The following is a 115,343-nucleotide window of genomic DNA, read 5'->3' as shown; positions in this document are numbered from 1 at the left end:
GCTTGTGCGAGTTCAGTACCGGTCGGGACCGCCGCACGCGTTGGTGAAGACGAGACCGGTACATTGGGCGCGATCGGCCGTGTGATCTCTGGCATTTCGACCGCCGGCTCGTTCGGTCTGATCGGTGACTTTGGCGTAGACGGCTCTGGGATAGGTAGTGGTGCGACAGCCGGCGGCGCGGCAGACTTCGATGTCGCGGCAGGGCGACGAGTCGGATCGACCTTGGGCTGGGGCCAGACGGCATTATTGGAGGTTGCCGCCGGCTTGGGAGCTGGCTTTGTTTTTGCGGCAGTCAGGTTGTCCCGATAAGATCGGGCATACGGCGCTACCATCAATGCCAACGTGATCCCGCATATTGGTCCCGAAATAAAGAACAATGCGCGCAACCATGTCGGAATGCGGCGGCGTGCAGGACGGATGGGCGTTTTCGGGCTTTGCTTGGCAAGCGGCGCTCGCTGCTGGGGTAACGCGAACTCACCAGATTCACTTAGTAGTTGGCTAACTTCTTCAAATTCCGAAGCGACCAGGTGCGTTCGCCGCTCGATCAAACGGCGATTATAACTTGCTTGACGCTGCGGATGAGTCAGCACCGCATAGGCTTTGTTGACCGCATTGATCGCTTGATGACAGGCTTCACTGTCGCCGCCTGCGACATAGTTTTGTAGCTGCCCGATCCGGTAGCGAAGGCCGGCTTCGAGTCTCTGCGGGTCGCGCTCAAAGAGACGCACGCCCAGCAACGAGTAAAGATTGATCGGCGTTTCGTGCCGTGTAAAGCCAAACCAACCGCGCATCAAGCGAATCGAGTGGGGTGATACTTGCATGCTCATTACTGAACCACCGCTTGGCTAATAAGCCATTGATCATAGGCGGTCCGTCTGGCTGGATCGTAAAGCGTCTCGTAAGCGGACTTCAAGATCATCTGGGCTTGTGTCAAGATCTCACCGGTTGCTCCTACCGCCGCAATTTGCTGTAAGCGATCAGCATATCCCTGGGTAATCACAGCTGGATTAGTTTCGAACGGCCGAATGCCGAGCCAGCGATAAAAATCGGCCGGCAGTTCCAAGGGGGTGATCGCCAACCAGGAGGCGATTTGGACGTCATACATTTCCATCGGTACCACTGCTACTTTCGTTTCATTTGTGCAGCTTCGTTAATCCGACTCTCCACCCACAGACGATCCGTACTAGAAAGGTTGGGAAGCGCTTGTTGATACCAGTCGGCGGCATGTCGCATAATGGCGCCGCGATAATCCTCCGAAATGTGTTCGCGTTGACTCCACCACGCGTCGCCGATCGCAAGTTTTTTCTCAGCCGCGTCGCCGCCGAGCTCTATTTTGGCCGCATGCTGCAATTGGCTGTCACTCGATTTGAGAAGAGCAGGAAGCCCGCTTGCCCAGTCCTCTCGGAAGAAGCAATGGATGTAGCCGAAGGCGTAATTCGCCTCGGTGCTGTCTGGTTTTTGCATGAGTCGCGCTTCAGCGGCGGCTAACTGCATAGGGCTGCGGAGTTTCGCCTCGATTTGTTGGATCAATGCACGAGCTTCGTCGGGATAGCGGGCTAACTTCGGTTGGTTGTGGAAATTGTACAGAATCAATTCCAGGTATCGCAGCGCCAGTTCTGGCTCGGTCGCGATTCGCTGACGAGCGTTAGCCAGACAATAGCGAAAAGAATAGAGTAGATCCTCTGTATGTGATTTTGAGTAAGTATTTAAAGTGGGGAAGTCCTTGATCAAAACGCGGAGTTCTTCGTCATGGGGGTCGATATCAAAGCGGCTAGCCCGTACGTAAGCGGCCAAAAGGATATGCGGAAGATTCCGACGGTATGCCGCTTCTTGGGCTGCAACAGAAATCAGACCGTACACGCCGACATTATCGTCCTTCGTATCCAAAGCGAGAGAGATAGCCTGGTGATAGAATTGATCATGAGTGTCGTGCGTCTTTGTGCTGGTTTTACTCTCTAGATAGTTCAGGAAAATTTTCCTGGCCGAATCGTAACCGGCTCCTATTGTACCTTTCACGGGTACGGGCATCCGATCTTGCGGATCGATCGCTTGCGCCTTTTGGACGAGCGGGCGCATGTCTCGAAACTGCATCAGATAGTCAACGATGTCATATTTTTCGTTAGACGGGTTGAAGTCCTTGCCATTGGCCGGCTCCCATGTCGTTAGGCCCGGGACCATGCGTTGTTGGGGGCGTGTCCTCGCCGGCATCGCTCTCTTCGGCGCTGGAGCCGCCGCAACTGGCGATGTCGGGGGAAGCGATTTGGGGATCGCGACTACCGTTTTGCCGAGGATCTCCTCAAACATTTTTTGTTTGAAGCTGACGATCTCCTCAACGGGCCAGTCTTCGTTCCGTATCGTGTCGTGACCGCAGACCTTCGCCTGGCGGATCGTTACGTTACCCCGTGCGATAAAATGGACAACGCCTTCCGTGTCGGGCATCCGTAGCATCGCCGGCGTCACATCCGAGCCCGCTGCATCAGGAAAAAAGAGGACGTAGCGTGCCTCTCCGCGCTGCGCCACGCCGAACACGAAGTCGACTTTCAAGGTATCTATCGGGAAGGTTTTATGAGCGACGGTAAAATCTTTGAGGGAGTCTGGCGCGTGCTGCGGATCGCGCAGATAACCGATGGTGTAATCTTTGTCATTGCGCCAGAACCCGACTCCATTAACGGCTAGCCCGATGTCCCCTTGTGCGTCGTGGCAGAGAGCCAGTAGCTCTAGGTCTTTGCTGGGTTGCTTGAATTGTACGGACGCTCCGTCGTCGCCAACTGGCTGATATCCGTCGTCGATCTTTCGCCAACTCCCTTGGGTGACGTACTGACTATTATTGAATAAGTGAAACAAGCTCACAAAGCTGTTCGGCTGAAGTTCAACGAATCCGATTGCGTCGTTCTTCTTGGGGCGCGACGCAGGTTTTGTGGAAGCAGGTTCTGTGGAAGCGGTAGGCATCGCCCCAGACGCTTCGTCAGTTACGAGATTGGAAGGTGTCGTCGACGCCGACATAGCAGGCACTTGCGCAGGTGGAGTCACAGACGGCGTCGCGACTGGAGTAGGGCTGACTTCAGTCGCAGGACGCGACTGCTTGGGAGTTTTCACCTCAGGCGGATCGGCCGTGGCTACATCTGCTTGAGGTCTCCCGATACCGACCACGTCAGGACGCAACGCGACGATCGTCAGCAACATCGTGACGACAAACAGCACCGCCATCACTCCCAAACGTGCGAGCGTAGGAAATTTAGCTCGCTTCGGTTGGGTCTTCTTTTTGGGGGACGCTTTGTCACGGCGCTGGGAGGCAGCTGTTGTAGCTGGGGCCGTCGGTCGCGTCGCCATCGGCAGAGAGGAGAGTTGACCCGCTGCAGCCGGAACCGAGTACGGTGACGCCGAGATTGCATGCGCAAGCCCCGCATCATAGGCGGATTTCGCCGCCCCGTTTAACAGGAGATCACGAGCTTGCGATAGCTTATTAAGGAGATCCACGCACTGCACGGCGTAGGGACCGGCGATAAAAGGATGCACCCGCGCGACTTGGCGCTGGTACGCGGCCTCAATCGTGGCTGGATCGCCCACAAACGGGGGTAAATCGAGCAAGCGATAATGATGGGGCGGACACTCAGATGGAGAGATCCTTAGCAACTCCCAGTAAATTCGAAAGTCGGAAGTCATAAGGTCCACCGGGACGCGTCAGAATTACACAATAATATCGACTTCTGCAGTTATTAATTATCGCCAAAAGTTCATAGAGAACAAGTCCAGCGGGGGGGCAGCGAGACTAGTGGCAACGGCGAGATTTGAGAATTGTGCGGGCGCACCTCTACTGCGCTCCGTGCATTCTGCGCGTCAGGAGCGTTGTCATAGGGAAGAGAAATACCGCACATATCGGCGCGAAGCGGCTTCGAAACCGATTCCAGAATGCTCCAGGCGTCTCAAAATAGCTTCTAAGATCAACAGAATCCCCGCCCCGATCAAGCGATCGGCCAAAACAATCCGCCTACCATCTAGGTTTGGCGCATCCCAAAACAACGTGAGTAGCCTATCCATCGAACGTCTCTTCGTCTGAAGAGAAAATATGCCTGGAAAGATGAAAAACAAAAACGCACTCATCCCTCAATAAATAAAACATCCCCATGATTCCGTCAGGAATCACTCACTACAAATAGTGCGAGCAGTTTTAAGTTGAGTTTCAGCACGCCAGATTGAAGCATGATCGATCATAAGCGGTAGGGGCGAATGTCAATTCGTACGATCCGACTGTAAAAGCCCTGAATTTCTGCGTGGTGGAGATGGTTTCGGTTCTCCTGCTGGGCGTTCTACCGGTCGCACACATGACGCTTTCCGCTCAGACAGCAGGAGTCCAATGTTGCTCGAGAGTATGACGTGGTAGCGCTGACGGTCCCACTTGATGCATTGGTTGGCTCCTGCATGCCCAGCAACGTCGAAACCTTATTGCCGCCATCCAAGGACAAGCTGATCTCTGACGGGATATTGAACAAATACAAAATCTTGCTGGGCGGCGGAAGCAAGTGAAGTCTCAACGAATGTTACAAGCAAGCGAAGGAGCAGTTCGGCATCATTACGCAACTGCAGATTGGTTCTCAGCCAGCGTTTGCAAAAAATCAACCATAGAAACGAAGACCAATGCGTTGCGATCGTCGAAAGAAGTCATGCAATTCACCACGGACAGAATTCTCAGCATGATTGAACGGTCGTGCCGACATCGCCTAAACGAAAAGTGGGCCGCCGCGGATATTTCGTAAATTGCCCGAAAAACTCGCCCGCATGTGGCTCTCGTCTTTACTACGCGGCATTTCGTTCCGCGTGAGCAAGTGGAAATTGTGCAAACGATTGGTTCGGTGAATTTTTAACATGACTCCAGGCAAAAGTCTCAGATGCGTCGAATAGAGATCGACGATTTTTGAGGAATCGTAGAAAGCACCGGCGACGCCAAGCTGCAGGAAATCTGTAAGAAGTTAAGGATCTGTCCGTATCACCCAAAATGGACATTGCCCAGCGTATTAGCCAACAATCCGTGAGGGGATACTGAAATATTCATCAGCTCCATCGTCGAAATTCGCTCGTCCCTTTGAGGCGTTCAAGAGCCCTGCTTTCAAGAAAGGGATCGTCTCAACATTTCAGCTCACCCAGATCCGATAAAGCAAGAAAGTTGAAGCAGCAAACCGCAAGGCGGAATCCGCTAAGATCGAGCGTGGCTTGAAGATGATGTTCCTCCTGGTTGAAATTCAAGCTGAAAAATTCGCAGCAAGCTCGTGCTTGACCAAACCGGGCGAAATGAGACTCCGACGGACAACTCCCATGATTGTGACGATTCGCCCCAATTAGCATTTGGCAAAGGCGCCAAGGTGTTCAGCGGTCTCATGCTTCCCGAAAAGATGCTCTTAAAAAGTGGTAGCGGCGCTGACCCGCGGTGGACTCTGCGATACTGTAGTAATGAGTTCCGCACGGCTGTTGTTTGATATTGCGACTTTGTTTTGTCTGGGCTTCGCGCGGTTGGAGACTGCCAGCGGCAGTAAAAGTGTCTGCCAAACGGGCAGAAGTCGCAGTCGCGAATCCCCGATTGAGGGAGTTTTGCGGAATAAAATGACTTGTCGCACTCGGCAGGCGAGCTAGATTTGCTTCGATGGAGAAACCAATGCACTCAACGCCCCCAGCCAGAGATCTCACGCGAGAAGCGACTGCTCTGCGTAGATTGATCCCGCGACTCAAAAAAACATTCGCTGATCGGATCGAGCCGAATGAGTGGGAAACCTATTCGCGCCGCATCGACGAACATTTCCCTGAATTGTTCCGGCAGCTCTTTGCGCTTTACGGCCATCAATATGACTTTTACTTCCATCTCGAAGGAATCCTGACCTCGATCACTGAGATGTGGTTGGATCGTCCGTCAGAGCTTAAGGCGCTTGACGCGCTGCGCGAGGCCGATCCGCAGTGGTATCAATCGCAGCGGATGACCGGTGCGATGTGCTACGTCGATTTGTTCGCCGAGACATTGCAAGGCGTACGCGATAACATTCCTTATCTGACCGAAATGGGGATCACTTATCTGCACCTCATGCCTGTTTTCCGATCTCCCAAAGGGGACAACGACGGAGGCTACGCGGTCAGCAGTTATCGCGAAGTAAATCCGGCGCTCGGTACGATGGAAGAGCTGTCCGACTTGGCCTCGGAATTACGACACCGCGGTATATCGCTCTGTCTGGATTTCGTTCTCAATCATACTTCTGACGAACACGAATGGGCTCGCAAGGCGTTGCTGGGCGATGTTGAGTGTCAGGAATACTATCGCATGTACCCCGATCGCTCGATGCCTGAAGCGTTCGAGAAAAGTATGGGAGCGATCTTTCCTGAAGAACACCCTGGCGCGTTCACCTACCGCAGCCAGCTACGGAAGTGGATCTGGACCACCTTCCACAATTATCAATGGGATTTGAACTACGAAAATCCGGCCCTCTTTAATCGGATGATCGAAGAGGCCCTGTTTTTGGCCAATCAAGGGGTCGAGATTCTGCGGATGGACGCCGTCGCGTTTCTCTGGAAGCGTCTCGGTACGACCTGCCAAAATTTGCCCGAAGCGCATCTGATTTTACGCGCGATGAACGCCGCAGTCCGGATCGCGGCCCCGGCGATGGTTTTTAAGTCCGAAGCGATCGTCCATCCCGACGACGTTCGCTCGTACATCAGCGAGAAAGAATGCCAGCTCTCGTACAACCCGCAACTGATGGCGCTGCTGTGGAACTCGTTGGCGACCCGCGAAACGCGTACATTGCGTGATGCGCTCGAAAAACGATTCCGCATCGATCCCGGCTGCGAGTGGGTCAACTACGTTCGCTGCCATGACGATATTGGCTGGGCGTTTTCCAATGAAGATGTCGAAGGCGCCGGGTTCGACGCTAGTTCGCATCGCCGCTTTCTGACCAACTTCTATTGCGGCAAGTTTGAAGGTTCATTCGCCTGCGGGTTACCTTTTCAGGAAGATCCGGTAACCGGCGACGCGCGCGTCTCCGGTACCTGTGCTTCGCTGGCAGGGCTCGAAAAAGCGATCGCCGATAAGAGCGATGAGGAAATCGACCTAGCGATCAAACGGATTCATCTGCTGCACGGCGTGATCATGACGATTGGCGGAATTCCGCTGATCTATCTGGGAGACGGCATCGCATCGCTCAACGACTATAACTACCGGAGTGACGTCGACAAGCTGGGAGACTCACGCTGGGTACATCGAGGCAAATTCGATTGGGAACGCGCCAAAGAACGGCACAACCCCGAATCGATCGTCGGAAGGGTCTTCGAAGACATCTTGCGATTGGTCCACCTGCGTGGACAAACTCGCGCCCTCAACCGGGCTCAAACCGAGTTTGTCGACGCCGGCAATGTGCATGTGCTGGGCTACTTTCGCAATGCCGTTGACTCGTCCGTGTTGGTGTTAGCGAATTTCTCGGAACAAGAGCAACAGATCGAAGGTCGCCATCTACGCATGCTCGGCCTCCGCAAAACGGTCATCGACATACTGTCAGGCCAGACCGTCACCGCGACCCATGAGCTAAAGATGGGCCCATATCAAATGTTGGTTTTAATGCGTCCTGGCTAAAGCAGAAATTCTCTCATCGCGTAGTTCAACTGCACGTGTTGAGAAAAGTCCGATCGCTGCTTTCAATGATCCAATTTGAGTGGACAGACCGGACTGCTACGTCCTTGTTTCGCAGTGCGGATTTCTAAGGGCTTGAGGCCGAGCGAAATCCATCTCTCGTGTGAAAATGCTGCCGCCGCGGTATTTTTAACTCGCTTAGCTCAGATCCGTGCTCTTCACGGCTTGCATTCTTGCGATTCGCCAGCCCATCCCAGAAATCAACAGTCTGCTCCATCCTGGAGTTTGTTTCTAAACCAGCCGGACCACTGCCATCTCAAGAGGGACACGATACACCGTTGGGAAGCAATTCACAGCTCCCAGTTGAAGCCTTGGTCAGTTTGGCGTGAGTCATCAGAAGTAGTGGCGAAACTAAATGGTCAAATAATTTTTCGTGGTACAATAATCGTTGTTTGCGCGCTTTTACCGCCCCTTCCAGCGGGTGGTCTCGGGCGGCGTATTACCGCAGTATCCAAGTCTCCCCGAATTCATTCTGCAACTGTTGCAAGTGACTCGTACGATTTTGACGAAGATCAGGAATATCTGGGCAGCTAGGTCATGACGGCGACCCTGCAGGTTGAGGGTTGAGTCTTAGCTAGCGTATTTTCCGGTTGGTGAATGCCATTTTTCCGCGACCTAAATTAATGAGCGAACACTCTAGCGACCTGTTAAATCGGGCTGGACGCGAAAATCTATGACCGAAGACAAGAGCGAAATTATTACGACCATTCCGTCCCAGGATGCGATTCGCGTTTTGGAGGCGTTTTCGATTGCTGCCCGGATTCCATTTGATCGAAGCTTGGCAGCCCGGGCGATGGGCGAAATCGAACGGGCCATGCCAGGCGGGGATTGGCAATCCAGCTCTCGACGATTGATCGAAGTAGGCGAGATTCTCGGCTTAAAAATACGCTCGCTGGAGTCGCCGCTGGACGAAGCCTTGCTGTTTCTCGGGCAAGGGAATCCCGTCGCAACCTGCGTCGAAGATGAGGCTGGCGAACAACGCTTAGTACTGCTGACGGAGCTTCGTGGCAATCGAATTCGAATCGCCGGCAGAGAAGAAGAGAATGAAGGCGTATGGATCAGCCTCAATCGACTCAAAAAGCGATTGCATTTGAATAAGCCAGGTTCAACCTGTCGCTGGGTTATTGGTCAGCCGGCGCTAGCGTGCGAGTCGCCAAAATCTGGTAAAGAGAGCCAACCGGCGAAAAAAACGATTTCGCCCTTTGCGCGTCTCATCTATCTGCTTCAACCAGAGAAAAAAGATCTTTGGGTCATCTTTGTTTTTTCGATTGTTGTTGGAGTCTTGGCGTTGGCCTCTCCGATCGCTGTCGAAGCGTTGGTTAACACCGTTGCCTTTGGGCGTTATGTCCAACCGCTTATTGTGTTGGTCGTGCTGTTATTCACATTCCTTGCATTTGCCGCTGCGATGAAGGGCTTGTTGGTTTTTTTGGTCGAGATTATCCAACGTCGCTTTTTCGTACGTGTTGTGGAGGACTTAGCCTATCGTCTGCCGCGCGTTGATCAAAAAGCTTTCGATGACAAGCATGGCCCCGAGTTAGTCAATCGCTTTTTTGACGTCGTAACACTTCAAAAATCGACTTCCGCTTTGCTGCTGGATGGCATCGCCCTGCTATTACAGACTTTGATCGGGATGGTGGTGCTTGCACTTTATCATCCTTTCCTCCTTGGCTTTGTCTTCGTGTTGACGCTCTTGATCGTATTTACAATTTTTGGATTGGGCCGCGGCGCGGTGAAGACTGCTGTCAAAGAATCGAAAGCCAAGTACGCGGTTGGCGCATGGTTGCAAGAACTCGCAAGGCACCCCACGGCTTTCAAGTTACACTCTGGATCGCAGTTTGCACTGGATCGTGCGGACCATCTGGCGGTTCATTGGTTGGATGATCGTCGTAATCATTTTCGCATTCTCATTCGTCAGATTCTGTTTGCATTGGGGCTGCAAGCATTCGCCTCGACGGCGCTGCTTGGTCTCGGTGGTTGGCTGGTTATCGCTGGTGAGTTAACCCTAGGCCAGCTCGTTGCGGCGGAGTTGATCGTGATTATCATTGTTGGCGGGTTTGCAAAGCTGGGGAAACACCTAGAAAGTTTCTACGACCTGTTAGCTGCCATGGATAAGCTCGGGCAACTCTTTGATTTGCCGACAGAGTCTCATGACAGCCTATTTCAAGTCTCAAACGGCAATCCAGCTGCTGTCGAGTTCAGCAATGTGACCTACAAATATGGTTCGCATTCTGTCCTGAAAGAGTTCAGCTTCCGGTTAGAACCTGGCGAATCTGTCGCGTTGGTAGGACCGGCCGCCGCCGGGAAGAGCACGATCATCGATCTTTTAAGCGGTGTTCGCCAACCCTCAACTGGACATGTCAAACTAGATGGCATCGATCTACGTGAAATACGAACCGGTTCTCTGCGAGAGAGCATTGCAGTCGCGCGCGGTATTGAGATCTTCAACGGGACGATCAATGAAAACGTTCATCTTAATCGTCCCCACCTAAGTTCTCTGGATGTACACGAGGCGCTGCGGATTGTCGGTTTGCTTGAAGAACTGCTGAAATTGCCAGAGGGGTTGGGAACAGAAATCCAAACGGATGGCAACCTTCTCTCTTCCAGTCAAGCTGCTCGCTTGATGCTCGCAAGGGCAATTATCGGGCGACCGCGATTGTTATTAGTGGATGGTGTGCTGGATGTTCTCTCCGACGATTCCGCCGTCGAACTGATTGAAAATCTGCGCAGCAACAAGCCGCCGTGGTCACTTTTGATTACGACGGGACGCGGAATCGTCGCTAGCGAATGTGACCGACGCCTGACCCTCTAAGCCGACATAACGCAAAAGCAAGGTGAAGAAATATGATTTCGCCGACTGGCATGAAATTAACGATTCTGCCATCAAGTCCCGATACAAAATAGAAGGAGTCCAATGAAGAGTGAGAAGACGAATCCTTTGAGAGCAAGATTGCCTGCGCTTAAGCTGGTTCAATCTTCGCGAAACGCTTGGCGACTTGCAAATGCAATGCTAGTCATGCTAGCGATCTTTATTTTTGCTATGTTCTTCGCGCCTTGGCAACAATCCGCGAAGGGAACAGGCAAGGTCGTCGCTTACATGCCGCAGGAGCGTCAGCAAACCGTTTTGTCGCCATCCAAAGGAGTAGTGGTTCAGATTGCCGAGGGACTTCGAGAGGGAATGCGTGTGGAGCAAGGTGATCTTATTGTCGAGATCGAGCCCACTGCGGCGAACTTGCGTGACCAGTTAGACCGGCAAATCATCGATTTGGACGCGAAGCTGGCGAGCGGAGAAGTGAAAGCTGAAGTTTACGCTCGCAACGTTGTGGACTTTCAAGCCGCTCAAATAGCGGCAGTAACCGCGGCGGAAGAACTGATCGATGCGGCCAGGGCGAAATGGGATTCAGAACTCAAACTTCAGCCCGGCTATGAAGCCAAAGAGTACCAAGCAAGACTCAACTATGAGCGTCAAAAAAGTCTTGCCGACAAAGGAATCAAAGCATCGGTTGAGATTGAAAAATACAAAAAGGATTGGGACGTCGCGATCGCCGATCTCGAATCGCTAAAATTAAAAATCGACGCCGCAAAAGAAGAATGGGAAGCGAAGAAAAGCGAGCGCATTCAAAAAGAGCGCGAAGCGAAAACAAAAGTCGATTACGCACGAGCCATGGAGCAAGATGCCCTTGGGCAGATTGCTACGGTGAAAAAAGAGAAACGAGATCTAGAGATTAAGGCCTCGGAGCTTGAGCGTATGGATGTTCGTGCTCCTCGTGATGGCGTCATATTTAGGATGCCGGTGTTTGAACGCGGACAGACGCTGAAGGAAGGCGATCCCTTATTTACCATTGTTCCCGATGCAACTGAGCGTGTGGTGGAGCTATGGGTGTCGGGCAATGATATGCCGCTAATTAGCCGTGGCGACCATGTCCGATTGCAATTTGAAGGGTGGCCAGCCGTTCAATTTGCAGGCTGGCCTTCGGTCGCCGTAGGAACCTTTGGGGGCCAAGTCGCGGCGATCGATCCGTCAGACGACGGTAAAGGAAAGTTTCGAATTCAAGTCAATGCAACCAGTGAACAGGCGTGGCCATCGGACCGCTATTTACGCCAAGGAGTTCGAGCAAACGGTTGGGTTTTGCTCCGCGAAGTCTCCTTGGGATACGAAATTTGGAGGCAACTCAATGGGTTCCCTCCGGTGGTTTCTCCGGATGAACCTACCAGCGATTCGAGCGACGACAAGAAGAAGAAGGTCCCGCTTCCGAAATGATATTAGTGTTCAAGTCTAGTTTGGTTTGCCTATCAATCATCGTTGTGATTAGCAGCGGATGCCGTTCTAGTGCGCGACAACTTGCCGAAGATAAGCGGCACGCCGCCTACCCGAACAAGGCTCTGGCTAACCAGCCTCCGCAAAAGACCGAAGCTTCTCTGCAAATGCCGGAAGCAGACTCCGCAGAACAACAATTCATTCCGGTTTCGTATCTCGAGGACGACCAAGAGCTGACGCTTTTTCCAGAACCGTTTGTACTGCCAGAACCGGTGCCTGAGGTTGTGTTTGCACCCTCGGATTTGGAACTTCAGGAAGTGATCAGCTCTGTCCAGATATCGTATCCCAAAGTTGTTAACGCTTTGATTGAACGGCAGATTGCAGACGGCAATCAGACTAGCGCCTGGGGAGAGTTTGATCTCAAGGTCAAGGGATTTGGAATCGCGGCGCCGATGGGGTACTACAAAAACTATCGTAACGGCATTTCCGTAGAGCAACCGCTTTATGGAGGAGGTTACGCCTACGGTGGTTATCGAATTGGCGACGGCTTTTTTGAACCTTGGTATGGAGAACGTGAAACCAACGAAGGGGGCGAATTTGCCTTGGGCTTTGGCACGCCGCTGCTGAAAGATCGAACCATCGACAAGCGGCGAGAAAACGTCTTGAAGTCTGCCGTCGCCAGACAAGCGGTTGAACCGGCAATCCAAGCGCAGATCCTAGAGGTTGTTCGACTTGCCTCGATCAACTACTGGACTTGGGTAGCAGCAGGGCAAGCTTTGCAGGCACGCCGTGCACTGCTAGATTTGGCCCAAGAACGCGTGAATCAGGTCCAAGAGCGAGTGAAAGCTGGCGACTTGCCTGAGATTGTAAGGATTAATAATGAGCAATTAATTGCCGCTCGGGAAGCCAAAATCATAGAATCTGAACGCAAACTGCAAGAGTCAGCGATCAAGCTTTCTCTGTACCTGCGTCGGAATGATGGAGAACCGGTGATCCCCGATGAATCACTGCTGCCCAAATACTTTCCCCCGATTTCACGTCGCGACGATACGACGCTTGCAAGCGACATAGCGCAAGCGGTGACCGCTTCGCCTGAACTGCGAGAATTGAACTTACAAGCCGAACAGCTTCGAATCGAACTTGCTCAAGCTGAGAATATGCTCCTTCCCAAATTAGATACGGCCATTCTCGCTAAAAAAGACGTTGGCGCTGCTGCCAGTCCTAAGGGGGATAAGACCCCTTTCCAACTGGAGGCCGGACTTTATGGCGAAGTCCCCCTGCAACGTCGTGAGGCTCGCGGTAAGATCCAAATGGTGCAAGGCAAGCTTTCGCAAAATCAAGTCAAACGCCAATTTGCCATCAACCGCGTGACTGCCGCAGTCCAGGATGCAGTCTCTGCTCTCCGGGCCGCCGAGGGGAGAATTGATAGAGCCACGACGAACGTCCGATTAGCGGAAGAGACAATGGACATGGGGCGAGCGCAATTCAATGCCGGCGACATTGATCTGATTTCACTAAACATCTATGAGCAATCGGCGACCGACGCCCAATTTCTTTTGATTGACGCCCAAGCGGACTACTTCGCGGCCATGGCTGACTATCGAGCTGCATTGTCGATCAGTCCACTTGCATCCGACAATTAATTGTCGGCTATCCAAGCTACGCTCGCAGTTTTTGTGCCTTCTGCAAATCCTTCGCTGGGCAACTTGACCGTAGAGCGGTGAACCTCTAGCCTCCCGCTATCGGCGAAACGAGCATGGCCGCAGCCCTTGGCTACTGGGCTTGCCAAAGGACGCTCGGTGTTCAGCGGGAAAAGCAAATCCCTCAATATCTTCCTTCAAAGTTCGCCTTGCCTGATACGCGATGTCGGTTGCGTCGGCAAAAAGCACTGAGCTGCTTTAGGATGCCCCCGTGAGACATTCGCATAAGGGGAGGGCGGATTTCATCTTCGGCACGCACTCGATTGTCGTCTTTTGGCGCCGTACTCATGCTTCGACTGCGCGGTCGAGGTTAGTGAGACAGATGCCGTTATTTATAGGTTTGCGGCACTTGAATTCGCCTTTGGCGATAGTTACTGTGAGACCAGCTTGCGTCCCACCTTAGCGATTTTTCCGCCCCGAATCCTTCCCTTGATGACAAGCATGAAAAAACTTACCTACCTGCTGAGCCTCTTTGCACTGATCGGAATGAGCTTCGCTTCGACAGTGAATGCTCAGAGATGTCTGTTGCCAGAGTTCGATGTAAAATTGCTGGCCACGGTTCCCGAGATTGAACATCCTTCCGTCGTTACGTGCGATGACCAGGGCAATTTGTTTGTGGGGCTTGATCCGATGGACATGCGGGGGCCGACCACGCAAGAGTTCGATCGAATCGTTCGATTTGAGATGGACGCCAACGGAGAACCGACACGCAAAACCATCTTTTGTGAGAATCTGGCCGCCGTGTTTGGCATGATCTGGCACGATGGATCGCTGTATGTGTTGCACGCGCCGCACTATACGGTTTTTCGAGACTCCGACGGTGATGGCGTTGCTGATGAGCGGAGGGAACTGGCCGATGGTTTCGGGCCGCCGGCCGGCATCTACGGGTTTAACGATCACATTGTGACCGGTACGCATTTGGGTATGGATGGTCGCGTCTATGTCAGCGTGGGCGATAAAGGAGTCCCGAAAGCAGTCGGCGCCGATGGCTCGACTATTACGCTCGAAGGGGGCGGCATCATTCGTATGAAACTGGACGGGACCGAGCTAGAAATTGTCTCGTCGGGAACGCGTAATCATTTGGATGTCGCGATGGACTCGCTCGACAATATGTTCACCTATGATAATACCGACGACGGCGTCGGCTGGTGGACACGCTTCACGCACCACGTACCGTCCGGCTATTTTGGCTATCCGTATGACTATCACTCACATCCCGAACGGCACTTGCCGCGCATCTCAGAACACGCCGGGGGTTCGCCGGTGGGCGCCGACGCCTACCGCGAAGCGGCCTGGCCGGCCGACCTGGTCAATGTGCCGTTTATGTGCGAATGGGGCAAACAAAAAGTGCAGCTCTTCCGTCTGAGCAGGGATGGCGCGACGTTCACATCGCAGATGGAAGACTTTCTGGTTCCGGATGATAGCGGCGAACCATTTCGCCCTCAGGATCTTTGCTTTAGCCCCAGCGGCAAGCATATGTATGTCGCCGATTGGAACTACAACGGCTGGGTCAACAAGCAAGTCAAAGGGCGACTATTCCGCGTCACTTATACCGGCGATCAGCCTGCGGCTAAGCATGAGCCGCCGAGGGCTCCGTTTCAGGGAGCGACCCTCGACCAATGGATCGCATCATTGGCTCATCCAGCGCATGCTGAGCGGATGCGGGCCGAATTCGCAATCGCCAAATCGGCCGCCGCGGTACAAGCAGCAAATCAACTGCTGAGCGATCCCAAAGCCGCCCCGCTGGCCAAGATCCATGCAATTTGGGCCGGTTCGGTGCATCGCGAAAGTGAGGCGATCACCGCCGGCGACAAGATCGATTCGACCCCGCTCTGGATATCCGCCTTGCATGACGCCGACGCCGATGTACGTGCCCAAGCGGCACGTGCACTCGCGCTGCATCGCAGCCAGCAAGCGATCCCAGCGCTCGCTCAGCGATTGCAATCGGACGATGATGCGGCAGTTCGCCTCAATTGCGCCATCGCGATCGGTCGGATCGGAGACATGCTGACGGATCAAAAATGGAGGAGCGTCGATAGCGGCGAGCCTGGCGTGGTGCGCGCTCGCGAAGACGATAAGCACTATGTGTTGCCGTCTCAGGGAGATCCCGAATTAGCCAAGATTGTGTGGCCCGCTTTAGTCGATGCAGATTCGACGGTCCAGCACTGCGCCATGCAGGCGCTGCGGCAGATCAACAATTGGCAAGATGCGAAAAAGTATCTGCAAGATCAGCAAACGACCGCGGTCGCCTTGGTGACGCTATCCGGCGTTTATGATCTGGCGGCGATCGAGGAATTGCGTCAGTTTGTGTTAAACGGAGCGAACCCCATCGAGCAGGCCAACGCCGTTACGGCGCTCAAACAAGTCTACATGCAAGCTGCGCCTTACGAGAAAGGTTGGTGGGGAACGCAGCCCGCTCGCGGCAAACCGGCTCGCAGCAAGTCAATCGCGTGGTCCGGTACCGAATCGATCGCCGCGACTTTTCGGCAGGTGTTGAAGAACGCGACATCCAGCCACGTCCGTCTGGCGGCGATTCATGCTTTGCATGATATCCAGGATGATCGCTGCAAGGAATTGCTGCGAGAAATTGCCGCTGCCGACAAATCTGTCGAAGAAGCGACTGCGGCGATCGTCACGCTGGCCCAGTTAAAAGATCGCGATTCGGCGCAATTGTTCGCTGCGATTGCTGCCAATGAGCAACTAGCCGATGCTACCCGGCGCGAAGCGATCCAGGGCTTGGCTGTACTGGGATCGGATTCGGCAATCGATCAACTGTTGGCAATTATTAGCGCCAGCAACAGCACGCCGGAACTGAAGGTTGTCGCATTGGAAACATTGAGCACGCTCAAAAGCGAAAAATCGATCGATCCGGTCCTCCACCTACTGACAGACGCGAACCCCGTCATTCAGGTAGCGGCAATTAAAGCGCTGGGCGAAATCCAAGGAGCCAAGGCTGTCTCCACTTTGGTTCAATCGTTGCAAGATCCGCAGGCTGACGTTCGCAAAGCGGCGTTAGCGACCCTTGCGGTACTCAAGTCTAGCGAAGCGGTTCCGGCGATCTTGATTTCCGCCGAAGACCCAGAGACGCAGTTTGACGCGCAGCTGGCGCTGACCGCGATGCCGGATCGTCGTGCTTTGCCCCAATATCTGAGCGCACTCACCAGCGCCAATCAAGAGCTGCGTAAAGCGACGATGAACGCGCTGCTGGCCATTCGAGATTCGGTGCGTGATGATATCGTTGCGTTGAATCAAAGTGGAGAATTGTCCAACAAAACTCGCAGTCCGCTGCAAAGCGTGTTCGAGACGCCGGTTCCGTTGCTCGAGTGGAAGTTGATCGGCCCTTTTCCGAAAGATGGAGAAAACAGCACGCCTCCGCCGTTTGAATTTCAGGCAGCGCCTGAAGCGGAACAATTGATCCACGTCGGCACGCGAAGCGTCCAATGGCAGACGATAACAACCAACGACAAAGATGGCCGCGTATCGCCGGCCAACTATTTGCAAGGATCGCGTGAACGTGTGTGGTGTTACGCTTACACGCCGGTAGTGCGTGGCGAGTCCGGTTCGGCGACGTTGCAAGTGGGAAGCGACGATCAATTGACCGTATGGGTCAACGGCAAGCAAATCTATGAATTTGATCGCAATAGCGGTTGGTCTAAAGATCGCGACTCTTTTAGCGTCGATCTGACCGCCGGCGTCAATCACGTCTGGCTACGCTGCGGCAATGACGGCGGACCCTGGGATTTTTCGTTAGCGATTAGCCAGCGTGACCCAAAACTGGCGTTCCTTTATCAGGATGTGCCTGAGAAGCTTGACATTGAATCATTCCGCAGCTTCGCCGGGTCGCATGTCGGAGAAGCCGCTCGAGGTAAGACAATCTTTGAAAACACCAAAGGAGCCGCTTGCATCAAATGCCATGCAGTCGGCGGGGATGGCGGCAAAGTTGGTCCAGACCTAGTGGGAATCGGATCAAAGTATCCTCGGGAAGAGCTCATTCGTTCCATTTTAGAACCGTCACTGCGAATCGCCAACGGTTACGATACCGGCGTGGTGATGACAACCGACGGGACGATCATCACGGGCGTGTTGAAACTTGAAAGTCCTGAAGCGGTCGAAGTGGTGACGGCCGAAGGCAAAACAGTGCGGATCGCGGATGATGAGATTGAAGACTTCAGGCGCAGCCCCCTCTCTTCGATGCCCAACGGCATTCAAGAAGGGATGCAACTTCAGGACTTCGCCGATATCGTCGCCTATTTAGAAAGTTTGAAAATCGCCGAGAAACCATAGTCCAGCAACTTTTCTGCTAGAAATCTTCTCAGCAATGCTCTGATCGGTCGCCGTGAGCGTTCTATCAAAGCAGTTCGGACCAGCGCGTGCGGTAAACGCCAAGTTCGTGCCAGGTAATCACGCCGATCACATCCTCAATCCGATCTGAGCTAGGCTTGGATAGCACCACAGCGCAATTTGCATCGGCCAATTGCAGCTCACGCATTGCATCGACCAAAGGTGTTTTTGTTGGAAATAGTAGGAACGGATCTCCAGCATCTGATGGAGACTGTGAGGGGGGAGCGACGGTGCTGTACGGATGAAATACTCGAACGACACGTCCCTCTTGCGCGACAATCGTGAGCCCGGCATAGGGTTCGATGGCCGTATTTTCGGAGACGATGCGATATTCTTGCCCCATGACATCTTCGACATGCCGCGCGTCATCAAGCGCAGCCTGAAGCCCTTCGGGAACGATTCGCCCGCGACGCAACAGTTTCAGCGTATAGATGCTCGCCGGTGAGAGAACCTTACGAACCGCACAAGCGAGGATTGTAGTCACGATGATCGGCATCATCACATTATTGTCGGCAGTCATCTCTTGCAGCATCACTGCGGCGGTGAGCATCGCTCCGGTCGAGGCTCCCACACCGGCGGCCATGCCGGCTAGCGCGAAGGTAACCGGATCCACATGCAGTCCCGGAATGAACTGGTTCGCAAAATGGGCATACGCCGCTCCGAGCGTGGCGCCCATATACAGTGCCGGCGAAAAGACGCCTCCAGAACCGCCTGAACCAAGCGTTAAACTGGTGACCAGCAACTTCAACGCGCAGAGCAGCAAGAGAAAGCCAGGATTGGTCAATTCGCGGCTCAATATATCGACGATCGACGCGTAACCGATCCCTTCCAGATAGTAGCGCCCCGTTGTCCGCCACATCAGATAGAACAATATTCCGCAAACCAGCATGCCTGACGCATGTCGGACCAAATCGCCGCCGGGCATTTTATCGAATTGATCTTCGGTCCAATAGATTCCCTTGATAAACACGACCGACGCCAGCCCCATCAAGACGCCGAAGGGAACCAACAGCAGCAACATCCAGGGAGAATCCAACGCAAACTGATTGACTTGCAGCGGCTCGATATTGAAAGCTGGATAAACCCCCAGCAGCGCGCGACCGATGTACGTAGACGTGATCGTCGCCAAGGCCACCGGCAACAGCGTGCGGACATTGATAGAGATCAAGAGAAGTTCGATGGCAAAACAGACTCCGCCCAGCGGCGCATTGAAGGTGGCTGCGATTCCGGCCGCCGCTCCGGCAGCCACCAGCGTCACCTGTTGCCGAGCCGGGACGTTGAGTATTTCGCCGAGAGTCGCTCCGAACGCGCTGCCAATCTGAATGATCGGACCTTCGCGTCCCACCGACCCGCCGCTGCCGATGCAGATCGCCGATGCGAGCGATTTGATCACTGCGACAATCGGACGGATGATGCCGCGCTTGTAGTGGATCGCGTCAATGACTTCAGGGACACCATGCCCTTTGGCTTCCGGAGCAAAGGTCTTGACCAACCAGGCGACCATCAGCGCCCCCAAGACCGGCACAAGGATGATTCCGGCGCCCCAAGGGTTGCTGCTCGTGTGCGCATTAGCGTCGTACGAAAAGCTCAACTCGCCCAAAAAGAACAGATTGTGCAGCACGCCGATCAACAAACGAAACAGCCAAGCGCCGAGTCCTCCGATCACGCCGATCGCCAGCGAGAGCAGACACATGACAATGAGGCCAACAGGCCGCTGCAGCGTTGTGGGCACGCACTTATCTCCAAGGGGGGCGGTTTACTCTTGGTCTACTCGTCATGATCAGCCCCAAAAATCAGGGGAAATGCCTTATGAAATTGCTGGATATCGATTGACCCGTGGATTGTAGCTCGCAGTTGTTCCGCAAGTTGTATTTATAGCGGATACAGCGATTATTCGGCTGCCCAGAGCGGGCTGCGGCACAATTTTAGAACGCCAGAACCGATCGTCCCCGCCTTCAGCATACAGGGGACATTGATCCGTAAATCCAGAGCTGAACCTGCCCCATGAAAGCGACGCCAAAACGAAAGAGAGTTCAGGCCGCGCTGGCGAAGTGGATCTGATCAACAGCGGATGCGGCGATCATGTCCACTTTGCGTGCTGCAATCCAGTGCAGCACCACAGAATTAGGGTGACGATTAAATTAGTTCGCTCGATTGCCTAACATACCGTTAGCACGGTGCGTTGCGACTACTGCTCGCTGGGTTGGTCTTCCCAAGCTGAAGCCTTACGCGAAGGCTTACTGGCGAGTTGAAAATCAAAACTTCGCCCCTCCGAGGCGCTGACCGTGACGGAAGCAACCCCTTTGTCGCTATAGACCTTGGGGATTTGCACCTTGCGGCCGGTGCCACCTTCGGCAGTTTGGTCGGTCATGTGTATCTTGACCTTGTACTCACCAGGTGCGGCCCCTTTGCCATAACGTCGTGTGGATAGTTCATACTTTCCCTCGGCATCAGTGATTCCAAATGCCATCGGCAGCACCTCAGACGAAAACGCCACTTCAGCGTTTTCAATCGGTTTTCCTTCCATTTGCACAATTCCCGAAACCGAAATCGTATCGATACTATCAGAGTACATATGGCAACCGCCAAACGCGATCACTGCACTCACAATTGGCAAGCAAAATTTCATAGCGTCTACTTTATCGGGCTAGTAATGGTTGCTTGGGCAGCGGAACGCCAACTTAGGCGAAGCTTGGATTTGTTACTTTCGGTTCAAGTAAAGTTGATAGCCGAAAGCAGCGTTGACGTGCCTGATGCTCTCTGTATCGCCCGTGGATTAAAACTCGCCGACAACTTCTCCGTCATTGCGGGTTGCAATTCGATTGATGATCGCTGAGTCGAGAGTTTCCGTAATAAACCGGACGCTTGCGTCCGACAACAGAAACTGCGCTCCGCCTGAGTGATGGGATCCGAAGGCATTGCTGTTCGTGCCGTTCACGACATATTCTTTACTAGCCGCTCCGCTGCCAATAATGCCGCGGAATGTCTGAATCGTCGCCACGTTGCTGCGGACGCCTGCGGTAGAGTTCCCGTTGGCGGTGATTCCAATCCACACGGCGCCTCGATAATCAATCAGCCCAGAACTGTTGGTTGCTCCGTTCGGACCGTAAGCAACTTCGCCGATCATGACCGTGTTGGTCGTGCCGTCGGTGATGTCACGGAATTTAATGTGACTGTTAGGAGAGAAAACCCCATTTCCCCCGTCGTTGCAACTGCCGGCGAAATAGACGCAACTCGGCAGCTCATTGACGTAGCGAAACTGGGTGTTGCGATCACCGAAGACCCCTTTATAAGTCGAAAGACCATGGGCTGGAGCGCTCGAAGAATTCGGAAACGTTTCGTTCAAATCACCACCCGGAGCGCTCGGACAACGATAGGCGTTAATCCGTGGTTGCGAGTAAGCGAGAATATTGGCGTCATCAGAAGCTGGTTGCGTGTTGACTGCGAGGGCATCGAAGCGATTATTCTCTTCAATTTGAGGCAAAATCATGGCTCCCCAGCCCCAACCAGGGCCGTTGAACGCCGAAACGCCCCCATCGTTTATATGGCGGTAATAACCGGCCGGGAACGATCCATGCACATCGTGATAGTTGTGCATCGCCAATCCCATCTGCTTTAAGTTATTGCTGCACTGCATCCGCCGAGCGGCTTCGCGTGCTTGTTGGACCGCCGGCAGAAGCAGCGCGATCAAGACACCGATAATGGCGATCACAACCAACAGTTCCACCAGGGTAAATCCCTGGCGAACTTGAGCTGTAGCCAGCCTTTTTTGCGAAGTCATCGGTTCCCCTTTGTGTAGCATCTGAGATGAATGAAGCTGGAAAAAAAGCCCAACAACTGCTTTCGATTAATCGGACTCCAATTAACCTAAGCCTTTGCTCGATCGGCTCCTATGGTCGTTCACGCAAAATGATTAACCTATTTTGCAATGAGACTCCAGATTTTTGTTTCACCGCTGAATCTCGCACGATTCTTAAGCAACCTTGTGAGCGTGCCGGCGACGGGAGGACTCGTTTAGTGGAATTCTTGCCGGAATAGGCGATAGAAAGATGCCTTGATGTGAAGCATCCGCTTGACTCGTTTGGCGATCATAGAAAGGCAAAACCACGAGAATCAGATCACTCTAGGGCATTATTGATCAAACGCTCAGCCCTGTGCAGCAGCTCCAACAGGATCGTAATTACGACGATATTCGCCCGGCGTCATCCCGGTCATTCTCTTAAAGAAACGGAGGGTCGCGTTTTCGCAGCTAAAGCCCGATTTGGCGCTGATTTCGGCGAGTGAGAGATTCGTCTGTCGCAAAAAATCCTTCAATACCACCAGTCTCGCAAAGCGGATTTCCTCGGCCGGCGTCCGGTTAAGCGCTTTACGAAAGCGATCCTCCAACGATCGACGCGATACGTCGAGATAGCGAGTCAGGTCAGAGACATTAATCGCCGTGTCGCAGTTTCGTTTGATATACGCAACCGCATTTTGCACCATTGCATCGGCCGCAAAAATCGTATCGGTCGACGGCTTTTCGATGATCCCCTCTGGTGCGATGTAAATCGGCTCATCATGTGGGGTTCCGCCCGAAATGAGTCGTCGCAGCTCTTTCGCCGCTTCATAGCCGACCAGTTCGGTCCGCTGCTGGATGTACGAAATAGGCATCGGCGACAATTGCGAGATTAGCGGATCGTGTTCGACTGCGAGGACGGCGACATCGTTTGGCACGTTGATTCCTTCAGCCGAACAGGTAAGCATAATTTCGCGCGCCACGACCGTCGAAAAGGCGATGATGCCGATTGGTTTGGGAAGCGATCGGACCCACTGCACCAGCCGGCTGCGCTGATAGTCATAGTCCGAAGAAGGGGACGCCGGATCAGGCGAAAAGCTGGAGAGCGAATAACCAGCCTCTTCAATCACCCGCGCAGCCGCCGGTTGAACCGGATCGCGATAGTTGTAACAGAGCGGGGGGCCAATATAGCCAAAGTGTTGAAATCCACGCTGGACAAAAAAATTACCCGCCAATTCGCCGCAGCCCTGCGGATCAGCGATCACCTTGGGGAACCGGTGCGAATGCTCGCCGTGCCACGAAACGTTGACCGTGGGCAAATCATGACGCTCAAGCGACGACTGGACCAGCTCGTTCGAGATCCTGGCGATGATCCCGTCGCCTTTCCAGTCCGCCGGCATCAGCGACTCTGTTTTTACGGCGCGCGGATTCAGCCAAAAATCCCAACCGCCATGTTCGGTAGCAAAGCGCGAGACCCCTTCGAGGACTGCTCGGCTCCATTGGCTTTCGTTAAGAACCAGCAATGCGATACGCAAGCGATCCGGATAGACAGAAAGACGCTGAATCATGCGGTCGATTCTCAGTACTAATAATCAGGAAGCCAATAATCAGGAGTTTAGTGAGCGAGATTGTGGCCCTTTTTTGGGGGGGCTAAAGGATGCGCTCCCCCGCCTTCATCCAGGAAAGCATCGGTGAATCTTCATGAAGCAATTTCCGGGCCGAACTGATTGGCAAAAATAGTTGTTTCAGCAACAAGGCAGGGATGACTCCTTCGTAACCTGTACGATGGTGGATTGGCGAGTGGGGAAAAACGGACATTTTTCTGCGCATTAAATCATTGTGGGTATTTTTGATTCGGGGATACTTCATAAAAAGGAGGCGAGCTTGCTCAGAAAAAGTGCAATCGGCTCGTCGCTATCCTCCTCCAGAGTCGCCTAAATGCTCACTACCAAACTCGCCTTGGGAAGAATCATGGATCGACCACTTACCAGTTCGCTACGACATTCGCTTCGCTTGGGAATGTTGCTTGGTCTCGTCGCCATCAGCGTCGCCTCTGAAGGTCGCGCATGTACGACCGCCGTGATCAGCGGCAAAGCGACGGTCGACGGTCGCCCGCTTTTGTGGAAAAATCGAGACACTACTTCAGCGCTTCACAACGAAGTTGCGCTGTTCGAGGGTGGAAAGTTCAAAGCAATCGGCGTGGTGAACGCCGGCAATCGCGGCGCGATCTGGATGGGAGTCAACGAAGTTGGCTTCTGTATTGAAAACTCGGTCAGTACCGATCTAAAGATCGAAGGCGAGACCCAAGGCCCCGGCAACGGCGGCTTCATGAAAAAGGCGCTTGAGACCTGTGCGACCGTCGCCGACTTTATTCAACTGTTGGACAGCACCAATCAGTCTGGCCGCACGACGGTCGCCAATTTTGGCGTGATCGACGCTGCAGGCGGCGCTGTGTTGTTTGAGACCGGCCCCAAGTCGTACGTCATGTTTGACGCCAACGATCCTCAGGTTGCGCCGCACGGCTACGTCGTCCGCTCCAATTTCTCCACTACTGCAAACAAGCTCGACCCCAATCCGAAGTCCGAAGATCTGAGCAAGCTATACTCAGCCGATCGCTACCTGCGTGCCTGTTCGCTGATGGCGATCAACGCTGACCAAAAACTATCGTTACAACACGTGGTTCGTCATTGCACGCGTGATATGGCCGAAGCAGCAGATTGTCCGCTTCCTGGAACGGTCAATTCACCGGCGGGGACCCTGCCTGAAACGATCTCTACAAAGAACACCATCAGTCGCACGACGACCGTTTCGGCCGCCGTGTTTCAAGGAGTCTTGCCCGGCGAAGATCCCGCGTTGACCACGATGTGGACGATTTTGGGAGATCCCAAATTTTCGATCGCCGTTCCTTGCTGGGTCGCTGGTGGCGTCGCCGACGAACTAGCGGATGAGCGCGGAGGCGAGATCGGAGAGATCGCAATTTCGCTTCGCGATTGGAATATGACGCCCGACAAAGATGGGGTGTACACGCAAGCCTTGCCTGGCATTTGGAGCGATCTGTGGGCTACGGAAGACGCCCTGTTGTCGGACACGCAAAAGGTAAAAGCCTCGTGGGCAAAACGCAAAATTGTACCGGCGACGGTCGCCAGATTTCATGCGCAAGTCGCCAAGCGAGCGATGCAGGCAATGGAAAAAGAGTTGCTCGACGCCAAAGGCGCCGCTTTGGCGACTCCGCAACCTGCACTACCGTTGTTCGAGCCAATCTCGACATCGGCCACACCGTAAGCAATACACGCTCCCCGATATCTAACTCACCTTTGATAATACCTGGACGGACCAAACATGATCTGCCTTGCTAATAACCGTGTTCATCGCTTGCTTCCGATCCTGTCGGCGATTATCGCCATCCTACTGCCTGCGATCGCATTGGCGAAATCGCCAGAGAACGCGACCGACAAACAATTGATTCGCGTCGCAATCTACAGTCATGCGGACAAAAACGGCGAGGGATCGGGGCCTACAAACCTGGAGCGATTTTTGGTGGCCGAAAATGGCTTTGAAAGCGTCATCGTATCGCCCAACGAGATCCGCGAAGGCATCCTTAAAGATTTTGACGTTCTGATCATGCCAGGCGGTTCGGCGAGCGTACAAGCGAAAAAACTGGAAGAAACAGGCTGCAAAGTGGTGAAGGACTTTGTCCGCGCTGGGGGCGGATACGTCGGCATATGTGCCGGCTCTTACCTTGCTTCGGCTCAATACGAATGGTCGCTCGGGATTGTCAATGCCAAGGTCTGGGATCGTTCGCATTGGGCTCGTGGTACCGGACCTGTTTCGCTTGGTCTGTCATCGACTGGCTGCGACCTGCTGAAATCGGACAAAGCCAAACTCGAATGCTACTACGGTCAAGGTCCGCTGCTCGTTCCTCATGATGATCCCAAACTGCCGGGCTACGAAGTTCTAGCGACCTACGAAACCGAGATCGCCAAAAAGGGGGCTCCGGTCGGCGCAATGGTCGGAACGCATGCGATCATTCGCACCATGTATGAAGAAGGTCGGGTCATCTGCTTTAGCCCGCATCCTGAGAAAACGGGCGGCCCCAATTTCATCATGATGGAAGGGATTCGCTGGGCAGGTTCACATCCCTAAGTCCACGCTTGTCGCCGAGTCCGCCCCTTTCAATGCATCGAGGATCTGTCGTCTTGCTACTCTCACGTCATGCCCAGTTTCCGGCTTGGGCGCACCAAGCATTGTCGAAAATGAATTCGCTCTCGACGTCGCGGCAAGCGGTCGAATACTGCTATCCATGGAGCGTTGACGACCTTTTCGCCAAGTCTAACGAACGCTTGTCGCTGATCGGCTACGGCAGCTTAATGAATGTAGCCTCGGCGAGCCGTACCTTAAACGCAGCGTGTCTGAATTCGGCTCAACCGGTGATTGTGTTGGGCGCGCGGCGAGTTTATGAGTATGTGATGAGCCCCTATGGACGTCGCGCTTATGGCGATAATGACGGTTCAGCAAGATTTGGCGTGCTTAACGCGCAAGCAACCGGCAACCGCGACGATTGGTTTAACGGGGTGACCTTTGAGATTGGCCGAGAGGATATTCCGGCATTGCTTTCGCGCGAATCTGCGTATGATCTTTTGCCAACTTGGACTTTGGCCTGGAATCAAGTTACGCCGCAGCCGCGGATCGCTTATTTCTTCTCTTGCCGACAATCATCGTTCGCAGGGCGCCAAACCATCGATTCTCAGATTTTGCCGCATCCGCGCTACCATGAAATCTGTGAAGCAGGTTGTAGGGCGATCTCCAGCGAATTCTTGCATGCGTTTCGCACCACTACGTGGGTGCGGCAATCTAGATTGATCGATTTCGCCGAGAGCTTGCTAGAAGTAGTCTGATCGCGCAGCAAATGTGCGACGCGAGATTGGCGAAGAACTTTACGCGGTCTATTTGGCGAAGAGTGAACGCAAGTCTCGAAAGCCTTTGATTTCGACTGCATTGCCAGAGGGATCAAAAAAGAACATGGTCCCTTGTTCTCCAGGCTCACCAGCAAAGCGAATGTAGGGAGCAATTACAAAGTTGACTTCCAGCGCTTTCAGCCGCTCGGCCAACTCTTCCCAAGTCGCGAGATCAAGCACGACTCCGAAGTGCGGAACCGGTACACCGTGCCCATCGACTTCGTTGTAGGCAAGTGAGTCGTTGACTTTGTGCTTGTTCAGATGACAGACGAACTGGTGCCCAAAGAAATCAAAATCAACCCAAGTCTCGGCGCTGCGCCCTTCGGGGCAGCCAAGTAGTTCACCATAGAATTTTCGAGCCTCGGCGATGTCATGGACCTGCACCGCGAGATGAAACGGGGAGAGCGGCTTTGAACTGCCCACCAAATCACCACGTGTTCCAGCTGTGGTGACAGGAACTGCTGAAGAATTTGGCATCGGCTTTATCTACTTGCTTTAAAAAGGGAAGTTCTCGATCACTATCCAGCGTAAAGAGGATGATTGCAAGAATCGTACCGACTTGCATCTTTCAATTCGAGCCTCTAGTGCTCGGTTTTTGCAGGTTTGGGATGGTCAAACAGGTCGCCGGCGCCGCTCGCAGTCGTAGACGCATTCAGACCACGCTGCCGCAAATTGCTCCGCAGCCCAATCAAATAGCAACGCTATAGAGAATGGGATCAATCAGCCCCCCCGGGAATTTCGCCCATTAGGCGTAATATCTAGAGGGATTAGGACGGATTTGGGGTTTCAAGCCAAATAATGGGCGTCAATAACGACAATTTAAGGCCGAATCAACTTGCTTCGTAAGATTTACGTTTCAACAAATTTCCGGCATTTTCGCGGGTAAAATGCAAAATAGTACCGGATGTCAAACTATGCTTAACTAAACTCGTCGTCATAATTACCGGAAGGAAGCCGGATATGTTCTCGCAAGGCTGCGTTGATTCCCCCTTCAGTTGGATTGCACTCTAGTGACCATTACGCATACGGCGGCACGAGCGTTATTGCTCTTTGCATGTCTTTTGCCGTGCTCTGGATACGGAGCGGAAGAAGCCACCCAGCAAGTTGTCGCGTCGGAGTCAACTGACGAACTAGCGGCGATCCGAGAGCAGTCTCAATCCTTTGAAACGGCCTTCAACTCAGCCGATGCCGCGGCGGTTGCCGCGCTGTGGACTCCGGATGGGATTTATGTAGATGATACAGGGCGAAGTTTCACCGGTCGAAAAGAAATCGAAGCCGGCTACGCCGAGCTTTTCGCCCAGCATCCCGCAGCCAAGCTTCAAATCACCATCGATTCGCTCCGACTTTTAAGCGATGACGCGGCGTTGGAAGAGGGTCGCGTCATGGTCGGTCCCAAGCCGAATGACTTGCCCGGGTATAGCGCCTATACCGCGGTGCATGTGAAGGTCGGAGATAAATGGTTAATGGCTTCGGTCCAAGATCGCTGGGTGGAAATGCCGTCAGCCCATCAAAATGTGGCCGATCTGGAATGGTTGATCGGAACCTGGGTCGCCGAGGAATATGGCGTTCGGATTGAGTCTAAGTGCAGTTGGGTCGCCAACAAAAGCTTTGTTCAGCGGACCCATACGATGACTGCACCCGGCGGTGTGAAAACTTCCGGCGTTCAACTGATTGGTTGGAATCCGATCCTCGGCCATGTTCAATCTTGGAACTTTAGCGCGGACGGAGGTCATGCCACCGGCATCTGGACGCCCACTGAAGGTGGATTTGTGGCCGAGATGAATGGGATGACCGGCAGCGGCGTCCCCACTCAGTCGGTCAATAAGTTGACCAAATTGGACGAGAACGCCTACGTTTGGCAGTCGGTCAATCGATCGATAGGCGGGGCGGCTTTGCCGGATACGGATGAAGTTGTCATCAAACGCCAATCGCCCAAGCACTAAATCTCCTCCCATGCTCGCAAATCGGATGAATGCCATGATTCGTCAACGACTCACTTTGACCTTAACATTTGGGTTGATCCTTGCAGTCACCTGCACACAATGCTGGGCCCGCGGAGGTTTTGGCGGAGGTGGTGGCCGCGGAGGATTCAGCGGTGGCGGCGGTCGCGGTGGATTTAGTGGAGGAGGCGGTGGATTTAGTGGAGGAGGCGGTGGATTTAGTGGAGGTGCGCGCGGCGGTTTCAGTGGTGGCGGAGGATTGGGAGGAGGCGCCGGCGGCTTTAACGGTGGCGGCGGCTTCGACCGCGGCGCCGGGAATTTAGGTGGACTCAACGGCGGCGGGTTCGATCGTGGAGCCGGGAATTTAGGTGGACTCAACGGCGGCGGGTTCGATCGTGGAGCCGGGAACTTTGGTGGGCTCAACGGCGGCGGGCTCGATCGTGGAGCCGGGAACTTTGGTGGGCTCAACGGTGGCGGGCTCGATCGCGGAGCCGGTAACTTTGGTGGGCTCGATGGTGGTGGACTCAACGGTCGTGCTCCCAGCCGCGGACAATTGAACAGCTTTTTGGGTCTCCCCTCGGATGAGGGCCTGCACAATCTTGGCTCAGGCAACGTGAACCATAATAGCTGGGACGGCGACAACTTTGACATCAATCATGGATCGGCTGAAGGGCCGCGCGGCGGTGCTGCCGCCGGCACGACTGTCACCGGACCGCGTGACAACACCGTCGGACGTGGAGCAGCGGTTGGTCCCAATGGTGGAGCGGTCGCAGGTCGCGGATTTGAGGGGGCGAATGGAGCGGCTGGCGGACAAGCCATTGGCCGCGGACCCAACGGAGGAGTCGCCGCCGGCGGAGCAATTCGCGGCCCCAACGGCGGCGCTGCTGCTCGAGGAGCGGCAGTTGGGCCTCATGGCGCTGCGGCCGGCTTTGCTCGGGTTTCCCCTTCAGGTCGATATAATTGCGCCGTCGCAGTGCGCGGCAATTTCGATCACTGGGGGGTCTACGGCGGCGGCTGGTACAACAATCACCCTGGCGCTTGGTTCGCCGCCGGGTGGACTGCCGGGTATTGCTGGCGCGCCGCTACTTGGGGATCGATCGGCACTTGGATGGGTTACTATCCAGCCGCGCCAGTTTATTATGACTATGGGTCGACGGTCGTTTACCAAGACAATGGTGTCTATGTGAACGGCGAAAATGTTGGCACTCCGCAGCAGTACTACGATCAGGCCATCACATTGGCGACAGATGGAGCTGACGCTTCGGCCTCTTCACAGGGGGATTGGATGCCTCTGGGCGTGTTCGCGTTGACCAAGACCGGCGAAACGACCTCAGACGTGACCATACAATTAGCGATCAACAAACAGGGTATTTTGCGTGGTAATTACACCGATACCAAAACCGACCGATCCGAAGTCATTCAAGGCTCCGCCGACAAAAAAACTCAACGCGTCGCTTTTACGGTGGGCGACAATCAAACCAACGTGATTGAAACAGGGCTTTACAATCTGACCAAAGACGAAGCCCCAGTGCTGATTCACTTTGGAACCGAGAGAACTGAACAATGGCTCCTCGTGCGGTTACAGAAACCGGATGACTCGGGCGCCGCAAGCTCAGATACAAGTTCGGAGTCCGATCCCTTGAACGAGTAGCGAACCGTCGCTGCAATTATGATAGCGTTTCGGCGATCTCCTGCGAGAAAGCCGTCTCGCGTAACTAGCACATTTATCCTTCTCAATCTCTGAGAGCTTACAAGATGAAACTGATTTTGCTTACCATTCCTTTCCTGTTGATCGCCGGGACCGTAGCGGCACAACCGGGGTACCCAGGCGGCGCACCCTATTATGGCAGCTACACCAATACCGCAACGGCCGAGCAAGGCGCGTTAAACGGCATGGCGAATCTGACCAGCGCTCGCGGCTCGTACAATCTGCAAACCTCTCAGGCCGCCGTTTATGCGACCCAGGCGCAGAGCAACGAGATCGCCAATCATCAACAATATGCGAACACTTACTTCCAGATGCGGGAGACACGTGACGCTTATGAAGCGCGGAAGAACCCTCGCCCAACTGAAGAGCAACTCGATTATCTCGCTCATTCCGCAGCGCCCAAGCCGCTGTCGACCGATCAGGTCAATGCAGTGAGCGGCCAAGTCCAATGGCCAGCCTTGTTGCAATATCCCTCCTTCGAAGCCGAGCGAGAAGAATTGAGTTCGTTGCTGGAAAAGAAAGCAGCGCACGGCGGCCTTGGCTATCAGGACGTCAATGCATTTATCCAAACAGCCGACGAGATGAACGCGAAGTTGAAAGGGGGCATCAAAAAAGTCCCTCCGCAGCAATACGTCGAAGCGAGCACTTTTTTAAAGAGCTTGCTCTACGCAACTTGCCAGGTCGGCCTCCAGTAAATCCTTGACGCACACTCTTGAGACAAAACAACCATGTATTTAAATATCCCACGTTTTCTAGCGTCGACTGCTTTTGCTGCAGCGATCGCTTTTTCTGGATCGGCGATGGCCGATTCTCCGACGGTTGAACAATCGATTGCGGCTCTCTCATCCACCGATGAGTTGGTCCAAATGGAAGCGATTGATCGCCTGGGTGCCCTCGGTGACCAGGGCGCTGCGGCAGTAGAACCGCTGATCAAAGAATTAAAATCACCTTCCGCCGCGGTCCGCGCGCATGCTGCCCATGCCTTGGGCAAAATTGGTTCGGCCGCCGCGCCTGCGGTGGACGCCTTGGTCGAACTAGTCGCCGATGTCGACCCCTTGGTCCGTCGTCAGGCGATTAGCGCCATTCCCGCAACCCATCCGGATCGCCAAAAAGTAATCGGGCTCTTCGTCAAGCTCTTGGGGGATTCAGACGGCGCTGTTCGCGTGCGCGTCATGCAAGCGATCACCGATGCCGGCAAACAGGCCGTACCGGGTTTGACGCTCGCTTTGCAAAATGAAAAGTCGGCCTTCTGGGCCTGTCTGATTTTGCGTGGCATGGGCGAAGAAGCCAGTGACGCCGCTCCGGCGCTGACCGCGCTGCTGGCGGATGCTCCGATCGAAACGCGTCGCGAAGCGATCCTGGCTTTAGCCGCCATGCCAACTGCGGCCGAATCATCGGTTCCTGCTATCGCCAAATGCCTGGAAGAAGAGCATCTCCGTCTCGCGGCGACTTTTGCCCTAGGCCGAGTCGCTAAAATTTCAGCCGATGATCAAGCCAAAATTTTGGTCAATGTCGGCAGCAAAGACCCGGTGCTAAGCCTCGTGAGCGAATGGGCTTTGGCGCGTGCCAACCCCGACAATCAAGAGATGCAACAGCAGGTCGTAACGCGACTTGCCAAGGCGCTCGCCAACGAAGATCCTTGGATTCGCTCCACCGCCGCCAAAGCGTTGATCGCTTTGAAAGCCAAACCTGAATTGGTCATTGAAGAGCTGCACAAATCGTTGCCCGGAGCTGATCCGGCCAATCTGGGTGAAGCGATCGAAGTGCTCGCGAGCCTAGGACCCGCGGCGATCCCGCATTTGACAGCGGCCCTGAAGAACGAACGCTTGCGACAACCAGTCGCGGCGATCTTTGGCAAGATGGGCGCCGAGGCGGCTCCGGCTGTGCCTGCTCTGATCGGTCTTGTCGATGACCAGAATCCGCGTACTGCCAATGTCGCGATTTTGTCGCTGGGCGACATCGGTCCGGCCGCCAAAGAGAGCGTGCCGCGACTGATGAAGGCTTTGCAATCTGGCGAAGGAGCGGCTCCGTATGACGCCGCACTATCGCTTGGCAAAATTGGGCCTGCCGCCGCCGAAGCTGATCCAGTGCTGTTGAAGATGATGTCGAGCAGCGAAGACACTTCGCTTCGCGTCTTGTGCGCTTGGTCGGTGATGAAGATCAACGGCAAGTCCGAAGAAACGGCAGCGAAACTGCTGCCCGAATTGACCGCCGCACTGAAAGCGGAAAATCCGATTTCTCGCAAAGGCGCCGCTGAACTGCTAGGCCAACTTGGTCCAATCGCCAAACCAGCGGTTCCGGCGCTAACGGAGTTGTCAAAGGACAACAACCAAATGGTACGTGACGCGGCCGCCCAAGCATTAGAAGCGATCGGGCACGAGAAGTAGTCCGTCTTTCGCGTTCCACATTTTCTAACTTTTAAAGCCGCAAACCTGACTTGGGTTTGCGGCTTTCTTTGTGCTCTCCTCCGAAGATATCGAGTCACAGCATGTGATAAACAAGCTCTCAGAGGTATTCACTCAATCGCACCATCAATTTGGAAATGAACAAAAATTTTGCGATTCCGATATTCTTAGCTTGAATCTGACTTCCCCCCCGGCCAAAATGCGGCGGTCCCGGATGGACGGCCTCATCTAGTAATTGCGTGGGATGGATTTTCATGATCTCGATTGACGCCGATTTTATTACTGCTGCCGCGCCCAACGCCGCAGCCGCCGCCAATGGACGCGGCTTGGTTCTTAAAAACAAGTTTCAGAAGCTACACAAATCGGATGACAGCACGCTGTTGTTTGGCGAATGTCAGGGGAGTGGCAAGACTCCTTATCTTTGTTCGGCCGATTTTACCAATCCCGAAACCGTCACCTATCGATGCAGCTGTCCAAGTCGACAATTTCCCTGCAAACATTCGTTGGGACTGCTGTACGCTTATGTCGAGGGCAAACCGTTCACCGCGGCCGAAGTCCCTGCGTCGATTGCCGACAAACGAGAAAAAGCGGCGACACGTGCCGAGAAAAAAAAGGTCGAAGTTGACAAGCCGCGCATCGTAAACAAATCAGCGCTGGCCAAAAAAATCAAAGCGCAACTTGCCGGCCTCGATCTCCTAGAGAAGCTGACGCTCGATCTGGTGAAGCTCGGCATTGGCAACATGAACGCGAAGTCGGCGACCGAAATCGAGAAACAAGCGAAGCAGCTGGGCAACGCTTATTTGCCCGGCGCCCAGTCAGCTTTGCATAGCTATACCAAGCTGTTTATCGATCACGACGACGCCCAACAACCTGCCCCGAGAGAAGCAATCTATAGCGAAGCGCTCGACCAGCTAGGGCGTCTAAGTTCGTTAGTAAAACAGGGACGGACCTACCTAGAAGGTCGCCTAGCCGATCCAGAACTCGCCCCAGAGACAGAGTCAAGCATCGCCGCCTGGCTGGGACATGCCTGGCAACTGCGCGAGCTCAAAGACGCTGGGCTCGTGAAAGCGAACGTTGAACTGGTCCAGTTAGCGTTCAACGCTTACGACGATATCGCACGACGAGAATTTGTAGATACCGGCGTCTGGATGAATCTCGCCAGCGGTGATATTCAACTGACGCAAAATTTTCGTCCCTACAAAGCGGTCAAGCATCTCAAAGCCGAAGATAGCTTCTTTCAGATCGCAGTCGTCAGCGAACTCTGTATCTATCCAGGCGACGTCAACCCGCGGATTCGTTGGGAAGGAATGACGATGCGGCAATTGGAGAAACAAGATTTTAAAAAGATCCAAAGCTACGGACAGACCAGCTTCGCCGACGTCATCAAGCGGGTCAAAATGCAACTGAAGAGCCCGCTTGCCGATAAGCTGCCGATCTACGCATTGAACTTCGCCCAGATCGGTAAAGTAGGAGACCAATTGGTCGCCGAAGACGCCAACGGAGAACGTCTGGTGTTGACCGATATCGGTTTGGACGAAGAACCCAAGACTTGCAATCTGTTGTCGCTGCTTCCAACAAATCTCTTGAAAAAACAAACATTGGTTGCTCGATTTCGGCATGACCTAGATAGTCTCAAGCTGCAGATCAAGCCGTTGAGTATCGTCACGACGGACGCGATTCATCGTCTGACGTTCTAGCTTCGTGATCTCCTCTCTTTATCTCGGCTGAAGGATTCTTCTGATGAGTATCCCGGTTTTAGTCCAGGTTTATGACGAAGTTCGCCGTCTGGCGATCGCCGGCAGCAGTGTTGCGTGCGGAGACTTTCGCTTGAAAAAGCTGATTGCTCCCCTGCAAAAATCGGGCGAAAAGGCTCCGGTCTTCGCCAAGGTCGCCGAAGCTGTCAATCATGTCGTCGACAGCACCGAAAAAACTTCGGCCGAGGCGTTGCTTACGCTTAGCACGCTGGTCAACGCGATTCTGTACACGCAAGGAGAAACTGGCGCTGCGGGAAAGCTGGAGTCAATCGAAATGATCGGCGACGGCATCACGCCCAAACGAACGCAGGCCAGCATTTTGAAAGCGGTCTCTGTCGCGATGACCAGCACCGGATCGGGCAGACTAGAAGTAATCGCAGCGGCGCTTACTCAAAATCCATTTCCTGATCCGCGTTTACTAGGGCCGGCGATCGCTGGACTCGATGGTACATATCACGAGGTAAGCGATCTGATCGAAAGCAAAGTGCTGCCGCTGTACGGTAAATCGATCGTTCCAATGGTGTTAGAAAAGTTTAACAGCAAGGGAGGAGCAGGGGACGCGCGTCGCTTATCGCTACTACATCGGGTGGATCCCCAAGGAGCGGATAAATACATCCGCTACGCACTAAAGGCAGGCTCCAGCGACGTCAAAGTGGTAGCGATCTCAAAATTGCGAGATTCCAAAGACGTACCATTTTTAATTGAACAGACGACCGCCAAAGCCGCAGACGTTCGCAAGGCCGCCTACCAAGCGCTGGCCGAAATCGACAACAAAGAAGCGGCGGAGACGATTGCTGAAGGAGTCAAAAAACTCCGCAACGATCCAGCCATGTTGGCTGCCAGGCGAAGTCGCCATGCGGCGGTTCTGGAGGCGTTACTAGCAGAGGCGAGACTTGCGTTAAGCGAACTATTAGCGACGAAACCGACGGATAAAAATCTTGATGCGCGAACTGCTCGACTTTATTCCCTGCTAACCGCATTTCAGGAAAGAAGTGACCCACAAACCGAGACGCTCCTCCTAGAAATTTTTTCCCAGCGCGAAGCAATCACCAAAGCGGAGGGCAAAAACGTCTATTACTCCAGCGGCCAAAGCATTCTTGAGCGGATGGCCAGTTGTTCGCATAAAACTCGCGAGATGTTGATCTCACAACACGAGAGTTTCGATAGCTGGGGGTTAGGTATTGCTGCGCAAGCGGGACTCGAACTGTGGAAACCTGATCGGTTCTACGAAGGGTTTCATCGCTATTTGATGGCTGCAAAAAACGCCACCGTAAAAAAAACGATTGCCAAAGAAAAAGCGGAGTCGGTCGTAAAGACGATCGTCAACCAAGCGGGACTACGCGGAAATCTACTGTCGCGCTTTGATATCAACGACCAAGATTCTCGAAAGCCTTCCGTTGCAGTAGACCCGCGCTGGCTCGACTTGGCTGTGAAGCTAGAATACCTCGATTTAGTCATCCATCTGGCCACGCCGCAACATGCTGGCGCCCATCAGGTCTTAGCAACCGAATTTCAAAAGCTCCTTCGTTCCAAAGGAGAAACTTACGAGCAAATTCAAGTGATGCATGCTCTTGTGGATTCAAGGCATCCGCAAGCGCTTGAGTTTCTAATCCAGGCCATTAAGAGAAAAGAGACGCACGGATACAGCTACTACGCCGACATTATTTCTCGTCTGATTTCATTACTCCCCAAAACGGCAGTCCCCGAATTAGAAGCTCTGTTGGCCGGACTGCCAGAAAATATATCAGACCGATATATCGTGGCTGTCGCTGATCTAAAGAACCGCGCCTAGCTCGCCATAACCGGATAGGAGCCGCAAGTGGCCAAGAAAACAGAAGCTGCCGACGTCGCAGAAAATATTGAACTGCTGTGCGCCGCATTGGAGAAGCAAGATGAGCTGGCGCTGCTCGCCGCACGGGCCAGCACCAGCGAGCAAGTACGGGACAAGTTGATTGCATTAACTCGTGAGCAATTGGCCGAAGTGCTGGCCGCCAGTAAGAAGAGCCCAACGATTCAGAATCGAACCTTCAAGCGGATGACGTCACTGGTAGGTGCGCTACGTGGTAAGCAGGATGCCGATACCGAAAAACTGCTACTCGAGCTGTTTGCCCTTCGAGCCAAAATCGCCAAAGTACAGGGAAAAGAGCCTAAACACGACATCAATTTTGCCGTCATGCTGGTCATGGCTTCTAGCACGGCACAAGCAAGTGACGTCATGCTGAGCGAACTAGAGTCCTACAATGTTCAGCAGTTTTACAACGCATTAATCTTTGCTTTGCGGTTTTGTAACAAACAGAAAGTTTATCAATACTTTCACGATTGGCTCTCTCCGGATACCAATGCGCCGAGAAGAAAATATGCCAAAGAAAAAGCTGAAACTGTCGCTGAAGAATTGGATCACTTTTACACCGGCGTCCTGTACGTCAAAGGCTTTAACCCTGGGATGATCGACGCCGACGATCCCAATCATGCTGATCGCGTGGCTCAAGCGGATCGGCTTGATTCTCGCTGGTTGGATGTAGCAATCGCCGCCGAGATCTATGATTTGGTCGCAGGGCTTGCTGTTCCCGGGCATAAGCCGACTCAAGCGTGGGCCGAGCGTCGCTTGCTGGAGAACCTCGCTTCGAAAAAACAACCAAAAATTCGCAGCTCAAAATTTGTCAAACTGGTGATCATCTCCGCACATCCACGCGCGGTAGAGTTGTTTAAGCAAGCATTTGAGCACTATCTCGCGAAGAAAGATGGATGGGAAGTCGGTATAAACATAGAGAATATGCCGCTCTTGCCTTCATCAGCAGTGCGCCAACTAGAACCACTTGCTGCTGACCTTCCTGAGCAACTTGTACCGCTCTGGAACCAGGCCTTTGATCAACTCAAGAACCACGCTTAAACCGCTCATTACTATTTATTCGCTCGCAAGGAATCGCCCATGGCGAAGAAATCAAGTTCCGCTGCCGCTGCTAAAAGTTCTGGCAGCGGCGATCTACGTGCCCCAGCGGAAGAACTGTACGCGGAAGAGATCGAAGCGCTGATTCAAGCAGACAAGTATGACAAACCGCCAGGCTGGAAGATGTCGGCCCGAGCCGTTCATACCTACATCTGCGGCGGGAAAGCGGGCAAGCTGGAGATCACACCCAAATACATTGGATTCTCACGCTTGGTCGAAATCGCGATTGCGACTCTGGTGACCGATCGCGCCCTATTGTTGATCGGTGAACCAGGAACTGCAAAAAGCTGGCTCTCCGAACATCTGGCCGCAGCGATCAACGGCGACTCCACCAAAGTAGTGCAGGGAACCGCCGGCACTACGGAAGAGCAGATCCGCTACACCTGGAACTATGCGATGCTGATCGCCCATGGCCCCAGTCGAGAAGCGTTGATCAAGAGTCCAGTGATGAGGGCTATGGAAAGCGGATCACTCGCACGCTTTGAAGAGATCTCGCGTTGTGCGTCCGAAGTACAAGACGCAATGATTTCGCTCTTGTCTGAAAAACGACTCTCAGTGCCGGAACTGGCGATTGAAGTTCCCGCCCAAAAAGGTTTCTCAGTAATCGCAACCGCCAACACGCGCGACCGCGGCGTCAATGATATGTCGGCCGCGCTCAAACGTCGTTTTAACATTATCGTCTTGCCCACCCCCAGTTCGATCGAAACCGAAATCGAGATCGTTGGCAAACGAGTCGCCGAACTTGCGACCAATTTGGGTTTAAAGTCAGAGCTGCCGACGGCTGACGCGATTGAACAAGTAGTCACTATCTTTCGCGAACTGCGCACCGGTCAAACGCTGGATGGAAAGAACAAGCTAAAATCCCCCTCCGGCGTCCTCTCGACAGCCGAAGCGATCTCGGTGCTGGCCAACAGCATGGCGCTGTCGGCCAGCTTTGGCAGCGGTAGCGTATCGCCTGAGGATGTCGCCGCCGGCCTGCAAGGCGCCGTCGTCAAGGATGAAGACAAAGACAAGATCGCTTGGCAAGAATATTTAGCCAACGTGCTGAAGAAACGGGGCTCAGCTTGGCGACCATTGTTTAACGCCTGTTCGGAGCATAACGGTTGAGCTGGCAAGTCAACGTTTTTGGCGTGCGTCATCTCTCCCCGATGGGAGCTTGGCAATTGCGCGCCTATCTCGACGAAATCAAGCCCGAGGTTGTGCTGATCGAAGGCATCAACGACGCGACACCGTTGATCGCCGACATGACGCGCAAGGATACGAAGCCGCCGATCGCCATTTTGTCGTATACCGATACGCTACCGGTTCGAACTATCGTTACGCCACTTGCGCGCTACAGTCCCGAGTACCAAGCGATTTTATGGGCCAACCAGCACCAGGTGGACGCTCAATTTTTTGATCTCCCTTCGGAATGTTTTTTGGGACTCTTGGACGCCGAATATGAGTTACGAGAGAAGGAGCGACAATCCGAACTCGAGAGCCGTGACGAGCCTAGCGAAGACAAGGTGCTGGAAACATCGGAAATCGCTGCCGAGTTAGATGAACCTAAACTGTCCCTCTATCAGCAAGCCGCGATCCAAGCAGGCGAGACCGATTTTGAGACCTATTGGGAACGCCGGTTTGAACACAATACATCTAACGGCAGCTATCGCGGCGCTTCGTATGAATTCGGTCAGGCAGTGCGTGAGCTCGAAGAAGATCGCCCGCGATGGCGAGCAGAGAATCTGATTCGCGAGGCGTTCATGCGGCGCCGGATTGAAGAGACGATCGCCGCCGGCACTTCGCCAGAGAAAATTGTCTGTGTCGTCGGCGCATTTCACACGACGGCGCTGCGTAATGACTTACCAGCAATGAGCGATAAAGAACTTGCCTCGCTTCGCCGTCGATCCAGCAAACTGACGCTAATGCCGTACTCTTACTACAAGCTATCGTCGCAGTCAGGTTACGGAGCCGGCAATCATGCGCCCGCCTATTTTGAGTTGATGTGGAGCGCTCTGAACGAAGGAAATATCCGCGGGCTCTCACATCGTTATTTATCAACCGTCGCCCAACATCTCCGCAAAGCAGGCACACACCGCTCTACCGCAGAAGTGATCGAAAGCGTTCGTCTGGCCGAAACTCTCTCGGCCCTCAAAGATGGCTTAGCGCCGACTTTGGCGGATCTCCGCGATGCGGCGATTACGCTGCTAGGTCAGGGCGAATTGATCACCGTGAAAGAGGCTTTAGCACGCGTCGATGTTGGAACCGAGATCGGTGAACTACCGGATGGAGTTAGCCAAACCTCGATCCAGGCCGACTTTGAACGTGAGCTGAAGCGTCTGAAGTTGCAAAAGTACAAGACGACTGTCGAACAGACGCTCGATCTGGATTTGCGTGAAAATCGGCAGGCCAACAACGAAGAGTCGGCCTATCTGGATCTGAATCGCTCATCTTTGTTCCATCGGCTGCGAATTCTTGGCGTTCCGTTCGCCAAATGGACGCATGTTCGGCAAGATTCGTTGACCTGGGCCGAACGTTGGATCATGCAATGGACGCCTGAGAGCGAGATCGCGCTGGTCGAAGCGGTATTGGAAGGAGAAACCATCCTGCTAGCTACAGCGTTCCGTTTCAATGCTCGGCTTGAGAAATGTAACTCGATCGCCGCCGCGGCTCTGTTGGTGCATGACGCTTGTCAGTGCGGCATGATTGAGTCGATGGATCAAGCGAGAAGTCGTCTGCAGGAACTTGCGGTCGTTACCTCCGATTTTCGCTCGATCGCTGATGCAGCATTCGAGCTTACTCAGGTAGTTCGATACGGCAACGTCCGCCGTTTTGATTTGCAGCCGTTATTGCCTCTGATCGAAGAGCTGTTTGTCGAAGGGGCTCTCTCACTTTTCAGCGCCGCCAACTGTGATGACAAAGCGGCCGTCGAGATGCTAGAAGCGATTGATAAGCTTAACCGCGTTGGATTGGAATTTTCGGAGCAAGTTGACGAAACTCTCTGGACAGAGCGACTGCAACAATTGGCCGACGCCGATGATCGTAACCCGCTGCTGTCAGGATATGCGTGTGCGATTTTGCTCGAGCGCGGATTGATTCCCAACGAATCGCTCTCGCGGGAAGTCTCGCGACGCCTTTCACCCGGCGTGCCTGCTGATTTAGGCGCCGGTTGGTTTGAAGGACTTGCTCAACGTAACCGGTATGCACTGCTCGCAAGACAAACATTGTGGGAGCAATTAGCGGATTATGTCGCTTCGTTAGATGACGAGCAGTTCACTCGGGCCCTCGTCTTTCTCCGACGCGCGTTCAGTTCGTTTGTCCCGCGCGAACGGCGTCAGATCTGCGAGAATCTGGGTGAGCACTGGGGGCTGAATCAGGATCAAGCAGCCGAGTTGCTTGAAGGTCCATTGACAGAAGCGGAAGAAGAAAAGCTGGCCGATCTGAACGATTTTGATTTTGGCGATTTGTAGAAAGCGGCAATTGACATGGACGCAGAACAATTGGCTCGCTGGCGGCTCATTCTTGGCGCTAGTTCACAAGAAACACTCGGTGCGATGGGACCAGGGTTTGAACTTTCGACCACGCAAAAGGAGATGGACGCAGCGCTACAGGAAATCTACGGCGGCGATGATTCTGAACTGACGCAAGAAGATTGGAAAGGCGACAAGGGACGCGGCCATGGGCCGGTCAAAGGGCGTGTTGCGCCGAAGGTCGCAAAGTGGCTCGATCAAATTCGCAACTTTTTTCCTACCGATGTGGTGACTCTGATTCAGCACGACGCGATCGAACGCCGGGGAATGAAAGAATTGCTGTTTGAGCCTGAGATTTTGTCGAAAGTAGAGCCCTCTTTGGATCTGGCGAGCACGGTGCTGCAACTGAAGAACCTGGTTCCCGACAAAGCCAAAGCGGCGGCCCGCGAACTGGTCAGCAAAGTTGTCGAAGATATCCGTAAACGCCTGGAGCAGCGTTTTGTACAAGCGGTCCGCGGCGCGCTCAACCGAAATCGTCATTCGCCGTTTCGCAGTTTGCCGAATCTCGATTGGACGCGGACCATTCGACAAAATATCAAAAACTATAACCCAACGATCAAGACGATCATTCCTGAGCATTTCTCTTTCTTCAGTCGACAGCAACGACAAAATGATTGGAACATCATCATCGCGATGGACCAATCTGGCTCGATGCACTCATCCTTGATCTTTGGCGGCATTATGGGCGCCATCCTCGCCAGCATGCCGGCGGTAGAGACGCACGTGGTCGCATTCAATCATGCGGAAGTCGTTGATCTGACTGAGCATTGTCATGATCCCGTTGATTTGCTGTTTGGCGTGCAATTGAGCGGCGCCGAGGATTATTGGATGGCGACCAGCTATTGCGAGCGTTTTATGCATACGCCTGATAAGACGCTTTACATCGTGCTTGGCGATCTATACGACACCAGCCCCAACGAGAATCGGTTTGTCCGCAAAATGGAAACATTGCTGGAAGGGGGCCTAAAAGCGGTCGGGCTGCTGGCAATTTCGGATCAAGGGAAGCCGTCGTTCAATGAGAATTTAGCCAACAAGCTGGCCAAGTTGGGAATGCCCTGTTTTGCATGTATTCCGGATCGACTGCCCGACATGCTGGAAGCCGTGTTACGCGGTAACGACCTTAAAAAGTTCGCCGAACTCGCTTCCCAAAAGTAGAAGAGTATCTCATTCGCAGTCTTTAAGTACGGCGAGGATCGCCCCAGTAATCAATCACAATACACCCCAGAATTAAATCCGTGTATGGAAACGACCGACGGGGGAGGTTAAGATTGCCCCCGATCCTCCGCATTGCGTCGCCAATTCTGCGACTCATCCCGCTCCCGCCCCGTTGAGAACTAATTCTATGCGAAGCGCCCTGCCTACCTTGTTGGCGTGTCTGATGCTGCTTTCTCCTCTGGCGGCTAGCGCGCAACCGCTAGAACTGAAACAAGGAGATCACATCTCGATCATCGGAAATACTACCGCCGATCGAATGCAGCATCACGGGTGGCTAGAAACGTATATCCACGCACTTCATCCTGAATTGAAACTTACGTTCCGCAATCTGGCCATGCCTGGGGACGAGCTGAAGCAGCGTCCGCGTGAAGATAATTTTGGTAGTCCCGATGACTGGTTAAGCAAAAACGAAACCGATGTCGTTTTCGGGTTCTTTGGTTACAACGAAGCGCTGCAAGGTCCGACGAAGCTAGAAACCTTTAAAAAAGATCTGGCCGAAACGATCGATGGAATGCGAAGCCAAAAGTACAACGGAGAGAGCGCTCCGCAGATCGTCCTCTTTTCACCGATCGCCCACGAAAATCTTTACAACCGGCATCTACCCGATGGATCGCAAAACAACGTCAATCTAAAGCTTTATACCGACGCGATGCGGGAGACTTGTGCGGCGAAAGAGGTGCGGTTCGTTGATCTGTTTACTCTTACCCAACAGCTGTACGCCGCCGCCAAACAGCCGCTGACCATGAACGGCATTCACTTGCTCGAAAATGGTGACAAGGCGGTTGCAGAAATTGCGATTCAAAATTTGTTTGGTAAGCCGGCGCCTAGCGCCGATTCGGCGCTAGTGCAAAATCTGCGCGACGCCGTGTTGGCCAAAAATTACTATTGGTTCAGCCGCTATCGGGTGGTCGATGGATACAACGTCTTCGGTGGTCGCTCGAAGCTCGCCTGGTTTGGGCAATCCAACGCGGACGTCATGATGCGAGAGATGGAGATCTTCGACGTCATGACCGCCAACCGCGATCAGGTGGTTTGGGCGGCTGCTCAGGGTGAAGTGATTCAGCCTAAGGATGATAATCTGCCGGAAGAGCTGGCAGTCAAACCAAACCGCACCGGCGATCTGGCCGACGGCAGCTTTTCGTATCTTTCTCCTGAGGCCGGCCTAGAAAAGCTTACACTGGCGAAAGGGTTGCAAGCCAACATTTTTGCGTCAGAAGAAATGTTTCCTGAGCTGATCAATCCTGTGCAAATGGCCGTCGATCCCGATGGCCGCCTGTTTGCTTCGGTCTGGCCCAGCTATCCCCACTGGAACCCGGTCAAGCCGCGGCATGATCGCATCGTCTGCTTGCCGGATGACAACAAGGATGGGGTAGCTGATCGGTGCGTGATTTTCGCTGATGGGTTGAATAGTGTGACCAGCTTTGAGTTTTGGGGGGGCGGCATGATTGTCGCCGCTCTGCCGGAGCTTTGGTTTTTGAAAGATACCGATGGTGACGACAAAGCGGACGTCAAAGTTCGCCTGTTGCAGGGGCTTTCCAGCGCAGACTCTCATCACTCAGCCAATGCGATGATGTTAGGCCCCGATGGCTGGATTTATTGGTCGCGCGGCATCTTTAATGTCGCAACGATGGAAACGCCGACAAAGACCTATCGTTCGACCCAATCTGGCGTCCATCGATTTAATCCTCGCACTTTTGAGATGGAATTCCATTTCCCCATCGGCCCGAATCCGCACGGCGACGTCTTTGACAAATGGGGTTATCAGTTTGCAAACGACGGCACCAGCGGTACAGGTTCGTATGTCAACATCGGCAAAGGACATGGCAATAAACAATGGTTTGAAAAGCGGGTTCGTCCGGTCGCCGCTACTGGGATCCTCTCAAGCAGTCATTTTCCAGAGCAGTTTCAAGACAACTTTTTGATCTGCAATTGCATTGGGTTCCTGGGGGTCCTACAGCACGAAGTGAAATACGATGGCGCAGATATCAGGGCCGAGGAAATCGAACCGATTTTGGTTTCGTCAGACCCCAACTTTCGCCCGGCGGATGTCGAGGTTGGCTCAGATGGAGCGCTGTACGTCGCCGACTGGGCGAATGCACTTATCGGTCACATGCAACACAACATGCGGGATCCGAACCGCGATGATCAGCATGGCCGTATCGTTCGCGTGACCGCCATCGATCGTCCCCTTGTTACGCCGGTCAAGCTGAAGGGCAAGCCGCTGACCGAAGTGCTGGACGCGTTCTACGCCAAAGAAAACTCGACTCGCTATCGTGCCCGCATCGAATTAAGCGGTCGGGACTCGGAAGACGTCGCGCAAGCGATCGCTCAATGGGTCGCCACCAAAGATGTCAGCAATCCGGATGACGCCCAAGCCATGCTCGAATGCATCTGGGTTCACGAAGAGCACCGTTTGCCCAATCGCGATCTGGTCGCCGCGGTCCTGGCTGCGGAAGAACCACGTGTACGAGCCGCCGCTATTCGCTCGCTGGGCCATTGGGCTGGCCAAGTCGAGAATTGGGAACCCCTACTGCTGCAAGCTGCCCATGACGCATCGCCGCTGGTGCGCGCCGAAGCGATCAAGTCGGCTGTCAACTTTACGGGGCCAGACGCCGCCGAAGTGATCTTTGTCGCCGCATCACAGCCAACCGATCCAGAACTGGACGCCGTCTTGACCTACGCTCGTGGTCAAATCAACGTCGATGCGATGATTACCGAGGCGCTTGAGTCAGGACGCAAGCTCTCGCCAGCCGCGACTTCGTATGCATTGCAAAAGGCAAGCACCAATCTGCTACTCAAGCTCGATCGTACTCCGGAGGTATATCAAGCGATCTTGAGTCGCTCAGGCGTCCCAACCGCCGATCGCCAAGAAGCCTTAGCGGTTCTCGCACAACATGCAGGTCATAGCCCCACAGCCGAGTTAATTGCATGGGTCTACAAAGCCGAGGAAAACAAGCTTGCCAGCTTGAGTGAACTGCTCAAGCTGCTGGCGAACACCCCCCAGGCAAGTCTGGCCGGTTCGCAAGAGTCCTTGTCAGAACTCGCATCGACAGCGTCTAGCTCTTCGGTCCGCACGGCCGCCTACCAAGCTTGGATTCAAGCCGGGGGCGCCGCTGCCGCTTGGGAAGAAGCAGTGCAGTCACGTGACACGCTGGCCTCACTCTTAGTGGCCGCCAAGCGAATCTGCAAATCGCCGCAAGCGGCCCCTTTGTATACAAAGATCCGTCCCTTGATGTTTGCGTTGCCTACTCACTTGCAGACCGGTGGTGAGAAAACAACGACCGATGGACCTGCCGTCGCCTTTGAATATTACGAACCACATCCGGCCCAAAACGTCGCCAACGAAACCTTGGATGCCGTTAAACCGACTTTCGTTGGACGAATGGATAACTTTTCAAAGTATGTACCCAAAGGAAAGGATAGTGAGTTCGCGACGCGACAAACCGCGGCGATCGATATCCCTTCTGCCGGAGAATACACCTTCTTCACCGCGTCGGACGATGGTTCACGAATCTACATCGATGGAGTCCTGCTGGTTGATCATGACGGATTGCATGGCATGCAAGAGAAGGGCGCCCCACTTCAATTGACCGCTGGTCTGCACGAAATCGTCGTCACCTACTTTGATAACAGCGGTGATGACGGACTGCAGATCTCGTGGCAAGGCCCCGGGATCAAAAAGCAACCCATTCCGGCCTCAATGTTGCGACCAGCTGGTCAAACTGACTTGCGTTTGGCCGCAATCGAAACGATCGCGGCATGGCCCGGCCATCAAGCTGAAAAGATTGACGACTTTACCAAGCTGAGCAATACCGAACCGCTTGCAGCCGCCGGGCTAACTGCGCTCGCCAGCATGCCTTCACAAACGGTTGCAGAGCGTTTATCGGCTGCAGCACGCGGGCAAATCTTGACCCAATTAATCAATTTGGCCAGCTCGGCGACTCCGGTCGAGCGACAGACCGATCGCTACTCGCTGCAACTTGGTTTGGGAGAAACGCTCGCTCGCAGCCTACCGACCGATCAGGACAAATATGCAACCACTTTGCGTGACCTGCGGAACAGTATTCCGGTCAAAGTGGATCCAAAGATTCTGGCCCTGGGCAAAGAAGTCTATTCGCGCGAAAGCCACTGCGCCACGTGCCATCAGGCTCACGGCCAAGGGATGCCGAACTTGTATCCGCCGCTGGATGGCAGCATCTGGGCGACCGGGTCGGAAGATCGCTTGATTAGTATGGCTTTGGATGGAATGCATGGCACGATCGAAGTGAAAGGGCGACGTTATAGCTCGCCTCCATTGCCGCCGATGACCGGTTTCCGTCAACTGCTGAACGACGAAGAAATTGCGGCGGTGCTTACTTTTGTTCGTAACTCGTGGTCGAACCGCGCCAAGCCGATCGAAGCGCAGCAAGTCGCCAAACTTCGCGCCGTGGATCGCGGTGACCAAACATTTTGGTTCGCGAATGACTTGCTGGCGAAGTATCCGCTAGAAGATGGCAGCGTCGCTATCGCGTCCAATCCTGCTGGCGATCAATGGACTCCCAAGTTTGTCAAAAACTGGACGTTCGACCAATTGAAGCCAGCTCAGATCACCAACAGCAATCGATCGTTCGCAACCGGTCAGGTCTACTTTGGTCGACTCGGCTGTGCCCAATGTCATCAACTGAACGGCAAAGGCGGAAACTTTGGTCCTGACTTGTCGAAACTAGAGATGAAACGGCAAACGGCTGAGCATGTGCTCGAATCGATCTTGGATCCGTCCAAGCAGATCGAGGAAAAATATCGGATGCAATCGATCCTCACGATCGACGGCAAAGCGATCTCTGGAATGTTGATCCAGGAAACGCCTGACGCGATCCACTTGTTGACCGATCCCCTCAGCCCTGACAAGCCGACGATCATCAAGAAGGACGATATCGAGGATCAGGCCAAAACCCAAACCACAATCATGCCCAACGGCTTGATGAACTGGCTGACCGAAGAAGAGATCTACGATTTGGCGGCATTTGTCCTGGCCGGAGGGGATGAGCAGCACAAGATCTACGACAAGAAATAGCGTCGGTTTCTGCGAGTCCAACTTTATCAATTCACTTTGAAACTGGGTGATCCTCCTATGCTTCGCATTGGTCTGCTGCTGTTATTCGGTTGTTTGGCGACTCCTATGCTGACTGCGGCCGAACCGCTTGTGTACGAGGGAGACTCCGGCGTTGGTAAAGGCAAACACATCGTTTTCCTGGCCGGCGATCATGAGTATCGTTCCGAAGAAGCGCTGTCGGCGCTAGCTCGCATTCTGGCCAAGCATCACGGTTTCAAGTGCACGGTCCTCTTTTCGGTCGATCCCAAAACCGGCGACATCCTTCCCGGCTCTAGCTATATGCCGGGGACTGAAGCGCTCGATACTGCCGACTTGATGGTTATCTTCCTGCGTTTCCAAAACTTCCCAGCACAGCAGATGCAGCCGATCGTCAACTATCTAGAACGGGGCGGGCCTGTCGTTGGCATGCGAACTGCGACGCATTCGTTCAAGATCCCTCGCGACTCTGAGTTTGCTCGATTTGACACCGGCTATGACGGTCAGGAATACAACAAAGGTTTTGGACGACAAGTCTTGGGCGAAACCTGGGCAGGCCACTACGGCACGAATCACAAAATGGCCACACGGCTCGACATTGTCCCTGCCCAGAAAGATCACCCGATCCTCCGCGGCGTCGAAAAACCTTGGGCACAATCAGGCGGCTACTGGACCGAACCCATGGCCGACAGTCTTGTGCTGGCGATGGCCCAACCACTTAGCACGATGTCTCCTGACTCGGCGCCGGCCGAAGGTAAACAGCCTTGTCCCGGCGTTTGGGTTCGCAGCTATCAAGGGAAGGCTGGCGAAACCGGCCGGGTCTTCACCACCACCAATGGCGCGTCGGAGGATATCCTAAACGACGACTTCCGCCGCATGATGATCAACGGTTGCCTCTGGGCGATCGGCAAAGAAGATAAGATCTCGCCAAAGCTCGAAATCGAATTTGTCGGACCGTATCAGCCGGTTACTTTCAGCTTTGGTGGGCATCGCAAAGGGGTAAAGCCGATCGAACTCTCAGGCTGGGATTCACCCATCTTGCCCGATCACTCGGCCGAAAAAAAATAGCCGTCAGCTAACACGAAACGGTAGGGCGCTTGGCGCGATTTCAAAATCACGCCAAGCGCCTCGGCCTAGAGTTACTCAATCTTCTGCTTTGCTTCCGTCGTCGCACATCTTAACAATCCGCGGATCAAACCGAGCGACGACGTCGACCAAGTCGGCCTGTTCGTTCATCACCTGCCGGATATCTTTGTAAGCGCCCGGCACTTCATCCGCTCCGGCTGACAACACGCGAACGCCTTTCTTTTCCAAGTCGTTCTTCACGGCTTTCCAGTTGAACTTGTCGCGTGCTTTCGTACGCGACATTTGCCGTCCAGCGCCATGCGAAGCCGAGCCCAATGATGCGGCGTTTCCTTTACCCCGCACCACAAAAGCCGGATCGGCCATCGAACCAGGAATCACCCCCAACTCACCCAGCGCGGCTGGCGTCGCTCCCTTGCGATGTACGATCACTTCTTTGCCGCCGTGCGTTTCCTTCCAGGCGAAGTTATGGTGATTCTCGACTCCGGCGATGATTTGCGAACCCAATAGCTTGGATACCTGACGGTGGATCACGTCATGGTTGGCCGCGGCGTAATCACCCATCAAATTCATCGCGGCCCAATATTCTTGACCCGCTTCGCTATCAAGATCCAACCAGGCCAGCCGACCGAGGTCTTCGTACTTCTTCGGCAGCGCCATTTGCGCGATTGAGCTATACGTCGAGCAAACCGCGGCGCCAGCGCCGCGACTTCCGCTATGACTGAGCAGCGCCACGTACTCGCCGGCATCCAGGTTTAACTGTTCATCCCGCTCGGTCAGCGTTAGCAGCCCGAACTCGACAAAGTGGTTGCCCGAACCGGACGTTCCCAATTGCTTCCAAGCACGATCTTTCTTTTCACGCGTGATGCGAGTGATCGACCAGTCGGCGTCCATCACGGCATGAGATTGCGACTTTTGATATTCCTGACCAACCCCAAACCGCGTACCACCTTCGAGCGCTTCTTTAAAGCGGTTGAATTCGGTATCCATCGAGTCCGGCGCGATATCCAGCACCGACAACTTCATCCGGCAGGCAATATCCACGCCCACCGCATACGGAATTACCGCGTTCTCACACGCCAACACGCCGCCGATCGGCAAACCATATCCCACATGTGCATCCGGCATCAGCGCGCCAGCAACCGCCACCGGTACGCTGCAAGCTTGCCGCATTTGGAAGTGCGATTCTTGATCGATTCCCGACTTCCCCCAAGTTTCGTACGCGACCGGCTCGGCGCGTATAAAGTTGCGGTCGTCAATCAGCGCCTGCGCAAGCCCAGCAAAGTACTCGTCCGCCAAATATGATTCCGGCGCAGCGATGATCTCTTTGATCTTGGTTTTGATCTGCTTGCTGTCGGTGGTCCGCGAAGCAATCGCAAATTGAATCGCCGTGATCGCTTCGCGCACGCATTCTTCCGGCACGCCTAGTTTTTGCAGCTGTCGTCCGTTCATCCGATCGTCACTAGCATCCAAACAAGAAAGAAATAGAAATCTAGAAGAAAAGTCGCCGACTCTACAGCGATTCTAGGGGTATCCAGTGAAGACCCCAATCGGACCAGGGTGGTTCGACCCCTGACGAATCTCGGAACAGAAAAAACCTATCTTCAAGACCTGCGATGAGATGGCCTGGACTACATCGCAACAATGATTCAAACGTGACGATAGCTCCGCTTTTCGAGGACATCCGACCGGACCGGACAGTTACGATTTTTTTGGTTGAGCCACCTCAACACGCTGAATGTTAAATTAGGGGGACTAAATACCCTTCAAAGTCCCTGGAAATCGACCGGACCGGACTGAGTCGGTTTTTTAATGAGCTATCCGAATGGCCGACCTATCAACCTACAGGACCCAGCCGCCCCTCTTGGCCCAGAATTCGCATTCTCCTGATCCTTCCCTCCTTAACAGGGATCGGTGGACCGGATCGCGACGGATCCAAATACGAAAATTGACCAAACGCCTCGTAGCTTAACGAGAGCAGCCAAGCCATCGCTCGACCTAGAAAGATCTAGTCGCGCGGATAGATGTAGAATCGCAGCCCAGTATTTTCCCGCAAATTCGAGGTGTTAGTCAATAGACAATGTTAAGAGAAAAGAAGCCCCAGACTCACGCAAGCAAGTCATGGAGCTTCTTGTTTAAAGCTTGACCGAGTCGACCTCGGCCACAAACCGTCCCGGATCGTCGTTCAGGTGCGCGGCGACCACGTTGAACACCGCGTCACTAAAGCCGCCGATGTTCAAAATGTCGGCCCGCTCTGGCGCCTGGGTCGTGCGGTACGGTTGGATGTCGATGCAAACCAACTTAGGCTGCGCCGCGCCCAGCTTCTTTTGGTTAGCGACAAAATCCTCCCAAGCCGCCATCACGCCGGTCGAACCAAATCGACCGTGGCCAATCCAGCTTTCGTTGTCGCTTACCAACACGCAGCCTGCAAACTTGCGTTTGCCGAATTTCGTGTTGGCCGCGTGCAACGGTAGCGAGCAATCGGTTCCACCACCGCCATAGCGCGACAAGCGCTGTGACAAGCTCAAAATCGAGTCCGATGGATCGATCGGCGCGTCGTACGCTTGGGTATCGAACGGAATCACTACGCTATCTGGGTTACGCCGCAAAATTGCTGCTGCAAACAGCGCCGCGACGTCAACACAACGCATCTTACTGGTTGCGCCGGCTCCCCGATTGCCGGTGACCGCCATCGACATCGAGCCCGAAGTATCAAGGCCGATCACGATCGGGCCTGGTAGCTGCGGGATGTTACCACAGGCCAGTTCGGCCGCTTGCTGCAGCGCCGCCCGAATTTCGTGCGGAACTTCACGATCAGCATTCAGGTAAGCGGCCAAAAACTGGTACGGGAACTGGCGCGAGCGTCGAATCTCGTCAGCATCGCCCAGTCGATCGGCCGCATAGCAAACCATCTCCGGATCCCGCAGCACATCGTGCCGCAGCAGCGTGTTCAGGTTCATCCGCAGCGCCTGCGGCCCCATCTGGCGAGCAATCGCTTTCCAGACCAGCGGACCCTTCGCCGCATCGGCCAGCAAATCCCACCGGATGTGCAAGTCACTCGCGATTTCGGCTTGCGCCTGCTCGTTCTCGGCATTGCGATAAGCGATCAGACTTTTTACCAAGGCCGGCAGATCAGACTCCGTCGCCGGCGCCCACTTCTCGACCTCTTTGTCGGTCAACCAACCAAACAGCGCACGCCGCGCGTTATCCGGCGGAGTTGGCCGTGCCAAACGCAGCACGTCACGCAAACTTGGGCTGGCGCCAATCGATGCGGATAGCAACTTGCCATCCGACGCTTTGTTCAACCAGCGCTGGAACGCGCGTTGCAGCGATGCCGAGAGGCTCGTCCGACCAAATTGGCCCGAACGAATCATCTGGAACATCGTCCTCAGCACGCGGCCGTTGTCGACCACGCGATCAAAAACCTGATGCAATAACTTCGTGTCGCGCTTCGACAGCGCCAGCAGCAATGCAGCCGGCATATCCTTCATGTAGGCGCGCTCGCGAGCGTAGACGGCCAGCTTGGCCAAGAAGACGTTGTCGTCAACCTGGTCGATCAAACCGCGCAGCTCATCCAGTTGGTTTTGCGCGCTGCTGTAGAACGCTCCGTTAAAGCAGCCGGTCGCGGCGAGTTGCGCCAGCGCATGCTTAGGCGCAAGTGCGTAGGCGAGACCGCCTGCTTCGTTGCGCGCGTTAGCACGCGGTAGTTTACGGTTAGAACCCGAGAATAGCGTCTTGTTGGCCATCGTGACCTCCTCCTTGAGCAAGCTTGTCCGCGCCGACGATTGGGCTGCCAAAGACAAGCACTCATAAAACCGAGCTGACGAAGAATGGACAGAGATTTCGCCCGAGTTGAACAAGCGGGCAAAGCGGGGTTTGAACCCGCGAAACCTTGCGGTTTCTTACCAAGTACTCTGTGCCGGCAGTCAGATCATTGTGCCGGTAAGAAGAAGAGCCTACCTTTGGGGAAAGGTTCGTGCCGATCGCCGCGATTGTTTGACAACGCGAGCTTGTTTTTGTTTTCTCAGCAACCGGTGCAGCTCACGCATTTCGCGTGGTGAAAGAGGGTGACGAGATACGGCGGTCAAAACGCCGCCAAATGCTTCACGCAACTGATCATCGGTGATTTCGGCGAGCGGACGCTCGAGCCATACATCCCAACGTTTTGCGGCATCCGTTGGTCGCTCCAGCAGTCGTAGTTCCCACCACTGCTGACCGATTTTTCGATATTGAAGCAGCTGACCGCGATAAAGTTGCTCCGGATTGGCTGCCTGTCGATTTCTTCGATTCTGGGGTACCTGCTTGAGCAGGCCTGTTCGCGGGCAGACGTAGAGAGTTCCAGGAGGCAGCTGGTGGTGAAAGAACCAGCCGTCGGCCGAATAGACTTTTCCGTCGCGAATTTCGACATGAATCGTCACATCGTTAAAGACATGGGTGAGCACATGTTTTTGCACCGCATTGTTTAAAGAGACCTGCGCGCAGATCTCTTGATGCACCTTATTCCACGGTCGTCCGACATGCGATTGCAGGAACCGCCGCAACGGCTCGAGATGATCGGAAAGATAACGCTCTTTGCTGCCCCAACTTCCCAGCATCGGTTCACGGGTTGGCAGGTTTTCGGCGCTGGTCTGCTGCACATATTTGCGATATCCCTTCTTGCGCGATGGATTTCGCGATCCCCAGCGTGGTCTCTCGACGATCACTTTGTCCATATCTTCGCGCATCTGTCACTTCCAATTAAACAGTCCCGACGAGGGAATGAATCAGAGACTTTACGGCGCTCTACCTTTGAGCTACAGCGCGACGCAATCAAGAAAATAGCGCCGACGGGATTTGAACCCGCAACCTCCGGGGTGTGATCCATGGACTCCGAAACGGCAGTCGGGAATGTTTCCTCATTGCTTGGGAATAAAAAAAGACCGACGAAGTGTTGATCAGAGACTTAGCGCTCTAGCCAGTTGAGCTACGGCCTGCTTTCCTTGCGGAACGGCAGGACCGGCGAGACTTGAACTCGCAACCTCTCGTTTTACAGACGATGTACTCCGAATCGGCAGTCGGTCTTGTGCGGACAAATAAAGTGGCTGACGAAGTGATTGTGTCAGAGATATCTCGATGCTCCGCCAGTTGAGCTACGACACAAGCCAGGCAAGTGTCGACGGGAATCGAACCCGTAACCGTCGAATTAACATGTACTCCAACTCGGCAGTCAGACCACAATCTGTGTGATTCAGTTTGAAAAAGAAAACTGACGAAGTGATGACCAGAGATCCTTTCAGCGTGTTTTACCATTTCACCACGTAGATCTCGCGATCGACGGCGGGAATCGAACCCGCAAGGTCTTGCGACCACTGAAGCCATGTACTCCAAATCGACAGTCAGTTTTCTGTACCGAAGTACGTCCAACGAAGGATTGCAAAGAGGTAAGCTCTCGCTCCATCGGCCTTCCCATACCGGCGATGGTAATCGCCGACGGTTGACAGGCCCCTTTGTCTACGAGAGACTCCAGCGCCATTCACTAGTCGGTCGCCCGACATCGCTACCTTAGGACCGTCATGTACTCCCCGCAGGCAGTTGGACGTGTATTTGTTGTTCGATAAAGCCCAACGAAAAATCGCCAAGACATCGAAGCCTTGCAGCTTCACTTTTGCATAAAGTGGGATGTAATCCTGGCAGTCAGTTGGGTAGCTAGTTAGACGAGAAAGGAAAAGAAAGGTTCAGACGAAATCAAGCCGAACTTAAAATTCGCCTGAAACCTTTCCGAGAGAGAGAACCATTGTTCAGGAAGTTTTTTGACGGGCCCGCTGCTTCGCCGTGCGCTCGTAATCCTCGAAGCGAATCTTGACGATTTGCTGGCGATCCGCGGTTCGTACAACCAGTCCTTCCGGTCGACCGCCGGCCGCGTCGTCGAGTTTTACCTGACTAGTTGTGAGCGTTTTGCGCAACCAGTCGTGCGTCGCTTCGATTTCGGTCGGCAACTGGTCAACGACTGCGACACGCGGCGTCAACTGTAACGACATTTGGGCTGCAAACGCCGTCAGTGCGTCTTCGTCCAAAAACGTTTGCCCGCCGTTTTCGCGCCATAGCGAAATCCGATCGAGCTCTTCCTCAAGCCGGCTAACAGGAACCTGGCTGACGTCGAAGACGCGATAGCCAAACTCCCGACGACTGGTGTACTGCTTGGCTGCAGCAGTCGTCTTACCGCCGTACGTTTCCAGATAGATTGTCGTAATAACATCCTCTGGCGTCCGGTAAATTTCGCGGATGTGATCCGCAGTCGCTTGCAACGTCTCGACGATGCCGAGCGCCGGGTTAAAGACCAGGTCTCCCTGGGCGTGCAGTAGTTCTTCGCGGCTGCCGATCAGGTATCGCCCATCCGGCATCAAGAGGATGCGGCTGTTGGTTCCATCTACTTTTTCGGTAGCGATCAGTGGGCGGCCGTACATCACAACGGCTTCCGGCGCCAAGATTCCGCGGTCACCCATGCCATGATAAGTCGGAATCGACGGATATTTGGTGGTGCTGTTCAGTTTGCGTAGATCGAATTCATGCGTTGCTTTCATGGTGCGACTCCTACTCGCTCGTCGATTTTGTTCAGGATATCCGAAGGGAGTCGACCCTTACCTCCTGCTTCACAGACAGACGTGTGTACCGGGTACACCACAGACACCGCAATCAGAATTTGCCAGCTGCTGTTTGGAGCCATCCCGGCATCGCAGGTTCGCGGGCAAGATCGCCTATTGCTAGATGAATAGCCGATTTGGCTTGGAATGCTCCCCAAACCTGATCCAGATGAGAGGAAAGTCTAGAGCCAATTTCGGCGAAGTTTTTTTCATGAACCAGCAGCGACGACGGCATTCGGCAGAATCGTTTATCAAGAAGTTGGGAATGCGGACGCCATGTTGGCGGCTGCGCATGCATCCCGCTTTATTGCCTTCAATCCTTTACATCAAGTTTAAGAGTAACGTCATCAAAATAGCCGTCATTGTTCTTTCCATCAAATCTTGTGCTTACCAAACGAATACGAATGAAACTCGTTGCAGCAGGAACTGCGCCGCCAAGTTTCTTGTCTGACCAATTGTGGCTTGATGACACGACGCCGGTTGTCTGACTAGAAATGATTGACGCCGGCTTGTCGTTCCAAAATTCGATGAATGCTTCGGCAGTGTCAGGCGGTCTTCCGCCCCAACTCCTCATTTTTGCCCCGAAGACGTAGTTTACTTTTTCGCTCTGGATATATTTTTCGATTGGGCGGATGTCGATTATTTGTACGATCTCGCCTTGCTTGCAAACGCCCGAATAAAAGTAGGCGCTCCCCGAACCAGGCGGCGGGTCACTTTTGCGTTGCGTCCAATTGCCAGATAACGCTGTCCACCCGACCGGTCGGCCATTCGGCAGCACTTTCTCGCAGCCGCCGTTTGTTAGCAGCTGCTGTCCAAGGTAAGGCGCTATTGTCGGCTCATCGATTTGACGTTCCAGGTTGAATTTGCGTTTTTGTAAAAGCTTTGCGTCTTCGACAAGTCCAGCCTTCACGAACTCAGCGATCGTGTCCTCGAAATTTCGCAGGATTTTTCTCTGAATGCCCAGTTTTGAACGCTCGTAGACTGTCGTTCGCACGAGCGTGGGAAGTTTGCCTCCGGCGACGAAATTGTCCAATTCTGTCTCTGCTTTTTCGAAAAGCTCGAGGTCACCTTTGCTTTGCGCTGAGTCAATTTTCTTTTTCAATGCTGCCGAAAGAGAGTCGTTCAGCTTTCGCATCGCCACTTCTTGCATTTCCAAAGAGGCTGTCAACGCGGATTCGATACGTTCTCGCGCCATTGCGTCTGTTTCCGCTTGCGCCCAAGCCGAGGTCGACATCAATACGAACATGAACGTGACGATGAAAAGTTGACGCATGGCGGTAGATCTCGCTGTTGGGTTAGTCTCTTTCAGAAAACGACAATTTGACTTTGTGCCGCCCAATCTCAAACGCTTGAAAGAGATGCGTTTTCTTTCCAGCCAAAAAGGTTCCGATGATTCGACATCTTCGTAATCTGCCGCAGGTGCGAGAAAACCGCATCCATTTCCTGCAGCGCTGGGGTCTGTGCCAGCGGGTCCACATACGGCCGAGCTAGAGAGATTGGCAACAACAGCCTATGGGCAGCTATGGCCGCATTTTCGTTTGGACTCGTGGGTGTGCGATCTTCGCGAAGGTTGAGCTTCTTACTGGGATCGATGACGCCGCCATCCCAATGGATTTTGCACTGGGGCAATGCTTTGCTGAGTGCTTCGACGCCTGCGGCTGTGACTTTGGTCTTCTTGATATTGAGATCGCGAAGGTTCCTGCAGTTTTGCAGATAGACCAGTCCTTGATCCCCGATTTCCGTTGAGTGAAAGTCGACCCATGCCAAGTTTTTGTGGTTTTCAAAAACCTTCAAAGCGGCGTCGGTGATCTTGGTATTATCGAGCGATAGTTGCCAAATATTTTCGGCTCTTCCAAGGTTGGCCACCCCCAGATCGCCGACGGCGGTGCCGGCCAAATTAAGGTAAGAAATTTTGCTTAGTCCTACGAAATCGCGGAAGAAAATCATATCTTGATCGTCGATCGAAGTAAGACCGAGAGAGAAGACCCGCAGTGCTGGGCAATTATTAAAACTCTTCAATCCCGACGCTGAAATTTTTGCCCCCCAGACATCGATCCCCCAAATTTCGGTGTTACCACTGAAATAGGCAAGAGATTCGTCGGTGACGCCAGAGGTGTGGGCAAGGCAGATGTTCTTTAGATTCTTCGTCTCGCGAAAAACGGAAAGGCCTTCTTTGGTGACTTTCTGATTGTGCAGCAAGTTGACATTCGTTAATCGAAAGGGGCCATCTGGGAGGTCGGTTACGTTTGTGATATTGCGATTTTGATCGTTGATCTGAAGCTGGCCACCGATTGATAGTACGTACTTCGCCGCTTTGTGATCAGGGTTCGTCGTAATCGTTGGCGGTAAATTTTTGATTAACAAATTACGGAGCCGGATTTCTCCTTTCCCCCATCTTTTAAAAATACCGATTTGACCGAAATGCCGCAGTTCAGGTGAGATGCTCGCTCGTCTTTTACTGAGATGACCTGCTAAAGAGCGACTATCGAGCACGCGATCGTTTAAGGTGACTGTTAGATTCTGGTTTTTAAGTTCAATCGTCATATCATTCCACTCGTCTGCTTTACGCAACTGCGGCGGGGGATTGATGCGGTTGACCGAGATGCTGGACGCCTCCTTGTTCGACCAGGTGATGGCTCCCATGGCCCTCCTGGTATTATCAAGAAAGATCCACACAGGCGTATCCTCTGAAGATGCGCAGAGATCGATGGTGGCGGATGTATCGGGAGTGATCTGAAACTCAAACTTTAGAACGAAATTATCGTAACTATTTTTGGTTAAGAGCCTGCCTTGCCTCTGGTTTTGCAAGATTCCATTTTTTAGCGACCAGCCGTCTAGATTCTTGCCGTTGAGCAATTCATCCCAGCCATTGAGATCCTGGCCAAATGCAAATTCACTGACCGTGGGTTGCATGCTAGGAAGATCTTGAGCTGGAGCACTCGGCGACGGCGTCTGTGATGTCGCAAATGAATTAAGATCGCGTACAAAAATATTACGGAATTCGACCCCGCTTGTATGACGCTGAAATCCAATATGACCGGCTGGGGTAGGAGTCGCTAGTTGGTGATGGAGGACTTCTTCGCCATCGATCGCGACGGTAACCAGCGGGGGCAGATAGCGAATTTGCATCTTGTGCCAACCCGGCGTTCGTGTCCCGGGCAGTTGCTTGGCTGCGGCGATATTCCAGAGACTTCCGGTCCGTTGCATATCGGTTGCATTGGCGTATTTGGGGGAGGCGTCATCCAACAGCTGGATTTCGAGAAACGTGCTGCCGTTCACCGGTTCTCCAACGCGACCATCCAAAAAGACGCCGCTATTTCCATCGGCCCCCAGTTGATATTCAAACACCAGATCGTAGGCGGCAAGTTTTTTGTCGAGCATGATCCAGCCGGAGTCGCGATACCCATTCCCATCGGTAGTAAGCACGCCCCCCTTTACGTTCCAACGGAACGGACCTTGGACCGTCCAGCCCTCGATATCACGACCATTGAAGGCCGAAACCCAGCCTGATTCACCGTCGAGCTGGGGTTCCATCGCTACGATCGACGGTGGCGACATCGTGGGAGCAGGATGGGGCGATGAGGAAGGAGAGGGCTGAGTGGAAGATGCCGCAGGCGGAGATGTTGTTGACGGCGCGGTTGTCGCCGTCGCAGCGCTGGCGACCTTTATGGCCTCTTCTTTTTCCCAATAAACTTGGACCTGGGAGCTTTCGCCGCTATTGATGGTGAACTGCGAAACGTCGGTTTTCAAACCACCGCTGGTTTCAATCGCAAACTTATAGGGGCCCGGCGGCAAGGGGGTTGTCTGTTGTTCACTAGCAAGCTTGATCGCCACTTCCTCGTTGGTCTTGATATTCACCAGACGAATCTCTTGATCACGCAAGTGTGCGACAAAGTCATCTCCCTTTACCGAAACAATCAGGTTGCCATGGGGAGTTGAGATTTTGAACAAAGAGCCCAATCCAAAGTATCCCAAGATCGTCAGCAGTAACGCGACGCCTGCCATTCCACCGTAAAAACCGGCCGAACCGCCGATGGCAGTTTTGGCTCGTTGGTGACGACTTTTCGGGGTGGGAGAAAGCTGTAAGTCAGGAGAGGTGATCAGAGGAGGGGCTTCGTGCTGCTGCGTCTCAAAAAACGAGGTGGGCGACGTGTCCGATTCGGCTTCGGGAACGGTCAGACCGATCGCGACTTTGCCATCGTCGCGCAGTAGCGGACGGATTTTCTCCAAATCGACGATCAATTCGGTCGAGGTTTGATAGCGATCCGCCGGCAGTTTCGCCAAACATTTTTGATAGATCGCGTCAAGCTGCGGCGGTACATCGCTACGAACTTGGGCGAGTGATGGTGGAGCCTGCTCGCGATGTGCCAGCAGCTTGACCATCAATTCTCCCCCTTCAAACGGAGGTCTTCCGGTCAGCATGAAATAGAACGAGCACCCCAAACTGTAAAGATCGGCCTGCGGCTTCACGGTCTTGGAACTGACGGCCTGTTCCGGTGGCATAAAGTCGACGGTTCCCATCACCGAGCCTTCTTGCGTCAGACCTGCCTGGACGTCTTCACCGGTCGAAAGTCGCGCAATCCCCATGTCCAGAATCTTGAGCACGTTGTTTTCATCAATCAGCAAATTGGCGGGCTTGATGTCACGATGCAACAGGCCGACGCCGTGTGCGTATTCCAAACCACGAGCTGCCTGAATGAAATAGTCGACTGCTTTACCGACTGCCAGCGGTCCATTTTTGCGGACGATCGCGTTGAGATCTTTGCCGGACACGTATTCCATGACCAGGAAATGAACCCCTTCCGCTTCGTCGGCGTCAAATGCGGTCACGATGTTGACATGACGAAGCTGAGCCGAGGCTTGGACTTCTTGGTAAAATCGGGCCAGGGCTTTCTCTTTGTTTTTGGCCTGACCGTGGATCACTTTGAGCGCAACCTCGCGTCCCATCTTGCTGTGCCAGGCTTTAAAGACTTGGCCCATGCCGCCGGCGCCGATGCGATCTTGAACGATATAGCGACCTAGTTTTAAGCCGCGTGTTTGTCCCCGTGCGATCGCGCGCAATTGAAACCGGGTCAGCAGTTTGGTTGTCAGCAGCAAGTTGCAGAGCTGATAGACGTTTTTCACCGGTTGAGCACTCAGCGCTTTGCTCAATTCTTTGGCGTCGATGATATCTGCTTTGGTCAGATTGGCCCGCAGCGTCGCCAGGTCGAGCCCTTCGGGTAGCAAGAGCGAACTCCCCAGCTCTTGCGGCGTAGGGAGCTTTAGTTCGCATTCGACTTGGTGGGCGTTTTTGAGATGCTCAAATCGCTGGAGCGACGCAGCATAGCGCTCTAATTTTTTGGCCAGTTGCAGATCACCACCGGCCAGAGAAGTGGGATCGACCGGTGAGCCATGGGCCACGGTCGCTTCCCATTTTTCTAACAAATCCAAGACTTGGCTATCGACATTCATTTTATTTACGACTCCGACGGTTTTAGCAGATCAGGCGCTAAATCGGCCAACAGAACGCGTGCGTGCAGATAGCGTCGTTGAATCGTTTTGGTCGAAACGCCTAACAGTTGGGCCGTTTCGGCGTGTGTTGCATCGGAATACCAGATCAACGAAAACGTTTCTCGCAGCTCCTCCGGCAACTGCTCGACTGCTTCGTGAAACTCGGCCCATTGCGCCAAAGTAGCCGGAGCTTCTAACTGATTCCGATCCGGCGAGTCTTCTAACGCAAAGTTCGACTCATGATTCGCCGCGGCTGACATCGGGCCGAGATGCTTGCGCGCCAAATCAATCAGCGTGCGGCGAATTTGTAGATTCGCCAAGCCAAAGTAATGACGCGCCGATTCTGGCTTCACTTCTTTTAAGCTGCGATAAAGCCGAATCACCGCTTCTTGAAAGACGTCGTCGGTTTGCTCCCAACGAGCCAGTTGCGGGTAGGCCTGCATCATTGACTTCGTTAAGCGCTGCAATCGATCCAAGGATCGCGCCAGGATCAATTCGTAAGCGGCGGCCGGGCGCTGGTGCGCGGTCGCCAGGATCCCGTCGATTTGACAATTTGTGTCCGATACCAGTTCTACCACGGACCTACCCCATGCCGAGACCGATCTGCCCCGATACGCTAGCTGCAATTCGCAAGACTCTTCCGCTAGGAATGAATGCGAGTGAACAGTCGACAACTGGGCAGAGATTTCTGAAAAAAGTGGAAAAGGAATGCTGCAAAGTGAAAAACAGCCGATTTCAGCCGTAGCAATTGATCCGGTGACGACGACGGATGCCAGATATTTTCACCTTATCGGCCGCCAACAAGCAATGTTTCGGAATCGCTTTCGACTTAGGAATCCACAATTACTCCAGAAATCAGCATCACCAGCACGATCTGCGGTGAGTAGACAGCAAGCGGAAGGGATGGGATTTGAACCCATATGACCCGCAACGAGTCGCACGGTTTAGCAAACCGGCCCGGCCAACCGTATCCGGCTCCCTTCCATGAATTTTATAGCGGCAAAAATCGTCAATCTCCGCTTTACCTGATGGGTGCTGTGGATGTTACGGTCCTTCTAATAGCTCGGGTGGGATTCGAACTCACAGCATTCCTGGTTCTAAGCCAAGATGGTCTGCCAGTTGCCTACCGAGCCGTGCTGGTTTCGCACAATCTCTATTGAATTTCGAGACTGTAAAAAGTGGACCTACCGGGAATTGCACCCGGATCGCCGGTTTGCAAAACCAGCATCTTCCTGTTAGACGATAAGCCCAAAAGCAGCAGCTGCGGAGGCAGGAATCGAACCTGCGACAAAGCGATTAACAGTCGCCTTCCCGTACCAACACAGGACCCACCGCAATCATGTTCAACTAGTTGTGGAAGCGCCCAGTGGGAGTCGAACCCACACATCCGCCATGGCAAGGCAGTAGGCTGCCGCTACATCATGGGCGCGTTATTTGGTTACTTACGTAAAAGCACCGGGCCGGAGTCGAACCGACGTCGCCGAATTACGAATTCGGAGTCTTCGCCGCTAGACGACCAGTGCACGCTTCTGATGAGGCCGGTAGGATTCGAACCTACGCCCGCCCGGGTAAAAGCCGGGGATGCTACCGTTACACCACAACCTCGAATGGATTGCAGCGTCGGTTTAAGTCGTAAGACTTCGAGCATCGATCTTCTCCCTGAACCTAAAGTGGTAGCCCTGAGAATCGAACTCAGCGCCATCTGGATATCAGCCGGATGAGAGCGACCAGCTCTCGACTACCAGCAACGCTCTTTACGGTTTGTTTTGTACGCTTCTCTTTCGGCTCAAATCTCAGCAGCCCGTGTGGGAGTCGAACCCAACCTATGCGGCTTGAAAAACCGCCGACCTCACCCGAAGTCAAACGGGCCATGTTGGTTATGCATACCGCACAAAAAAAGGCCTGACATCACTGGTGACGTCAGACCTTGGTTAAGGCGCTAGGCAATCATGCCCTCGTCACAAGTGCAGCAGAATATTCCGTTCTGTTGCGGCGAGCCCTGCGAGACTTTCGCCGCTTTCCAAAAGTTGACTTGGTTTATTCAAATACATCGTTGCTGCTTTGCTTGTTAAAAGGCTTTGCGTCGTGTTGACTGCAAGTTAGACGGCTTCTCTGCGAGCTGGTTCGCACTTTTTTTGCCACCAAGCCGGATCTGGTGTCAGTAAGACCACGTGGATCCTGAGACCGATTTGTGGCCATAGGCGTGCTCAAAGCTCACAATCCCCCACCGCTAAGCGTGCCGCCTACAGGCGGGCGGCTAAAATCTAGTCGGCGTTCAATCCCTAAATGGGATTGCCGAGATAGATCTCGTCGTGAGCTTTGGCGTCTTGAAGTTTGCGCTGCTGCAAGCGTCTGCGCCACCAATAGGCAAGATCATGACGCCAAGATCGCTGCTTCTCTAAGTAGAGCGTACCCTTGTCCGGCGAGGCGAAACCCGTGACCGTTTGCGTCTCTTCAATGCGGGCCAATATCCCAGGCAACAGCCTCGCCGCAACTTGCGCCGCTTTGACCGTCAATGTGTCTTCGTCATCTTCAGAATGGATCTCGGCGAAACCATGCGCCAAGATCGGGCCGGTGTCTATTCCGGCATCGATCTGGTGAATCGTCACGCCGACATTTTTGTAGTCGCCATAATACAAGGGCCAGAAGAGCGTGTTTTCGCCGCGATAGTTGGGAGCGATGCCCCAGTGAATGTTGATCGTCGCCAAGCGAGCGAGCCCAAAGATCTCGGGCTTCAAGATAGGACAACCCGAGGTGATGATCACGTCAGGCTGCAGCGCTTGAATTTGTGCGATATTGGCTGGGCAGTTGAAGCCCGTGATCGGCACGAGAGTTGGCTCTAGTCCCGGCAGAGCTTCGCTTGCGGCAGGTCCTAAGAGCTTGCTGATCGCCTGGTAATGCCGGTCACCGCGCCAGTTGACATAGCGCGAATGAAGTCGTCTGCCGATGACCGAAAACGGCGACCGCAATACTTTGGCGTATTGCTTCCAACTCGACGGCTGCGAGGTCCAGATCGGTTGAATCAGATGTTGCAGGGGGAGAGCTTCGTGCAGCTTGGCAATGACATAGCGGTGCTGCGGAGTCAGCGTACTGATAGCGAGGACGTTCAACGGATCTAAACCTTAAGCAACGATGTAGTAAGAACCCGATCCATTCGATCTTGCAGTCATAGGCAGCGACAAAATCGATCGGAGCCCCCGCGCAAAAGGCTCGTGAAAGACAAGCAGCCGGCCCGTTGATTCGTCCAAAAAAGGATTTTGACTTCCCCAACGGCCAACCATTCGCTTCGCAGCAAATCAATGCCGCGTTCATTATGGTAATTACCGTTGCTGGCCAGGAAAGTGCAAAGCCCGCAAAATGCGCAAAGCACTCAAGTCTCCACTTTTTATTGTGAGCCAATTGTCGGCAGGCAGAGCGGCGATAGATCGCTAGTAGCTGATGTGGATTGAACTTAGGTAAATTCAACCCATAAAAACCGCAGAAATAAGATAGAAATAAAACTCAATTCACTTGATGATTTCTCTGGCAGATCCTACCATTAGGGAGATATCTCCTTCCTCAACTAGGCATTTAAACGGCCTAGAGCGGTTTTGGCGTAAGCTTTGTCCCTTGTTTGATTCATTTTCCTGTCTGAGTTCACTATGCATAGCCTTCCGAAACGAAACCAAGGCTTCACGTTGGTGGAGTTGCTAGTCGTCATCGCAATTATCGGGGTTCTGATCGCACTGCTCTTGCCAGCAGTGCAACAAGCGCGCGAAGCGGCTCGCCGTTCGCAGTGCATGAACCAATTAAAGCAGTTGGGTCTAGCGATGCATAACCACCATGACACATACCAGGCGTTTCCAATCCGAGGCGTTGCTCTTACTACCGATGACTACAGTGAGCGGGTCGGAGGAATGGTTTTTTTGCTTCCATTTATAGAACAATCCGCATTAGCTGACCAAATCAAAAATCATGGATTATCCGCTCCTCCAACCCCCTGGGAGGCAACGTTTCTTCCATGGAAACAACGATTGACGTCACTCTTGTGCCCTTCCGATCCAGGCGTTAGCGATGCGCCAATTAATGGAGTCACGACTGCGCCTTGCAATTACAAATTCTCCATAGGCGATTCCATTACATCGATCACCAGCAAAGACAGACGACTCCGTGGGATGTTTAATTATGGAGAGAAAGCCAAAGTTGGCTTCCGCGACGTCCTCGATGGAACCAGTAATACAGTGATGATGGCCGAGCGTTCGGTTGGCACAAACGGCAGACTAGTGAAACAAGGGCAAGCGCCGTCGATCTCGTTTGCTACCGATCCTTCGGCTTGTTTGGCGGCAGTATCTACCACCAATCGTAATGAATATGCGGCGGCCGGCAGCAATCGCGGCAACCAGCGTTGGAATGATGGTTTCGTGCCATTCTCAAGCTTCTCGACGGTGCTTCCACCTAATGGACCATCGTGCTGGACCGGCACCAACGAAAACACAACAGAATCAATTACGACAGCGACAAGTTATCATCCTGGCGGTGTGAACATCGTCTTGGCGGACGCTTCGGTTCGCTTCATTCCCGATACGATCGATACCGGCTCAACCACCACGGCGCCGGTAACCTCTGGCGAAAGTCCCTACGGAGTTTGGGGCGCCTTGGGAACGATTAGCGGCGGCGAAGCGAAGCAGCTACCTTAATTATGTACTCACACTCCCCATGCCATGGTAGAGCGGCAGATTCTGCCGCTCTCTTGAAACGCGAAGAGGCTATGATGTTTGGACTTTACCGGCGATATTTCTCTGCGCCGAATGCGACGTTTCTCCTAGTTTGCACCGCTATCCTCTGTTTTTCGGGGTGCACTGAGCAGCCAACTCGCAACCCCGGAATTGAAGTCATTCCGATTCAGGCGAAAGTGACATTGAACGGAAGCCCGGTCGAAGGCGCGAATGTTTCGTTCAATTCAACCGAGTCTCAGCGAAGCGCCTCGGGACAGACTGACGCATCAGGCATCGCGGTGATTACCACCTTCGACTTTGGCGACGGCGCAATCCCAGGTAACCATGAAGTCAAGATCTCGAAAGACATCATGGAAACACTCAAAGAAGCCGATCCCAACGATCCGACTTCGGCGGCTGTAGTGCGTCCCAAGCATCTGTTGCCACAGCGCTACAACAATTTCAAAACTTCTGGCTTGACCGCGACCGTGTCGAAAGAATCGAACCAAGTAAATTTTGAACTCAAGGATTAGTCCTGTAGCGAAACAAGCGGAACCGCCGGTTGTTTGAATTTGGCGACCGTTTCGTGAGCCACAGTTTGCAATACTTTCAGTTCATCGGCGGGTATACCCGGCGGTAAAAAGCGATTCTCGCGGATGTCGTGGCCGGTCAATGCTTCGTACCAGACAGCGCCGATCAGATACTCGCCGCGGTTGTTCAGATGCTTGGGGTCAAGTTGCAATTTTTGCGTTGTTTTGCTGCGAGTCCAACCAACCACCAGCGAGTTTTCTTGCTGCGGCAAACCGGTGGCTGGTGGGGATGGGAAGTTGAAATCGTGGTCGACAACATACTGTCGATCAGGACGCTGACGATAATTTTGAATTGCAGCGCCAGCCGGGATGACTGGGGTTTTGAACTGCTTGGCGACCTGCGAATAGGCGTCGGTTAGCTGCTCATACATTTCATCTTGCGAAATCTTCCAGGTCGACAGCAGCGGTGCGTCGGTGCGATAGGCCCAGGTCTGATGGAAGGTGATTGTCGCCTGAGGCGCGTGTTGACCGACCAACTCCACTAGATTTTCGGCGTAGGGATGGTAGGTCTCGGGGAGCCAACTGTTGCTGCTAACTTGCTGCAGCGACACTACATCCCACGGCTCGGCGGCCAACATTTGTTGCAAGGTCGCCGACTCTTTTTGGCCGGCACGGACAAGTCGATACTCTTTGCCTCCAGTTCCGGCTTGGGCCGCGGCGGCGTTCTTCCAGTGTCGCTCAAGGGAGCAGCCGCCGAGATTCGCTTTCATCAGCACCAATTCGACTGTAGGATCGGCCGCAAAAAGCTGAGGCAGGTAGCGGCAAGCGTTATCGGCAAAGCTGTTGCCAATGGTCAGCACGCGCACGGTGCGAACCGCGGCCGCTGGTTCTTTGGCGGGGGCAAAGCTGGACAGCTGAAACATCAACGCAATCGTGGCCAGACGGGCAGCGCCATTCAACAAAAACTTCGACATCAGCAAGGAACTCCATCGGAATAACGTGAGAGACGTAAGTCTAGCATCACGCCCCGCCTAACGCGAACATCTCATCGGTTGTTGCAAGCCGGTGCAAAGTCTGATTCTTTCTTCTGGTTTAGGATGACGATTGCAGCTGTAGCTGCATCCTTCCTTCAATCCCCGTGACGCAGCCTAGCCTAGCCTGGCGACGCACTTCGCGATTGGCCATTGGTGTTGTTGCATTCGCCTACCCCCAGGGAGCTTTGATGTCGAACCAAAAATCGACGCGGCGCGACTTTCTTCAATCGACGGCTGCCATCACCGCGGCTGCGGCCGCGCTGGGCCCTAGTCTGTATGTCTCGGCCGCAGAGCCTGCGAGCCAAGAGAAGCTTAACATCGCGATCATCGGCGCCGGCGGCCGCGGCGGAGCCAACCTCGGCGGAGTCTCTGGAGAAAACATCGTCGCCCTCTGCGACACCAATCCCGAGGTACTGGAGCAAGCCAAAACCAAACACGCCGCCGCAAAAACTTTCACCGACTGGCGTGAGCTACTGCAAGAGAAGAATATTGATGCGGTGGTGATTAGCACTGCCGACCATCACCACACGCCAACGGCGCTGGCTGCCATGCACGCCGGTAAGCACGTCTACTGTGAAAAGCCGCTGGCGCACACGGTGCAAGAAGCCCGGCAGATGCAGGACGTTTACTTGGCGAACAAGGACAAGATCGCGACGCAAATGGGGACGCAGATTCATGCGACCGACAACTATCGTCGCGCCGTCGAACTAATTCAGTCAGGCGCCGTCGGCCCCGTCACCGAAGCCCATATTTGGTGCAGCCGCACCATCAATCCGGTCGAAACCGCCGTGTTGCCGCAGCAAGCGACGCCCACTGGATTTAACTGGGACGTCTGGTTGGGACCAGCCGCGATGCGTCCTTACAACACGCAATACTGGCTCGGCGGCAATCTCAATTGGAATCGTCGCTGGGAATTCGGCAACGGCGTGCTCGGCGATATGGGAAGCCATTTGATCGACTTGCCCTACTGGGCGCTTGGCTTGCATCGTCCGACCAGCGTCGTGTCCGAAGGATCAGCCGTAGACGAGATCGCTTGTCCCGCTTGGCAGATGGCGACCTGGGAACATCCCGCGCGCGAAGGCAACCCCAACTGGGCGACCGATACCAAAGTGGTTTGGTATCACGGGCCCGAAGGGATGCAGCGCCGCAGCGATTATCTGCAACCGCTGGTCGGCGATGCGACCAAGATCAATGATTGGTCGATCGGCGTCGCATTTGTGGGCCCGCAAGGAGTGCTGGTCGCCGACTATGGCCGACTGGTCTTGGCGCCCGCCGACAAGTTTGTAGGCTTCCAGCCACCGCCGCAAACCATTCCGCCAAGTCTCGGGCACTATCAAGAGTGGATCCACGCCGCCAAAACCGGCGGTGAGACCCTGTGCAACTTCGCTTATTCCGGCGCTTTGATCGAGCACAACCTTCTGGGTAATGTCGCCCATCGGGTTGGGAAGAAGTTACAATGGGACGCCGACAAGCTGCAGACGACCAATTCGCCGGAAGCGAACTCGCTGCTGAGCAAAGAATATCGTGACGGCTGGAGCATTTAGTCCCGCTGGTCGATAATACCGCGTGATATCACGCTAACTTGTTGCTGCTGCAAACTTTCGGTTTCAACAGACGCGGCCTTCATGCAGATGAGGGCCGCGTTTTTGCTGCGCTGCCGTGCAGAATTTTCGCCGAACGGGAAAAATCTTTGTAAGGTCTGCCCCATTTTTGTAGATAGTAGTGCGAGACCGACGCCCCACGTCACCTCCTAGTCCGCCCAGCCGGTTATGCCGCACAAATATGCCGCACGATGAATCCAGACTGACCGACGAAGACTTTATTCGGCTCTTGACCACCTATCACGGGCGAATATTGCATTATGTCATCTCGCTGGTCCCCAACCGGACCCAAGCTGACGATGTGATGCAAGAGGTTTCGCTTGCGCTCTGGGAGAAGCGGGCTCAATACAATCCTGATCTCAATTTTCTGACCTGGATGCGGGCGTTTGCTCGACTTCAAGTTTTATCCCACTACCGCAAGCAGTCGCAGGCGCCCACGCAATTGTCAGATGCAGCGCTTCAGCGGGTTGTCGCAGCAATTGATTCGCAACAACAGGTGGTCGACGATCAGTTGACCTTGCTACGCAGCTGTCTGAAAAAACTGCCGCACGCCCAGCAAGATTTGATCCGCCGGTTTTATGACGGTCGACTCGACGTGCTGGGACTCGCGAGCGATCTGCAAATTCAACCGAACACGCTCTACGTCAAGATTCATCGCATCCGCCAACTGTTGATCGGCTGTGTGCAAAAACAATCCGCTATGACAGGCATCCTTGCATGAGCGAATCCCGCTCTGAAAATTCGCACTCCTTACTAACTTTAGAAGTAAAGGAATTGGTCGGTCGCTGCATCGGCGAACTCGGGACCGCAGAAGATTGGCGCACGCTAAATCACTTACTGGAAACCGAGGACGACGTCTTGCAATACTACGTGGCGCATAGCGGACTCAACGCGACGCTGGGCGCGCTGGTCGACTGGGACTCGGCTCGCATCACGCCGCCCAGTCGGCTTCGAGGCTCTCTTCGGTTGGCTGTGTTTGCGACCTTGGCTTGCAGCTTGTTGCTGGGATTATCCATCGCATTTTTGTGGAGTACGACTACCCGACCTAGCGGATCGTCGTACGTGGCGCGGCGAATTTTTTCGACCGCCAGCGACTTGCAGATTGCCGGCAGTCCTGAATATGAAACGCAGATTTCTCCCCATCAGCAGATCACTTTTAGCGACGGAACCGTCGGCATTTCGCTCCTCTCCGGCTTAGATCTGGTAGTGGACGGACCGGCCAAATTGGAGATCGTCTCGCGCAGCTATGTACGCTTGATCTCAGGACGCTTGATCGCGAACGCGCAAGAAGATTCCGAACCAACCACGATCGAAACTCCATACTGCCGGATCAAAGATCAAGGAGGCCGATTCGGGCTCGCTTCGTTTGTCGGCCAAGCCGATAGCATTGCGGTCTTTCAAGGTGAGCTGAACCTCTCACGACAAAGCAAGACGCACACGCTGCGCCGCGGAGATGCGGTGCGCATTGACGCCGCCGGAGAGATCTCGCGATTGCCGACCGTCTTGGCGGGGCTATTCCCCAACGAGCGTGACATTAACCATACAACCCGCGCCGATGGCTTAATTGAGTCGGTTACCGACAACGTTGCTGACGAATCGGTCTACGCTTTTTATCATGTAGCCTCCCGCGGCTTCGGCGAAGACGCCGTCGCCTATGTCGATCGTCAGCACGAATGGAACAGCTTGGGCCGAGACGGCATCCCGTCATTTTTGCGAGATGCCGAATATGTCATGACGATGAACCAAGATCGTTTTCACGAAGCAGCGCTGCGCATTGATCTAAAACTACGCAAACCGGCGATGGTTTATGTACTGTACACCGAATGCATGTACGTCCCGGAGTGGCTCTCGCGCGACTTTGTCGATACCGGTTACAAGATCGGCATGGATGAAGGACCTTATCTGCAAGCAGGGAAACTGGTCTATGAAACCCGCGATCTGGCGGTCGGTCCCGATCAAAGCATTGATAGCAACTTTCGCGTCTGGGCGCGGAAAGTCACCGAGCCCGGGGTGATTATGCTGGGCGGCGTTGACAACCGGATTCATGATCTTCCTAGACCGGAGTTTGGCGACCATAACGGTTCCAATATGTATGGAATTGTCGTAGCGCCTTTGAATAACTAACTTCCTACCGCGTCGACATACGCGTCTCTCGCCGAATTGGAGTCTTTATGCCGTTGAATTTTGCCACCCTTTGGCGATCCGCCGCTAGCTGTTTGCTGTTGGCCGCGTGCTGCTCGGCCGAAGAACTTGACTTCTCTGACCAACTACCGCGAATTGCTCCGCGAGAACCGGCTGAAGCATTGCAGACGATGCAAGTCGCCCCCGGTTTTCGCGTCGAACAAGCAGCCTGCGAGCCAAATGTTGTCGACCCCGTCGCGATGGCGTTTGATGAAGATGGCCGGATGTTTGTGATCGAGATGCGCGGCTATTCTGAAGATGACGGCCTAGTCTTGGGTCGCGTCCGATTGCTCGAAGATCTTGATGACGACGGCGTCTACGAGAAGAGCACTATCTTCGCCGACAACTTCTCGTGGCCAACGGCGATCACGTGCGTCCGCGGCGGCGTTTTGGTTGGCGCCGCGCCTGACATTTTCTTTTTGAAAGATGACAACGGCGATGGAGTCGCCGATCAGCGCCGCGTCGTCTTTACCGGGTTTGGCAAGACCAACGTCCAAGGTCTGTTGAATACCTTCCAATGGGGTCTTGATAATCGCGTGCATGGTGCGACCAGCAGTAGCGGCGGCGTAGTGAAGCCGGTGGTTGATGGTCAGCCGCAAGGAGACGGGGTTAATCTACGCGGTCGCGACTTTGCCATCGATACCGCGGCGATGACCCTGGCTCCGACCAGCGGCGGAGCCCAGCACGGAATGAGCTTCAACAGTTGGGGAGACAAATTCGTTTGCTCCAACAGCGATCACTTGCAACAAGTGATGTACGAGGATCCTTACTTTAGTCGTAATCCCTATGTCGCGCCGCCGAGTTCACGGCGCAGTATCGCCGCCGATGGCCCTCAGGCTGACGTTTACCGTTCGAGCCCGGTCGAGGATTGGCGCGTGATTCGGACCAAGCTGCGTGCCGAGAAAATTGTCCCCGGCGTGGTTGAAGGGGGAGGGCGGCCGGCTGGTTATTTCACCGGCGCGACCGGGGTAACAATCTTTCGCGGCGATTCCTGGCCTGCCGCACATCAAGGGGATGCGATTGTTGGTGACGTCGGCAGTAATCTGGTTCATCGCAAAAAACTAATCCCGCAAGGAATTGCCTACAGCGGCGTGCGATGGGATGAAAAGAGCGAATTCCTCTCGTCGAGCGATATCTGGTTTCGACCCGTTCAATTTGCGAACGCTCCGGACGGTTCGCTCTACATCGCCGATATGTACCGCGAAGTGATCGAGCATCCCGCGTCGTTACCGCCGATGATTAAAAAACATCTTGATCTGACCAGCGGTCGCGATCGAGGTCGCATCTATCGCGTGGTGGGCGAAAATTTCCAACGACCGACGGCGCTGAAGATGTCGCAAATGTCCGTAGAAGAATTGGTGAAACTACTCGACGATTCGATCAGTTGGAGACGTGAAACCGCGGCTCGATTGTTGTACGAACAGGCGAACCAATCTGCGGCGCCGCATTTGAAATCGATGGTGACTGCTGGCCAATCGCCGCAAGGCCGCGTGCTGGCGCTCTACGCGCTTGCCGGATCGAAACTGCTCGACGCGACGACTTTATCAGCGGCGCTCGGTGATGCAGCGCCACGCGTTCGGCAACACGCGATTCGCTTAAGCGAACCGCTGCTGGGCAAATCACCGGCGCTGCGGCAAAAGATCGTTGCTTTGGTCACCGATAGTGACCCACATGTTCGATATCAGTTGGCGTTCACGCTGGGTGAATTGCCTGCCTCCGAGAAACAGGCGCCCTTGGCGCAATTGGTCCACTCGGACGGCGCCGAGCCATACTTCGCCGCCGCCATTCAAAGCAGCGTCACCGAAGGAGCAGGGGCGCTGTTAGCGGAACTCGCTAAAGACCCACATGAGCTGTCGAAGGGTGAAACCGAATTGATCCTAGCGCTAGCCAAGCAGATTAGCAAACAGCAGCGAAAAGAAGACATTGCGGCAATCCTGGCAATGCTGCCATCATTAAACAAAGCCAATGCGCCGTTTGCGCAGCAATTGATTCAACAAATGGTCAATAGCGGCGACACTTCGTTAGCAACGCAATTGGCCGCTTCCGTAGAAGCAGGCGGCGAGTCGATGCTGCAACGAATTTATGACCAAGCGGTCGCCGTGGTTGCTGACGATCAAGCGCCGCTCGCCAAGCGTGCGGCAGCGATCCCGACACTTCGCTTTCGCCCCTTTGACGCCGAACTGTTTGCCAACTTGCTAGAGCCCTCACAACCGCTCGCTTTGCAACAAGCGGCGCTGCAAACGCTCGCCTACTTCAAATCGGCCGAAGTGGCCGACTTGGTAATCGAGCGCTGGCCGGCGATGAGCCCTGTGCTGCGACAGTCGGCGTTTCAAGTGCTCGCAGCGAATCCGCATGGCATCGCCAGCTTGCTGGATGCAGTGCAGGCCGGCAAGATTCGGACCGCCGATCTCGACATGACCTTGGTGCGCACTATGAAATCGCTGGTTAACGATGAGTTAGCGATGCGGATCGACGCGTTGATGAAGTCGCAAATCAAATCCGATCGCGATGCGATTATTGCGGCGTATCGTCCCGCGTTGCAAATGCCGGGCGACGCGACGCGCGGAGAGGCGATCTTCGTGAAAAATTGCGCCAGCTGCCATCAGCTCAACGGCAAAGGCCATGCGATCGGACCCAACCTGGCCGCGATGAAAAACCGCGGCGCCGAAGCGATCTTGATCAACCTACTGAATCCCAATTTAGAAGTGAATCCGCAATACATGAGTTACGTCTGCCTGACGAACGACGGCCGGGCGCTGACCGGAATCATCTCGAACGAAACCGCTACCAGCCTGACCCTGCTGCAAGCAGAAAACAAATCCGAAACGATCTTGCGAATCGATATCGATCAACTCCGCAGCACCGGCGTATCGCTGATGCCGCAAGACTTAGAGAAGCAAATCGACCAGCCCGCGATGGCCGACTTACTGCGATATTTGCTGGATGAAAAGTAACAAGATTCTCACCTCTGCTGGCTGCGACTAGTCCCCCTTCGATTCCTTCCTTCCCATGGATCGCCATTACTATGCGAAATGCACTGTTCCCGATTCCACGAATCACGTTCGCTCTGCTCTTGATCCTCTCGATGTTGGCGACCTTGACATCGGCCCAGGAAGTTCGCATCGCGACCTTCGCGTCTGACGCTTCGCCGCCTGTGGGAAGTCCGTTGGCGTATGTGAAGACGTTAGGTGTGACCGAGCCGCTGAGTTGCCGGGGGCTGATCTTGGCGGGCAACGAGACGCTGGTCTTTTGCACCATCGACTGGCTGGGGGTCGCCAACGAGTCGCAAGATGATTTTAAGCAAGCGATCGCTACGGCGGTGGGAACCAAGCCTGAACTCGTGCTGTTTCATGCGCTGCATCAACATGACGCTCCCCGCGCCGATCATACGACAACCGACATCCTCCAAGAGTTGGGCGTGCCGAATCAGCACTTTGACGAGCCTTGGATTCAGTCAGTCGTCCGCGGCGCCGCCGCAGCCGCCAAAGCGGCGACTTCCCAACTGCAAGTAGTCACCCATTACGGCATTGGTGAAGGAGAGGTCGAAGAGGTTGCCTCGAATCGGCGAATTGTGGGCGAAAGCGGCAAGGTCGAGTTTACCCGCAGCTCGGCGACGCCTAGCCCCAAGGTGCGCGCCATGCCGGTCGGACTGATCGATCCAATGTGCAAATCGATCACCTTTTGGAACCACGAGCAGCCGATCGCGGCGCTCACCTTTTACGCGACTCATCCGCAAAGTTACTATCGCACCGGTTGGGCCAATCCAGACTTTCCGGGCATGGCTCGCAACGCACGGCAACAAGAAACTGGCGCGTTTCACTTGCACTTTAATGGCGCAGGAGGGAACGTCACCGCCGGCAAATGGAACGACGGAGCGCATGAGAACCGCCAAGTTTTGGCGGACAAAGTTACCCTCGGCATGCAAAAGGCCTGGGAGACAACAAAGAAGTTTCCGATCACCGCCGCTGACATCTCCTTCCAATCTATCGACGTGCTATTGCCGTGTGCGCCGCATCTGAACGAAGCAGATCTCTTGACGCTGATCAACAATGAAAAAGCGTCGGTCTTTGATCGCATGAAAAGCGCATCGCGATTGGCGTGGGTCCGACGCTGTGAACGAAAGCAGCCGATCGCCGTCTCGTGCTTATCGATTGGCGAAGCGCGCATCTTGTTCATGCCGGGCGAATTGTTTGTCGAATACCAACTGGCGGCTCAGAAGATGCGGCCGGACTTGTTTGTCGCTATGGCCGCCTATGGCGAATACGGTACAGGCTATATCGGTACTGAAGTCGCATACAGCCAAGGAGGCTATGAAACGAGCCCCACGGCCTCGTATGTCGCGCCGCGCGTCGAGCAAGTTTTGCTCAACACGATCTCGCAATTACTTCAATCAAACGATCCGACCAAGTAACGTAATCACGATAAACCCCCAATTTTTCGACTTTTGCGGCCAAATCGCATAAGATGGTAATTAGTAACACAACGCAAACGAGTGCCGCTGGGAGAGAAAACTTGGGATTTACCGTCTATTACCGTACGATTGAACCTGTTTCGGATGCGACTTCTGTCAAGATCACGGACGCGGCGACCGCAATTTGCCGCGAGCGTGATTGGCTAAGCTGCGAACCGGTGATTTTTTTTGATACCGCCGACGGTCACCTCCAAGGCGGCAGCAAACCCAACTTTTCTCCGCATCCCAAAGAAGTCGCTTCCTTCAACAAGCAAGATCTTCCTGATGGGACCATGCACGACGCCCTGGAAGTATTGTGCGAACTATCACGCGAACACGGCGTGAACTGGCAATTTTCGCACGATCACGATCCAGGTCCCATCGGCTTTATCATCGACGGCAAATGTGACGAAAATCTATTCGCCCAAATCGAAGCACTCGACGAACTGGTGACGTTGATCTCCGGCGTAGAAGGCTCCAACGCCGAATCGCCAAACATCTATGTCGAAGACGATCTGGTCGATGATATCGTAGAAGATCTGGGAAATTTTGAACCAGAAACGGAAGAGCAAATGGAAGCAGAAGCCGAGGGAGAAGAGCCCCCAATTCTAAAATTCCCTGGTTAACTTCCATCAATAATCATCGCTAATCATTTCTTCCAAAGGCGGCTCAATGCCTGCTTGCTGAGCCGCCTTGGCGTCGATCTTCCAGATGGCGTTACCAAGGGTTTGCTGTGATTCCCTATCAGACTGGGAGTAGAATTCCCATAGATTCGGCAAACAAGGTTTCGCCGCCGGGCCAATTTGTCCGAGAGCATACACGATCACCCAGCGTCGCGTGTCGCCTTCTAGGTCGATGTTGGACGAATCGTCCAACATTTTCTGCAAAGCGGGAACCGCAGGCGACGCGGCCGGTCCGATATCTCCTAATGTACTGATCACCGAGATTTGCAGCTTCTCATCGGCCAAGAGCGGCAACAGGAGAGGGATCGAGTCGCTGGCCGCTTCTGGGTACTGGCCCAAGGCTCGAATCGCGGCGATACGAATCAATAAGTTCTTGTCTTCCATTTTCTGCTTCAGAATCGGCAGTACCTTTTCGGCCGATTTGTCCTGTTTGGCCGCCGCTTTGATCGCAGCCGCCGTGATTTCCGGTAGCTCGGTATCGACCATCGCCAGCAACGGATCCAGGTAAGCTGCGTCTTGCTGCTCGAGATGCTTGATCGCGTTGGCCGCCGCCAATTGGAACTTGAGATCAGGCGAGTTCAGCGCATTGATCAATAGGGGCGCGATCGGTGTGAGTGCGGCGATCCTCTCAATCTCGTAGATTGTATCGTACTTTTCGTAGGGATCGGCCAGTCGTCGCTTGTATTCGGCGACCAGTGCATCAGTAGGAGCGCCAATCGCGATGATTGCAGCGGTGAGCGAATCCAGGGACGTTTCGCTGCGCAGCTTTGCGTCGAGCGCCGGTCCTGCTTGTTTGGCGGCTGGGCCAATTAACGCTAGAGTTTCGATCACAAAGTCACCCAAGTCTTCATCGGGAATGTATTTGATCAATCGCGGAACTGCAGGCGCCGCTTTAGGGCCAATCGAGCCCAGCACGTGAATCACATTGACTGGTTCTTCTGACTTTTCCAAGAGAACCATCAAACGAGGAACCGCCGGCGCCGCCGTAGCGCGCAAATCTTGCAGTCCCTGCGTAATCGTCCAATCCGACTCGTCCAACTCAAATTGCTTCATCAGCGGCTCGAGCGCCTCTATCGCATTTGAATCAAGCCACGCGAGGATCAACGCGGCTGGCACATTGATCCGGGGATCTTCTGAGGTTGCAGCAGTAAGCACCCCAGCTGGGACCATGTTCGCGTGTTTTGGCTCTTGCCGATAGCGAATCGCGTGGTAGTACGCCCAGAGGGCCAACGATTGTTTCTTCGGATCGTCGGTTTCGGCGAGCCGAGCAACTAATTTTTTCAACGGCAAGCCGCGCAGTTTGTAATGGACTTGTCTTAAGGCTTCATGATTCTCCTGCGACACAATCAATTCGATCAGAAAGTCCGCGGCGGCGGGAGAATCTTGCCCCAAGTCCGCGAGTAGCGAAGCGCAGTAGGAGTTCTCCAGGGGTTTCATGGCAACGGGCGACAGTCGCTCGATGAGTAGCGGAATGAGCTCATTCGCTTCGCTTTCGCGAGAGTTCAAGGCTTGGTCGACGCGATGTTCCAATTCAAAATCTTCACTCTCGAATCCTTTCAGCAGAGCTGGTCCCAGCTTCAGGTTGGGAGTATCGGTCGCCGCCAACACCAATGCCGCCGCTGTGGCCCGTGTTGGATCCTCGCCGTTCAGCTGACCGATCAAATTGGTCGTGATCGCTTCGTCCAGTTGCAGTTTTCGAGTCGAAAACAGGTAGCGGTCACAGAGGCCATACAGCAGCGAGATGCGGGCCTCCTCCGTGAGTTTATTATCTTTGGTCTCCACGACCTCGATCACCTTGGCGGCGCCACGGTGACCGCCGTTAAGCAACGCTTGCAAGGCAAATTGGACAACATCTTTATTTTCATGGCTCAGAAATTCCGCTAGAGACTCCAACGTGTCGTCGTCATACGAGCGAGACGCCTCTCTCGCCCCCAAGATTTTCACGGCGGCGACCTTGGTCTTTTCTTGCTTCAGCAGCGAGATCATCGCAGTGACAGCGGTTGGCGACAAAAAGTTGTATTCCATCGCTTCAACCACATACTCAACGCTCCTTTCGTCCTCAGAAGCAACCAAGTCAAACAGTGCTTGCTCGGCCTGGGGTCCCAACGGATTCTCATCGTCGCTCATCGCGTTCAGTTTTCTTATCACCTCCTTTTGTAGCGGGCCTCTTTTTCGGCTCGCTGAGATAAGTGCTTCCAAGACTTGCGGCGAGTCGGGTTCCGAATAGGCAAGCGCCAGCGCTGCCCAGGTTCGCAGCTCTTGATCATCGCCGGCTAATGCGGCAAACAACGGCTCAAAGGCCGAGTTGCGTCGGTCAAAGGGGGAGTGTGGCAGGATCGAGATCGCGTACAGACGCGCTTCTTGCGGCTTCTGCGGATCGAGAATCAACGAAATCAGCTCTGGTATCGCCTGTAAACGGCATTCATTCAGCGCATTACGCACTCTCCATTTGTCAGTTAGTCCATCAAGACTGGCGACCAGCGCGGCGATCGCTTCCGGGGTTTTTTCTCCCAAACTCACCATGCCGATGGCGCCGGTCACTTTCATCTGCGGATCTTCGTCCGCGAGCAGATTTTGGTAGATCAGCAGTGCTTCCTCGAAGGAATACGACGTTTTTGAGAGCAGATCCAACGCAGTTTCGCGCACCCGCTCTGAATCACTCTGCACAAGTTCCAACAGCGAAGAAGACGCATTTTCACCCAGACCGTTCATATATTTCGCGACCGCTAAGCGATCATCAGTATCCAACTGGGTAAAAGCAGCCACGGCGACGTCCGGATCATCGGGGGCAATTTCCAGCAGCGCCAGCACTGCCAGGGCGCGGACGTTGTGATGGGGATCGTTCAGCGCCAGTTCTTTCAGTTTGGGCAGCGCCGCGATGCTCGCCTGTTTCATCGCGCCCAGCGAAATGATCGCTTCCTGTCGATCCCAGACGCTCGAACTATCCAGGATTTTTGCGACCGCGTCGGCGCTGGCGCCCGCTTCGGGTCCAATCGCCGCCAATGCTTTCAAGACGCGAGACCGTTGATTAATATCGCTGAGCAACTTAGGGGCGACCGCGGCAAGTTGCGGGCCGCCTGACTTGATTGCGATCAGTGCCTGCAGAGCGCGCCAAGGATCTTTCCATTGGCCAGCCGCTGTGGCCAAGGCGGGGCCTGCTTCTTTGGCGGTGGGGCCAAAGCTTTCTAGCGTCTCCGCGGCGTTATTCCGGTCGCTTTCATCTTGCGCCGTTAAATAGCCCGCGACCAGCGACGTGGTCGACGCCGCTTTCGGGCCAAGCTTGGTCAGCATGTCGAATGCCAGACTGCGATCGAAGGGGTCCTTCCCATTCGTCAACCTCTCGACAATCAGCGGCAGTAACTTGGCAGCATCCAAATCGTTCGCAGCAACGACGCAGGAAAGCGCATCCAAGATTTCGCTGTAGTGAATGTCATTCGGCTTCGTTATCGCCAACAAGCTCTCTAGCAGCGGTAGACTCAAATCGGGATGAGCACCGATCGATCCCAACGCACTAATTTGCGCGCTGAGAAGTAGATGATAGTCGTCCGCCTCGGGATCCAACTGCAACTTCACGATGATCGGAACCGCTTCGGCGGCCGCAGCGCCATAATCGGGTAGCCCATTCAAGATAGGTTGCGTCAACTCTTTGTCTTGAGTCTGCAAGATTTGTGTTAAGATCGGCAGCGCCGGTTGATACTCATGCCAACAAAGCTGCGCGATGGCTGCTTTCTTGATTCCGATTAGGCTATCCGCATTGAGCGCCGCTAGAAGTAATTCGTCGGTTGCAGAGTTGGGACCATTCTTACATTCGTTGAACACGATGCCGACGGCGCCTCGCAGTTCGGCAGGCTGATCGGCGCCGGCGAACTGCTGCGCGAACTTCATAATGTCGGCGTTGACGTCTTGAATTTCGCGGCCAAGGGACCTGCGAACTTGCGCCAGACCGATCAGGGCCACCGCACGCTCGTTCACCGGCTTCGACTCGTCAGCTACAAATTTTTGCAGAAGCGGGTACAAATCCTTGCCGCTGTCGCTGAAGGTGTCGTAGATATCCCCTTGGTTATGGAGCGCCAGCTGGATCATCGCCTGTAAGCGAATTTTGGGCGAGCCTCGGCATTCGATTATCGCTTGCTGGATGTCACTCCGTTCAAACTCGCCCGCGGTATCTAGGGCCGCAATCAAAATCGGAACCACGCGATCAGATGGCGGGTCGAGCTTGCCCATCGATTGGTAGGCGGAAGCCCTCACGATCTCGCCTGGATCACTGCCCAACTTGACGAGCGCGTCCACAATCTCGGGAGTCGTCGGGCGGATCTTTCCCAGCGTTTCGGCCACTTTGGAGCGTTCAAACAAATCAGAATCTTTGCCGGCGCCCTTTATAACGGCGGTGACCGTCGCGGCATTCGGCTTCTTCAACAGGGCAATTCCTGCATAGGCAATTTCGCGGACTCCATAATCTGAGTTAGAGAGCAAAACGAGTAACTCCTGTTCCGCCCCCAATTTCCCCAAGGCTTTCCCGGCGTCCACGTTTTTTGCTGCTGCTATCTTCATGATCTGCGGAATCACTGGCTTAGCCGGATCGCCGATGGCCGCTAGAGTGATGATAATTTCATTGCGATTCACGACAGCAGGATCCGACAGCTCGTGGGCAAGGTAGGGTACCGCTGGCGCGGCCTCGGATCCTAGTACTCGCATCGTCAACAATGCTTGAAAGCCAGCGACTTTGTCGTGAAGCAGCGTCACCAATTCGCCCAGCGCCTGCTCTGATTTCCAATGCTGCTGCTCCAGGCCAAACCGAATGTTCGACGCGGCGGCTGCGCGAACGCGCACGTCCGGATCACGCAGCGCGCTGCGCATCACCTGCAACGAGTCCTCCTTACGCGTGCTATCTTTGTCCGGCAAGTACTCACACGCTTTCTGCCGCACCGCTGCTTGCGGATAAGTGAGCGCCAGGTCAGCGACGGCGTCAAAGTCCTTCGCTTGATACGAATTCAGCAGCCGCTGGACTGCTTCCGGCACCGGCGTATCCTCGGCGTTCTCCGCACCAGAAAACGCCGCTCGCAGTTGCGGTGCAGCAGCAATCACTAGCGGCGGTAAATTGGACTTTGTCAATTCGCCATGCGGCGCATTTTCGACCAATGTTGTGGTCGCGGGAGACGGCTTGTCCAACAATTCGTTGTCGGTCGACTCGGCGACGTTTACCAGGTTTTTCTCTGTTTCCGCGGTTGGCTTGGCGCTGTTGGTCGATCCATAACAACCCACCAACAGAATGGTTAGCAACAAGCCAGTAAATCGGCGATCCATCAATGGACTCCGAGGGTAGAGATGGAAGAGCGGCTTCTAATTATGCGGAAGCTGTCATTGTGGACCAAATGGGAGATGCACACAACGCAGAAGAATCAGAGGCCAAGCGCAAAGCCCCCTGATTTTGAAATACCCCGGTGAAACGCCGCGTCACGCAGTCGGCAGGCCGAGCGGTTAGTCTCCAGCTGAGCGTAAGCGACATGCTAGATTTACGAAGCATCGGGAGCGATTTCCAGCAGCGCCTTCGTTGCAGCCTCGCGTACGTCCGAATCGGGATCATCCACCGCCATCGCTTTCAGCTTCGGCACCGCTGACCTACTCGCTTGTTGCATCGCGGCCATTGTATGTACCGCTCTGAGTCGCTCCCACGCATCAGGGCTGTCTAATATTTTGACGACCGCAGGCACGGCGTCACCCGCAGCAGGTCCCAGCGCCTCTAATGTTTTTAAAATGTGTGCGCGGCGATCAAGATTCTCTAGCATCTTGGGGGCGACGGCGGCGAACTCAGGCCCGCCTGCTTGGATCGCGATCAGCGCATCGAGCGCTTCCGTCGGGTTCTCCCAACTCGCGGCAGCTTCGGCAAGCGCGGGGCCTGCTGCTTTTGCGGCCGGGCCAATATTCTTGAGCACATTGGCCGCATTATCTCGTTCTCTGTCATCCTCTGATTTCAGGTAGGTAATCATCAGCGGCGTCGCGGCCTCCGCTTTCGGACCGAGCGCGCTGAGCATTTTAAACGACTCTTTGCGCACATGTTCTTTTGGGGAGGTCTTCAATTGTTCAACTATTTGCGGAAGCAACTGAGTCGCATCTAAATCGTTGGCAGCGATCACTTGGCAACGCGCCAGCTGGATCGTGCTCTCAAGATAAATATTATCGATTACCGCAGCTTGCATTTTTTCCAATTGTGGAAGACTCACATCTGGCTGAAGACCAATTTGCCCTAATGCTTTCGCCTGACTTTGGAGAAAGCTGCTTTCTTCCCCCATCGATTTATCGTTAGTCATATCAACGATGACAGGGACGGCGTCCTTCGCGGCCTTACCAAAACTGCCGATCCCGTCCAGTACGCTCATCGCCAATTTTGGATCTGGGGATTTCAACGCATCAATCAATGCGGGCAGAGCTGGCGCATACTTTCGAAAGCAAAGCACTGCGGCCGATTTCCGCCGTATCCTGGAGAGACCGTCGCTGGTGACGCCGGCCAGGATCAAATCACTGGTTGCGTCGTACGACTCACCACACTCGCTCATCACCAAACCGGCGGCGCCTCGCAATTCATCTGGCTGGTCGGGCCCAGCGTACTTTTGGGCCAGGGCACAGATCTCTCTGTTCACTTCGTCGTAATCACGCGGCAGCGAGTTTCTTACTTGCTCAAGCCCCATCAACGCGAGCACGCGCTGGTGCAGCGGATTCTGTTCATCCTGCACAATTTGTTGCAAGAGTGGATAAAACTCACCGGCCCCTTCATACAAAGCGGAGGAAAGATCCTCATCGTTGCGGGCCGCCATTTCTAGCAGCGCCTGAAGTCGGAGTTCCGGCGACCCCTTGCAGACGGTCAACGCCTGAACAATCACATATTTGTAACGGTCGGTCTCTTTGTCGAGCGCCGCGATCAAGATCGGAATCACCTTGTCCGACGGTGGGTCCAAAGTTCCCATCGATTCATACGCGGACGCGCGAACAGCCTCTTCTTCGTTGTTCGACAGCAGGATCAGTGTCTCGACAATTTCTGGCGTCGTGGGGCGAATTTTGCCGAGGGTCTTGGCCGCCGCCGATCTTTCGTAGTGCAACCCATCCGTGTTTTTCGCACCTTTCAGGACCGCTTGGACCGTCGCGGGTTGCTGCGGCTGCTTGAGTCGTTCGATTCCTTCGTAGCCTAGCATACGGACCTCAGAGTCAGCATTTGACATCAGTGTCATCAGCGCTTCTTCTGCGCCGATATCTCCTAACGCGCGTCCGGCGTAAATGCTTTGTTCCGCTTCGGCGATCTTTAAAATCTGTGGTACTGCCGGCATCGACACCGGACCAAGGTAACCTAAGGTGCTCAAAATATTATCTCGTCGCTCCGACTTTGGTCCTGCCAATTCTGCCGCTAAATAGGGAACCGCAGGCGCCGCGTCGGAACCCAATTGGGTCATCGTCGACAAGACGTTACCGTACGTCTGTGGCTCTTTGAGCGCCGTAACTAGCTCACCCAGCGCTTCCTGTGCTTTCCAACCGGCGGATTCCTGGCTGAAACGAATCGTATAAGCCGCCGCAGCACGAACTTCTGGACTAGGATCTTTTAGCGCAGCTCGCATCGTTAACAATCCATCGTCAGGGCGAATCTTATTGATCTCGTAGATCTTTTGACACGCTAGGCTGCGAACCTCGGCTTGGGGAAAGGTGAGGACAAGCTGGATCAGCGCGTCAAGATCCTCAAACTGATACGTGTTCAGGATCCTCTGTACATCTTCGGGGATGGGCGTGCCGGGCGGATTCTCTTTGCTAGAGAAGGGGAGAGGAGGCTGCGGCACATCCGGAATCACCAGCGGCGGCAGAGCGGACTTCGCCAAATCGACAGGTGGTGCATCTTCAACTGGCATCTCCGCCGGCTTGTTTGGCTCGCTGGGCGTTTCCACTTTGGGCATCTCTGCATCTTCGCCGCCCAACGAAAACTTACTGGGATCAAAACCATCCAGCGCATCGCTTGGCTTCTCTCTCATCGGTTCTGATTGGGTCGTCTCAGCAACAACGACCGGCGGTTTATCGACTTCGACGGTCGACTTGGCGGTATCGCTCGACCCGAAACAGCCCGGCAGAAGAGCAGCCACCAGCAAAAAGGCAATTCGGCGATCCATCGAGGGCTCCAAAGAAGAAGTCGAAGAGCAGCGTTATTCAGATTCCCCCCCCATTGTGGCCGATATATAGGAGGCATGCAACGCTGTGGCAAATAGGTAGGAAGCATCTCAATGATTCGATCTGCTCGATGGTATTGGTAAGAAACAAAACTGCCCAACACAATCTTGTGAGGGCAGTTTCCGTGCGAGTTGGCTCCTTAGGACTAACGAATCCGAAAGGCAGTTTGCTCAGCATCTCCCAGGTCGAGATCGTCCAAGTTGATCGAATCCATCGGCGAGGCCGGATTGGCCGGAGCGGCTACTTCTCCATTGGTGACCGGCGCCGGGGTGATCACCGGAGGAACCGTCGCGTCGATTACAGGCTCGACCACGGTCGTCTCTTCGACAACCAGCGGAGCGATTTCGCCGCGACTGAGGATCAGAACGTTGTTCACTTCGTTGCATTCGATCAGTTCGTCAAAGCTATCGATCGCTACGATCAACGTATCAAACGGGGCTGCGGCGCCGGCCAGATGGTTGATCGACAAACAAGCCAAGGGCAACTGAATTTGCAGTTCGAGTACGGCGCCTGCTTCGATGCGTGGTACCGTGATGACCGCGTTGGGCGAGAACGGATGAATCTGTCCCAAGGCGCCGACCACCGATACGCGAAAGTTGCCAACCGAAATTTCACTACAGTTTTGTAATTGAATCTGATAGATCGGACCGGCCGTCTCACAAGCGTCGGTAATCAAGCTGACACTCAGCAGTTGTAAATCGCCTGGCTTGGACATTGCGCCAAAGTGAGGATTGAACATCGCTCCGCCGAAACCAACTTGGCCCGACTCACGCAGCATGCGAGTCTGCATCAGCAGGTGAATAACATGCCCACAATTGTGCGTCCGCATCCCCAGCACTTGATCGGTCCGAATGTTGGCCGCGTTGATCGGCGCTACGATCGACTGAGCAAAGCTATTGGTGATCGCAATTCCTGCGACAAAGCTCAACGTTAGCAACACGTACTTAAAACGAGACATGATTTTTACTCCGGTATGATTTGGATTAGCGCTGCTGTTACAAATTTGGATGAAAAAAGAGCCCGACGGCCAAAAGCGGCTCGTCGGGCTGGAGGTGTCGGTCTACTTCGCTTCTCGGCTGGTGCTTAGTAGCAACCCCAGTAGCTGGTGTAGCAGGGAGCGTAACAAACCGGAGCGTAGTAAACCGGGCGATAGCAGCTGTAGTAAGGACGGTAGCAGTTGTAACCGTATCCATACCCGTAGCTGTACCCGCCGCCGTAGCAACCATAGTTGCTGTATCCGCGGTAGCCGCCGCGATAACCAAAGCTGCGGAAGCAGGCTTCTACCGCTTCGTCTTCGCTTGCTGTACCGGCGTTATCGGCCAGCTTGTCAACGTCGATATCGAAGCTTTCATCGACGATCGAGACCTCTGCATCTTGAATGTTGGTCAGATTCAGACCGAGGGAGTCATCGGCTCGCAGAGCGACAGTGAACAAAAAGACCGGCACGATCGCGAACAAAAATTTCTTCAACATGGCTTGGGTTCCTGGTACGGCCTGGTTGGGTTTAAGGTCAACTGGTTGCCGTGTGTTTCAGTTGACTTGGTTAACTTGTTACTCTGCACAGCGGGAACCCGAAGTATTTGTTACATCGATTTGCCAGAAATTTTTTTGGCCGCAAGAAATGGGCGTGATTGCGCTAAATGTGGCTCTACCCCGCTGTAGAAGCCAAGAACAAGCGTGAAGCTAAGAGCGGCTAGAATCGCGCGTATCGGTGAAGAGTTCCGCCGTTTTTAGCAGCGCTTCGATATCGGCATGAACCGAGCGAGACAAACTAAGCGCAAATCCGAAGCCGATGGCGCCAGCAGCGCTAAGTACTTTGAGCGCTAAGCTACTATGCGGGTCATTCATGTGACCGGCCGAGAGGAGCAGCATCACGCCGGCGGCAGGCACACCCCCGGCCAAATACAGAAACCAATCTACATGCTTGGCCATCCAGCGCAGCTCACGAACGTCTGACTTGCTCAGCGGCTCTGCTTCTAACAACGGCGGCACAAACGCGCGAATCGCCAGCGTCGAGAGAAAGAAAAACGGATAAGCGGCGGCGATCATACCGCAGATCAACAGCGAACCGAGAAAATGCGCATACCACTGACGCTCGAGTCCTCCTAGCAGAATATGCAGCGCGACCGGATAGGCGATGCCTGCGATCATCCACTCTAAGATCCCCAGATAGCTGATAAAGCGTCCCACGCGAAAGGCGCGGCGGCGCGCTTCTTGCAGATCGGTCGGCGGTTCTTGATTGAGTACATGCCGCAACCCTTTGACATAGGGCCAGATGTAAATCCCTCCTAAAACGATCGCCAAGGGAAACGCGATCGAATTGATGACAAACTGCACGTTCCAGAACGCGGCGTAAGAATGGGTCCCTTCTAATCGGCGGATGATCGCCTGATCGTTGTAAACAAAGTTGAAGAAGCCAGCGACGGCGTTTGGCCCGATGCCTCCTAGCGTAGTCGCTAACAACGGATGTCGCGTCGCCCAGGCCAGCAAGCCGCGTTTCGAGCGATCTTGAAGTCGCGCAACGCGCGGCTCTAGGCAAAGTCCTAAATCTCGCGCCAGATGGTCAGCCGTTTGATACCGATCGCGCGCTTCCGGTTTCAAACAGCGCTGCAAGATCACTAACAACCGCCGCCCCACGTCATCGGTCGGCGCCGTTTTTGGCTCAGGGACCTGATCACGACGGATGTCAGCCATGCCTAGCAGCGACGTATACCAACTGCCGACGATCGCCTCGTCGCCAAAAGGACGCTCGCCCCACAACAATTCCCACAGCAAGACACCCAACGAAAAGACGTCGCTTCGTCCATCCAAGTCACTCGCTTGACAAGGATGCTCGGGATGACACGCTTCTAACTGCTCTGGCGACATATAAGCGAGACTACCGCCGAAATAGGCGGCCGGACTGGTCCCTTCTAGTTGCGAGCTAAAGCTGATGTTGAAGTCAGCCAGCTTCGCCGTGCCGTTCGCTTCTAACAGTACATTGGCCGGTTTGACGTCTCGATGCAAAATCCCTTGCTGATGGGCGTAATGCAAGGCGCTGGCTAACTCCATGCCGATTCGACAGGTAATCTCGGACCACGAGCGATCGGCCAATTCTGATTTCAGGGGAACATTTTGCGCGGTGACGACGCCGGTCTTGTCCAGCGTTTCGGCAATGGTTTCCGCCAGCAAGCTGGCGTCGCGGCGTTGTTTGCGATTTCCATCACGGATGACCGAATGCAACGTGCCGCCGGCGACAAACTGCATATACAACAGCCGCAGATTATCTCCAGGCAACCGGCATTGATCGTAGACGCGGACGATGTTGGGATGATCAAGCTGGGCAAGAGTTTGCGCCTCAGTCCCGCGATCCATCGATATTTTGAGCGCCACCAGACGCTGCATCGTTTCTTGGCGAGCCAAAAAGACGCTGCCGAAAGCGCCAGCCCCCAGACTCGACATCAGATAAAAGTCCCCCACCCGATCACCGGTGACGAACTTGGCGTGGGCGCGGCCATCCGACAGCGACGTGGTCATCGTCTCGCTATCAAGCTTAAACAGCCGAACAATCGCATCGGCCTGAGCGGGAAAGCGATTCCCATATTCTTTCAAATCAACGACTTCGCCCGACGTTTTGCGAACATGATATTCTTCAAAGATCAGATCGGTCGGCATCCCATCAGGGCGACTCAGTTCTGGAAATCGCTCATGGTAATCTTCAAGACGAAGAAAATCACAATTCCGTTGACGTCGATATTCCATGTCGATCTTGACCAGCTCGATCAAGACCATTCGGCGGAAGACGCCGATATCGGGAGGCAAAAATTCGCTCAACCGGGGCGGCAACGAGTCCGCTTCCCATTGCTCAAGAAACCGCTCCATAAACCCGGCCAGCGCATCCCAACTAGCGCCAGCGTCATCAAGCTTTAATGGAATCGTCGGCTGGTCGTCGATATTGATTGGCGTTTTACCTGGCAGTCCCATACGTCATCCTTGCGCTGGAGGCGCATTACCAAAGGCGAAACGATTTTCGCTGAGCGCGAACAGAATGACAAGTGAAGTTCAAAAAGGGAGATCGTTTTATTTCTAAATGTGGTAATATTCTTGCTCAAAGAAGTGGTCCAGCGGACGAATTGGGAGCGATATACACGTGAGCGATGAAGCGACGCTGATCGAAAAGATCCGGACTGGCGACATTGACGCGCTGGGAAGGTATATCGAGGCCCGCAAACCTCAATTGATGGCCTATATCCATCGCCGACTGGGGCCAGCGATCAAATCCAAGGTCGAAGCCGAGGATATCTTCCAAGATTCCAGCGTCGAAGCAGTCCGCGCAATCACCCCAGAATTCCCCGGCGACAAAGATCCCTTCTCCTGGCTTTGTCAGATCGCCGAGCGGAAGATCGTTGACGCCCATCGACATCACTTTGGCGCACAAAAGCGAGACGCAGGCCGCGAACGTTCGCTAGACGGACGTCCTGCCGGGGGAAACGGAGACGTCGGCTTAGTGAATCTACTGGTCAAAAGCATGACCACCCCCAGCAAAGCCTTTTCGCGCAATGCCCGCGAATCACGCCTGCAAGCGGCGTTGGCCGAGCTGCGAGAAGATCAACGCGAAGTGATCCGTCTGAAATACGTCGAAGGCTGGCCCTCCAAAGATATCGCCAACGAGTTGGGCAAAACCGACGCCGCCGTACGCGTCTTATTAACCCGCACGCTGAAACAACTGCAAGCAGTTTTGGCCGAACAAGAGTTACGGTAGAACTGCATTGGAAACGATTTGCGATGGCCGCCGCCGAATTTATAGATCCGGAATCAATTGCGAAGGCGGTTATTGCGTGGACGGGATATGGATCTTCGAGCTATCCAATTCGTGACGAAAAAGCGGTCGTTCGCCTCTTTTCCGCGGAGATGGCGTCCAAAATTTTGCCCCTGCTTGCTCTACTAGAATCTGAATTTTATCAATCCGATGCGTGCAAGTCGCCTGCAGGTCTTGCGAAAATCGGCGAGATGGCGTTGCAAGACTTCAAAACGCTTCACCCCGAATTGCCAGACCGGATCGCAGAAGCGTTCGCGTGGTGCTATACGTATGACTTCAAGTAGGTCGATCACGAAAGGATCGGTCGCTGCTTCGCTCGTGCTTCGAGCTTCTTTCGTCATTCTGATTTCGACATCTCCAAGCGACCACTCTCTGCATCAGCGCACCAAAAAAGCCCGACGGTCGCTTGGATCCGTCGGGCTCAGAAAGTTTACGCGGCGTCGCGCTCGTGCTTAGTAGCAACCCCAATAGCTGGTGTAGCACGGGGTGTAACAAACCGGAGCACAATAAACCGGACGATAGCAGCTGTAGTACGGACGATAGCAGTTGTAGCCGTAACCGTACCCATAGCTGCGGTAGCCGTAGTTGCGATGGCCGCAGTTATGGAAGCCTTGGCTGCGATATCCAAACCGGCGGAAGGAAGCTTCGATCGCCTGGTCTCCGCTTTCGCTGCCGGCATCGGACGCTAATTGATCGACATCCAGGCTCAAACCTTCTTCGACAATCGACGCATCGGCGTCTCGTATGTCACTTAGCTCAAAGGTCAGCATGTCATCGGCTCGCAGCGCGACGGTGAACAAAAAGACCGGAACGATCGCGAACATGATTTTCTTCAACATAGCTTGGATTCCTGATACAGCGTTGGGTTAGGTCAGAAGTCAACTGAATCGCCGTTTGTTTCGGTTGACCTGAATTGCGTTGATACTCAGCAAAGCGAGAACCCGAACCATTTGTTACCGTCATTTCACAATAATCTTTTGGCCGTAAAAAACAGACATCTTGCGCGGCCTTCGCATTCCAGAAGTCTGTGAGTCTAAATGACTGGTGATAGGCGCTTAATGGCCGTATTCTCTCTCGCAAAACATTACCTGTAACAAACCGCTGCGATTCTCGCTTTACTAGGTAGAAGCACTTCGCTCCCCCTAGAAATCCGCAGTTCCCAGTCGCAGGTAATCTCATGTTCAAAACAATCGCTCCTTTGGTTTGCGGCCTGGTGGTTTCGCTGGTTTCTGTCGGTCAGGCAGATGAAAGCGACCTTTTTTCAGAGGTTCGCACCGACGCTGTCTTCGTTGATAGCACCAAGACCCCGGGGACGACGCCGCGGGTCACCCGCATCAGTTCGACCGAACAACTTCGCCAAATGCTGGCCGACGCCGGTCTCGAGAGCAAAGTTGCTGGATCTCGGGTCGTGCTGGCCAAAAAGGTGCTGGATGACTGGGCGTTCAACGTACTGGTGACGATCTCGGCCGATGAGATGAACATTGGCCTAACGCTCCCGCTCAGCACGCTCAAAGAAGACGCTCAACCGACTTCGGCCCAGCTACTAAAGCTGTTAGAAGCGAATCAAAAACATGCTCCTGCTGTTTTTACCTTCAGCACCCAGCGAAAACGAACCGAACTGTTCTGCGTGCTACCCAATGAGTCAATCACTGGGCAAAAACTTCGCGACGAAATCAACAAGCTGGCGGTCGTTGCCCAAGCAACCACGGATTTGTGGAAAATGCCCGGTGACGATTTGAAAGGTATCGAGACCGAGACAACCGCAAAATCGAGCTCTGCGACGTCGGCTCCTTCTACCTCGGTTTCGACCGCAGCCCTGATCGGCGCCTGGAGCGCCGCGAAGTCCAAGACCGAAGCGATCGCGATTCGATTTGACATCGCAGACAAGTTCCAATTGGTCTACATCAAGTCAGGCAAACAAACGAAGTCGAACGGCAAGTTCTCGATCCAAGGCGAGAATCTGGCGTTGATCGGCGACGATGGAGTCCGCCTAGAAGGAAAGCTAGAGCTCACGTCAGCCAGCAAGTTCACCTTCACTCCGTCGGCCGCGATCGGCAAGCTGGAGTTCCAAAAAGCGAGCAACGCCAAGCCGGGCAATTAGGCTGCACCTAATTCTTCGTTGCCTGCAACGCCCGTTTTGAAGTTGCGCTCTTCAGCAGGTTCGTAAGAAATAGAACGCGGAGGACACGGATGAATCACGGAATTACACGGCAAGAGGGGAGATTTGCAATTTCCCATGACGTTAAATTTGTTTACTAATCAAGCCAATTTAAAAAAGCCAGCTTGCTGCACAAACAACGATTTCTGACCGTGAACCGCCGTGATTTATCCGCGGTATCCGTGTTCCATTATTTCTTTGTCCTCCAAGATCGCTACTTCAAAAAGCGCCAGCGAGGGAATCCGCTGGGCGATTCCAAACTGGATCGAAGTAGCCAGACGAATTCCCTCGCTGGCGCTGCGGGCTAGTGTGAACGTTTTTGAGTTTATTCTTACCGCGATTTCCGTGCTTCATCCGCGGTATCCGCGTTTCACTCTTTCTTTGTCCTCAGATAGCGCAATCTTAAAACGGGTGCGTCCGGCTAGGAAGGTCCGGCGACGACGATCGGGGCTCGTATCTCGCTTTCTCAGCGATTACGATAGTTCTATCCGCCCCGTCTATTCTTCCCGCGCCGCCCGGCGCAAATCTGTCATGCCCCGGATAGATTGATGAAAACTTCCGCCGTTTCGTGCCTGTTGCTCCTTGCGATAGCTGCAACCACCAGCGCTGCGCCGCGTGTAGTGCAAACCGATGTTTGCGTTTACACGGCGACCCCATCTGGTATTTTGGCGGCAATCGCCGTTCAGCAAGCTGGACGCAAAGTGGTGATCGTTGAGCCTGGTCGGTGGGTCGGCGGCATGCTGGGCGCGGGACTTAAGCCGATGCAAGATTGTCCCAACTATGCTGCAACCGGCGGAATGACGCACGGGCTACTCAAAAGCCTAGGGCAACCAGCCGCAGGCCCTCTACTGACGACTGGCCAACTCAGTCCTCTCCAGATCCGCAAAGACTTTGAGGCACTGCTTGATAAACACGGTATCGAGGTCATCTTCGAGCATCGCATTTCTAGCTGCCAGAAATCAGACACTACGATTCAGACCGCTCAGTTTGATCTAGCGCCCTTTGACGCGTTGGGGGTCCCTGTAGCCAACCCGACCACCAGCGATGCTTTACGAGTCAACGCGAAGGTTTTTATCGACGCCAGCTATGAAGGCGATTTACTGGCCGCCGCGGGCTGCGATTATCGTGTCGGCCGAGAAGCTGCCAGCGAGTTTGCTGAAGAAGCCGCTGGCGTTCGTCCTGTGGTGCAGCAGACTCCGATCGATCCCTATCGTACGGCCGGCGATCCCAGCAGCGGGCTGCTTCCCCTGATCGAAAAAGATCATGGGCTCCCCATTGGCGCCGCCGATGGGCACACCCAGGCATACAACTATCGCTACTATACGACTGACGATCCCGCACATCGATTGCCGATCACTCCTCCAGATAACTACGATCCGCAAGATTATGAATTGGTCGGACGTTACGTCGCCTATCTGACCCAGAACGAGCAAGATCCGAAGCAACTGCACGCCCAACTAGTTGGCGTCTGGCCTGGTTGGCGGAATTCACAAGAGTGGAACTACCAGCGCAAGTCGTTGATCTCCATGGCGCCGCTCGGGATCAGTCAGGACTACGCCGCCGGCGATTACGCGGCCAAAGCTCGCGTTTGGAAAGCGCACCAAGACTATCTACGTGGGCTTTACACGTTTATGAAATCTGACCCGCGCGTCCCCCAATCGTATCGTGATGAGATCGCCCTCATGGGTCTCGACGAACGATACCATCCCGAGACCTCCGGCTGGCCGCATCAACTCTACATCCGCGTCGCGCGGCGTCTGAAAGGACGCTACGTTATCACCGCGCATGATGTTTACAATCAAACCCAAGTCGACGACCCCATCGGCTTGGCGCAGTATGGCATCGACACCTATCCTGCTCGCAGGATAGTCGTACAGGACGCTTCAGGAGTCGCAGTCGCCAACGAGGGGAACATGTTTGTCGGCGGCAACAGAGGACCAACCAACATTCCCTATCCAATTTCGTATCGCGCGATTACGCCGCTGCAAACGCAGTGCACCAATCTGCTGGTCCCTGTTTGTTTTTCGGCCAGCCATTTGGGCTACGCATCGGCTCGGATGGAGCCGGTCTTCATGATCGCCGGCGAATCTGCAGGCATCGCCGCTGTGTTGGCCATTCAGCAGCAAACGCCGGTGCAACAAATCGACATGCCAGCCTACTCCACCGCACTCATCGCTGCCGGTCAAAAGCTAAGCTGGGACCCGGCCGTCGATCAGAGCACCGCCGACGCCAAAGAGCAAAAGTTCGACTTCGCCAGCTTACTGCAACAGTGCGATCAAGACGCTGACAACCTCGTCTGCGCAGCCGAATGGAGCCTCGGCAAACCCGGCTTTGACTGGCTTTTTGCGTTCATCGACGCTGACAACAGCGGCAAGCTTGAAGCTTCAGAGTACGCTGCGTTTCAAGAATACAAGCTCAAGCATCCCCGTTGGCGCGACAAAATCGCCCCAGGGAAATAAGCATCGATATCCTACGACGATTACCCCCTCTCGAACCCTGCCTGCGTGAATCTGATGATGCTCCGAATCCTGTTTCTGTTCTCGATGATGTTGACTCTTCCGCTCTCTGCGGCAGCCAACGCCGCCGAGCGGACTTTTGACGTCGTTGTTTTTGGCGCGACCCCCGGTGGTGTTGCGGCCGCAGTCGCCGCAGCGCGAGAGTCAGACGTCACCGTCGCACTGGTCGAGCCGCAAGACATTGTCGGCGGCGTGATGAGCAGCGGGCTAAGTTGGAGCGACTCCAATCAAACCGACCGCCGCGTCTTGCTCGGTTTGTTTGAAGAAATCCACCAGCGGATCGAGCAGAAGTATGTCGAGCAAGGAATCGAACTGCCGTACAAAGTCGCCACCAAAGACCATTCTCCCTGGACGTATGAACCGCACGTCGCGGAGCAAGTCTTTCACGAACTACTTGCCGAAGCTGGCGTCACCATTCTACTAAAAGAAGAACTGGCGTCGGTCGAGAAGCAAAACAGTTCGATCGTCAGCATCACCACCAACCAAGGAAAGCTGCACGCAACCACGTATGTCGATGCGACCTACGAAGGGGACCTTATGGCGAAGGCCGGCGTTCCTTGGACAATCGGCCGTGAAGCGCGGGCCAAATATGGAGAGTCGCTCGCCGGACGTCAATTTCCCAAGTCGGCAGTCAACGGCGTCAACCCGTATGACGAACAAGGCAAGTTGCTGCCGCTGATGACCGCCTCAGACTCTGGCGATCCGCAGTCAGGCGACAAGCGGGTCATGACTTATAGTTTTAGGCTTTGCTTAACCAAAGATCCTAACAATCGCGTTTCGATCCAAAAACCGGCGAACTACGATCCTGCTCAGTATGAACTGGTCCGTCGCTTCGTAACGGCTCATCCTCCTAAACGACTGCTGTTTGACCTCTATCCCTTGCCGGGCGACAAACTGGACGGCAACAACAGCATCGGCGGCCAATTGTCGATCGGGCTGATCGGCGCCTGTAACGAGTGGTGCGAAGCTTCGTACGATCAGCGCCGCGAAATTTGGCAAGCCCATCGCGACTATACCGAAGGTCTGTTCTGGTTCATGGCCAATGATCCCAGCATGCCGGCAGCGCTGCGTGATGAGATGCGCGAGATGGGCTATTGTCGTGACGAACTAGAACAGTGGGGACATTTTCCGCCGGTGCTATACGTTCGCGAAGGACGTCGCATGCTAGGACGTTATGTTCTCACCCAGCGCGACGTGTTGGAACAGCTGCCGCACGAAGATTCAATCGGCGTCAGTTCGTTCCCGATCGACTCACACGATGTCCAGCGCGTACCGACCCAAGATAGCCAAGGCTACATCAACGAAGGAACCATCTTCCCTGTACGGATCGCAGGTCGCCGCGTCGGCTACGCTTATCAAGTGCCGTATCGCGCGATTACGCCAGAGCAAACGGCTTGCGATAATTTGCTCGTGCCGGTCGCGTTGTCAGCTTCGCATGTTGCGTTTTCTTCGGTTCGCGTCGAGCCAACTTGGATCATGCTAGGCCAAAGCGCCGGGATCGCCGCCGCGATGTCGGCCAAGCAAAAGGTCGCCGTGCAACAGCTTCTCTACGCCGATCTGAAAAAGCATCTTCTAGCGCAAGGACAAGCGTTAGACCTGTTGCCGCTTCCTCCATTGCCGTTTTCTCCCGGGTCGATTCCGCTGGCCCAACTGCCAGGCATCGTCTTGGATGACAGCCAGGCCGTTAAGGTTGGCGATTGGACAAATTCAAGCAACTTTCGCCCACATGTGGAACAAGGCTACCTGCACGACAACAACGAGAGCAAAGGTAAGTTGCGTCTTGTCTTTCATCCCCAAATCCCCAAAGCGGGCAAGTACGATATCCGACTTGCCTATTCTCCTCACGAAACTCGCGCGACCAACGTACCGATCTCGATCGAAATTGCCGGCAAACGGCAAGTCATTAAGTTCGATGAAACGCAGCCCCTTGAGACAGGTACTCGTTTCCGCACGATCACCACGCTTGACCTACCGGCAGGCGACAGCACGACGATCACGATCGGCACGGAGGAGACAGAAGGTTTTGTAATCTGTGACGCGCTGCAAATCATGCCGGTGAAATAGCAGGCAAGTCGGGCCCCAGCAAATCAACCACTCCAATAGAAAACGCATCCACTAGCCCGCAGCGCCAGCGAGGGAATCGGTTTGGCTACTTCGAGCCGGTTTGGAATCGCCAGACCGATTCCCTCGCTGGCGCTGCGGGCTAGTGTTTTTTCAAACGGCGATATCTGAATAAATCAGGGCGCCTTAGCTCGGGAGTAGTGCGGACGCCAACCCAAGTTAAACTCCAATTCAACTCAATCAATCCCAACCAAACTTAGCGTGCACGAACTCCTTAGAAGTTTATCGCGCTTCTCTGGTCCGCACAGCGGACCCTACACCCTTTATTCCTTGTGAGTAATCATGCCCATATTGTCTCGGCTGTGTGCCGCACTTGCTTTGCTGTTGATTTCTAACGCACCGTTATTCGCACAGAATGCGCCGTATGACAATCCGCCGCCGGTTGCTGCGCCCTATTACAGGGTTCGCTACGAAGCTTCGACCAAGCCCGGCGAGTTAATCTATCCGGTCAGCTATACCGTCTGGATTTCGCCGCAGGTCAAAACGGTGCGCGGCGTGATCGTGCATCAGCATGGTTGCGGCGAAGGTTCGTGCAAATCGGGACAAAGCGGCGCGTTTGATCTGCACTGGCAAGCTCTCGCCGCCAAGTACGATTGCGCGCTGTTGGCTCCTGCCTATGAACAGCCGGAAGGAACCGATTGCCAAATGTGGTGCGATCCGCGCAACGGTTCGGACGCCGCGTTTCAAAAATCGCTGATCGATCTCGGCAAGCTTTCGCAACATCCCGAGTTAGCCACCGTTCCATGGGCACTGTGGGGACACAGCGGCGGCGGACATTGGTGCGGCGGCATGGTGATGCTGCATCCCGACCGAATCGCCGCCGCTTGGCTGCGTTCTGGCGTACCGCAATTTGAACCAATCGCTGGCCGTAACATTAAACCCCACGACATCCCGCCGGCCGCGCTGCAAGTTCCGCTGATGTGCAACTTGGGAACCAAAGAAGGTGTCACCGTCACCGACGGCCGTTTCTCTGGCGCTTGGAGCAGCAACAAAACGTTCTTCACCGCGATGCGCAGCCAAGGGGCGCTGCTGGGCGTTTCGATTGATCCGTTTACCAGTCACGAATGCGGTAACCAGCGTTATCTAGCGATGCCTTGGTTCGACGCATGTCTCGCCGCACGCTTGCCGGCCAAGTCTGGCGATCCGCTTCGCGAGTTTCCGGCTGATCAAGCCTGGCTCGCGCCGCTGCCGACCGATCAAGGCAAAGCGACGGCCGCGATTCCAGCCAACCAATATGCCGGCGAAAAAACAACTTCGATCTGGTTGCCCAGCCAAGCGGTCGCAGCCGATTGGCTGCAATACATGACCGATAGCAAAGTGGCCGACAATACGCCTCCGCCGGCGCCAACCAATGTCCGGTTGGCTGGCGATCAACTGACCTGGGACGCGACGGCCGATCTAGAAAGCGGCATCGCCTTCTTCGAGATCCAGCGCGACGGCAAGACGATCGCCACGGCGCCAGAGAAACCGAAAAACCCCTTCGGCCGTCCGATCTTTCAAGGGCTGCAATACAGCGACACGCCGGTTGTGCCGTTGGTCGAAATGCGCTGCACCGTCGAACCAGCCGCGGGAGACAACGCCAATCCGTACACGGTTCGCACGGTGAACACGGCGGGCCTGACGTCAAAGTAAAGGAAGAAAGCGGAAACGGGAAGGCGGACAGCCAAGCAGTGTGATGCGGCGTTCGCCTAGGAGGAAGCGTGTTGAAATCCTCCTTCGGCGTCTTCATCATCTCGCGATCCCTGCCGCTAACCCCAATCCAGAGAAAACGTCGTTTCATCGCGGGGCGATTTCGCTGCGGACCCGGGGCTATTTCGGCGCGGCTGCTTTGGGCCTCTTAAGGCCTCTGTCAGGTAGGGTTGGCAAAGAATACACCTTGACAATGTCTTAGTGTTTTGTTATTATTTTTTTACACATAACCGAGCACCGTGCGACCTGCTGGCGTCAGTTGGGCGGTGTTTTTGCGTTGAAATGCGGCAACCTCAAGTGAGGTTGGCGGGTTTGTTTGCTGCGCGAGATGAGTCTTTGACGAGACTGCAATCCACGGGAAAAAAAAGTCGAGGGCGAGTCCACTTTAGTAGCTCAAAAAAAACGGTGACGAGTCCAGTCCACATTGTGAAACCCGTCACGAAGTTTGAAATCTGAACGGTAAATTAGTTGGGGTACGAAGTGATTGGGCGGATGTTCAGAAAAAAAAGAACGCTGTCCTGTCCTCTTCTCGGCCAGCCAGAAAAAAAGCGCTGCGAGTCCAGTGAGGCTGTGATTTTTTCCAACCCCGCTTGGCGACACAAAATCGCGGCGCTAAAACGGGGGGATGGATAATTCAAACTCACAACCAGACGTTTCTCGGGTGCGCGTGAAGCGGCCGGAGCGGTTTCAAGTTCAGTTTCGGGATGCTTCGTTGGATCAGATGATTCCGCGGGATCATCGCGTCCGGGCGGTTTGGGCGTATGTCGATTCGCTCGATCTGACGCCGCTATATCAGAAGATTCGCGTCGTCGAAGGATCGGCCGGACGCGATGCCGTTGATCCAAAAATCTTGATGGCGTTGTGGATGTTCGCGATTATTGAAGGGATCAGCAGCGCTCGACATGTGGCGCGACTGTGTACGCGCGACTTGGCTTACTTGTGGATTTGCGGCGATGTCGGCGTCAATTATCACCTGCTGGCAGACTTTCGTACGATGCATGGCGAGTTCCTCGATGAACTGTTGACCGACACGATTGCGACGCTGCTGCACCAGAATATTGTCACGCTGGAAACGGTTGCTCAAGACGGCATGCGAGTGCGGGCCAGCGCCGGCACCAGCTCGTTCTTTCGTCAGCAGACGCTGGAAAAATGCCGCGAAGAAGCGGCAGCGCAAGTAAAAAAGTTGCGTGACGAAAGCGACGACAATTCGGATAACGGCGTTAGCGACGCTCGCCGCAAGGCGGCGCAAGAGCGGGCGGCGCGCGAACTTTTGGACCGGGTGAACAAAGCCTTGGAAGAATTGCCGGAACTGCAGAAACAAAAAGATCAGCAGAATAAAAAGAAGCGCAAAGAGGCGCGTTGCAGTACGACCGACCCGGAAGCACGCAACATGAAGATGGGCGGTGGCGGATTTCGTCCGGCTTATAACGTGCAATTCGCGACCGATGCCGAGACGCGTCTGATCGTTGGCGTCGACGTTAGCAACAACGGCAGCGATGGTCATCAGATGCAGCCGATGCATGAAAACCTCTGCGAGCGTTATGACAAAACTCCCCAGCATTACATCGTCGACGGCGGGTTCGCGACCCGGGGAGGAATCACGGCGGTCGAGCAAGCCGGCAGTCAAGTGACGGCTCCGATGACTTATGTCGAGCAGATCGAAAAGCGAGGGGGCGACCCGTACGCACGCCGCAAAGAGGACAACAACGAAATGGCCGCGTTCCGCGAACGAATGAAAACGGAAGAGGCTCAGGCCCGGCTAAAACAACGCCCCTCGATCGCTGAATTCCCCAACGCCGAATGCCGCAACCGGGGCCTGCAGCAGTTTCGGGTTCGCAGCCTAAAAAAAGTGAAAACGGCGACGCTATGGTACGTCATCACCTACAACTTCATGAGGATGCTGAGTCTGGGAATCCTAAAACCGGCCTAAAAAGGAGACCCAAGCAGAGCGGAACCAAGCGACCCGCCCCGAACGGACCGCCGCCATCCACTCCAGAAAATAGCAACCGAAAATCGAGCGCCCAACCAGCCGCTAAAAAACGAAAAACGCCCGCGAGGCGAAAGGCGATGGTGACGGCGTTGGATAAACTCACAACCTCAGTCCACTTTGGTGTTGTTGAAAAAAATGCAGTAGTCCTGTCCAGTCCGGTCGGGCGGATCAGGTAGTTTGCCGAATCCGATTTAATTAGACATCAGGATTCAGGCATTCATCATTTCGAATAGTGCCGCGGCGCCTTGGCTCGCGCACGGACAACAATTTGCTGGTTACTTTAAATCCAGGATCAGCGGTTCTGGGGCAACATCCTCGATTTTTAACTGTAATCCAGACGTGTTGGGACTTAGGTAGGTCTTGGGGAGCAAATTTTTGGGAGGGCCTAGCTTGGTAAACGCGGCCTGAGCTTCTTGCACGGTTTCTCCTTCTGGGACCTCGCGAATCTCCAGCTTGCTCACGGTGATCGCGTAATCACCGGGCAAAGCCCCCGCAGGTTGATCTGCGGGTGACAGATACGTTTTGACTGTGAATTTCCCCTCCACGTCGGTCATGCCGCTGGCCGAACGACCGGTTGGTTCACTGGGTACCAGCGTTACGGTGGCCCCATCAACCGGCTTGCCGCGATGCGTCACGACTCCAGAAACAGCATAGGTCTTAGGGAGGTTTCCCCCAGAACAGCCAGCCAACAAAAGAGAGGACAGGGTAATGAAATAGAGCGACTTCAAGATACGCTTCATTGTGTTTTTATCCTTTGTGAAGGGAGGCATCGAGGTGGCAGATTGACGACGAGAAAAAAATCGCTCGCACCTGTCCACCAATGAAGCAGGAGGCCGTCATCCACAGCGGACAGGCTCCTGCTCTTGTTCACCACCTGGCTAGAATTCGCCGATGACGCCGCCGTCAGCTTTGTCCCCCAGCCGAGCGTAAGTCAACCGATCGATGGTTTCGGCGACAAAGTGCACCGAACCGTCTCCCATCACAAATTGGCAGCCTCCTGGGTGCGCCGACTTAAACCCAAATATCGCATTCCAGTTATTGCTGGCGTTGGAGAAGCAGGTGTTGGAGCCGTAGCCTGCGTCATTCGGGCAAGTGGGGAAATTGATCGGCGCGGTGGTTGCGTACCACAGCGACTCAGGCCAAGCCCAACCCCAGGGAGAAAATGTCTGACAGTCCATCCGAACTTCGCCCATCATGATTGTGTTCGAGGTTCCGTCCGTAAGATTGCGTAAGCTCGAGGAATGCGGCGTGAAATATCCTCGACCGAAAGGGCCAGATATTGGCTGATTTCCGTAGTCTGACCGTACATTGCCGCGATTGAAGGGATCCTCTCCATCGTTGTCGGTATCGAGACCCATCCCCGATGGATACGCGCCGGCTGTCGCCGCAAGATTGCAACCTGCCGATGACTGCATAAACTGGGCGCCGATACTGGGCGCGTAACTCGCGTTTGCATAACCGGTAGTCGGATTGGGCGTGCTGACATTCGGGTCGCTTGGACATTGGTAGTTAGAAATTACATGTTGTCCGACCGCTTTCCCATTAACGGCATAGGTCGTGATGTTGTTGTTTCGCAAGTCGATTCCGTCATACAGGGCCGACTGCTCCATGTACGGCAATAGTCCGACCAGGATGCACATGTTGTTTCCGCCAGTCCCCGAACCGTTGTACCAATTGATCGGAAACTGTCCGATGACGTCGTGATAGTTATGCAGGGTCAAACCAAGCTGTTTCATGTTATTGCTGCAAGACATTCGGCGAGCCGCTTCACGCGCCTGTTGAACCGCCGGCAACAGCAACGCGATTAAGACGCCGATGATCGCAATCACGACAAGCAGTTCGACCAGAGTAAAACCGCGGCAACGTCGGAAGGGAGGAGATAACATCGATTCGCACCTCGTGTGACATGTAAGAATTTTGGGGACAAGATCACAGTGTGGCTTTTCAGAGTACCGAACCCAGCGAGTAGCGGCAACGATAATATTTAATTTGGGGGATAATCTTTACATCCTTCCTCGGAAGGACAAATAAACCCCGCTGGATGCTACTGTCTAATTTCTCTCTTCATTGCTTCTCTGGCGCAATAACGGTGTAACATCCTGCTCTCAATTCCGCTGTAGCTAAGTATCCAAGCACATCGCTTGGCGGACGCTCTTAAACCTATGCGGAAATGGTGAACGCGATGAAAACCCTTACCCCAACATGGCTTACGCCCACTATTGCAACTCTGCTCTTGATCGGTGGGATGGTTTCGACCAGCCGGGCCGACAGCTCGATTTATGAAAAAACGCTGAAGTCGACCGCTTGGGTGTTGGCCAAGACCGGGGGAGAAACCTCAAGCGGCACCGGCGTGCTGGTCGACGCCGAGAAAAAGCTGCTCGTGACCAATTTCCATGTGGTGGGAGATGCACGGGCGGCGGTGATTTTTTTCGCCGATCTGACGGACGGCAAGCCCGAAGTTGAACGCTCGCACTATCTGACCAACGTCAAAAAGCTGGGTTTGCGAGGTCGCGTGGTCGCGGTGGATCGCAAGCGTGATTTGGCGCTGATCGAGTTGGAGAAACTGCCGTCTGGCGTGACGGCGATCCCTCTTTCGGCAACCGGCAGCGGGCCCGGCGAAGATGTCCAGTCGATCGGCAACCCCGGTTCGACCGACGCTTTGTGGGTTTATACCTCTGGCACGGTCCGCTCGGTCTATCAAAAGCAGTTCCGCACCGGGGCCGGGGAGCATGATTTCAAGGTGGTCGAAACCCAATCGCCGATCAACTCTGGCGACAGCGGCGGGCCGGTGGTCAACAACCAGGGCGAACTGGTCGCAATCTCGCAAGCGATCGCTCCCAAGGCTCGCTTGGTCAGCTACAGCGTAGATATTTCGGAAGTAAAGGAATTTTTGGGCGGCCCCTGGAAACCGGCGCCAATCGCGGCGGACGACCTGCTAAAGAAGGCCGACTTGGAGTTCACCACCCACGAATCTGGACATTACGAAGTGAAATTTGATGAGAAAGACTCCGCAAAGCAGTCGGTCTTTTTGACCAAGGATATCGAATACTACGAGCGAGCCGACGTCCGCAAGGTTTGGTCACTGGCCGCGACCCTGAAAGAAGCCCCAAGTCTCGACACAATGATCAAACTACTGGGCCAAAACGCTCGCACCAAGATCGGCGCCTGGTCAGTCGAAAAAAACGAGAGCGGCCAATACCTAGTGATCTACTGTGTGAAAATCGACGCGACAGCTACCCCAGACGCGGTGAAAAGCACGATGCAGTATGTCTCGAAGCTGACCAGTGTCTCGAAAAAGGAGCTGACGCCTGCTGAATCGGTTCAAAGTGCATCGCAAACGCTCGATTCGTGGCTAACCAAGTAGCCAAGTGCGGTGTCGCGATGTCCGCGCGACTAACCATTTCCGCCCAGCAACTCTGTTTCTCTCGGAGAGAAACAGAGTTGTTGTTTTTCGAAAGCGGACCGACAAAACAAAAGGATAGGCAATCTGGTTAATTTTCAAATCCTCATTTCTTAATCCCGCGCCCGGAGAAGAGCGTGTGATTTTGCCCGCTTTCTGTTTTTTTCAATTTGGTCTGTAACAAACGGGTCAGGTTCTCGCTGAGCATGTTAGAGACGCAAACAACCGCTCTCGGCAACACAAAAAACCAACCTACCCTCAAGGAGCTTTCCCATGAACTTCACGACCAAAAACATTGTCATGCTGATCGCCGTCGTCGCCTTGGTTGCTGCCCTTTCGACCCAATCTGAAGCCGGCGGTTGCCATAGCAGCGGTCGCGGACACAGCCACGGCGGGTTCTCGGCTTCGATCCACCGCCAGAGCCACTACCGTCCGCAGTACCAACAACCGCAGTATCGCCAGCCAACCTACCAGCAACCGATCGCTATTCCGCAGCAGCCGATCTCGCAGCAGGGTCAGCCGCAACAACCAACCCAGCAGGGTCAACCCTTCGCCGGGGGCCAACCGCAGCAACAGGGTCAACAACAGCCAGCTCAGGCGCCGCAACAACAAGCTCAGCAGCAACCGGCCGCCGCCACGCAAACTCCGGCAACTGGTGCGATCAACGCCGAAGCCTCGGCGTTGGAAGCTTTGGGAGGTTTTGCTCCGCCGCAAGCCGTATCGACCAAGCCGGTTGCTGAAACCGCTGCACTGCCGATCCACGTCGGTCGTTGGTCGTCTACTCTGGCCAACGGAGCTCGCATCCAACTTGATCTGAACGCCAACGGTAGCTTCAGCTGGTCGGCCTCCAACAAGGATGGAGCTTCCAGCAGCTTTGAGGGAACTTACGAAATCAACAACGGCTCGCTCACTTTGATCCGCTCGACCGACAACCAAAAGCTGGCTGGATCTCTCGAAACCAGCACCAACGACGCGTTCAGCTTCCAACTGGCCGATCAAAAGGCGGCCAAGCTGCAATTCGTCCGAGCCTAGATCGCAACCAATCGCCGCCCACGGCCAGCCGTTCCGATTTTAATCATCGGAGCGGCTGCTTGGCGTTCGAAACAAGGTAGGATGAAAGAGAAGAGTTGCATGAAATTTGCCTGATCGTTCGACGCTCAAGTCGATCGGAGTCGTACCACTCGCAGTTGGCCAACATCAGCCAACTGCTTAGGAGCCGCTCGAAACCTCTCCTTGCAGTACGCTTCGCCCGATGGCATACGATTTGCCGACATTCTTCTACCGTTCCATAATCGTCCCATGACTTGTCCTTCTCGAAAGGAAGAACCAATGCTGAAACCTATCCTAATGTTGACCGCCGTCTCGATCCTCGGCCTGGCGTTTTCCCCGGCCCTTGCCGCCGAACATGGCGATCACGCCGCCAAAATGACCGCGCCCAAAGCGGCGATCGCCGTGTTGATCCCAACCGAAGGAAATAGTGTCCAAGGGGTGCTTCGCCTGAAGATGGTGGGGGAGTCGCTCGAAATTACCGGACAAGTGACTGGACTAAAGCCTGGCGAACATGGTTTTCATATCCATGAGTTCGGCGACTTGAGCGCTGCCGACGGAACCGCTGCCGGTGGCCACTACAATCCCAGTGGGCATGACCATGGCAGTCCCGACTCAGGCGATCATCACGCCGGCGACTTGGGCAACATCACCGCCGATGAACAAGGAATCGCAACGGTCAACAAGGTCTCTAAAGACCTGAAGTTGTCGATGATCCTGGGACGCTCGTTTGTCGTCCACGCTGGCGTTGACGATTTGAAGAGCCAGCCCTCCGGCGATTCTGGCCCGCGTGTCGCCGTCGGCGTGATCGGCTACGCCAAAGAAGCCGCGCCGATGAAATAACAAGATCTGCGTGCCACGGCTCACGGAACCGTGGCACGCTTTTTTTTGCTGATTGCTTACTTACGCGTATTGGGCACGCCATGCTGTTGGCGTGACGCGGTGTTGTTTTTGGAACGCCGTCGAGAAATGTGCACTTGTTGCAAACCCGCACAGTCGGGCGATCTCGGCGATTGCTAAACTCGATTCTAGTAACATGCTTTTGGCGCGTTCCAAACGAACGCGGCGGATTTCCTCGGCCGGAGAACGACCGAGTTGAGTGCGAAAACGCTGTTCAAGCGAGCGGCGCGAAATCGGAAACTTTCGGACCAGTTGATTCACTTGCAACCCTTGATCGGCGTGTTCGCGGATGTAATGCAAAATCGCCAGCAGTTCGCTGTCGGCGATCGCCAGCATGTCGGTCGATTGACGCTCGCAGATGCGCAGCGGCGGGATCAAAATTGGCTCTGCTGGAATCGGAGAGCCGGTCATCAGTCGCGACAACAATTTGGCCGCTTCGGTTCCCAACGCCTGACAACCCAATTGCACCGCCGAAAGTCGCGGCCAGGCAAGATTACAGAGCAAGTCATCATCGTCACCGGCCAGGATCGCAACTTCGTCCGGCACGCGGATTCCACCCAGATCACAGATCTCGGCTAACTGCCGTGCGGGATAGGGATCGGCGGCGAACACGCCAAGTGGTCGCGGCAGTTTACTTAACCATTGCATCACTTGTTGATGCTCGACTTCCCAACCTTGGCGAGCCTCCTGCGAACCAAACGTAGAGCAACGAAACCCTGCTTCCTGCAATTGGCGTGCAAAGATCAGGGCTCGCTGATCCGAGTAACGCCCCAGCGGCGGAGCATAGCAGGCAAAGTGCCTTAGCCCGCGTTGCCGCAGATGGTCGATCGCCATTTGCACGCGGCGCTGGTCATCGGTCGCAACACGACCAAACCATGGTTCGCTGGGCAACATCAGCGAAACATCAACCGTCGGCAAACCAACCCGCCGCAAGTGGGTCGCCAGCGCTCGCGTGCGCAGATGAACGATCACGCCGTCGCCGCGCCATTTTTTCGGCAGCCGCATCCGATTTTCTGAGTCGCGTGGGGCTATTAACAAGCGCCAATGTTGCTGACGCGCAAAGTTGCCGATCGCCTGGACGACGCTGCGCCCCCAGCTATCGTCGGTTTCGATCAGTACAGCAACGCGGTGGTGGTTTTCAGACGACATTCAACAACTTAACCAGCGGATCAGGGAGGCGGACGAAACTCCTGCGCAATTTTGATATCTTTGTGCGCTACTGCGCATTTTAATCAGAAGCCGATCAAGATACGATCAGCTATCGAGATTCTGATTTTCCCTTCAGCCCGCGCTTTGAGCTCCCGTTTATGAAAACCGCTGTTATTTCAGAGCCTGCAACCGCATCAATCGGTCAACGCCTTCGCGAGCATCATCGGATTGTCTTGCTGACCGATGGCTATTCGTCTCCGTTTCTCGCCAAAACCGCGATCAGTATGTTGCGTTATCGCAGCGAAGATGTGGTCGCGGTGCTAGAGTCCAACACCGCCACGCGGACCGCGCAAGCAACTTTCAACGCCGGGGGAGATATTCCGCTGGTCGCCGATCTGGCGCAAGTTTCCGAGGTTGACGCAATCTACATCGGGATTGCTCCTCCTGGAGGAAATCTTCCCCCCGCTTGGAAGCCGATCTTGCTCGAGGCGCTGCGGCGAAATATCGACGTCGTTTCGGGACTGCATGACTTTTTAATTGATGATCCCGACTTGGTCCAAGCAGCCCAAGCGAGCGGCGCCAGCTTGATTGACGTTCGCCGCAATCGCTTTCGCGAGATCGCCGATGGCCAGCCGTTCCGCCGCGGCTGCATTCGGATTCATGCGGTCGGGCAAGATTGCAGCCTCGGCAAGATGGTCGCTTCGCTGGAGGTCGAGCAAGGACTCCGTCAACTTGGTCACAACAGCGCGTTTATCGCGACCGGTCAGACCGGCATCATGATCTCTGGCAGCGGCGTGCCGATCGACTGCGTCGTAGCAGACTTTGTAAACGGTACGATTGAACGATTCATCCGTCAAAACGAAGAACATGACTTTTTGCTGATCGAAGGGCAGGGGAGCATCTCGCATCCCGCTTACTCGGCCGTAACGCTGGGGCTGCTGCATGGCGCTGCGCCAGACGGTCTGATCTATTGCTACGAAGCAGGCCGCGAACAGGTCAAAGGCCTACGAGACATTCCGCTCCGTTCGCATCAAGAGCTGCTAAAAGCGTACGAGGTAACCGCCAACTTGCGTCATCCGTGCCGCATTATTGGCGTCGCGGTCAACACGCGCACGTTAAGTGAAGAAGCGGCGATGGCCGAACTAGAGCGGGCGAGAAACGAGTTTCAACTGCCGGTTTGCGACGTTTATCGCACCGGGGCCGCAGCGCTGGTCAACGCGGCGATCCAACTTCGTACCGAGGTGCTCGCCCAATGAAGATGACCCTCCACCGCTTGCAGTTGCCGCTGCAGCATGAATTTACGATCTCGCGCGGTTCGATCAGGTTTCAAAACAGTCTGGTCGTCGAACTAGAGCAAGATGGGATCTCTGGCTTTGGCGAAGTGACCGAGAACAGCTTTTACGGGCAGACGATTGATGCGCTAAGCGATGCGCTAACCGGCGCAACAGACTTGTTAGACGCGTACGAGACCGAGTCACCAGAGGAAGTGTGGCCCGTCGCTAAAAGTCGTCTGCAGAATATGTTCGCCCTTAGCGCGCTCGACATGGCGGCGCATGATCTGTCGGCGCGCAAGGCTGGCGTCCCGCTGTATCAGCAATGGGGACTTGTCTGGCAAGCTGTGCCGCGGTCGAGTTATACCATCGGCATCGACACCATCGAAACGATGATCGCTAAGTTAAATGAGCAACCCGGCTGGTCCGTTTACAAGATCAAGCTGGGCGCCAAAGATGATATGGCGATCGTCCGCGCGCTGCGTGAGCAAACCAATGCGACTTTCCGGGTGGACGCCAACTGCGGTTGGTCGGCCGAGCAAACCATCGCCTACTCGCAAGAGTTGGCCGATCTAGGAGTAGAGTTCATTGAACAGCCGCTACCTAACAAGGCGCCGGCCAGCGAGATGCGGCAAGTATTTCAACATTCGGTGCTGCCAATTATTGCCGACGAAAACTGCCAGATTGAAGAGGACGTAGCGCGGTGCGAAGGCTTCTTCCACGGCATTAACGTCAAACTTTGCAAATGCGGCGGATTAACGCCGGGCCTGCGGATGTTGCGGATGGCGCGACAACGGGGTCTAAAGACGATGGTCGGCTGCATGATTGAAAGTTCGATCGGCATCAGCGCCGCGGCGCATTTGGCGCCGCTACTAGACTATGCCGATCTCGACGGTGCGGTGTTGCTAAAGACTGATCCGGCGATTGGCGCGGTAATCGATAAAGGGGAGATTCGGCTTGCGGATGCCCCCGGCGGCGGCGCTCGACTGAAAGAGTCGATCAGCGTCGGTTTATAGCGCACTTGCGCCGCAGCGTGATTTATCGCCCAGTAAAAAAATAGGCGGTCTTCTCCCACCAAGAAGACCGCCGAAGGGCGGCAAGGTTATTCACACTTGCACCCGATAAATTACGCCGTAGTTGCTTCGTCCAACTTGATCGGTCCGCGAATTTCAAACAAGACGCTCAGCAACACCGGCACTAAGAACATGGTAAAGATGGTCGAGACAACTAAACCGCCGACCACCACCGCGCCCAAGCCACGATAAAGTTCGCTGCCTGAGCCCGGCATCAACACCAACGGCAACATGCCGCCGACCGAGGTGAGCGTGCTCATCAAGATCGGGCGGACACGACTTTCGACCCCCTTGGCGATCGCTTCTCGCGGCGTGAAGTGCGACGTGTCTTCCCCTTCTTCGGATCGTCCCTGGAGGATGTTGATCGTTTGGTAGACGATCAAAATTGCGTTGTTCACCACGACGCCGGCCAAGATCACGAAGCCGAGAATCGTCAACACGTCCATGTTTTGAATCGGCATGTATCGATCGACCAAGCTCCAATGATGGACCAGCGCCAAACCGGCGAACCCGCCCAACAGGGCCAGCGGCACGCTCACCATGATCACCAACGGATAGGTCCAGCTTTGGAAGAGCACCACCATCAGCAAATAGACGATCAACAGCGCGAGGAAAAGCGAACTGCCGAGCGTGCCGATCAACGTTCCGTCGCCCATCAGCGCTTTGCGAATCTGCGCCAACTGACCGGCCGAACCGGCCAAATTCACGGCGACTTCCGGTGGAATGGCTCCTGCTTCACGCATCGACGCCACCATCGCATCCACTTGGTCGATCGCTTCTTGCAAGGGCAATCCGGCAGGCGGGGTCAGCTGCAACGTCACCGCGCGCTGACGATCGGCATGTTTAATCTGATCGGCTGCTTCCACGCGTTCGATCGACGCGAGGCTTTGAAGATCAACAACGCGCCCTTCAGGAGTCGCGATCGGCGAGTTGTGTAACGCATAGATCGGATTACCCGATAAGGCGTCTTGCGTGACGATCTTGAGGTCCTTCAGTTCACCACCGACATCAAACGCGCGAACCAGCATGATGCCGTCGCCGTTGGCCGATACTGCTAACCCAAGATCCCGCCGCGACATGCCGACATCTTGCAGACGTTCGTCATTGGGCGTGATGCGAAGTTCAGGCGTCGGTAGCGAAAAGTTCGCCGGCACCGGCGTGACCGCCATCGGTCCGTACGACTGAGCCAGATTGCCAAACAACGCACCGGCCGCTGCCGAAACCTTATCAAGATTATCGCCGATCAGGTCAATTTTGATCGCTGACCCGGTCGTTCCCCCCACGCGAAACAGCGGCAATTGAAAGGCGAAGTTAATCACATCCGGTGCATTGGCGCCGGCGGCTGCCGCGTTCATCAGCGGCAGTGCGTCGACCACCCGTTTTTTGTCTTGCGAAATGCCGACTTGAAACACGCGTCCATCCCACGCAACCAAAAAGTAGTGATCCAGCGGCGGCGGCATGACCTTCTCATCGCTGCCGTACATCGGATAAGGGACGCGTTGATCCTCGCCATTCCATTCACCGCCGCGCTCGGCTGCTTCGGCGCCAAACTTATCGCCGGCCGCTTCCCAAGCTGGTTTGATCACAGTTTCTAAGCGGTCACCCAGCTCTGATAGCTGATCGACGTTGTAGCCTGGAGGAGGAATCAGCAGACCAAATACGATATTTCGGTTGCCCAGCGGCAAATAGTCAAGCGGCGGAATCAACATCCAAGTGCCGATCACCGTCACCGCAGCAAACACGCCGATCACCGTCAGACGAGTGAACCAATTGCCTGTCAATCGATAGACGATTCCGCCAATAATTTGCGGCAAGTTGGTCGCCGCTTGCAGCACCGCAAGCCCGCGTCCAATCCAACTTTTGCGTTTCGGAGCGGTTTCAGGTTTCTGCTTCGCCTCCGGCTTTCGCTTGATCGAAAGCCACTGTCCGGCCGCCGCCGGAATTACCGTCGTCGAGACGATATAGCTAACACCAACCGCGGCCATGATCGCCAGCGCGATATCGCGGAACAATTGCCCCGCTTGTTCTTCAATCAGCAAGATCGGAAAGAACACAACTAGCGTGGTCAACGTTGAAGCCAGCACCGCCGACGCGACCTCCTGCGTTCCGTCAATCGCCGCTTGCTTGGAGTTTTTACCCATCTCTAGATGGCGGAAGATGTTCTCAATTACGACGATCGCGTTGTCGACCACCATGCCGACCGCAAACGCCATCCCGGCCAACGAAATGATGTTCATCGTCCGCCCTAACATTACCATCACGACGACGGCGACCACCGTCGAAATCGGAATCGCAATCGCAATGATCCCGATTGTCCGGACCGAGCGCAGAAACAGCAGTAGCGTCATGATCGCTAGCAAGCCGCCCACAATAATATTGCTTTGCACCAGATCGATCGCATCGACCACATAGGTGGTTGCGTCGTAGGTTTGCACCAGTTCAAACGTGCCGTTCACGCCCAGCGATTTGGCTTCTTGCTCCAAAACGCCGCCGGGCTCATTCAAATAGGCGACTTCGGCGTTGATCGCGCTCATCGTTTCCAGCAGGTTGCCGCCGCTTTCTAGCATAAAGTTGAAAAACGGCATCCGCTGACCACGAGCACGCACCCACTCGGTCATCTCTTTGTGAGTTTCGACCACTTCGGCGACATCGCGTAGATAGATGGGACCGGTCACTTCGCGACGAATCACCAGACCTTCGACCCATTTAGCGTCACGAAATCGGCCTACCGAGCGCACGCGAATATCGCTCTTGCCATCGGGCAATTTGCCGCCAGAGAAGTTGCCGTTGTTCATCTGCAACGCATCAACCAACTCGGCATAGGTAATGCCGCGCTGGGCGAGAGCAGTTGGATTGACGCGGACCTGGACTTCTTTCTCGCGTGCACCGCGAATACCGACTTGCGACACGCCGTTGATCCGCTCGAAACGAGGGCGCAGTCGGCGTTCCATAAAGTCATAGAGCGTCGTCGCGTCAAAGTTAGGATCAGTCGATGAGAGTCCGATCCACGAGATATAATCGACTGATTCAGGGTCAAAATCTTCGATCTGCGGTTGATCGACCCCGCTGGGGTAGCCAGGGACTTCCGACAGTTTCTGATCCACTTCCGACATCGCTTCGTCGATGTTGGTTCCGGTTTGAAATTCCAACCGAATCTGTCCGCTGCCAGGCTGGCTCATGCTGGTCATCGCCACCAGACCGGCCAAATCGCCAAGCCGTTGCTCTTGCTCTTCGATGACGTCGCTTTCAACCTCTTGGGCCGAAGCATTTTCCCAATAGGTGCTGACCGAAATGACAACCGACTGGACTTCTGGAGTCATCTGAATCGGCACGCGTGCGAAGGCCATCACCCCCGCTAACACCGATAAAATCACACCGACTGCGACGGTGATCGGCTGTTTGACCGACAACTGAATAAAGTTCATCAATAGCGTCCTGAAACGATAATTCTCGTTACGTCATGCTCGCCGCCGATTAGCGGGGCTGGCGATCGATTTTCGCACCGGCTTGCAGCGCCGGCGCCGATACTTTTGTCACAGCGATCGGCGTACCCGGCAGCATCCGCTCGTTACCTTCAATAATCACCAAATCGCCGGGGGCCAAACCGATCGCCTCGACTACGACCCAGTGGCCGGTCTCAAACTTCACCGTGATCGGCTGGCGAACGGCGGTCGTTCCTTCGGCGGCGGTGACGGTTTTGTAAACAAACGTCGATCCTCCTGAGCGAACGACAGCATCTTTGGGAATGGTCAGATCGTCTTGCTCGGGGCCAATCGGCAACCAAGCGTCAACCGACATCCCCGGCGAGAGTTCGTTCTGCGGATCGGCGATCGTCAGCACATACTGAAACGTTCGCGTGCGAGGATGCACTTCGTTCACTCGTTTTGCCGAGGCGGCGATAAATTGCTTGTCGCTGCCGACAAGCTTCACCGCCGATTGATTCGCGTGCTGGCTCAAGACGCCGGCATAGCGTTCCGGTATTTCGAGCCAGGCTTCGATCTCACCGGTCGAGACCAATGTGACGAACGGTTCACCTGCTTTGATCCATTCGCCGGGCTGGGCAAGTCGGGCTATCACCTGAGCGTCGTAGGGAGCACGAACCGTCGTGTCGTCCAAGCGAACCTGGTAAAGCTCGAGTTGGCGTTTGATTTCGTCAATGCGGCGCTGGTCGGTCGCCAGACGAGCCTCGGCGACGGCGACTTCCGTCTCATTATGTTCATGTTGTTGCTGCGAGATCGCGTTGCGACCGACCAGACTGTTGGATCGCTCCAGATCTAGCTTGGTTTGTCGTAGTTCGGCTTCGCGTTGTACAACCAGCGCTTGGGCGGTTAACAGAGCGGCTTGCATCTCGCCTTGCTGGGCTTCCAGTCGGCGCGAATCGACTACGGCGATGATATCGCCTCGTTTAACGGCGGCGCCTTCGCGGACGGTCACTTCCAAGACGCGGCCATCTTCTAGCGCCGCGACGCTGCCGCGCGAGATTGCTCGTAAACTTCCGGTAAATCGATGATGGGGTTGAACTTTACGAAGCTCGACCGGAACGGCGCGAACGGAGACCGGCGGCATTTGCGCCCAAACCGGCGTCGCAGAGAGTGCGATAACGGTGAGCATCGGAATCGTAAAGCGGTACATTGAGGTTATCTCCAATTGTCCAGTAGACCAGTCGTCTCAGTTTGGATGCAGCAAAAGGTAAGAGGTTTCACCCTCGCGGCGGAATTAAAACGTCGAAGATAAAGTGTAGGAACTCGTCGATCGGTGCGACGTCGTTATTGACCTGCACGCGGATCAAAACTCCTTCAAACGACGAGATCATGAAGTCAGACAGCGCTTCGGCATCTTGGTTCGGATCGATTTCGCCTGATGCTTGCGCTTCACGCACGCATTGGGCAATAATCGATCTCCATTGATCCCAGCCGCAGCGAACCGCCGATTGCATTGGTTCACTCAGCGTACCGATCTCCAGCGCCAACTTAGAAATTAGACATTCTCGGCGAAATCCGACCGACAACAGATGCTCGCGCGCCCATTCGTAATATGCGCGAAGTCGTTGGACAGGCGTCTTGGTTCGATCCGATAACCGTTGGCGCAGAGCCTGGATGTTCTCGTCAACCGACTTCTCAATCACCGCAATTCCCAGTTCTTCTTTCGACTTAAAGAAGTGGTAGAAGGAGCCTTTTGGGACGCCAGCTTCTTTGAGAATCTCGTTGAGCCCAGCGCCGTTATAGCTCTTGGCGATCATCGCCTCGCAGCCGGCCTCGATGATGTTTTGTTTGGTTTCCGACGTCATTGCATCCCTTTGGCTCCCGGCCTGGTGAGTGCCACTATAGTAGACCAGTCGTCTCGAGAGGGCAATTGGTAATATCCGCAAAGCCAACAGCTGCTATCAGCTACTTCTTTGGGAGGGGGGACTTCAAGAATTCGAGCAGATTGGACATCTGCGTTAAATCAATCTCTTTCTCCAGCCCCTCAGGCATCAGCGACTTTTCGCTGGTCTGGAAGAGATCAATTTCGCTACGCGGGGTCTCTTGCAGCTTTCCATCGGCCAACTGCAATACGATCGATTCCGAAGATTGACTCGCGACCACACCAATCAAAGATTGTCCGCCGAGGGTCAAAATCTGACTCGCGGCGTAACGCGGCTCTACTTTGCCGCTCGGATGGAGAATGTCATACAGGATCGCTTCCCGCGGTCGATTTAACGAGTCGGCCAGGTCAGGGCCAACGCTACGGCCAGACTCTTCGGTCGGCACATGACACTTGGCGCAGTTCTTCAAAAAGACTTCGCGGCCGGCGATGGCGCTGCCGATGGTGCGCGGCGCTTCTTCATAGATGGCTAACACGGCGTCCCGATCTGTCGAAGCTGCTTTGCCAAATAGCTGAGCGGCCGATGTGCGGATCGATTCGATCCGATGTTCATGCAGCGCTCGCTGTTGATCTAAACTGACGGCCGCAGCCGCAATTGTGCCCGCTTTGATCGCGCTCAGTAGACTCTCGGCGCCAAGTTGGCTCTTCAACAAGTGCGTCAACGCCGCATCGTGCGACTGCGGCTCTAGTTCGGCCCAGGCCGAAAGCAGCAGTTGGGCCCGTTTCTCGTTCAACGCGCCACCCAGCGCATCAATCGCCGCCAGCTGCACCAGCGGCGGAAACCGAGGGTGAAGCAACTCGGCGAAAAATTCGTCCTTCGCGGTTGAGAATCTCGCGAGCAACAAGATCGCTTCGCGTCGATCCGGCAATGGCTGCGCGTCATCCAGCGCCACGTCCGCCAATTGATCTGTAAGCGTTTCCCAGGGGGGACCGCTTTGCTTGAGCAACGCTTCCAACTGGGCGTTGTTGTTCAGTCCTTCGGCCAGCCCTGCCAACAGCACGATTTGGCGATGTGGCGCGGAGCCGGATAGCGCAAGTTTCACCAACGCGGCGGTTTCTTGCTGATCCTTGCGAGCGCCCACGACCTTCGCCAGGCGTTTTTGCATCGCGTCTTCGGTGACGCTGTTCGCAGCTTCCGTCCCTAGCTTCGCGAGGATCTCGCCGCTGCAGGTCTCGGTCGCCGTCATGATTGCATCCGCAAAATTTGGGTCAGCGCCATCGCTGATCGTTAGTTTCGCCAACACATCAACGCGGCGAGGATCGGCGGTCGCTCCCATCGCCAGCGCCAACTGATAACGGACAAACGGATCTTTGTCTCCGGCCAGCGGCAGCACCGCGGTCAGCAGTTCGGGATGGTTATTCCATTGGCGACTCGCCAGCTCGATCGCAGCCGCGCGAACGTGCGGGTTCTCATCACTCAAAGCGCTTGTGATCAACGGAGACTTCAGTTGACCGAGACCGGCCAACGTCCAAATCGCATGCAAGCGGGCCAGGGGATATGTGCTGTTGTGAAACAGCTGTTCAATCGCCGACGCCGCGTCAGTGACTTGACCTTCTACTAACAACTGCTGTGCTTCGCGACGTCGCCAACCATTGGTGTCCCCCAACATCGCGACCAGATCCGCGGTTGATTGGGGAGGCGTATATGCTCGGTCCGTCTGCTTGCCATCTGCGACAATGCGCCAAATGCGCCCCCGATCATCTCCTGCGCGCCAATCCAATTGGGCGGCGATTTCCGGCGGCAAAAATTTTGGATGTTCGACCCACAAGCGATACATGTCCGCCAAATAAAGGTTTCCATCCGGAGCATTGGCTAAACTGGCCGGGCGAAACCAAGTATCGGTCGACGCCAAGAAGTCTGCGTCTTCTCGTGCTCGGATCGAAGTCAAACGAGCGCCTTCACGTTTAACAATCGCACGCGTCACCAAGTGCCCAATCGGCTCGCAGGCGAAGACGCTCTCTTCCATTGCTTTGCCCAGCGCATCGCCCACATAGGCAGTCGTTCCACAAGCCGAGGTATGCGTACCGGCATGCGAAAGCCAATTGCTCTTCATCGCGACCAGCGGA

The 115,343-nt window shown here is 54.6% G+C and carries 70 protein-coding genes and 9 tRNA genes (2 of these 79 cut by a window edge); 40 read left to right on the top strand and 39 right to left on the bottom strand.

Going from position 1 to position 115,343, the window contains the following annotated elements:
• The 3 genes in view from SH421x_RS14285 to SH421x_RS14275 are tightly spaced (at most 2 nt apart) and all read right to left on the bottom strand, a layout consistent with a single transcriptional unit that may run on beyond the window.
• Positions 1 to 827, bottom strand: the beginning of a protein-coding gene (locus SH421x_RS14285) for a hypothetical protein (protein ID WP_488849873.1). Its footprint begins 856 nt before the window's first position; 827 of the gene's 1,683 nt are visible here — the first part of the coding sequence; it begins with the start codon at positions 825 to 827; the stop codon falls past the left edge of the window.
• Positions 827 to 1,120 carry a hypothetical protein gene (locus SH421x_RS14280; protein ID WP_488849871.1) on the bottom strand — a complete coding sequence of 98 codons (294 nt, stop codon included), beginning with the start codon at positions 1,118 to 1,120 and terminating at the stop codon, positions 827 to 829. The genes SH421x_RS14285 and SH421x_RS14280 overlap by 1 nt, the downstream gene beginning before the upstream one ends.
• Before the next feature lie 2 nt (positions 1,121 to 1,122).
• Complete coding sequence (locus SH421x_RS14275) at positions 1,123 to 3,663, bottom strand: hypothetical protein (RefSeq protein WP_488849869.1); 2,541 nt, start codon at positions 3,661 to 3,663, stop codon at positions 1,123 to 1,125.
• Positions 3,664 to 5,647: 1,984 nt separating this feature from the next.
• Between SH421x_RS14275 and SH421x_RS14270 the strand changes: the two genes are divergently transcribed.
• From SH421x_RS14270 to SH421x_RS14250, 5 genes are all read left to right on the top strand, one after another.
• On the top strand, positions 5,648 to 7,603 hold the full coding sequence (locus tag SH421x_RS14270; RefSeq protein ID WP_488849867.1) for an amylosucrase: 1,956 nt from the start codon (positions 5,648 to 5,650) through the stop codon (positions 7,601 to 7,603).
• 730 nt (positions 7,604 to 8,333) lie between these two features.
• On the top strand, positions 8,334 to 10,469 hold the full coding sequence (locus tag SH421x_RS14265) for a peptidase domain-containing ABC transporter (protein WP_488849865.1): 2,136 nt from the start codon (positions 8,334 to 8,336) through the stop codon (positions 10,467 to 10,469).
• A 228-nt stretch (positions 10,470 to 10,697) separates the two neighbouring features.
• Positions 10,698 to 11,918 (top strand): HlyD family secretion protein, encoded by a 1,221-nt coding sequence (locus SH421x_RS14260; RefSeq protein WP_488849863.1) that lies wholly within the window; start codon positions 10,698 to 10,700, stop codon positions 11,916 to 11,918.
• 5 nt (positions 11,919 to 11,923) lie between these two features.
• Positions 11,924 to 13,558 carry a TolC family protein gene (locus SH421x_RS14255; RefSeq protein ID WP_488849861.1) on the top strand — a complete coding sequence of 545 codons (1,635 nt, stop codon included), beginning with the start codon at positions 11,924 to 11,926 and terminating at the stop codon, positions 13,556 to 13,558.
• A 498-nt stretch (positions 13,559 to 14,056) separates the two neighbouring features.
• A complete protein-coding gene (locus SH421x_RS14250) occupies positions 14,057 to 17,899 on the top strand; it encodes a PVC-type heme-binding CxxCH protein (RefSeq protein WP_488849859.1) in 3,843 nt (1,280 codons plus the stop codon).
• A gap of 64 nt (positions 17,900 to 17,963) precedes the next feature.
• Here SH421x_RS14250 and SH421x_RS14245 read toward each other — a convergent pair whose 3' ends face one another.
• The 4 genes from SH421x_RS14245 to SH421x_RS14230 form a co-directional block, all read right to left on the bottom strand.
• A complete protein-coding gene (locus SH421x_RS14245) occupies positions 17,964 to 19,688 on the bottom strand; it encodes a chloride channel protein (protein WP_488849857.1) in 1,725 nt (574 codons plus the stop codon).
• Positions 19,689 to 20,144: 456 nt separating this feature from the next.
• Positions 20,145 to 20,585 (bottom strand): hypothetical protein, encoded by a 441-nt coding sequence (locus SH421x_RS14240; protein WP_488849855.1) that lies wholly within the window; start codon positions 20,583 to 20,585, stop codon positions 20,145 to 20,147.
• A gap of 147 nt (positions 20,586 to 20,732) precedes the next feature.
• Positions 20,733 to 21,683: a DUF1559 family PulG-like putative transporter gene (locus SH421x_RS14235; protein ID WP_488849853.1), complete on the bottom strand. Its 951-nt coding sequence runs from the start codon at positions 21,681 to 21,683 to the stop codon at positions 20,733 to 20,735.
• A gap of 419 nt (positions 21,684 to 22,102) precedes the next feature.
• Positions 22,103 to 23,299 (bottom strand): XylR family transcriptional regulator, encoded by a 1,197-nt coding sequence (locus SH421x_RS14230; protein ID WP_488849851.1) that lies wholly within the window; start codon positions 23,297 to 23,299, stop codon positions 22,103 to 22,105.
• Positions 23,300 to 23,702: 403 nt separating this feature from the next.
• Here SH421x_RS14230 and SH421x_RS14225 point away from each other — a divergent pair, with 403 nt between their 5' ends.
• Genes SH421x_RS14225 through SH421x_RS14215 form a run of 3 tightly spaced genes read left to right on the top strand, consistent with a single transcriptional unit; the run spans position 23,703 to position 26,626 of the window.
• Positions 23,703 to 25,013 carry a C45 family peptidase gene (locus SH421x_RS14225; RefSeq protein ID WP_488849849.1) on the top strand — a complete coding sequence of 437 codons (1,311 nt, stop codon included), beginning with the start codon at positions 23,703 to 23,705 and terminating at the stop codon, positions 25,011 to 25,013.
• A 57-nt stretch (positions 25,014 to 25,070) separates the two neighbouring features.
• Complete coding sequence (locus SH421x_RS14220; RefSeq protein ID WP_488849847.1) at positions 25,071 to 25,874, top strand: BPL-N domain-containing protein; 804 nt, start codon at positions 25,071 to 25,073, stop codon at positions 25,872 to 25,874.
• Positions 25,875 to 25,927: 53 nt separating this feature from the next.
• Entirely contained in the window at positions 25,928 to 26,626 is a 699-nt protein-coding gene (locus SH421x_RS14215) for a hypothetical protein (protein ID WP_488849845.1), read from the top strand.
• 48 nt (positions 26,627 to 26,674) lie between these two features.
• On the opposite strand, the gene SH421x_RS14210 is transcribed toward SH421x_RS14215, so the two are convergent.
• Complete coding sequence (locus SH421x_RS14210; protein WP_488849843.1) at positions 26,675 to 27,163, bottom strand: VOC family protein; 489 nt, start codon at positions 27,161 to 27,163, stop codon at positions 26,675 to 26,677.
• Between the two features lie 533 nt (positions 27,164 to 27,696).
• Between SH421x_RS14210 and SH421x_RS14205 the strand changes: the two genes are divergently transcribed.
• From SH421x_RS14205 to SH421x_RS14150, 12 genes are all read left to right on the top strand, one after another.
• Positions 27,697 to 28,629, top strand: coding sequence for a YybH family protein (locus SH421x_RS14205; protein WP_488849841.1), 933 nt, complete (start codon positions 27,697 to 27,699; stop codon positions 28,627 to 28,629).
• 34 nt (positions 28,630 to 28,663) lie between these two features.
• Positions 28,664 to 30,277 carry a protocadherin gene (locus tag SH421x_RS14200; RefSeq protein WP_488849839.1) on the top strand — a complete coding sequence of 538 codons (1,614 nt, stop codon included), beginning with the start codon at positions 28,664 to 28,666 and terminating at the stop codon, positions 30,275 to 30,277.
• Positions 30,278 to 30,381: 104 nt separating this feature from the next.
• Positions 30,382 to 31,029: a hypothetical protein gene (locus tag SH421x_RS14195; protein WP_488849837.1), complete on the top strand. Its 648-nt coding sequence runs from the start codon at positions 30,382 to 30,384 to the stop codon at positions 31,027 to 31,029.
• A gap of 105 nt (positions 31,030 to 31,134) precedes the next feature.
• Positions 31,135 to 32,721 carry a HEAT repeat domain-containing protein gene (locus SH421x_RS14190; RefSeq protein WP_488849835.1) on the top strand — a complete coding sequence of 529 codons (1,587 nt, stop codon included), beginning with the start codon at positions 31,135 to 31,137 and terminating at the stop codon, positions 32,719 to 32,721.
• 272 nt (positions 32,722 to 32,993) lie between these two features.
• Positions 32,994 to 34,436, top strand: coding sequence for an SWIM zinc finger family protein (locus SH421x_RS14185; protein WP_488849833.1), 1,443 nt, complete (start codon positions 32,994 to 32,996; stop codon positions 34,434 to 34,436).
• A 43-nt stretch (positions 34,437 to 34,479) separates the two neighbouring features.
• On the top strand, positions 34,480 to 36,285 hold the full coding sequence (locus SH421x_RS14180) for a hypothetical protein (protein ID WP_488849831.1): 1,806 nt from the start codon (positions 34,480 to 34,482) through the stop codon (positions 36,283 to 36,285).
• A gap of 27 nt (positions 36,286 to 36,312) precedes the next feature.
• Positions 36,313 to 37,383: a hypothetical protein gene (locus SH421x_RS14175; protein WP_488849829.1), complete on the top strand. Its 1,071-nt coding sequence runs from the start codon at positions 36,313 to 36,315 to the stop codon at positions 37,381 to 37,383.
• A 39-nt stretch (positions 37,384 to 37,422) separates the two neighbouring features.
• Complete coding sequence (locus tag SH421x_RS14170) at positions 37,423 to 38,547, top strand: ATP-binding protein (RefSeq protein ID WP_488849827.1); 1,125 nt, start codon at positions 37,423 to 37,425, stop codon at positions 38,545 to 38,547.
• On the top strand, positions 38,544 to 40,889 hold the full coding sequence (locus tag SH421x_RS14165; RefSeq protein ID WP_488849825.1) for a DUF5682 family protein: 2,346 nt from the start codon (positions 38,544 to 38,546) through the stop codon (positions 40,887 to 40,889). The genes SH421x_RS14170 and SH421x_RS14165 overlap by 4 nt, the downstream gene beginning before the upstream one ends.
• 15 nt (positions 40,890 to 40,904) lie before the next feature.
• On the top strand, positions 40,905 to 42,104 hold the full coding sequence (locus tag SH421x_RS14160; protein WP_488849823.1) for a VWA domain-containing protein: 1,200 nt from the start codon (positions 40,905 to 40,907) through the stop codon (positions 42,102 to 42,104).
• A gap of 187 nt (positions 42,105 to 42,291) precedes the next feature.
• Complete coding sequence (locus SH421x_RS14155) at positions 42,292 to 47,217, top strand: PVC-type heme-binding CxxCH protein (RefSeq protein ID WP_488849822.1); 4,926 nt, start codon at positions 42,292 to 42,294, stop codon at positions 47,215 to 47,217.
• Between the two features lie 57 nt (positions 47,218 to 47,274).
• Entirely contained in the window at positions 47,275 to 48,300 is a 1,026-nt protein-coding gene (locus tag SH421x_RS14150; protein WP_488849820.1) for a ThuA domain-containing protein, read from the top strand.
• Between the two features lie 75 nt (positions 48,301 to 48,375).
• Here SH421x_RS14150 and SH421x_RS14145 read toward each other — a convergent pair whose 3' ends face one another.
• The 17 genes from SH421x_RS14145 to SH421x_RS14065 form a co-directional block, all read right to left on the bottom strand.
• Positions 48,376 to 49,767, bottom strand: a complete 1,392-nt coding sequence (locus SH421x_RS14145; RefSeq protein WP_488849818.1) for an RtcB family protein — start codon at positions 49,765 to 49,767, stop codon at positions 48,376 to 48,378.
• Between the two features lie 683 nt (positions 49,768 to 50,450).
• Entirely contained in the window at positions 50,451 to 52,061 is a 1,611-nt protein-coding gene (locus SH421x_RS14140) for a TROVE domain-containing protein (RefSeq protein WP_488849815.1), read from the bottom strand.
• 210 nt (positions 52,062 to 52,271) lie between these two features.
• Positions 52,272 to 53,039: a hypothetical protein gene (locus tag SH421x_RS14135; RefSeq protein ID WP_488849813.1), complete on the bottom strand. Its 768-nt coding sequence runs from the start codon at positions 53,037 to 53,039 to the stop codon at positions 52,272 to 52,274.
• A gap of 1,053 nt (positions 53,040 to 54,092) precedes the next feature.
• Positions 54,093 to 54,875, bottom strand: a complete 783-nt coding sequence (locus SH421x_RS14130; RefSeq protein WP_488849811.1) for an RNA ligase family protein — start codon at positions 54,873 to 54,875, stop codon at positions 54,093 to 54,095.
• A gap of 35 nt (positions 54,876 to 54,910) precedes the next feature.
• A tRNA-His gene (locus SH421x_RS14125) sits at positions 54,911 to 54,982 on the bottom strand.
• A 266-nt stretch (positions 54,983 to 55,248) separates the two neighbouring features.
• Positions 55,249 to 56,208 (bottom strand): hypothetical protein, encoded by a 960-nt coding sequence (locus SH421x_RS14120; RefSeq protein WP_488849809.1) that lies wholly within the window; start codon positions 56,206 to 56,208, stop codon positions 55,249 to 55,251.
• Positions 56,209 to 56,276: 68 nt separating this feature from the next.
• Positions 56,277 to 60,386, bottom strand: coding sequence for a 3-keto-alpha-glucoside-1,2-lyase-like domain-containing protein (locus SH421x_RS14115; RefSeq protein ID WP_488849807.1), 4,110 nt, complete (start codon positions 60,384 to 60,386; stop codon positions 56,277 to 56,279).
• Positions 60,387 to 60,391: 5 nt separating this feature from the next.
• Complete coding sequence (locus SH421x_RS14110) at positions 60,392 to 61,003, bottom strand: sigma-70 family RNA polymerase sigma factor (protein ID WP_488849805.1); 612 nt, start codon at positions 61,001 to 61,003, stop codon at positions 60,392 to 60,394.
• 317 nt (positions 61,004 to 61,320) lie between these two features.
• Positions 61,321 to 61,409 (bottom strand) — tRNA-Ser (locus SH421x_RS14105).
• Positions 61,410 to 61,484: 75 nt separating this feature from the next.
• Positions 61,485 to 61,558, bottom strand: a tRNA-Leu gene (locus SH421x_RS14100).
• A gap of 46 nt (positions 61,559 to 61,604) precedes the next feature.
• Positions 61,605 to 61,675: transfer RNA gene (locus tag SH421x_RS14095), tRNA-Ala, on the bottom strand.
• Positions 61,676 to 61,686: 11 nt separating this feature from the next.
• Positions 61,687 to 61,761, bottom strand: a tRNA-Asn gene (locus SH421x_RS14090).
• Between the two features lie 22 nt (positions 61,762 to 61,783).
• A tRNA-Gly gene (locus SH421x_RS14085) sits at positions 61,784 to 61,854 on the bottom strand.
• A gap of 22 nt (positions 61,855 to 61,876) precedes the next feature.
• Positions 61,877 to 61,948: transfer RNA gene (locus SH421x_RS14080), tRNA-Thr, on the bottom strand.
• A 10-nt stretch (positions 61,949 to 61,958) separates the two neighbouring features.
• Positions 61,959 to 62,030 (bottom strand) — tRNA-Lys (locus tag SH421x_RS14075).
• Between the two features lie 192 nt (positions 62,031 to 62,222).
• A tRNA-Glu gene (locus SH421x_RS14070) sits at positions 62,223 to 62,295 on the bottom strand.
• Between the two features lie 412 nt (positions 62,296 to 62,707).
• A complete protein-coding gene (locus SH421x_RS14065; protein WP_488849803.1) occupies positions 62,708 to 63,535 on the bottom strand; it encodes a formyl transferase in 828 nt (275 codons plus the stop codon).
• A gap of 531 nt (positions 63,536 to 64,066) precedes the next feature.
• On the opposite strand from SH421x_RS14065, the gene SH421x_RS14060 reads away from it, so the two are divergent.
• Both SH421x_RS14060 and SH421x_RS14055 read left to right on the top strand, forming a co-directional pair.
• The gene (locus tag SH421x_RS14060; protein ID WP_488849801.1) at positions 64,067 to 65,101 is read left to right on the top strand and encodes a DUF1559 family PulG-like putative transporter; all 1,035 of its coding nucleotides are present in this window, start codon (positions 64,067 to 64,069) and stop codon (positions 65,099 to 65,101) included.
• A gap of 71 nt (positions 65,102 to 65,172) precedes the next feature.
• Entirely contained in the window at positions 65,173 to 65,652 is a 480-nt protein-coding gene (locus SH421x_RS14055) for an Ig-like domain-containing protein (RefSeq protein ID WP_488849799.1), read from the top strand.
• On the opposite strand, the gene SH421x_RS14050 is transcribed toward SH421x_RS14055, so the two are convergent.
• Positions 65,649 to 66,623, bottom strand: a complete 975-nt coding sequence (locus tag SH421x_RS14050; protein ID WP_488849797.1) for a DUF4886 domain-containing protein — start codon at positions 66,621 to 66,623, stop codon at positions 65,649 to 65,651. The two genes, SH421x_RS14055 and SH421x_RS14050, sit on opposite strands and share 4 nt — an antisense overlap.
• Positions 66,624 to 66,871: 248 nt before the next feature.
• Here SH421x_RS14050 and SH421x_RS14045 point away from each other — a divergent pair, with 248 nt between their 5' ends.
• The 6 genes from SH421x_RS14045 to SH421x_RS14020 all read left to right on the top strand — a co-directional run bounded on the left by SH421x_RS14045 (position 66,872) and on the right by SH421x_RS14020 (position 75,541).
• Positions 66,872 to 68,227, top strand: a complete 1,356-nt coding sequence (locus SH421x_RS14045; RefSeq protein WP_488849795.1) for a Gfo/Idh/MocA family oxidoreductase — start codon at positions 66,872 to 66,874, stop codon at positions 68,225 to 68,227.
• 238 nt (positions 68,228 to 68,465) lie between these two features.
• Positions 68,466 to 69,005, top strand: coding sequence for a sigma-70 family RNA polymerase sigma factor (locus SH421x_RS14040; RefSeq protein WP_488849793.1), 540 nt, complete (start codon positions 68,466 to 68,468; stop codon positions 69,003 to 69,005).
• Positions 69,002 to 70,408: a FecR family protein gene (locus SH421x_RS14035; protein ID WP_488849791.1), complete on the top strand. Its 1,407-nt coding sequence runs from the start codon at positions 69,002 to 69,004 to the stop codon at positions 70,406 to 70,408. Before SH421x_RS14040 ends, SH421x_RS14035 begins: the two co-directional genes overlap by 4 nt.
• A gap of 47 nt (positions 70,409 to 70,455) precedes the next feature.
• A complete protein-coding gene (locus SH421x_RS14030; RefSeq protein ID WP_488849789.1) occupies positions 70,456 to 73,419 on the top strand; it encodes a PVC-type heme-binding CxxCH protein in 2,964 nt (987 codons plus the stop codon).
• Positions 73,420 to 73,490: 71 nt separating this feature from the next.
• Positions 73,491 to 74,876 (top strand): hypothetical protein, encoded by a 1,386-nt coding sequence (locus SH421x_RS14025; RefSeq protein WP_488849787.1) that lies wholly within the window; start codon positions 73,491 to 73,493, stop codon positions 74,874 to 74,876.
• Between the two features lie 101 nt (positions 74,877 to 74,977).
• Positions 74,978 to 75,541: a hypothetical protein gene (locus SH421x_RS14020; RefSeq protein WP_488849785.1), complete on the top strand. Its 564-nt coding sequence runs from the start codon at positions 74,978 to 74,980 to the stop codon at positions 75,539 to 75,541.
• A 6-nt stretch (positions 75,542 to 75,547) separates the two neighbouring features.
• On the opposite strand, the gene SH421x_RS14015 is transcribed toward SH421x_RS14020, so the two are convergent.
• From SH421x_RS14015 to SH421x_RS13995, 5 genes are all read right to left on the bottom strand, one after another.
• The gene (locus tag SH421x_RS14015) at positions 75,548 to 80,902 is read right to left on the bottom strand and encodes a HEAT repeat domain-containing protein (protein ID WP_488849783.1); all 5,355 of its coding nucleotides are present in this window, start codon (positions 80,900 to 80,902) and stop codon (positions 75,548 to 75,550) included.
• A 209-nt stretch (positions 80,903 to 81,111) separates the two neighbouring features.
• The gene (locus SH421x_RS14010) at positions 81,112 to 83,742 is read right to left on the bottom strand and encodes a HEAT repeat domain-containing protein (RefSeq protein WP_488856406.1); all 2,631 of its coding nucleotides are present in this window, start codon (positions 83,740 to 83,742) and stop codon (positions 81,112 to 81,114) included.
• 203 nt (positions 83,743 to 83,945) lie between these two features.
• Entirely contained in the window at positions 83,946 to 84,758 is an 813-nt protein-coding gene (locus SH421x_RS14005) for a hypothetical protein (protein ID WP_488856404.1), read from the bottom strand.
• A gap of 125 nt (positions 84,759 to 84,883) precedes the next feature.
• The gene (locus SH421x_RS14000; protein WP_488856403.1) at positions 84,884 to 85,273 is read right to left on the bottom strand and encodes a hypothetical protein; all 390 of its coding nucleotides are present in this window, start codon (positions 85,271 to 85,273) and stop codon (positions 84,884 to 84,886) included.
• Between the two features lie 210 nt (positions 85,274 to 85,483).
• Positions 85,484 to 87,763, bottom strand: coding sequence for a serine/threonine-protein kinase (locus SH421x_RS13995; protein ID WP_488856402.1), 2,280 nt, complete (start codon positions 87,761 to 87,763; stop codon positions 85,484 to 85,486).
• Positions 87,764 to 87,929: 166 nt separating this feature from the next.
• Here SH421x_RS13995 and SH421x_RS13990 point away from each other — a divergent pair, with 166 nt between their 5' ends.
• Positions 87,930 to 88,541, top strand: coding sequence for a sigma-70 family RNA polymerase sigma factor (locus SH421x_RS13990; RefSeq protein ID WP_488856400.1), 612 nt, complete (start codon positions 87,930 to 87,932; stop codon positions 88,539 to 88,541).
• Positions 88,542 to 88,564: 23 nt separating this feature from the next.
• On the top strand, positions 88,565 to 88,882 hold the full coding sequence (locus SH421x_RS13985; protein ID WP_488856398.1) for a hypothetical protein: 318 nt from the start codon (positions 88,565 to 88,567) through the stop codon (positions 88,880 to 88,882).
• Between the two features lie 168 nt (positions 88,883 to 89,050).
• Here SH421x_RS13985 and SH421x_RS13980 read toward each other — a convergent pair whose 3' ends face one another.
• Positions 89,051 to 89,437 (bottom strand): hypothetical protein, encoded by a 387-nt coding sequence (locus SH421x_RS13980; RefSeq protein WP_488856396.1) that lies wholly within the window; start codon positions 89,435 to 89,437, stop codon positions 89,051 to 89,053.
• Positions 89,438 to 89,775: 338 nt separating this feature from the next.
• Here SH421x_RS13980 and SH421x_RS13975 point away from each other — a divergent pair, with 338 nt between their 5' ends.
• The 5 genes from SH421x_RS13975 (at position 89,776) to SH421x_RS13955 (ending at position 99,012) form a co-directional block, all read left to right on the top strand.
• Positions 89,776 to 90,699, top strand: coding sequence for a hypothetical protein (locus SH421x_RS13975; RefSeq protein WP_488856395.1), 924 nt, complete (start codon positions 89,776 to 89,778; stop codon positions 90,697 to 90,699).
• Positions 90,700 to 91,304: 605 nt separating this feature from the next.
• A complete protein-coding gene (locus SH421x_RS13970) occupies positions 91,305 to 93,215 on the top strand; it encodes an FAD-dependent oxidoreductase (RefSeq protein WP_488856394.1) in 1,911 nt (636 codons plus the stop codon).
• A 54-nt stretch (positions 93,216 to 93,269) separates the two neighbouring features.
• Positions 93,270 to 95,336, top strand: a complete 2,067-nt coding sequence (locus SH421x_RS13965) for an FAD-dependent oxidoreductase (protein ID WP_488856392.1) — start codon at positions 93,270 to 93,272, stop codon at positions 95,334 to 95,336.
• 339 nt (positions 95,337 to 95,675) lie between these two features.
• Positions 95,676 to 97,025, top strand: a complete 1,350-nt coding sequence (locus SH421x_RS13960; RefSeq protein ID WP_488856391.1) for an alpha/beta hydrolase family protein — start codon at positions 95,676 to 95,678, stop codon at positions 97,023 to 97,025.
• A gap of 682 nt (positions 97,026 to 97,707) precedes the next feature.
• The gene (locus SH421x_RS13955; protein ID WP_488851338.1) at positions 97,708 to 99,012 is read left to right on the top strand and encodes an IS1182 family transposase; all 1,305 of its coding nucleotides are present in this window, start codon (positions 97,708 to 97,710) and stop codon (positions 99,010 to 99,012) included.
• A gap of 335 nt (positions 99,013 to 99,347) precedes the next feature.
• Here the strand turns inward: SH421x_RS13955 and SH421x_RS13950 are convergent, their stop codons facing one another.
• Together SH421x_RS13950 and SH421x_RS13945 are read right to left on the bottom strand one after the other, a co-directional pair.
• Positions 99,348 to 99,812: a carboxypeptidase-like regulatory domain-containing protein gene (locus SH421x_RS13950; RefSeq protein ID WP_488856390.1), complete on the bottom strand. Its 465-nt coding sequence runs from the start codon at positions 99,810 to 99,812 to the stop codon at positions 99,348 to 99,350.
• Positions 99,813 to 99,950: 138 nt separating this feature from the next.
• Complete coding sequence (locus SH421x_RS13945) at positions 99,951 to 100,958, bottom strand: DUF1559 family PulG-like putative transporter (protein ID WP_488856389.1); 1,008 nt, start codon at positions 100,956 to 100,958, stop codon at positions 99,951 to 99,953.
• Between the two features lie 296 nt (positions 100,959 to 101,254).
• Between SH421x_RS13945 and SH421x_RS13940 the strand changes: the two genes are divergently transcribed.
• The 3 genes from SH421x_RS13940 (at position 101,255) to SH421x_RS13930 (ending at position 104,362) form a co-directional block, all read left to right on the top strand.
• A complete protein-coding gene (locus SH421x_RS13940) occupies positions 101,255 to 102,436 on the top strand; it encodes a S1 family peptidase (RefSeq protein WP_488856387.1) in 1,182 nt (393 codons plus the stop codon).
• A 309-nt stretch (positions 102,437 to 102,745) separates the two neighbouring features.
• Positions 102,746 to 103,504 carry a hypothetical protein gene (locus SH421x_RS13935; RefSeq protein ID WP_488856386.1) on the top strand — a complete coding sequence of 253 codons (759 nt, stop codon included), beginning with the start codon at positions 102,746 to 102,748 and terminating at the stop codon, positions 103,502 to 103,504.
• A gap of 297 nt (positions 103,505 to 103,801) precedes the next feature.
• Entirely contained in the window at positions 103,802 to 104,362 is a 561-nt protein-coding gene (locus SH421x_RS13930) for a superoxide dismutase family protein (RefSeq protein WP_488856385.1), read from the top strand.
• 60 nt (positions 104,363 to 104,422) lie between these two features.
• Here SH421x_RS13930 and SH421x_RS13925 read toward each other — a convergent pair whose 3' ends face one another.
• Complete coding sequence (locus SH421x_RS13925; protein WP_488856383.1) at positions 104,423 to 105,568, bottom strand: XylR family transcriptional regulator; 1,146 nt, start codon at positions 105,566 to 105,568, stop codon at positions 104,423 to 104,425.
• Positions 105,569 to 105,726: 158 nt separating this feature from the next.
• Here SH421x_RS13925 and SH421x_RS13920 point away from each other — a divergent pair, with 158 nt between their 5' ends.
• Together SH421x_RS13920 and SH421x_RS13915 are read left to right on the top strand one after the other, a co-directional pair.
• Positions 105,727 to 106,824: an N-acetyltransferase DgcN family protein gene (locus SH421x_RS13920; protein ID WP_488856382.1), complete on the top strand. Its 1,098-nt coding sequence runs from the start codon at positions 105,727 to 105,729 to the stop codon at positions 106,822 to 106,824.
• Positions 106,821 to 107,855 carry a dipeptide epimerase gene (locus SH421x_RS13915; RefSeq protein ID WP_488856381.1) on the top strand — a complete coding sequence of 345 codons (1,035 nt, stop codon included), beginning with the start codon at positions 106,821 to 106,823 and terminating at the stop codon, positions 107,853 to 107,855. Before SH421x_RS13920 ends, SH421x_RS13915 begins: the two co-directional genes overlap by 4 nt.
• Before the next feature lie 110 nt (positions 107,856 to 107,965).
• On the opposite strand, the gene SH421x_RS13910 is transcribed toward SH421x_RS13915, so the two are convergent.
• The 4 genes from SH421x_RS13910 to SH421x_RS13895 all read right to left on the bottom strand — a co-directional run.
• Positions 107,966 to 111,337, bottom strand: a complete 3,372-nt coding sequence (locus SH421x_RS13910) for an efflux RND transporter permease subunit (RefSeq protein ID WP_488856380.1) — start codon at positions 111,335 to 111,337, stop codon at positions 107,966 to 107,968.
• Positions 111,338 to 111,386: 49 nt separating this feature from the next.
• Positions 111,387 to 112,544 carry an efflux RND transporter periplasmic adaptor subunit gene (locus SH421x_RS13905; protein ID WP_488856378.1) on the bottom strand — a complete coding sequence of 386 codons (1,158 nt, stop codon included), beginning with the start codon at positions 112,542 to 112,544 and terminating at the stop codon, positions 111,387 to 111,389.
• 67 nt (positions 112,545 to 112,611) lie between these two features.
• Positions 112,612 to 113,199, bottom strand: a complete 588-nt coding sequence (locus SH421x_RS13900) for a TetR/AcrR family transcriptional regulator (protein WP_488856376.1) — start codon at positions 113,197 to 113,199, stop codon at positions 112,612 to 112,614.
• A gap of 100 nt (positions 113,200 to 113,299) precedes the next feature.
• On the bottom strand, positions 113,300 to 115,343 hold the final stretch of the coding sequence (locus SH421x_RS13895) for a PVC-type heme-binding CxxCH protein (protein ID WP_488856374.1). Its footprint extends 2,945 nt past the window's final position; 2,044 of the gene's 4,989 nt are visible here — the last part of the coding sequence; its start codon lies beyond the right edge, outside the window; the stop codon is at positions 113,300 to 113,302.

It is taken from the genome of Blastopirellula sp. SH421 (genome assembly GCF_057808535.1).
Note: the sequence above shows the minus strand (reverse complement) of the source record. Positions and strands in the feature narration are given on the sequence as shown.

Bases quoted from the DNA above. Each gene is read 5' to 3' on its own strand.
- SH421x_RS14275 (WP_488849869.1), bottom strand. From the start codon at position 3,663: ATGACTTCCGACTTTCGAATTTACTGGGAGTTGCTAAGGATCTCTCCA.
- SH421x_RS14270 (WP_488849867.1), top strand. From the start codon at position 5,648: ATGCACTCAACGCCCCCAGCCAGAGATCTCACGCGAGAAGCGACTGCT.
- SH421x_RS14265 (WP_488849865.1), top strand. From the start codon at position 8,334: ATGACCGAAGACAAGAGCGAAATTATTACGACCATTCCGTCCCAGGAT.
- SH421x_RS14260 (WP_488849863.1), top strand. From the start codon at position 10,698: ATGTTCTTCGCGCCTTGGCAACAATCCGCGAAGGGAACAGGCAAGGTC.
- SH421x_RS14250 (WP_488849859.1), top strand. From the start codon at position 14,057: ATGAAAAAACTTACCTACCTGCTGAGCCTCTTTGCACTGATCGGAATG.
- SH421x_RS14240 (WP_488849855.1), bottom strand. From the start codon at position 20,585: ATGAAATTTTGCTTGCCAATTGTGAGTGCAGTGATCGCGTTTGGCGGT.
- SH421x_RS14230 (WP_488849851.1), bottom strand. From the start codon at position 23,299: ATGATTCAGCGTCTTTCTGTCTATCCGGATCGCTTGCGTATCGCATTG.
- SH421x_RS14225 (WP_488849849.1), top strand. From the start codon at position 23,703: ATGGATCGACCACTTACCAGTTCGCTACGACATTCGCTTCGCTTGGGA.
- SH421x_RS14220 (WP_488849847.1), top strand. From the start codon at position 25,071: ATGATCTGCCTTGCTAATAACCGTGTTCATCGCTTGCTTCCGATCCTG.
- SH421x_RS14210 (WP_488849843.1), bottom strand. From the start codon at position 27,163: ATGCCAAATTCTTCAGCAGTTCCTGTCACCACAGCTGGAACACGTGGT.
- SH421x_RS14200 (WP_488849839.1), top strand. From the start codon at position 28,664: ATGATTCGTCAACGACTCACTTTGACCTTAACATTTGGGTTGATCCTT.
- SH421x_RS14195 (WP_488849837.1), top strand. From the start codon at position 30,382: ATGAAACTGATTTTGCTTACCATTCCTTTCCTGTTGATCGCCGGGACC.
- SH421x_RS14190 (WP_488849835.1), top strand. From the start codon at position 31,135: ATGGCCGATTCTCCGACGGTTGAACAATCGATTGCGGCTCTCTCATCC.
- SH421x_RS14185 (WP_488849833.1), top strand. From the start codon at position 32,994: ATGATCTCGATTGACGCCGATTTTATTACTGCTGCCGCGCCCAACGCC.
- SH421x_RS14180 (WP_488849831.1), top strand. From the start codon at position 34,480: ATGAGTATCCCGGTTTTAGTCCAGGTTTATGACGAAGTTCGCCGTCTG.
- SH421x_RS14170 (WP_488849827.1), top strand. From the start codon at position 37,423: ATGGCGAAGAAATCAAGTTCCGCTGCCGCTGCTAAAAGTTCTGGCAGC.
- SH421x_RS14160 (WP_488849823.1), top strand. From the start codon at position 40,905: ATGGACGCAGAACAATTGGCTCGCTGGCGGCTCATTCTTGGCGCTAGT.
- SH421x_RS14155 (WP_488849822.1), top strand. From the start codon at position 42,292: ATGCGAAGCGCCCTGCCTACCTTGTTGGCGTGTCTGATGCTGCTTTCT.
- SH421x_RS14150 (WP_488849820.1), top strand. From the start codon at position 47,275: ATGCTTCGCATTGGTCTGCTGCTGTTATTCGGTTGTTTGGCGACTCCT.
- SH421x_RS14145 (WP_488849818.1), bottom strand. From the start codon at position 49,767: ATGAACGGACGACAGCTGCAAAAACTAGGCGTGCCGGAAGAATGCGTG.
- SH421x_RS14140 (WP_488849815.1), bottom strand. From the start codon at position 52,061: ATGGCCAACAAGACGCTATTCTCGGGTTCTAACCGTAAACTACCGCGT.
- SH421x_RS14135 (WP_488849813.1), bottom strand. From the start codon at position 53,039: ATGCGCGAAGATATGGACAAAGTGATCGTCGAGAGACCACGCTGGGGA.
- SH421x_RS14130 (WP_488849811.1), bottom strand. From the start codon at position 54,875: ATGAAAGCAACGCATGAATTCGATCTACGCAAACTGAACAGCACCACC.
- SH421x_RS14120 (WP_488849809.1), bottom strand. From the start codon at position 56,208: ATGCGTCAACTTTTCATCGTCACGTTCATGTTCGTATTGATGTCGACC.
- SH421x_RS14115 (WP_488849807.1), bottom strand. From the start codon at position 60,386: ATGAATGTCGATAGCCAAGTCTTGGATTTGTTAGAAAAATGGGAAGCG.
- SH421x_RS14060 (WP_488849801.1), top strand. From the start codon at position 64,067: ATGCATAGCCTTCCGAAACGAAACCAAGGCTTCACGTTGGTGGAGTTG.
- SH421x_RS14055 (WP_488849799.1), top strand. From the start codon at position 65,173: ATGATGTTTGGACTTTACCGGCGATATTTCTCTGCGCCGAATGCGACG.
- SH421x_RS14050 (WP_488849797.1), bottom strand. From the start codon at position 66,623: ATGTCGAAGTTTTTGTTGAATGGCGCTGCCCGTCTGGCCACGATTGCG.
- SH421x_RS14045 (WP_488849795.1), top strand. From the start codon at position 66,872: ATGTCGAACCAAAAATCGACGCGGCGCGACTTTCTTCAATCGACGGCT.
- SH421x_RS14040 (WP_488849793.1), top strand. From the start codon at position 68,466: ATGCCGCACGATGAATCCAGACTGACCGACGAAGACTTTATTCGGCTC.
- SH421x_RS14035 (WP_488849791.1), top strand. From the start codon at position 69,002: ATGAGCGAATCCCGCTCTGAAAATTCGCACTCCTTACTAACTTTAGAA.
- SH421x_RS14030 (WP_488849789.1), top strand. From the start codon at position 70,456: ATGCCGTTGAATTTTGCCACCCTTTGGCGATCCGCCGCTAGCTGTTTG.
- SH421x_RS14025 (WP_488849787.1), top strand. From the start codon at position 73,491: ATGCGAAATGCACTGTTCCCGATTCCACGAATCACGTTCGCTCTGCTC.
- SH421x_RS14015 (WP_488849783.1), bottom strand. From the start codon at position 80,902: ATGGATCGCCGATTTACTGGCTTGTTGCTAACCATTCTGTTGGTGGGT.
- SH421x_RS14010 (WP_488856406.1), bottom strand. From the start codon at position 83,742: ATGGATCGCCGAATTGCCTTTTTGCTGGTGGCTGCTCTTCTGCCGGGC.
- SH421x_RS14005 (WP_488856404.1), bottom strand. From the start codon at position 84,758: ATGTCTCGTTTTAAGTACGTGTTGCTAACGTTGAGCTTTGTCGCAGGA.
- SH421x_RS14000 (WP_488856403.1), bottom strand. From the start codon at position 85,273: ATGTTGAAGAAATTTTTGTTCGCGATCGTGCCGGTCTTTTTGTTCACT.
- SH421x_RS13995 (WP_488856402.1), bottom strand. From the start codon at position 87,763: ATGGGACTGCCAGGTAAAACGCCAATCAATATCGACGACCAGCCGACG.
- SH421x_RS13985 (WP_488856398.1), top strand. From the start codon at position 88,565: ATGGCCGCCGCCGAATTTATAGATCCGGAATCAATTGCGAAGGCGGTT.
- SH421x_RS13980 (WP_488856396.1), bottom strand. From the start codon at position 89,437: ATGTTGAAGAAAATCATGTTCGCGATCGTTCCGGTCTTTTTGTTCACC.
- SH421x_RS13975 (WP_488856395.1), top strand. From the start codon at position 89,776: ATGTTCAAAACAATCGCTCCTTTGGTTTGCGGCCTGGTGGTTTCGCTG.
- SH421x_RS13970 (WP_488856394.1), top strand. From the start codon at position 91,305: ATGAAAACTTCCGCCGTTTCGTGCCTGTTGCTCCTTGCGATAGCTGCA.
- SH421x_RS13965 (WP_488856392.1), top strand. From the start codon at position 93,270: ATGATGCTCCGAATCCTGTTTCTGTTCTCGATGATGTTGACTCTTCCG.
- SH421x_RS13960 (WP_488856391.1), top strand. From the start codon at position 95,676: ATGCCCATATTGTCTCGGCTGTGTGCCGCACTTGCTTTGCTGTTGATT.
- SH421x_RS13955 (WP_488851338.1), top strand. From the start codon at position 97,708: ATGGATAATTCAAACTCACAACCAGACGTTTCTCGGGTGCGCGTGAAG.
- SH421x_RS13950 (WP_488856390.1), bottom strand. From the start codon at position 99,812: ATGAAGCGTATCTTGAAGTCGCTCTATTTCATTACCCTGTCCTCTCTT.
- SH421x_RS13945 (WP_488856389.1), bottom strand. From the start codon at position 100,958: ATGTTATCTCCTCCCTTCCGACGTTGCCGCGGTTTTACTCTGGTCGAA.
- SH421x_RS13940 (WP_488856387.1), top strand. From the start codon at position 101,255: ATGAAAACCCTTACCCCAACATGGCTTACGCCCACTATTGCAACTCTG.
- SH421x_RS13935 (WP_488856386.1), top strand. From the start codon at position 102,746: ATGAACTTCACGACCAAAAACATTGTCATGCTGATCGCCGTCGTCGCC.
- SH421x_RS13930 (WP_488856385.1), top strand. From the start codon at position 103,802: ATGCTGAAACCTATCCTAATGTTGACCGCCGTCTCGATCCTCGGCCTG.
- SH421x_RS13925 (WP_488856383.1), bottom strand. From the start codon at position 105,568: ATGTCGTCTGAAAACCACCACCGCGTTGCTGTACTGATCGAAACCGAC.
- SH421x_RS13920 (WP_488856382.1), top strand. From the start codon at position 105,727: ATGAAAACCGCTGTTATTTCAGAGCCTGCAACCGCATCAATCGGTCAA.
- SH421x_RS13915 (WP_488856381.1), top strand. From the start codon at position 106,821: ATGAAGATGACCCTCCACCGCTTGCAGTTGCCGCTGCAGCATGAATTT.
- SH421x_RS13910 (WP_488856380.1), bottom strand. From the start codon at position 111,337: ATGAACTTTATTCAGTTGTCGGTCAAACAGCCGATCACCGTCGCAGTC.
- SH421x_RS13905 (WP_488856378.1), bottom strand. From the start codon at position 112,544: ATGTACCGCTTTACGATTCCGATGCTCACCGTTATCGCACTCTCTGCG.
- SH421x_RS13900 (WP_488856376.1), bottom strand. From the start codon at position 113,199: ATGACGTCGGAAACCAAACAAAACATCATCGAGGCCGGCTGCGAGGCG.